The 81,720-nt window shown below is 72.0% G+C and carries 70 protein-coding genes (1 of these 70 only partly in view); 27 read left to right on the forward strand and 43 right to left on the reverse strand.

Features of this window, described 5'->3' with window-relative positions:
- Window positions 1–934, forward strand: partial view of a LysR family transcriptional regulator gene (locus GA0115234_RS39480; RefSeq protein WP_093551439.1) — the 3' portion only. The gene continues 29 nt to the left of window position 1, outside the view; the window shows 934 of its 963 coding nt (coding positions 30–963); its start codon lies beyond the left edge, outside the window; its stop codon occupies window positions 932–934.
- 77 nt (window positions 935–1,011) lie between these two features.
- Here GA0115234_RS39480 and GA0115234_RS39485 read toward each other — a convergent pair whose 3' ends face one another.
- Window positions 1,012–1,317, reverse strand: coding sequence for a 4a-hydroxytetrahydrobiopterin dehydratase (locus tag GA0115234_RS39485; protein WP_093551441.1), 306 nt, complete (start codon window positions 1,315–1,317; stop codon window positions 1,012–1,014).
- Between the two features lie 63 nt (window positions 1,318–1,380).
- On the opposite strand from GA0115234_RS39485, the gene GA0115234_RS39490 reads away from it, so the two are divergent.
- Window positions 1,381–2,175, forward strand: coding sequence for a helix-turn-helix domain-containing protein (locus tag GA0115234_RS39490; protein WP_093551443.1), 795 nt, complete (start codon window positions 1,381–1,383; stop codon window positions 2,173–2,175).
- Window positions 2,176–2,202: 27 nt separating this feature from the next.
- Here GA0115234_RS39490 and GA0115234_RS39495 read toward each other — a convergent pair whose 3' ends face one another.
- Both GA0115234_RS39495 and GA0115234_RS39500 read right to left on the reverse strand, forming a co-directional pair.
- Complete coding sequence (locus GA0115234_RS39495) at window positions 2,203–2,622, reverse strand: (R)-mandelonitrile lyase (protein ID WP_093551445.1); 420 nt, start codon at window positions 2,620–2,622, stop codon at window positions 2,203–2,205.
- A 65-nt stretch (window positions 2,623–2,687) separates the two neighbouring features.
- On the reverse strand, window positions 2,688–3,530 hold the full coding sequence (locus GA0115234_RS39500; RefSeq protein WP_093551447.1) for an SDR family oxidoreductase: 843 nt from the start codon (window positions 3,528–3,530) through the stop codon (window positions 2,688–2,690).
- A gap of 232 nt (window positions 3,531–3,762) precedes the next feature.
- Here GA0115234_RS39500 and GA0115234_RS39505 point away from each other — a divergent pair, with 232 nt between their 5' ends.
- Window positions 3,763–4,629 (forward strand): helix-turn-helix domain-containing protein, encoded by an 867-nt coding sequence (locus GA0115234_RS39505; RefSeq protein ID WP_093551449.1) that lies wholly within the window; start codon window positions 3,763–3,765, stop codon window positions 4,627–4,629.
- A 114-nt stretch (window positions 4,630–4,743) separates the two neighbouring features.
- On the opposite strand, the gene secD is transcribed toward GA0115234_RS39505, so the two are convergent.
- From secD to GA0115234_RS39535, 6 genes are all read right to left on the reverse strand, one after another.
- The gene (gene secD / locus GA0115234_RS39510) at window positions 4,744–7,047 is read right to left on the reverse strand and encodes a protein translocase subunit SecD (RefSeq protein ID WP_093551451.1); all 2,304 of its coding nucleotides are present in this window, start codon (window positions 7,045–7,047) and stop codon (window positions 4,744–4,746) included.
- A 30-nt stretch (window positions 7,048–7,077) separates the two neighbouring features.
- Complete coding sequence (locus tag GA0115234_RS39515; protein ID WP_093551453.1) at window positions 7,078–7,677, reverse strand: hypothetical protein; 600 nt, start codon at window positions 7,675–7,677, stop codon at window positions 7,078–7,080.
- Between the two features lie 29 nt (window positions 7,678–7,706).
- Complete coding sequence (locus GA0115234_RS39520; RefSeq protein WP_093551455.1) at window positions 7,707–8,531, reverse strand: rod shape-determining protein; 825 nt, start codon at window positions 8,529–8,531, stop codon at window positions 7,707–7,709.
- Between the two features lie 156 nt (window positions 8,532–8,687).
- Window positions 8,688–10,796, reverse strand: a complete 2,109-nt coding sequence (gene ligA, locus GA0115234_RS39525; protein ID WP_093551457.1) for an NAD-dependent DNA ligase LigA — start codon at window positions 10,794–10,796, stop codon at window positions 8,688–8,690.
- A 27-nt stretch (window positions 10,797–10,823) separates the two neighbouring features.
- Entirely contained in the window at window positions 10,824–12,914 is a 2,091-nt protein-coding gene (locus GA0115234_RS39530; RefSeq protein ID WP_370804755.1) for a phage holin family protein, read from the reverse strand.
- A gap of 101 nt (window positions 12,915–13,015) precedes the next feature.
- Window positions 13,016–13,429 carry a hypothetical protein gene (locus tag GA0115234_RS39535; protein ID WP_093551461.1) on the reverse strand — a complete coding sequence of 138 codons (414 nt, stop codon included), beginning with the start codon at window positions 13,427–13,429 and terminating at the stop codon, window positions 13,016–13,018.
- A 235-nt stretch (window positions 13,430–13,664) separates the two neighbouring features.
- Here GA0115234_RS39535 and GA0115234_RS39540 point away from each other — a divergent pair, with 235 nt between their 5' ends.
- Both GA0115234_RS39540 and GA0115234_RS39545 read left to right on the forward strand, forming a co-directional pair.
- Window positions 13,665–14,447, forward strand: coding sequence for an MBL fold metallo-hydrolase (locus GA0115234_RS39540; RefSeq protein ID WP_176729401.1), 783 nt, complete (start codon window positions 13,665–13,667; stop codon window positions 14,445–14,447).
- Window positions 14,444–15,064: a DedA family protein gene (locus tag GA0115234_RS39545; protein WP_093551463.1), complete on the forward strand. Its 621-nt coding sequence runs from the start codon at window positions 14,444–14,446 to the stop codon at window positions 15,062–15,064. Before GA0115234_RS39540 ends, GA0115234_RS39545 begins: the two co-directional genes overlap by 4 nt.
- On the opposite strand, the gene GA0115234_RS39550 is transcribed toward GA0115234_RS39545, so the two are convergent.
- The 3 genes from GA0115234_RS39550 to GA0115234_RS39560 form a co-directional block, all read right to left on the reverse strand.
- Window positions 15,054–16,112 carry an MBL fold metallo-hydrolase gene (locus tag GA0115234_RS39550; protein WP_093551465.1) on the reverse strand — a complete coding sequence of 353 codons (1,059 nt, stop codon included), beginning with the start codon at window positions 16,110–16,112 and terminating at the stop codon, window positions 15,054–15,056. The genes GA0115234_RS39545 and GA0115234_RS39550 overlap by 11 nt on opposite strands.
- A 47-nt stretch (window positions 16,113–16,159) precedes the next feature.
- A complete protein-coding gene (locus GA0115234_RS39555) occupies window positions 16,160–17,395 on the reverse strand; it encodes an aminotransferase class I/II-fold pyridoxal phosphate-dependent enzyme (RefSeq protein ID WP_093551467.1) in 1,236 nt (411 codons plus the stop codon).
- A 132-nt stretch (window positions 17,396–17,527) separates the two neighbouring features.
- Window positions 17,528–18,379: an SMP-30/gluconolactonase/LRE family protein gene (locus GA0115234_RS39560; protein ID WP_093551469.1), complete on the reverse strand. Its 852-nt coding sequence runs from the start codon at window positions 18,377–18,379 to the stop codon at window positions 17,528–17,530.
- A gap of 351 nt (window positions 18,380–18,730) precedes the next feature.
- Between GA0115234_RS39560 and GA0115234_RS39565 the strand changes: the two genes are divergently transcribed.
- From GA0115234_RS39565 to GA0115234_RS39575, 3 genes are all read left to right on the forward strand, one after another.
- The gene (locus tag GA0115234_RS39565; protein WP_093551471.1) at window positions 18,731–20,248 is read left to right on the forward strand and encodes a bifunctional phosphatase PAP2/diacylglycerol kinase family protein; all 1,518 of its coding nucleotides are present in this window, start codon (window positions 18,731–18,733) and stop codon (window positions 20,246–20,248) included.
- Between the two features lie 249 nt (window positions 20,249–20,497).
- The gene (locus GA0115234_RS39570; protein ID WP_093551473.1) at window positions 20,498–21,307 is read left to right on the forward strand and encodes a class I SAM-dependent methyltransferase; all 810 of its coding nucleotides are present in this window, start codon (window positions 20,498–20,500) and stop codon (window positions 21,305–21,307) included.
- A gap of 60 nt (window positions 21,308–21,367) precedes the next feature.
- Window positions 21,368–21,727 (forward strand): VOC family protein, encoded by a 360-nt coding sequence (locus GA0115234_RS39575; protein ID WP_093551475.1) that lies wholly within the window; start codon window positions 21,368–21,370, stop codon window positions 21,725–21,727.
- Between the two features lie 30 nt (window positions 21,728–21,757).
- On the opposite strand, the gene GA0115234_RS39580 is transcribed toward GA0115234_RS39575, so the two are convergent.
- On the reverse strand, window positions 21,758–23,728 hold the full coding sequence (locus tag GA0115234_RS39580) for a DUF5107 domain-containing protein (RefSeq protein ID WP_093551477.1): 1,971 nt from the start codon (window positions 23,726–23,728) through the stop codon (window positions 21,758–21,760).
- A gap of 242 nt (window positions 23,729–23,970) precedes the next feature.
- Between GA0115234_RS39580 and GA0115234_RS39585 the strand changes: the two genes are divergently transcribed.
- Both GA0115234_RS39585 and GA0115234_RS39590 read left to right on the forward strand, forming a co-directional pair.
- A complete protein-coding gene (locus GA0115234_RS39585) occupies window positions 23,971–24,324 on the forward strand; it encodes a DUF6204 family protein (RefSeq protein ID WP_093551478.1) in 354 nt (117 codons plus the stop codon).
- Window positions 24,325–24,517: 193 nt separating this feature from the next.
- Window positions 24,518–25,309 carry a DUF4118 domain-containing protein gene (locus GA0115234_RS39590; RefSeq protein WP_093551581.1) on the forward strand — a complete coding sequence of 264 codons (792 nt, stop codon included), beginning with the start codon at window positions 24,518–24,520 and terminating at the stop codon, window positions 25,307–25,309.
- Here the strand turns inward: GA0115234_RS39590 and kdpC are convergent.
- The 6 genes from kdpC to GA0115234_RS39620 all read right to left on the reverse strand — a co-directional run bounded on the left by kdpC (window position 25,266) and on the right by GA0115234_RS39620 (window position 33,110).
- The gene (gene kdpC, locus GA0115234_RS39595; RefSeq protein ID WP_093551583.1) at window positions 25,266–25,859 is read right to left on the reverse strand and encodes a potassium-transporting ATPase subunit KdpC; all 594 of its coding nucleotides are present in this window, start codon (window positions 25,857–25,859) and stop codon (window positions 25,266–25,268) included. The genes GA0115234_RS39590 and kdpC overlap by 44 nt on opposite strands.
- A 70-nt stretch (window positions 25,860–25,929) precedes the next feature.
- Window positions 25,930–28,059: a potassium-transporting ATPase subunit KdpB gene (gene kdpB / locus GA0115234_RS39600; RefSeq protein ID WP_093551480.1), complete on the reverse strand. Its 2,130-nt coding sequence runs from the start codon at window positions 28,057–28,059 to the stop codon at window positions 25,930–25,932.
- A complete protein-coding gene (gene kdpA / locus GA0115234_RS39605; protein ID WP_093551482.1) occupies window positions 28,059–29,723 on the reverse strand; it encodes a potassium-transporting ATPase subunit KdpA in 1,665 nt (554 codons plus the stop codon). Before kdpA ends, kdpB begins: the two co-directional genes overlap by 1 nt.
- Before the next feature lie 12 nt (window positions 29,724–29,735).
- Entirely contained in the window at window positions 29,736–29,825 is a 90-nt protein-coding gene (gene kdpF, locus GA0115234_RS41675) for a K(+)-transporting ATPase subunit F (RefSeq protein ID WP_107405848.1), read from the reverse strand.
- A 249-nt stretch (window positions 29,826–30,074) separates the two neighbouring features.
- A complete protein-coding gene (locus GA0115234_RS39615) occupies window positions 30,075–32,576 on the reverse strand; it encodes a DUF4118 domain-containing protein (RefSeq protein ID WP_093551485.1) in 2,502 nt (833 codons plus the stop codon).
- Window positions 32,577–32,879: 303 nt separating this feature from the next.
- A complete protein-coding gene (locus GA0115234_RS39620; protein WP_237542111.1) occupies window positions 32,880–33,110 on the reverse strand; it encodes a hypothetical protein in 231 nt (76 codons plus the stop codon).
- A 661-nt stretch (window positions 33,111–33,771) separates the two neighbouring features.
- Between GA0115234_RS39620 and GA0115234_RS39630 the strand changes: the two genes are divergently transcribed.
- Window positions 33,772–34,065 (forward strand): hypothetical protein, encoded by a 294-nt coding sequence (locus GA0115234_RS39630; protein ID WP_141718543.1) that lies wholly within the window; start codon window positions 33,772–33,774, stop codon window positions 34,063–34,065.
- 85 nt (window positions 34,066–34,150) lie between these two features.
- Window positions 34,151–35,248: a hypothetical protein gene (locus tag GA0115234_RS39635; protein WP_256088927.1), complete on the forward strand. Its 1,098-nt coding sequence runs from the start codon at window positions 34,151–34,153 to the stop codon at window positions 35,246–35,248.
- A gap of 12 nt (window positions 35,249–35,260) precedes the next feature.
- On the opposite strand, the gene GA0115234_RS39640 is transcribed toward GA0115234_RS39635, so the two are convergent.
- Together GA0115234_RS39640 and GA0115234_RS39645 are read right to left on the reverse strand one after the other, a co-directional pair.
- On the reverse strand, window positions 35,261–36,031 hold the full coding sequence (locus tag GA0115234_RS39640) for a GNAT family N-acetyltransferase (protein WP_093551490.1): 771 nt from the start codon (window positions 36,029–36,031) through the stop codon (window positions 35,261–35,263).
- Between the two features lie 9 nt (window positions 36,032–36,040).
- Window positions 36,041–36,901, reverse strand: coding sequence for a class I SAM-dependent methyltransferase (locus GA0115234_RS39645; protein ID WP_176729402.1), 861 nt, complete (start codon window positions 36,899–36,901; stop codon window positions 36,041–36,043).
- A 189-nt stretch (window positions 36,902–37,090) separates the two neighbouring features.
- Here GA0115234_RS39645 and GA0115234_RS39650 point away from each other — a divergent pair, with 189 nt between their 5' ends.
- Entirely contained in the window at window positions 37,091–38,560 is a 1,470-nt protein-coding gene (locus tag GA0115234_RS39650) for a N,N-dimethylformamidase beta subunit family domain-containing protein (protein WP_176729403.1), read from the forward strand.
- Here the strand turns inward: GA0115234_RS39650 and GA0115234_RS39655 are convergent.
- Both GA0115234_RS39655 and GA0115234_RS39660 read right to left on the reverse strand, forming a co-directional pair.
- Window positions 38,508–39,260, reverse strand: a complete 753-nt coding sequence (locus GA0115234_RS39655) for an HAD family hydrolase (protein WP_256088928.1) — start codon at window positions 39,258–39,260, stop codon at window positions 38,508–38,510. The genes GA0115234_RS39650 and GA0115234_RS39655 overlap by 53 nt on opposite strands.
- 9 nt (window positions 39,261–39,269) lie before the next feature.
- Window positions 39,270–40,448, reverse strand: a complete 1,179-nt coding sequence (locus GA0115234_RS39660; protein WP_093551493.1) for a serine/threonine protein kinase — start codon at window positions 40,446–40,448, stop codon at window positions 39,270–39,272.
- A gap of 328 nt (window positions 40,449–40,776) precedes the next feature.
- On the opposite strand from GA0115234_RS39660, the gene GA0115234_RS39665 reads away from it, so the two are divergent.
- The 4 genes from GA0115234_RS39665 (at window position 40,777) to GA0115234_RS39680 (ending at window position 44,996) form a co-directional block, all read left to right on the forward strand.
- Window positions 40,777–42,072 (forward strand): extracellular solute-binding protein, encoded by a 1,296-nt coding sequence (locus tag GA0115234_RS39665; protein ID WP_093551495.1) that lies wholly within the window; start codon window positions 40,777–40,779, stop codon window positions 42,070–42,072.
- Complete coding sequence (locus GA0115234_RS39670; RefSeq protein WP_093551496.1) at window positions 42,062–42,976, forward strand: carbohydrate ABC transporter permease; 915 nt, start codon at window positions 42,062–42,064, stop codon at window positions 42,974–42,976. The genes GA0115234_RS39665 and GA0115234_RS39670 overlap by 11 nt, the downstream gene beginning before the upstream one ends.
- A complete protein-coding gene (locus GA0115234_RS39675; RefSeq protein WP_176729404.1) occupies window positions 42,973–43,827 on the forward strand; it encodes a carbohydrate ABC transporter permease in 855 nt (284 codons plus the stop codon). Before GA0115234_RS39670 ends, GA0115234_RS39675 begins: the two co-directional genes overlap by 4 nt.
- A gap of 68 nt (window positions 43,828–43,895) precedes the next feature.
- The gene (locus tag GA0115234_RS39680; protein ID WP_093551498.1) at window positions 43,896–44,996 is read left to right on the forward strand and encodes a radical SAM protein; all 1,101 of its coding nucleotides are present in this window, start codon (window positions 43,896–43,898) and stop codon (window positions 44,994–44,996) included.
- On the opposite strand, the gene GA0115234_RS39685 is transcribed toward GA0115234_RS39680, so the two are convergent.
- From GA0115234_RS39685 to GA0115234_RS39695, 3 genes are all read right to left on the reverse strand, one after another.
- On the reverse strand, window positions 44,978–45,964 hold the full coding sequence (locus GA0115234_RS39685; RefSeq protein ID WP_256088929.1) for a mevalonate kinase family protein: 987 nt from the start codon (window positions 45,962–45,964) through the stop codon (window positions 44,978–44,980). The genes GA0115234_RS39680 and GA0115234_RS39685 overlap by 19 nt on opposite strands.
- On the reverse strand, window positions 45,961–46,455 hold the full coding sequence (locus GA0115234_RS39690; protein ID WP_093551500.1) for an NUDIX domain-containing protein: 495 nt from the start codon (window positions 46,453–46,455) through the stop codon (window positions 45,961–45,963). The genes GA0115234_RS39685 and GA0115234_RS39690 overlap by 4 nt, the downstream gene beginning before the upstream one ends.
- Before the next feature lie 61 nt (window positions 46,456–46,516).
- Window positions 46,517–47,602, reverse strand: coding sequence for an NAD-dependent epimerase/dehydratase family protein (locus GA0115234_RS39695; RefSeq protein ID WP_093551502.1), 1,086 nt, complete (start codon window positions 47,600–47,602; stop codon window positions 46,517–46,519).
- Window positions 47,603–47,820: 218 nt separating this feature from the next.
- Between GA0115234_RS39695 and GA0115234_RS39700 the strand changes: the two genes are divergently transcribed.
- Entirely contained in the window at window positions 47,821–49,464 is a 1,644-nt protein-coding gene (locus GA0115234_RS39700) for an NAD(P)-dependent oxidoreductase (RefSeq protein ID WP_093551504.1), read from the forward strand.
- Between the two features lie 66 nt (window positions 49,465–49,530).
- Here GA0115234_RS39700 and asnB read toward each other — a convergent pair whose 3' ends face one another.
- A complete protein-coding gene (gene asnB, locus GA0115234_RS39705) occupies window positions 49,531–51,378 on the reverse strand; it encodes an asparagine synthase (glutamine-hydrolyzing) (protein WP_093551506.1) in 1,848 nt (615 codons plus the stop codon).
- A 577-nt stretch (window positions 51,379–51,955) separates the two neighbouring features.
- Here asnB and GA0115234_RS39710 point away from each other — a divergent pair.
- The gene (locus GA0115234_RS39710; RefSeq protein ID WP_093551597.1) at window positions 51,956–53,398 is read left to right on the forward strand and encodes a glycosyltransferase family 39 protein; all 1,443 of its coding nucleotides are present in this window, start codon (window positions 51,956–51,958) and stop codon (window positions 53,396–53,398) included.
- 47 nt (window positions 53,399–53,445) lie between these two features.
- Here the strand turns inward: GA0115234_RS39710 and GA0115234_RS39715 are convergent, their stop codons facing one another.
- Window positions 53,446–54,021, reverse strand: a complete 576-nt coding sequence (locus GA0115234_RS39715; RefSeq protein ID WP_093551508.1) for a GNAT family N-acetyltransferase — start codon at window positions 54,019–54,021, stop codon at window positions 53,446–53,448.
- 59 nt (window positions 54,022–54,080) lie between these two features.
- Window positions 54,081–54,512 (reverse strand): hypothetical protein, encoded by a 432-nt coding sequence (locus GA0115234_RS39720; RefSeq protein ID WP_176729405.1) that lies wholly within the window; start codon window positions 54,510–54,512, stop codon window positions 54,081–54,083.
- Between the two features lie 666 nt (window positions 54,513–55,178).
- Here GA0115234_RS39720 and GA0115234_RS39725 point away from each other — a divergent pair.
- The gene (locus GA0115234_RS39725; protein WP_161275747.1) at window positions 55,179–56,327 is read left to right on the forward strand and encodes a LacI family DNA-binding transcriptional regulator; all 1,149 of its coding nucleotides are present in this window, start codon (window positions 55,179–55,181) and stop codon (window positions 56,325–56,327) included.
- Between the two features lie 45 nt (window positions 56,328–56,372).
- Here GA0115234_RS39725 and GA0115234_RS39730 read toward each other — a convergent pair whose 3' ends face one another.
- The 5 genes from GA0115234_RS39730 to GA0115234_RS39750 all read right to left on the reverse strand — a co-directional run bounded on the left by GA0115234_RS39730 (window position 56,373) and on the right by GA0115234_RS39750 (window position 63,441).
- Window positions 56,373–58,202 carry a CocE/NonD family hydrolase gene (locus GA0115234_RS39730; protein ID WP_370804758.1) on the reverse strand — a complete coding sequence of 610 codons (1,830 nt, stop codon included), beginning with the start codon at window positions 58,200–58,202 and terminating at the stop codon, window positions 56,373–56,375.
- 127 nt (window positions 58,203–58,329) lie between these two features.
- The gene (locus GA0115234_RS39735; protein ID WP_093551515.1) at window positions 58,330–59,274 is read right to left on the reverse strand and encodes a S66 peptidase family protein; all 945 of its coding nucleotides are present in this window, start codon (window positions 59,272–59,274) and stop codon (window positions 58,330–58,332) included.
- Complete coding sequence (locus GA0115234_RS39740; protein ID WP_093551599.1) at window positions 59,271–61,250, reverse strand: S9 family peptidase; 1,980 nt, start codon at window positions 61,248–61,250, stop codon at window positions 59,271–59,273. Before GA0115234_RS39740 ends, GA0115234_RS39735 begins: the two co-directional genes overlap by 4 nt.
- Window positions 61,251–61,271: 21 nt before the next feature.
- Window positions 61,272–62,615, reverse strand: a complete 1,344-nt coding sequence (locus tag GA0115234_RS39745) for a M20/M25/M40 family metallo-hydrolase (RefSeq protein ID WP_093551517.1) — start codon at window positions 62,613–62,615, stop codon at window positions 61,272–61,274.
- A complete protein-coding gene (locus tag GA0115234_RS39750) occupies window positions 62,608–63,441 on the reverse strand; it encodes a M55 family metallopeptidase (RefSeq protein WP_093551519.1) in 834 nt (277 codons plus the stop codon). The genes GA0115234_RS39745 and GA0115234_RS39750 overlap by 8 nt, the downstream gene beginning before the upstream one ends.
- Before the next feature lie 224 nt (window positions 63,442–63,665).
- Between GA0115234_RS39750 and GA0115234_RS39755 the strand changes: the two genes are divergently transcribed.
- From GA0115234_RS39755 to GA0115234_RS39765, 3 genes are read left to right on the forward strand one after another with little or no spacing between them, the layout of a single operon-like run.
- Complete coding sequence (locus tag GA0115234_RS39755) at window positions 63,666–64,610, forward strand: ABC transporter ATP-binding protein (RefSeq protein WP_093551521.1); 945 nt, start codon at window positions 63,666–63,668, stop codon at window positions 64,608–64,610.
- Window positions 64,607–65,581, forward strand: a complete 975-nt coding sequence (locus tag GA0115234_RS39760; protein ID WP_093551523.1) for an ABC transporter permease subunit — start codon at window positions 64,607–64,609, stop codon at window positions 65,579–65,581. The genes GA0115234_RS39755 and GA0115234_RS39760 overlap by 4 nt, the downstream gene beginning before the upstream one ends.
- Window positions 65,582–65,626: 45 nt before the next feature.
- Window positions 65,627–66,034 carry a GntR family transcriptional regulator gene (locus GA0115234_RS39765; protein ID WP_093551525.1) on the forward strand — a complete coding sequence of 136 codons (408 nt, stop codon included), beginning with the start codon at window positions 65,627–65,629 and terminating at the stop codon, window positions 66,032–66,034.
- Between the two features lie 76 nt (window positions 66,035–66,110).
- On the opposite strand, the gene GA0115234_RS39770 is transcribed toward GA0115234_RS39765, so the two are convergent.
- The 3 genes from GA0115234_RS39770 to GA0115234_RS39780 are packed head-to-tail and all read right to left on the reverse strand — an operon-like array spanning window position 66,111 to window position 68,250.
- Window positions 66,111–66,668, reverse strand: coding sequence for a DinB family protein (locus tag GA0115234_RS39770; protein ID WP_093551601.1), 558 nt, complete (start codon window positions 66,666–66,668; stop codon window positions 66,111–66,113).
- 32 nt (window positions 66,669–66,700) lie between these two features.
- Window positions 66,701–67,603, reverse strand: a complete 903-nt coding sequence (locus tag GA0115234_RS39775; RefSeq protein WP_093551527.1) for an alpha/beta fold hydrolase — start codon at window positions 67,601–67,603, stop codon at window positions 66,701–66,703.
- Window positions 67,600–68,250 carry a TetR/AcrR family transcriptional regulator gene (locus GA0115234_RS39780; RefSeq protein ID WP_093551529.1) on the reverse strand — a complete coding sequence of 217 codons (651 nt, stop codon included), beginning with the start codon at window positions 68,248–68,250 and terminating at the stop codon, window positions 67,600–67,602. The genes GA0115234_RS39775 and GA0115234_RS39780 overlap by 4 nt, the downstream gene beginning before the upstream one ends.
- Window positions 68,251–68,297: 47 nt before the next feature.
- On the opposite strand from GA0115234_RS39780, the gene GA0115234_RS39785 reads away from it, so the two are divergent.
- Window positions 68,298–69,719 (forward strand): amidase, encoded by a 1,422-nt coding sequence (locus GA0115234_RS39785; RefSeq protein WP_093551531.1) that lies wholly within the window; start codon window positions 68,298–68,300, stop codon window positions 69,717–69,719.
- 15 nt (window positions 69,720–69,734) lie between these two features.
- On the opposite strand, the gene GA0115234_RS39790 is transcribed toward GA0115234_RS39785, so the two are convergent.
- Both GA0115234_RS39790 and GA0115234_RS39795 read right to left on the reverse strand, forming a co-directional pair.
- Window positions 69,735–70,241: a DinB family protein gene (locus tag GA0115234_RS39790; protein ID WP_093551533.1), complete on the reverse strand. Its 507-nt coding sequence runs from the start codon at window positions 70,239–70,241 to the stop codon at window positions 69,735–69,737.
- A gap of 71 nt (window positions 70,242–70,312) precedes the next feature.
- Window positions 70,313–70,915: a TetR/AcrR family transcriptional regulator gene (locus GA0115234_RS39795; RefSeq protein WP_093551535.1), complete on the reverse strand. Its 603-nt coding sequence runs from the start codon at window positions 70,913–70,915 to the stop codon at window positions 70,313–70,315.
- A 132-nt stretch (window positions 70,916–71,047) separates the two neighbouring features.
- Here GA0115234_RS39795 and GA0115234_RS39800 point away from each other — a divergent pair, with 132 nt between their 5' ends.
- Window positions 71,048–72,103, forward strand: a complete 1,056-nt coding sequence (locus GA0115234_RS39800) for an aldo/keto reductase (RefSeq protein ID WP_093551537.1) — start codon at window positions 71,048–71,050, stop codon at window positions 72,101–72,103.
- A 79-nt stretch (window positions 72,104–72,182) separates the two neighbouring features.
- Here GA0115234_RS39800 and GA0115234_RS39805 read toward each other — a convergent pair whose 3' ends face one another.
- The 4 genes from GA0115234_RS39805 to GA0115234_RS39820 all read right to left on the reverse strand — a co-directional run bounded on the left by GA0115234_RS39805 (window position 72,183) and on the right by GA0115234_RS39820 (window position 78,748).
- Window positions 72,183–72,926 carry a class I SAM-dependent methyltransferase gene (locus tag GA0115234_RS39805; RefSeq protein ID WP_093551539.1) on the reverse strand — a complete coding sequence of 248 codons (744 nt, stop codon included), beginning with the start codon at window positions 72,924–72,926 and terminating at the stop codon, window positions 72,183–72,185.
- A gap of 111 nt (window positions 72,927–73,037) precedes the next feature.
- Window positions 73,038–75,467: an ATP-binding SpoIIE family protein phosphatase gene (locus tag GA0115234_RS39810; protein ID WP_093551541.1), complete on the reverse strand. Its 2,430-nt coding sequence runs from the start codon at window positions 75,465–75,467 to the stop codon at window positions 73,038–73,040.
- Between the two features lie 199 nt (window positions 75,468–75,666).
- Complete coding sequence (locus GA0115234_RS39815; protein ID WP_093551543.1) at window positions 75,667–78,117, reverse strand: MFS transporter; 2,451 nt, start codon at window positions 78,115–78,117, stop codon at window positions 75,667–75,669.
- Window positions 78,118–78,304: 187 nt separating this feature from the next.
- Entirely contained in the window at window positions 78,305–78,748 is a 444-nt protein-coding gene (locus tag GA0115234_RS39820; RefSeq protein ID WP_093551545.1) for an SRPBCC family protein, read from the reverse strand.
- 149 nt (window positions 78,749–78,897) lie between these two features.
- Between GA0115234_RS39820 and GA0115234_RS39825 the strand changes: the two genes are divergently transcribed.
- Window positions 78,898–79,938, forward strand: coding sequence for an Rv2578c family radical SAM protein (locus GA0115234_RS39825; RefSeq protein ID WP_093551547.1), 1,041 nt, complete (start codon window positions 78,898–78,900; stop codon window positions 79,936–79,938).
- A gap of 153 nt (window positions 79,939–80,091) precedes the next feature.
- On the forward strand, window positions 80,092–81,696 hold the full coding sequence (locus GA0115234_RS39830; protein WP_093551549.1) for an alpha/beta hydrolase: 1,605 nt from the start codon (window positions 80,092–80,094) through the stop codon (window positions 81,694–81,696).
- Window positions 81,697–81,720 lie beyond the last annotated feature (24 nt).

Genomic DNA, 81,720 nt, shown 5'->3' on the forward strand with positions numbered 1-81,720 from the left:
CGTACGTGCCATCGCCGACACCGGGAGCCTGACCAAGGCGGCCGCCGCCCTCGGGCTGGCCCAGCCCGCGCTGAGCGCGCAGTTGCGGAGGATCGAGAAGGCGCTCGGCGGCCCGCTCTTCGACCGCGACCACACCGGCGCCCGGCCCACGCTCCTCGGTGAGCTGGTGCTCGAACGGGCCCGGGTGGTGCTGCCCGCCGTGAGCGAACTCCAGCAGGAGGCGGTGCGGTTCGCCAACGCCTGGGGAACGATGGAGCGCTTCCGGCTGGGCGGTACGCACGGCCCGCTGCTCGGCGGCCTGGTCGACCGCCTGGTCACCGCGCATCCGACCGCGCCCGTGTCGACGTACACCGCGTGGTCGGTCACCGAGATCGCCTCCCAACTCGTGGATGGGCGACTCGACTTCGCCCTCATCGGGACCTGTGGGGAGAGCCCGCCGCCCGCGCACGACCGGCTGACCTGGCAGGTGATCGGCGTCGATCCGGTCTTCGTGATGCTGCCGGACTCCCACCCCCTCGCCGGTGAACAGGAACTCGACCTCGCCGCACTGGCGGACGAGTGCTGGGCGGACGTGCCGGGCGACGGCTGTTTCGCCGACTGCTTCGTCGGCGCCTGCGCGCGGGCCGGATTCAGCCCGGTCTCGGTATACGAGACGGACACGGCCTCCGTCGTGCATCTGGTCCAGGTGGGGCGGGCGGTCGGACTGTGCCGGGCGACGTTTCCGCCGACCCCGGGCGTGGTGACGCGCCCGATCGCCGGCTCCCCGCTGGGCTGGCGCCATCTGCTGGGCTGGCACCCCCGTTCGGCGGCGGCGGGCGCGGCGGCCGGCGCGGTGAGCGGGCACACCCGGGCGGCGTACGCGGAGGCCGTGCAGCGCAGCGAGAGCTATACGCGCTGGCTCGCCGCGCATCCACGGTTCGGCGCGGCGATGTGACACATCACCGCGCCCGCGTCGTCCGGTGCGGCACGGCCGTGCGGCGTGCCGGGCGACCATGCCGTGCGCCGAAGCGGCTACCGCACTCCGTGCCCCGGGGCGATCGCCGCCACCCGTGCGGCCAGGTTCAGATCGTTCTCGGTGACCGCACCGCCCGCGTCGTGCGTGTTCACGGACAGGGAGACGGTGTTGTAGCCGAGGGTGAGATCGGAGTGGTGGTTCAGTTCGTCCTGGATCGCGGCGACATGAACGGTCAGTCCGAGGGCGGCGAAGTGGGTGTGGAGCCGGTAGGTGCAGGTGATCCGGTCCCCCTCCAGCGACCAGCCGGGCAGCTCGCCCAGCCGGTCCTCGATCTCTTTCCGCGACAGCGGTACGGCGGGCATACGGCGACTCCCTCATCGGCGATCGGTGCCGGTCGGCGGTGCCGGTGACGTTACGGTCTGGGTATGACAACTGTCGCGCTTGACACGGGGGTAGGACCGCTGCTGCGCAGCTGGCGGGAGCAGCGCCGGATCAGCCAGCTGGAGCTGGCGCTCCGTGCCGATTCCTCGGCCCGGCACATCTCCTTCATCGAGACGGGCCGCTCCCGCCCCAGCGAGGAGATGATCCTGCGCCTGGCCGAGCATCTGGAGGTACCGGTCAGGGAACGCAACGCCCTCCTGCTCGTCGCGGGTTACGCGCCCCGCTACGCACAGACCTCGCTCGACGACCCCGCGCTGGACGCGCTCCGCGAAGGGATGGAGCGGCTGCTCCAGGCGTACGACCCGTATCCGGCGCTCGTCGTCGACGGTACGTACCACGTGGTGGCGGCCAATCGGGGCATGGCGATGCTGCTGGAGGGGGTGGCCGAGCACCTGCTCGTACCGCCGCTGAACGCCATGCGGATCACCCTGCACCCGGAGGGTCTCGCCCCGCGCATCCGCAATCTGCGGGCCTGGCGGGCCGATCTGCTGGACCAGATGGAGCGCCAGATCGCGCTGGCCCGTTCGGCGGAGCTGCGTGAGCTGTACGAGGAGGTCGCGGGCTATCCCGTACCGGAGGACACCGGCCCCGGGCCCGTTCCTTCCCTGCCCTTCGCGCTGCCCCTGCTCATCGAGCACGACGGGCGGGTGCTCTCCTTCGTCTGCTCCATCGCGACGTTCAACACACCGATGGATGTGACGGTGGCCGAGCTGGCGATCGAGACGTTCCTGCCCGCCGACCGGGCCACCGCCGACCATCTGCGGTCCCTCGCTTCCTGACCGCCCTGCGCAGGACCGGGTGCCGGGTTACCGGCTACGGGTTCGGGGGCCGTTGTACTGCTCTTCGGCGACCTTCTCCAGCCAGGTGGTCTCGGGCCGGTCGTCGTCCGGAGCGGTGCCGTCCCACAGGGCGAGGTGCTGCATGAAGCGATCCTCGGTGGCGCCGTGCCAGTGTTCCTCGCCGGGCGGGCAGGTGACGGTCTCACCGGGGTGGGCCTCGTACACGGTGCCGTCGCGGGTGCCGATCAGCGCGATCCCGGCGACGACGTGCAGGGTCTGCCCGACGGCGTGGTGGTGCCAGGCGGTGCGGGCGCCGGGGGCGAACCGCACCATGTTGGCGCGCAGCCGGGATGGCTCCTGGCCTGCGTGGATGACGTCGAACCAGACGTCACCGTCGAACCAGTCCTCGGGGCCCTTGCCGGTGGGCCGGGGCTCGACGAACTCCATGGTTCCTCCTCGTGCGGGTGTGGGGGTGGGTTCGGGTGCGATGTCCGCGATGTGTCCGGCCGGGGTCAGGCGGCGTCGCTGTGGGCGAGGTCCGAGCCCAGGGCGCGGGAGGCTCCGGCCTGTTCGGTGATCTCCTTGCCCTTGGCCTCGGCGGTGGGGATGGCGTCGTCGCCGGCGACGAACCTCAGCGGCGGCTCGTCCAGGTCGATCACCTTCAGCAGGGCGTCGGCGAGCTTGACCGGGTCGCCGGCCTGCTGCCCGTTCATCGACTGCCACATCGCCCGGGTGGCCTGCGTCCGTTCGGCGTAGTCGTCGATGGACAGCTCCGCCCAGCTGGTGGAGGTGTCCACGAGCAGCTCGGTACGGAAGAAGCCGGGCTCGACGATCGTGGTGCGGATGCCGTACGGCTCGATGTCGAAGCGCAGGGACTCCATCCAGCCCTCGACACCGAACTTGGACGCCGCGTAGGCGACGCAGAACTCCTGGCCCACCAGACCGGCGATCGAGGAGATCGTGACGATGTGACCGGCGCGCTGCCCGCGCATGACCGGGAGCACGGCGCGGGTGACGTTCATCGGGCCGAACAGGTTCGTCTCGATCTGGGCCCGCATCTGGGCGTCGGAGATCTCCTCGAAGTAGCCGGCCTGGAAACGGGCGGCGTTGTTGATCAGCACGTCGATCCGGCCGAACGCGGCCACGGCGGCCTCGACGGTCGAGCGGGCTGCCTCCGGGCTGGTGATGTCCAGGGCGGTGACCAGCAGGTTCGCCTGTTCGCCGCCGAGCGCGTCGAGGACGTCGTCGGGACGGCGGCCGGTGGCGACGACCCGGTGACCGGCCGCCAGGGCGCGACGGGCGATGTCGGTGCCCAGACCTCGGCCGGCACCGGTGATGAGAATGACCTTGCTCATGGAACGGGAGCACTCCTTCGTACGGGGGGCGGTGACGGTGACCGGGCCGCAATCGCGGAACAGCCTTCCGGGACAGCCCTCTGGGGCGGCCTCTCCGCCTTTCGGCACCGCACCATCGACTCTCACACCGGCCGCGCATCAGGAAAAGGGGACGGTTTGTTCGTAGGAGGAATTCTTCATGGGAAGAAACTCTCCCCCCTTCGTAGGGGTCCGGCGATGCGAGACTGGGGCCATGAGTCCCGACCCGCATCTCAACGAGCTGGGAGAGTTCCTCAAGGCCCGCCGGGCCGAGCTCACCCCCCGCACCGTCGGACTGCCCGATCCCCCGCGGCCCCGCCGTGTCGTCGGCCTGCGCCGTGAGGAGGTCGCCCAGCTCGCCGCGATCTCCACCGACTACTACACACGGCTGGAACAGGGTCGCCTCCAGGCATCCGCACCCGTGCTCAACGGTCTCGCCCGCGCCCTGCTCCTTGACGACGACCAGCGCAATTACCTCTTCGGGCTGGCCGGCAAGGAGACCCCCCGTCCCCGGCGCCGCGCACGCCAGAAGGTCCAGCCACAGCTCCAGCGCCTCCTGGGCGACCTCTCCGCGACGCCCGCCGTCGTCCTCGGGCGGCGGATGGACATCATCGCCTGGAACCCGCTGGCCGCCGCTCTCGTCACGGATTTCGCCCGGATCCCCGAGAAGCAACGGAATTACCTCCGTATTCTCTTCACCGACCCGGCGATGCGAACTCTGTACGCCGACTGGGAGAAAGTCGCCCGCACGGCCGTCGCGCAGTTCCGCATGGAGGCCGCCAAATACCCCGACGACCCCCGGCTCACCGCACTGGTGGGAGAGCTTTCCGTCCAGGACGCGGATTTCCGCCAGTGGTGGGCCGCTCATCATGTCGCCGCCCTCGCGATCGGTTCCAAGGCCCTTCACCACCCCGTTGTCGGCGAGCTGTCCCTCGACTGGGACACCCTCACCGCCAGCACCGACCCCGATCAGCAGCTCGTCATCTGGACCGCCGCGGTGGGCACCCCCACCCATGACCGGCTGCGCATCCTCGCCTCCTGGGCCGCCGACCAGCACCTCGCCGGCGCTCCTTCGGAGTGAGGCGGGCCGCCCCGGACCGTACCCGTGACGAAGCCGTGGCCGAGCGGGGGCCAACGGACTTCGAGCACCGAACCGGTCCGGGGCAGGGCCCTGGACGCGTGCCCCATCAAGGCCCTAGACGCGTGCCCCGTTGTCGAGCGGATCCCGGCGTGCCGCCTTCGTGCCGGACCGGCGTCCCGGTGACCGCTTGCGGGCGGGCGGCGGGGCCTTGCTGCTGCGCTCCAGGACGAGCGCGGCCGGCACGGCGGTCAGCACCGAGGAGTACGTGCCGACGCAGATGCCGATCAGCAGGGCGAGGGCGAAGTCCGCGAGGGAGTCACCGCCCAGCACGGCGAGCGCCACAAGAATGAAGAGCGCGCCCATTCCGGTGTTGACCGTGCGCGGGACGGTCTGCACGACGGCCCGGTCGGCGATCGTGGCCAGCGGTACGCGACGGGCCTTCGCCCAGAGCTCCCGCACCCGGTCGAAGACCACCACCGAGTCGTTGACGGAGTATCCGATGACGGTGAGGAGCGCGGCCAGGAAGATGCCGTCGACGGTACGTCCGAGCCAGGCGAAGGCGCCGGTCAGGATGATCACGTCATGGACCAGCGCCCCGACCGAGGCCAGGGCGAACGTCCAGCGGAACCGGACCGCGAGATAGGCCAGTTGCACGAGCACGGCGATGCCGAGCGCGATCAGGGCGTTGCGCCGCAGTTCGTCGCCGAGGCTGGGGCCGATCAGCTCGTCCCGGACCTTGGTGGTCGTGCCGCCCTCCTTCGCGAGGGCGGCGCGCAGCGCGTGTTCGCCCTCGTTGTCGAGTTCGCCGGTCCGCACGGAGAGGTCGCCCGCACCGGCCGTGGTGACCTCGGCGTCACCGAAGCCCGCGCCGGCCAGGGCGGTACGGGCCCGCTCCACGTCGACCGGACGGCTCGTGGAGTACTCGACGAGCCGTCCGCCGGTGAACTCGACGCCCAGGTTCACCCCGCGCACGACGATGCCGAGGACGGCGACGGCCACCAGCGCGGCGGAGATCAGCAGCCAGCGGCGCGGCGACCGCATCAGCCGGGGCTCGCGCCGGACCAGCCAGGTGCGGACCCGGCCGGGGAAGGCGATGCCGTTGACGCCCCGGTAGTCGCTGACGAACCGGGAGCCGGCGGCCGTCTCGGTGAGGGCGCGGGCGATGACGAGCGCGGAGAACATGGAGGCGAGCACACCGATGGCGAGCGTGACACCGAAGCCCTTCACCGGCCCGGAGCCGAGGAAGAAGAGCAGCCCGGCCGCGATCAGCGTGGTCACGTTGGAGTCGGCGACGGCGCTCCAGGCGCCCCGGAATCCGGCGGTCAGCGAGGAGCGCAGGGAGCGGCCCGGATGCTGTGCGTGCTCCTCCCTGGCGCGTTCGAAGACCAGCACGTTGGCGTCGACCGCCATCCCGATGGCGAGGACGAATCCGGCGAGGCCGGGCAGGGTGAGGGTGACACCGAGGGCCACCAGGGCCGCGTAGGAGATCAGTCCGTAGGCGGCGAGCGCGACGGCGGCGAGTGCGCCGAAGAGCCGGTAGACGACGGTGATGAAGAGTGCGGTGGCCGCAGCGCCGATCAGGGCGGCGCGGGCGCTGGCGTCGATGGCGGCGGCGCCGAGCGTCGGCCCCACGGTCCGCTGCTCGACGATCTCGACGGGCAGCGGCAGGGCGCCGCCCTTGATCAGCAGGGCCAGTTCGCGGGCCTCGTCCGCACCGAAGGAACCGGTGATCTGGGTGGAGCCGGAGGGCAGGCCGGCTTCGCAACCGACCGATGGGGCGACCTGCGGCGAGGAGATGATCTGGTCGTCGAGGACGATGGCGACGCGGCGCCGGTCGTCCTGCACCGGGTGGCAGGCGGCTTCACCGGTCAGCCGGGTCCAGTCCCGGCCGGCCTCCTTGTGGAAGTCGAGGGAGACCGTCCAGCCGGCGCCCTGCTGGGCGTCGAACACGGCGGTGGCGTCCTTGACACCCGCGCCGGAGAGCCGGGCCGGGCCGAGTTCGAGGGCGCGTCCCTGTTCGTCGGGGAGGGTCGGCCCCGCGTCGGCCCTGTCGTCCTTCCCGCTCCCCGGGCCCTGGACCGCGTGGAAGCTGAGCTGGGCGGTTCTGCCGATGACTTCGGCGGCCTTGCGCGGGTCCTGGACGTCCGGGAGTTCGACGATGATTCGGTCCTCGCCGGAGCGGGTCAGAGTGGGTTCGGCGACGCCGAGCGAGTCGATGCGCTGGCGCAGCACTTCGAGCGTGCGCTCGGTGCTCTCCCGGTCCGCCTTCGCGGTCTCCGAGTCCTTGGCCTGGAGCACCATTCTGGTGCCGCCCTGAAGGTCGAGGCCGAGTCTGGGCGACATGGTCAGTGTGATGAGCACGGAGACGAGCAGCACGGCGGCAGCCAGCACCGCTCGCACCGTGGTGGCGCGAGTCATGGGTTTCCTCCGAGGGAGCGCCGGGCGCCCTCACCTCGGCAAGGACGGGACGGCGGGTCTGTGGGACGGGACCGGTGGCCAGACCGATGGCCAGACCGGTGGCAGGACCAGTGGCCGGTGGGCGGCCGTCCGTGGAGGCCCGCGTACGCCGGGGAGCGCGATGCGGGAGTGGCCGGTGGCACGCGGGGGTACGGCGGGGGCGGGCCGGTGGGCTCGGTGGGGTGCGGGGACGCCGGGTGTGCCGGGGAGCAGGACGTCGGGGCCGGGTGGCGGGAGGTGGTGCGCGGTGCGGGCCTGGTCGCTGCCGGCCCGGGGCTGGGGACCGGGTGTGGTCTGCGGCCGGTCGCGGTGGTGGTCGGTCGCCGTGGCCGTGCGGGTGCGCCGGGTGTCGTGGGCGGTGCCGGTGCGGGCGGTCCGGTCGGTGTGCGGGGTGGGCTGGTGGGCGCCGGGGGCGGACGCGGCGGGGGGCGGCACCCCGGCGAACGGCCGGGCGGGGAGCGCGGATCCGGCGGCCGCGGGGGCGCCGCCGACGACGGCGAGGACGGCGAGCAGGAGGGCGGCGAGGATCTGCCGGGCCGTCCGCGCGGTGCGGTGGTGTGCCGGGGTGTCCGGCCGTGCCCCCGGGGGCACGTTCCCCGGGGGCGGCCCCGGGAGGGGGGTCACCCGGTCCGGCCGGTCAGAACCGGTGCCGCACCGTCCCGGCGCAGCACGGAGCCGAGGACCATTCCGGCACCGCGTACGACCGCGGTCGCCGGGTCGTCGGCGAGGCGGACCGGGCCGCCGAGGCTGACCGCGATCCGGTGGGTGATGTCGGGGCGGGCGGCGCCGCCTCCGGTGAGCAACGGGCCCTTGCGCAGGGCGCCGAGGAGGGCGCCGTGCCGGTCCTGCTGCCACATCTCCATGATCATGTCCAGGACGGTGCGGACGACGGCGGCGGGCGGCTCTGCCGGGTCGAGGTCGCCCAGCCCGGTCTCGGCCTGGCGGGCGTCGCGGACCTGTCCGTCGACGAGCAGGGTCGCCTCGGTCAGTTCGGCGCCGAGGTCGACGACGAGCAGCGGTCCGCCGTCGCGCGGTCCGGCGTACGCGGCGGCGGCCCTGGCGCTGTCCAGGGCGATGACGGTCGTCGGGCCCAGGGCGGCGATCAGTTCCCTCGCCTCGGTACGGTGCCGGGGCCCGGCGAGGACGGGGTGGCTGAGCACGATCACGGTGCCGGTGCGGTCCGCGCCCAGGGCCGTGTCGGCGATCCGGCCGAGCATCCGCCCGCAGGACTCGGGGTCGACGATGCGCCCCCGCCGGACCGGGCGGCCGTGGCCGGGCCCCGTACCGGAGTCGCCGCACAGGTCGGTGTCGGCCAGGACGCCGTGTCCGGGCACCCAGACACGGGTGCGGGAGCTGCCGAGGTCGAGGGCGAGACCCCGGGTGATCCCCCGGTGGTCCTGGCGGGCGGACGGTCCGAGTCGTCGCCCGTCGTGCAGAGCACGCATCGCCCCTCCCCCCGGCCTGCCGTCGCGGCCGCGTACACACCCATGAACCCGCTGATAGCGAGGCATGGCCGAGCCCTCACTATGCAATAGGGAGGCAAAGAAAGCCACTCCCCGGCAAAATCCAAGGGCTCGGGCGCTGTGTGGCCCCGTTGTGCCTCACACCTCCGAGGGCAGGAAACCGGCGATCAGTTCGGCGAACTCGTCCGGCGCGGCGATCCGGACGCCGAGATCCTCCGCCTTGGTGCGCTTGGATCCGGCCTTCTCCCCGGCGACCAGGAGCGAGGTGCGCTTGGAGACGCTGGACGAGGACTTCCCGCCGGCCCGCTCGATCAGCTCGTTCATCTCGTTGCGGGAGAGCTTCTCCAGGGCGCCGGTCATGGCTCCGGTGACCACCACGGTCATTCCGCCCAGCGGCAGACCGCCGTCTTCCCCGTCCGGTGCGGTGGCGGCTTCCGTGTCCTCCTCGCCCGGCGCGGGCGGCGGTGTGGCGCCGGGCTCCGTCATGGTGACTCCGGCGGCCACCAGCTTCTCGATCAGCGGGGCCAGCTCCACCAGCTCCGCGACGACGGCGGCGGCCTTCTCCTTGCCGATGCCGTCGACCCGCTGGAGTTCCTCGGCGTCGGCAGCCCTGATCCGGTCCATGTCCGCGAAGTAGCGGGCGATCCGCCGCGACATGGAGCGTCCGGTACCGCGCACACCCAGCGCGCAGAAGACCCGGGAGAGCGGCTGGGTCCGTGCCGTCCCGATGGCGGCCAGGAGGTTGTCGGTGCTGGTCTCGCCCATCCGGTCCAGGCCCAGCAACTGCTCGCGGTCGAGGGTGAAGAGGTCCGCGAAGTCGGCCACCAGCCCGGCGTCGACGAGCTGGACGACGCGGGTCGCGCCGAGGCCCTCGATGTCGAGCTGGTCGCGGCCCGCCGCGTACGAGACGGAGGCGACGATCCGGCAGTCGCGGCCCCGGACACAGCGCCAGCGCTGCTCGCTGGTGTCTATCTCGGAGCCGCACTGCGGGCACGCCTCCGGGAACTCGATCGGCTGCTCGTCACCGGTCCGCAGATGGGCGACGGGGGCCTCGATACGGGGGATGATGTCGCCCGCCTTGTAGACCATCACCCGGTCGCCCAGGCGCAGATCGCGGCGGGTGATGTCGGCGGGGTTGTGCAGGGTGGCGTAGCTGACGGTCGAGCCGTCGATCTCGACCGGCTCCAGCACGGCGCGCGGCGCGATGATGCCGGTCCGGCCCACGTTCCACTCGACGCCGAGGAGCCGGGTGACCTTCTCCACGGCCGGGAGCTTGTAGGCGATGGCCCAGCGCGGCGCCCTGGTCCCGGAACCGGCCTCGCGCTGATCGGCGGCGAGATCGGCCTTGATGACGATGCCGTCGATGCCGAACGGCAACGCGGCGCGCAGGGCCGCGACCTCCTCGACCCGGCTCTGCACCTCCTCGACGGTGGTGACGGTGCGCGGCGCCACGTCCGTGTCCGCCGCGGTGTGCACGCCGAGCCTGGCGACGCGGGCGAGGACCTCGCTGTGCGGGAGCTCGGCAAGGGTGTCGGCGAGCTCGCCGGAGTCGGCCAGCGGCAGGGCGCCGTAGGCGAAGAACGTCATCTCCACCGTGTACGCGCGGTCCTTGGCGCGGAGGGTGCCCGCCGCGCCGTTCCTCGGGTTGGCGAAGGGGGCGCCGCCGTGTTCGGTGCGCACGGCGTTGGCCTGTTCGAACTGCTCGGTCGTCATCAGGATCTCGCCGCGCATCTCGATCGTCACCGGTTCGGCGAGCTGCTCGGGCAGGCCCACGACGGTGCCGATGGCATGCGAGACGTCCTCGCCCGCGGTGCCGTCGCCCCGGGTGATCAGCTGTTCCAGGCGGCCCGCCCGGTAGCGCGCCGCGACGGCCAGTCCGTCGAGCTTCGGCTCCACGCTCCAGGCCGCGACGGGGCGGCCTATCCGCCGCTCCAGCGACGCCGTCCAGGTGACGAACTGCTCGGCCGAGAAGACGTTGTCCAGGGAGAGCATCGGGACCGTGTGCGGCACGTCCCCGGTCGCGGCGCCGCCCGCCACCTTGCCGGTCGGCGAGGCGTCCAGCAGCTCCTGCGGATGCTCCTGCTCGTATGCGGCGATCCCCCGGACGAGCCGGTCGTAGGCGTCGTCGTCGAGCGTGCTCTCGCCCGTGGCGTAGTACGCGGCGGCGGCCTGCGACGCTTCTTCGACCGCGGCGGCGTAGGCGGCGGTATCGGCGAGCACAACAGCTGAGTTCGTCATGGCCCCCATCCTGCCGCCCACCACTGACAACGCCCCTCAGCCGGCCGCCCGGACCGTCCCGTCCGCCTCGCCCGTCTCCTTCGGCCGTGACAGGGGAATCTGCGGGCCCGAGCACTCCCGCAGCCAGCGCCGCAGCACCTGGTGCACCTGCTCGGCGCCCACCAGCTCCGTGTCCGGTGCCACCGGCGCGGACAGCTCGGCCGGCCACAGCAGGAACGGCCGGGACTGCTCGCCGCCCAGCCCGCCGTGCGAGCCGATCTGTTCCTCGAAGGCGTGCACACGGCCCGTGGCGCCGTCGTACATCGAGTTGACCATGATGTCGGCGACGTGCGGGAAGGTGTCGGTCCGCCGGACCGCCGCCGCCGCGCCGGGACCGAAGGGGGCCAGCGGCCCCTGACCGTCCACCAGCTCCGACACCGGGATCTCCGCTCCGCCGCGGCCCAGCACCACCGATCCGTGGCGCTCGCTGCGGACCAGCAGGAAGCCGATGCCGGGGTGGTTGGCGAGGGTGCCGAGCAGGGCGGGGTGGCTGCGGTCGAGCTGTTCGCGCGAGGCTCGTCCCCCGATGTCGGGGAAGGAGATCAGCCCGAGGTTCCCGGACGCGAGGACCACCGGGTCGGACGGCTTGGCGAGGGGTTCCGCCACCCCCGCGTCGACCGGCCGGTGCAGCGCGATCCGTACCGCGTCGCGCGCCTCCGAGGCGCTGGGGGTGCGCTGCGCGCGGCGGGGCACGGGCAGCCCGCAACCCGCCCGCACCAGGTCCTTGAGGGTCAGCCCGTACGCCCCCGCGAAGGTCTCCCCGGGGCTCTGTCCGTGGTCGGAGAGGAGCACGATCCGGTAGGCGCGCGGGGTGTGCTCGGTGACCTTGACGATCAGGGCGAGCGACCGGTCCAGGCGGGCGAGCACCTTGTCCGCGTCGCGGCTGTTCGGTCCGGAGTGGTGCGCCACCTCGTCGTAGGCGACCAGGTCGGCGTAGACGGCGGTACGGCCGGCGAACATGTCGCCGATGACGGCGGCGACCACCACATCGCGTTCGACGACGGTCGCGAAGGCCCGGATGAAGGGGTACAGCCCGCCACGCTTGATCCGGGGCGAGTCCTTCCGAATGCGTGCGCGGGTCGACTGGGCGATCTCGCGGCAGACCTCGGCGACGAACGACACGGCGGTGCGTACGGCGTTGGCCGGGTCGGAGAAGTACGCGAAGTACCCGGCCCTGGAGCGGCGGCCCTTGCCGAACCGGGCCGCCATGGACAGGACCAGCGCCAGCTGGTCGGCGCCGCCGCTGAAGAGGTTGCCCCGGCTGGCGCCGTCCAGTGTGAGCAGCCCGCCGTCATGGGTGCGGGCGACGGCCCTGCGCTGGAGTTCGAGGGCGCTCGCGGGTCTGCTGGAGACCATGACGTCGCCGGTCTCCTTCTCGTACCAGCGGAAGGCGGGGACGTCGTGGTTGCTGCCGTGCAGGATGCCGAGCTGGCTGGCGCCGGTCTGGCTGGACCAGTCGGTGCGCCACGGGGTGAGCCGGTGCCCCTCCTCGTCGGCCAGCCACTGCGCGACGGTCGGCATCAGGCCCTCGGCGGCGGCGCGGGCGAGTACGTCGTGGCCGACGCCGTCGAGCTGGATGAAGACGGTTCCCGGCGGTCCGCTGCGGCAGCTGTCCGTGCCGCTGCGCCGGCGGCGGCGGACGGCCAGCCGGGAGAGCCTGCGCCGGTAGGCGTTGTCGTCGCGGACGGCGAGCGCGGTGGAGGTCGCGGAGGCGACGGCGGACATGACGGCCGCGACGACGACCGCCGTCTCCGGGTTGGCGGCGCCGCGCCCGTCCGGGATGAGCCGCAGGGCGAGCAGCAGCAGCGAGCCGTTCAGGAAGAAGACCAGCATCCCCAGGACGAGTGCGGGCACGATGAGCAGTGCCCGTACCAGGACCGGCCAGACCAGTGCGGAGAGCAGACCGAACGCACCGGCGCCCCAGGCCGCGGTGAACGCGGTCTTGGTGATGGTGTCGCCGTCGTCCGACTGGAGCTGGAAGTCCGGCAGTATCCCGGCGAGCGCCAGCATCGTGAGCGTCGAGACCGCCCACACCACGACCACTCGCATCAGGGCGCTGCCGGCTGTTCGCCATCGCCCGTCACCCACGCCGTTCCACCTCACGTCCGGCCCCCACCGTTCCGGGCCCTGGCCCTCCAGCTTGGCACAGCGGGTCCGCGGGCCACCGGGCCCGGCGGCGGGCGGTCCGGTCAGCAGCCGTCGTAGCCGGCGGTCGGCATGGAGAGGCGGCGGTGCACGCTCGCCTTGGTACGGGCGTTGTACGGGGGCTCGTCCAGCCCCGCGACCTCCAGGCGGACGCCGCGCCGCTCGCACTCCGCGGCGAACTCCGGCACCGAGGTGAACGCCCGCGCCAGCACCCGGTCGTTGGCGGCGACGAAGAGTTCGACGTCGCCGCTCTCGACATCCGTCCACAGGGCGTGGTGGTCGGGGCGCAGTCCGTAGAACCGCAGCTGCCGGGTGACGACGTATCCCTTGTCGGCGGCCCAGCGGGCGCACATCTCGTGCTGGCTGCGGGTGTCCACGAGGAACGGATCGCTGTCGAGCTCTTCGAGCGGCGTGAGGCTGGCGATGGCCGCCACCCGTACGTCCGTCACGTCCCCCATGCCCGTCCCCCCGGTGTCAGGGCCTTCCGTCCGGATCAGACCGGATCCGGACGGAAGGCCCTGGGCGTACCGGCGACCCTACCCCCCGGACCCCGGCGCAAGAAGGCGCGTGCGGGGAGGGCGGGAGTGCGGAGCGCACGGGCCCGGAACAACCTGTGCGCCCCTGCTCCGGCCCAGCCCTTAGGCTCGATGCCGGGGCCGGAGACCGAGGAGCCCGGGAACGAGGAGGCGCCGCGTGCCGGTGGAAGTCACTTGGTGGGGTCATGCCACCTGCACCATCGAGGACTCCGGGGTGCGGGTGCTGACCGATCCGCTGTTCGCGCGGCGCTTCGCGCATCTGCGCCGCCGCCGCGGCGAGCTGCCCGGTCCCGAGGCGGCGGTCGCCGATGTGGTGCTCGTCTCGCATCTGCACTCCGACCATCTGCATCTGCCGTCCCTGGCCAGGCTCGCCCCCGGCAGCAGACTGGTCGTACCGCTGGGCGCGGTGCGCTCGGTGCCGGGGCTGCGGGTGCTGCGCTCGGTGCGCGGGCTGCGGATCACCGAGGTGGCCCCGGGCGACGAGGTCCGGGTCGGCGCGGTGCGGGTGCGGGCGGTTCCGGCGCTGCACGACGGCAGGCGGCTGCCGATGGGCCCGCACCGCTCCCCCGCGCTCGGCTTCGTGGTCGAGGGCGAGGCGCGGACGTATTTCGCCGGGGACACGGGGCTCTTCGACGACATGGCGCGGGCGGTCGGCCCGGTGGACGTGGCGCTGCTGCCGGTGGGCGGCTGGGGCCCGTATCTGGGCCACAGCCATCTCGACGCGGGCCGGGCGGCGCAGGCGCTGACCCGGCTGGCGCCGCGGTCGGCCGTGCCGGTGCACTACGGCACGTACTGGCCGATCGGCCTGGACGGGATCAGGCCGCACGAGTTCCACTCGCCGGGTGACGAGTTCGTCCGCAAGGCGGCGCTGCTGGCGCCGGAGGTGGCCGTGCACCGGCTGTCCCACGGTGAGCATGTGCGGCCGGAGGCCGCCAGGTGATCCAGGAGGTCGTGGGGCAGCTGCCCCCGGAGTCGACGCAGCAGGCGGTCGGCTATCCGTCGCTGTTCCTGCTGGTGGCGCTGGGGGCCCTGGTGCCGGTGGTGCCGACGGGTGCGCTGGTGAGTTCGGCCGGGGTGGTGGCGTTGCACCAGTCGTCGCCGTTCTCGCTGCTGATCGTCTTCGCGGTGGCCTCGGCCGCGGCGTTCCTCGGTGACATCTGCCTGTACTGGCTCGGTCAGCGCGGGGTGCGGTCGAAGAACGGGTCGAAGTGGCTGCGGACGATCAGCGGCCGGGCCGCTCCGGAGCGGCTGGCGCAGGCGCAGCAGAAGCTGGACGAGCACGGGGCGGCGGTGCTGGTGCTGTCCCGGCTGGTGCCCGCGGGGCGCATACCGGTGATGCTGGCCTGTCTGCTGGGCCGGATGCCGCTGCGCCGGTTCGCCCGTGGCGATGTGCCGGCGTGTCTGGCGTGGGCGGCGACGTACCAGCTGATCGGCATTCTGGGCGGTTCGCTCTTCCCGGAGCCGTGGCAGGGGGTGGTCGCGGCGGTGGGTCTGACGCTGCTGGTCAGCGGGGCGCCCGCGGTGTGGCGGAAGACGCGGGCCCGGTTCAGCCATTGACCGTGCGGGGGGCCGGTTCCAGTACGCGCGAGGCGCCGATCGGCAGGTCCCAGAGCAAAGTCCGGGGGTGTCCGGCCCGCTGCCAGGCGGTGCGCAGCCGGGTCAGCGGTTCGAGTACGGGTTCCGCGGAGAGCAGGAAGGTGGCCCAGTGCATCGGCGCCATCGCACGGGCGCCGAGGTCCTCGTAGGCCTGGACGGCCTCCTCGGGGTCGGTGTGCACGTCGCCGAGCCACCAGCGCGGTTCGTACGCCCCGATCGGCAGCAGGGTCAGGTCGATCCCGGGGTGGCGGCTGCCGATCTCGCCGAACCAGTGCCCGTAGCCGGTGTCCCCGGCGAAGTGGATCCGCTGTCCGCCGGGGCCGGGGGTGCCGATGATCCAGCCGCCCCACAGGGAGCGGCAGGTGTCGGTGAGGGTGCGTCTGGACCAGTGGTGGGCCGGTACGAAGTCGAAGCGGACGCCGCCGAGCTCGGCCGATTCCCACCAGTCGAGCTCGGTGACACAGGTGAAGCGGCGCCGTCGGCACCAGCGGCCGAGCCCGGCGGGGACGAAGAGCGGGGTGTCCCTGGGGAGTCTGCGCAGGGTGGGGGCGTCGAGGTGGTCGTAGTGGTTGTGGCTGATGACGACGGCGTCCACGGGCGGCAGGTCCTCCCAGCGGACGCCGACCGGGGTGATCCTGGCCGGTGTCCCGAGGATGCGCCGGGACCAGACGGGGTCGGTGAGGACGGTCAGCCCGCCGGTGCGGATGATCCAGCTGGCGTGCCCGGCCCAGGTGACGGAGGTGCTGTCCGCGGAGACGGCCGGCAGGGGCTCGGGGGCGTAGGGGAGCCGGTGGATGCCGCGCAGTCCTTCCGCGTTGGGCCGGAGGGCGCGCTCACGGGCCAGTCGGGACATGCTCATGACACCAGGGAGGGGCGCGGTGAGCCGGTCGGCGAAGCCGCCGGGCCAGACCCGGACCTCGCCGAGCGGACGCGGTTCGAGGATCCTGCCGCGGGCCGCGTGGCGCGGCCGCGCGGTTCCCGTGCCGGAGCGCTCGGTCTGTTCCGTCATCGGGAGACTCCTGTCTCGCGGTTCCGCACGGAGTTCGTCGAGGGCCGTCAGCGGAGTTCGTCGAGGGCCGTCCCGAAAATGCTCAGGGCTTCGGCCACATGCGGCAATTCCAGGGGCGCCACAGCGGTGAGGGACTCCAACTGCTGCTCCGGGGTCGACCCGAGCAGCGTCCCGGTACCCAGCCGAACGCGCAGCGCCCCCAGTTCGTCGCCGAACCGGTGCCCGCCCGGCGTCGGGGCGCCGAGACGTTCCGTCAGGTACTCCTCCAGCTCCAGCGAGTCCGTGACGCCCCGGCTCGCCAGCCGGGATCTGAGCGGGCCGAGGTCGGCGTAGAGGTGACGGCCCGCCTGCGGGGGCCTGGCCAGCGCGCCCGACGCCAGGACCGCGCGGTGGGCCGCGGCGGCGACCTTGGCCTGGAGCGCGGCGGCCCGGCGGACCCGGTCCGTCACGGCGGCAGGTTCGCGCAGCGCGTGGGCTGCGGCCATGGCGACCGGTCCCGCGACGTGCGCCCCGAGCGCGGTGAGGATGTCGAGCGTACGGGCGTGGCGCACCGCCGCCCGTCCGGTGTCCGGGAACCGGGCGACCGCGACCGGCCAGGCGGACGGGGTCAGCGCACCGGCGAGGTCGCAGACGACCGTGACGTCGTCGGGGCACATCTCGGCCGGGCTGAGCAGGACCGTGTCGTGCGGCCGGTGCAGGGTGTCGCGCCAGGTCTCGTCGCTGATGATGTGCAGCCCCTCGGCGACCGCCGCCTCGCACGCCTCGCGCACCAGCTCCGGCGGGGCGACGGTGGCGGTCGGGTCGTCGACGACGGAGATCAGCAGCAGCCGGGGCCTGCCGCCCTCGGCGCGCACCCTTCGTACGGTCTCCAGGAGCGCGTAGGGGTCGGGCACGCCACCGCACTCGGCCGGGGTCGGCACATGGTAGGCGGGCCTGCCGAGCAGTCGGGCCTGCGGAATCCAGGTGGCCGTGCAGGGGCGGGGCATGAGGACGTCGCCGCCGTGCGCGGCGATCAGGGCGAGCAGCAGCGGCGAGGCGCCCGGGGCCGCGGCGATGTGCCGCGGGCCGCCGTGCAGTCCGCGCCGCTCCCAGTAGGCGGCCGCGGCCTCGCGCAGGGCGTCGCCGCCACCGGTCGGTTCGGGTGCGCCGCGGCCAGCCGCCGAGGCGAGCACCTCGGCCAGTTCGGGCAGCACGGGCAGACCGGGGTCCGGGGCGGGCGGCCCGTACCGGACGGGGCCCCGGTCCTCGCGTACGGAGCCCCGTCCGGTCCGCTGCCGCGCCATCCGGGCCTCCTTCGCCGCCGCCCCGTCACCCTGTCGTGCCGTCTCGCGCTCAGGGCCCCTCAAGGGCCCTTTATACGAGGGTTCGGCCGGCCGCGCCCGCCGGCGGAGCGACGGCCGGCCGCCGGGGCGGGATCAGCCCGCGAAGAGCGGCTGGGGCATTCCGCGTCCCGCGTCGGGCAGCACGAGCAGCGAACCGGACAGCGGGTGCGGGGCGGTGAGCCCGGTGCGGGCCGTCGAGATGTAGAGGTCGCGCAGGCCGTCACCGCCGAAGGCGCAGGCGGTCGGCCGCCGTACCGGGAGTGCGACGATCCGGTCCAGGGTGCCGTCGGCCGTGTACCGGCGCACCGCGGAACCGTCCCAGAGGGCGACCCAGACGGCCCCCTCGGCGTCGACCGTCAGCCCGTCGGGGAAGCCCGCCCCCTCCTCGACGGTGGCGAACGGTCGCCGGTTGACGGCGTGTTCGCCGTCGAAGTCGAAGACGTCGACGCGGCGCGTGGGGGTGTCGATGAAGTACATCAGCCGCCCGTCCGGGCTCCATCCGACGCCGTTGCCGCACGCCACGGCGGGCAGCACCGGGGTCACCGCGCCATCGGCCGCGATCCGGGTGAGGCTGCCGCCGCCCGCGGCGCCGTCGTAGCGCATGCTGCCCGCCCACAGCGCCCCGTCCGGCGCGACCGCCGCGTCGTTGCCGCGCCGGCCCGGCACCGGGTCGTGGACCAGCCAGCGGAAGGCGCCGTCGGGGTCGTACAGGCCGATGCCGTCGCGGAGATTGACCACGAGCCCGCCTCCGGCGCGGGGCTTGGCCGCGCCGACGTGCTGTTCGGTCGCCATCACCGTACGGCGGTGGCTCACCGGGTCGTAGGTGTGCACGCGCGCGGAGACGATGTCGACCCAGATCAACCGCCCGGCGGCCGCGTCCCACGTCGGACCCTCGCCGAGTTCGGCCTGTTCGGGTACGGCCACGTCCAGGCCTGTGCCGCTCAATGTCTCGCCCCTCGTGGTGTCCGGGCCGACCGGAGAGCCCGTCGGCGCCCTCGGCCGCGAGACCCACCGGCTCCCTCTCGTGTTCCTCGGTCCGGCGGATCACCGGAATCACGCACTCAGCGTAGACGTGCGGCCATGGCGTCGGCACAGCGGCCGCGTGATGCCGGGGCCCGGTCGGGGCAGGGCGTTCAGGTTCATCGGCCGGACGACCCGGCCTGCCGGCAGGCACCGGCGAGGGCCTCGCCGGGAGGGCGCGGACCGCCCTTCGAGAGGTCCCGCCCATCCGGTCCGACCGAGTGGTGCGAGCGCGCCTCCTGGTTCGGCGCGGCCTGGCGGGGTAGGCGCTGTCCCATGTCTGCACCGTTCTCAGCCTCGCGCATCCCGTTCACCCGCCCGTCGTCCACCGCGCTCCGCGAGGTGCTGCACCGCCGCGATCTCGCCGCGTTCCGGGGCCTGGCCCACCGGAACTGGCCGGGCGCCGGGCCGGTACTGCCACGGCTGAGCCGCACCGCCGATCACGGACTCCTGTGGCTGGGCGCCGCGGCCGGGCTGGCGGCGCTGGGCGGCAACGCGCGGGCGCGGCGGGCCGCCCTGCGCGGAATCGCCTCGCTGGGCGTGGCTTCGGCCGTGACCAACATCCTCGGCAAGAGCGCGGTACGCCGACAGCGTCCGCTGCTGGACGCCGTGCCGGTGGTACGGCGGCTCGCGCGTCAGCCGGTCACCACGTCCTTCCCCTCCGGACACGCCGCGTCGGCTGCGGCGTTCGCCACGGGCGTGGCCCTCGAATCGAAGGGCTGGGGAGCGGTGGTGGCGCCGCTCGCCCTTTCCGTCGCCGCGTCCCGCGTCTATACCGGAGTCCACTATCCGAGTGATGTGCTGGCCGGTGCGGTGCTCGGTGTGGGCGCCGCGCTGGCTCTGCGCGGTGTCGTCCCGACCCGCGGGCAGCTGCCGGCACCGGGCCGCCCGCCCGGTCACGCGCCCGCGCTGCCGACCGGCCAGGACCTGGTGGTCGTGGTCAACGAGGAGTCGGGCACCGCGACGGCGACGGCCTCGCTGGTGCGGAGCGCGCTGCCGGATGCCGAGGTGGTGGAGTGCGCCCCCGACGAGCTCTCCGCCGAACTGGAGAAGGCGGCGGGCCGGGGCAGGGCCCTGGGGGTGTGCGGCGGGGACGGCACGGTCAACCGGGCCGCGGCCGTCGCCGCCCTGCACGGCGTGCCGCTGGCGGTGTTTCCGGGCGGGACGCTGAACCACTTCGCCTACGACCTGGGCATCGAGACCGTGGACGACACCTGTACGGCGCTGATCGCCGGCGATGCGGTCCGGGTCGACCTCGGCCGCTTCCGGCCCGGTCCCGAGGGTCCCGGCGGTGCTCACGGCTACTTCCTCAACGCCTTCAGCATGGGCGTCTATCCCGAACTGGTACGGGCCCGTGAGCGCTGGGCCCCCAAGGTCGGAGGCTGGCCGGCGGGCGTGCTCGCGGCCTGGAAGGTGCTGCGCGGGGACCGTCCGCTGGAGGTGGAACTGGAGGGGCGGCGGCGCCCGTTGTGGCTGCTGTTCGTGGGCAATGGGATGTTCCAGCGCGTGGGTCCGGCACCGGGCCGTCGGCACAACCTCGCGGACGGCCTGCTGGATGTCCGGGTGGTGCACGGCGGCCGTGCGCCGGGGCTGCGCCTGCTCGCCGCGGCCGTCGCGGGTCCGCTCACCCGCTCCCCCGTCCACGCGGCACAACGGCGCCACCGGGTGCGGATCACCGGCCTGACACCCGGCACTCCTTACGCGTTCGACGGCGAAGTCGCCTACAGCCGGGACGAGTTGTTGGTCGACAAGCTTCCGGAGGCGCTGACGGTGTACTGCCCCATGCCGGTGTAGCGAAGCGCCCGGAGAACAGCCACGCCCGGACGAGCCGGACGGACCAGGGGCGGCCGACGCCGAGTCGGCCGCCCTTCCGTGTCCCGGCCCGCCGGGATGCCCTCCCGCACACCGGCCACCAACCACGTGCCGTCCACATATCAAGACGCGTATCTCAATATTCGACATCGGCGCGTACGGTGTCGCTGACGATCAGCCCTTCGCGGGGCCCGCGTCCGGGCTCCGCGCACCGAGGAAGGATCCACGGCCATGCCGAAGGAGACCGCCGTCTACACCCACGGCCACCAGGAACCGGCGCTGCGCTCGCACCGCTGGCGCACCGCCGCCAACTCCGCGGCCTATCTGATCGACGAGCTCCGCCCCGGCCTGACCGTGCTGGACGTCGGCTGCGGGCCGGGCACCATCACCGCGGACCTGGCCGCGCTGGTCGCTCCCGGCCGGGTGACCGCCGTCGAGACCACCGAGGAGATCCTGTCCCAGGCCGCCGGGGTCGCGGCCGAACGCGGTCTGGAAAACGTCGAGTTCACCGTCGCCGACGTACACGCGCTGGAATTTCCCGACGACTCCTTCGACGTCGTCCACGCCCATCAGGTGCTCCAGCACGTGGGCGACCCGGTGCAGGCGCTGCGCGAGATGCGGCGGGTCTGCCGCCCCGGCGGCGTCGTCGCGGTCCGCGACAGCGACTACGCGGCGATGGCCTGGTATCCGGAGTTTCCCGGCCTGGACGACTGGCTGGACCTGTACCGCCGGGTCGCCCGCGCCAACGGCGGCGAGCCGGACGCGGGCCGCCGGCTGCTCTCCTGGGTCCGCCGGGCCGGTTTCACCGACATCACCCCGACCACCGGCAGCTGGTGTTTCGCCACCCCGGAGAGCCGGGCCTGGTGGAGCGGCATGTGGGCGGACCGCACGGTCGGTTCGACGTACGCGGAGATGGCCGTCACCGGCGGCCATGCGAGCACCGGGGAACTGGCGGAGATCGCCGCCGCCTGGCGCGAGTGGGGCACGGGGGACGACGCCTGGTTCATGGTTCCGCACGGCGAGGTGCTCTGCCGGGCCTGAGCGCGCCTCTGCCCGCCGAATCGATCACGCGCCGATGGGCCGCCAACTACCCTTGTGCGCATGGATATTCTGGGAACCACGCTCCGTATCTGCGTCGACGACCTGGAGGCCGCGGTGGCCTTCTACGAGAACCTCACGGGCAGTTCGGCGCTCCGTTTCGAGCGGGGCGGGGTGTCGGTCGCCGCGATCAGCTGCTTCCTCCTGATGAGCGGCCCGGAGGCGGAGTTGGAGATCCTGCGCAAGGTGACGGCGACGATCGCGGTGAAGGACGTCGACGACGCGCACGCCGCCCTGACCCGCGTCGGTGCCCGGATCCTGGCGGGTCCGGTACCGACGCCGGTCGGCCGCAATCTGATCGCCGTGCACCCCGACGGTTCGGTCTTCGAGTACGTCGACCGGAGCCTGCCGTCCGGCCCGTGAGGACCGGACGGCGGACGGGACCGGATCCCGTCAGCTCTTGGGGCGCATCCGGTAGTTGTACATGTCGGGCAGCGGCTCGTCGGTGATCCGGGCCCACACCTCGTCCAGGATCTCCGCGCCCTCGCGCAGATCCGCGACCTCGAAGCCCTCGTCGAAGACGGCCCGCGCGGCGGGCCGGTCGCCCTCGGCGATCAGCAGCCGGGCCTCCAGCAGACGGAAGCGGCCGCGCTGCCGGACCGCCGGGGGCAGCGCCGCCCACACCGCCCGGACCGTCTCGGTGCGCCCTGCTTTCAGCAGCGCCTCCATCGCCTCCCGGCCCAGTGCCGCCGCGGCCGCCGTCCAGGCCTCGTCCTCGTCACTGCGGTCCGCGCACAGCTCCTCGAACGCCTCGCCACAGAGGTCCGCGGCCCGGTCCCACTGACGGCCCTCCTCGGCGGCGACGGCGAGACATCTCAGCAGCGGCCAGCGGGACGGGGCGAGCGCCAGCCCGCGTTCCCAGCTGCGCACCGCCTGGGCGCGGTCGCCGGCATGCCACTGGGCGACGCCCAGGTGGTATTCGGTGAGGGGTTCGGCGGGCGCCGTCTCCAGCATGTCGCGCCAGTGCGGGGAGACCAGGGAAGGGCCGGGCGGGACCGCCGGGTCCGGTGCGGGGAAGGTGCCATGATCCAGCAACTCCAGCCAGGGCCCCTGCTGTTCGCCGAGGGTGGAGTCGGCGAAGGGGGTGCCGGGAAGTTCGTACTTCCCTCGCCGGACCTCCAGCGCGCCCCAGCCCGAGCCGGTGGCGAGCGACTCACCGGGCTCGGTGTCGGCGCAGCGGCGCCAGGCGGTGTAGGCGGCCTCGACATCGGTGCGTGGCAGCGCCTCGGCCAGCCGCTGTTCGGTCTCGGCGCGGGCCGCCGCCCAGTCCTCGCCGTGCACGGCGCGCGGGTCCGCGGACAGCGGCCCGTACGATTCCAGCCAGCTGAACTCGGCGCCCGGTTCCAGGGGGACGTGCTCCAGCTGGGTGCGGGCGAGTCCGGCCTGGATCTCGGCGTAACCGACGGTGCCGGGCTCGGTCAGCCACTCCTGCCAGCGCCGCCCGCCCGCGCCGCCGCCCCAGAGGAAGAGCTTCCGGCCGCGCAGCAGATCGGTCGAGGTCTGGACGAGCCCGTGGCCGTTTTCGTCGAGCGAGGCTATCCAGCGGCGGGCGCCGTCGGGCACCTCGTAGAAGTAGTCGGCGGGGAAGTCGCCGCGCAGCGGGTACGTACGGTCCACGGTGCCGCTCACGGGCACCGGGACCCGGCTCAGGGTCCGCTCGTACCCAAAGTGCCACGCCTCGTCCGCGGGGGCCAGCACACGGGTGCGTTCGCCTTCGGGCACGGCGATGTTGGACCACCAGTACACGGGTGCGGTGTGTTCGTGCGGATTGCGGATCCGTACGCCGACGTGCAGGAAGTCGGAGTCCTCGGGCAGCCACAGGTCCACCTGGAACGGCAGGTCGCGCAGCCGCTCCCATTCCCAGAGGCGGACCATCTCGCCCCCGTCCGGCGCGGGGACGCGGGCCGCGTGGAGCGGGGCGCAGGAGAGCGTGGTGTGGCCGGTGGCGCCGATGTTCCACTCGATGCCGCCGGAGAACCAGGCGCCGTTGAGCGCGAAGTCGGCGGGCTGGAGCACCGGGTTGGTGTAGAGCAGTTCGCGGCCGGTCGGCTTGTGGTGGAGGGAGTGGATCCGCCCGCCGAGTCCGGGCAGGACGGTGGCCCGCAGCCGGTCGTTCTCGATGACGATCGCATCGAGACCGGTGGCGGTCCGCTCACGGCCGTAGCCGTCGAGGATGCGCACCGGCAGCACCGTGGTCAGCGGCCGATAGCCGATCTGGCGTGCCATGTCGCGTGGCAGCGCGGCCCGGTCGCGTTCGTCGATCACATGCATCTCGTCGAGCGGCCGCAACGCGGGCAGCGGATTCTCCGGGCCCAGCGGCGCGGCGGGCAGAGTCAGTACGGCACGTCGTACGGTCGTGGCCAAGACAACCTCGCTCCCTCGCACGGGACGCCGCAGGTCCGGGCGTCCCCGATGACCATGGAACACGCTGGACAACGGCCGGGCCAGGGGCACTGCCGTCAGACTTCGGCAAAGTACCTCGGGGCGTCCCCGGCACCGCCCGATAATGCGCGTGCGCCCCGCCCGTACCGCCGTACTCTTGGCCCCCGACGATTCATGACGGTGGCCGGTGCGCCACACACGGACAGAACGCGGAGCGGAACACGATGAGCACGCAGCACACCTACCGAGTGATCGTGCGCGGCACCTGGGACGGCCTGACGGACGGGGCCCGCGCCCGGCTGCTGTCCGAGGTGGACGGACACGGGCTGAGCGCGATGCAGTTCACCGAGGAGGGCTCGCTCGCGTACGACCGTGTGCTCAAGCACTTCAGCTTCCGGTACGTGGTCGTCTCCGGCGCCGACGACGGCGAGGAGATGGCGGGCGCGATCGCCGAGGACCGCGCGGAGACCTACCTCAACGAGCAGGGGTACGGCCATGGCGCGCTGCGGTCCACGGTGACGGACATGGACACGATGAAGATCAACTACAAGGGCCGGCGAGGTCCGGGGGCGGCGTGACGGCGGGCCGACGGCCGCTGCGGAGACGCTGACCCTCCTCGGCACTTTCCAGGCAGAGCGGGTCGGCGGGTTTCTGCGGGATGAACGCCGCCCGTGTTCACCAGTGCCCGCTTCGTCAAGGTCCCGTCAAGGCTGGAGGGAATCGGACACGGGAGCGTCCGTTCCGATTACACCTGAGGTGGAGGCGGGGCTCATGGTTCTTTACCTCACCAGGGGGCAGGTGGCGGTCGGGGCCGCTCTCGTGCTGCCGCCGGCCGTGTGCGCGGTGCTGGTGCCCTTCCGGGCCGACATGCCCGACACCGACATGGTCCTCGTGCTCGTCCTCGCCGTGGTTGCCGTGGCCGCCCTGGGACACTGTCTGGCCGGTGCGCTGACGGCCCTGTCCGCGGCGGCGTGGTTCGACCTCTTCGTCATCCATCCCCATCGACAGTTCGCCGACGTCATCACCGCCGTGCTGTTCCTCGTCGTCGGCATCTCCGTTTCCCGGCTGGCGGCCCGGGGCCGGGAACTCAAGGCAGCCGCCCTCACCGACGACGACTACCTGGCGCAGATCCACCACACCGCCCGGCTGGCCGAGACCGGCACCAGCCCGCACCTGGTGATCGACCATGTGTGTCGGCAGCTCGTGGGACTGCTCGGATTGCGTGGCTGCCGCTTCGAGCACGGCAGCCCCGTAGGGAGCCCGCCTCGTCTGGAAGAGGACGGCAGCATCGCCTGGGGCGACCGGTGCTGGGATGCGGACCGCGACGGTCTGCCCCCTGAAGAGCTGGAGCTGAGGGCCATTCACCAGGGGCGCCTGCACGGCCGGTTCTTGCTTCGGCCCGCCCCCGGAGCAGCGCCCCCACTCGCCGCGCGTCTGGTCGCGGTGACCCTGGCCGGCCAGATCGGGGCGGAGCTCGACGCGGCCGGCCGACCTCGCATCGGCGCCCCCGGGATTCTGGTCACGTCAGCCTGGCCAGATCGTGGTTCAGGTCGACGACATTGACGCGTTCCTGACCCAGAAATCCGAGAACACGTCCTCGGACGTGTCGGGCGACCAGTCTCCTGACCGTGGAGGGGGCGAGACGGCGGGTCGTCGCGACACGGTTCACCTGCTCGTAGGCGTACGCCGGGGAGATCGCCGGGTCCAGTCCCGAGCCGCTGGCGGTGACGGCGTCCGCGGGGACGGACGCGGGCCGGACTCCGTCGGCGGCGGCGACGGCGGCACGTCGGTCCTTGACGGCCTTGACCAGGTCGGCGTTGTTCGGGCCCAGATTGGAGGCGCCCGAAACCGAGGGATCGTAGCCGCCGGCGGACGGGCGGGGCTGGAACCACTTGGGGTCGGGGCGCGGTGTCTCCTTCCCGTCCCGGGGATTCCTCTTCGGCAGGAAAAAGTTCTGGCCGATGAGGCTGGAGGCCACCGGCGTGCCGTCCGTCGTCAGCAGGGAGCCGTTGGCCTGGTGGGAGAGGCCGGCCTGGGCGATTCCGGTGACGAGCAGCGGATAGGCGATGCCGGTGATCACGGTGAGGGCCAGCAGTATCCGCAGGGCGGCCATATGGTGCTGGAGTACGTGGGGCAGGTGGGTGCGCACCCTGGGACCGCCTCTTCTCTCGTCGGGCCGCCCGTCAGCGCAGGCCGGGGATGAACTGGATGAAGAGATCGAGCAGCTTGATGCCCACGAAGGGCAGGACCAGCCCGCCGAGCCCGTACATCCAGATGTTGCGGCTGAGCAGTGCCGCCGCGGAGGACGGCCGGTAGCGCACGCCCCGCAGCGCCAGCGGAATCAGGGCGATGATGATCAGGGCGTTGAAGACGATCGCAGAGGCGATCGCCGAAGTCGGGCTGTGCAGTCGCATGACGTTGAGTCTGTCCAGGCCCGGGTAGACCATCGCGAACATGGCCGGGATGATCGCGAAGTACTTCGCGACGTCGTTGGCGATCGAGAAGGTGGTCAGGGCTCCCCGGGTGATGAGCAGCTGCTTGCCGATCTCGACGATCTCGATCAGCTTGGTGGGGTTGGAGTCCAGGTCCACCATGTTCCCGGCCTCCTTGGCGGCCGAGGTGCCGGTGTTCATGGCCACGCCGACATCCGCCTGGGCGAGCGCCGGCGCGTCGTTGGTGCCGTCCCCGGTCATCGCGACGAGTTTGCCCCCCGCCTGCTCCCGCTTGATGAGGGCCATCTTGTCCTCGGGAGTGGCCTCGGCCAGGAAGTCGTCGACACCCGCCTCCTCGGCGATGGCCTTCGCGGTCAGCGGGTTGTCGCCGGTGATCATCACCGTACGGATACCCATCCGGCGCAGCTCGTCGAACCGCTCCCGCATCCCCTCCTTGACGACGTCCTTGAGATGGATGACACCGAGGACGCGGGCACCGGGCGCGTCGCCGTGCCGGGTCACTAGGCCGACGACCAGCGGGGTGCCGCCGCTCGCGGAGATGCCGTCGACGATGCCGCCGGCCTCTGCCGTGGGGTGACCGCCGTTGTCACGGACCCAGCGCATCACTGCTGTCGCCGCTCCCTTGCGCAAGGACAGGTTCTCCTGTGGGTCGTTGAGGTCGACACCGCTCATCCGGCTCTGCGCGGTGAAGGGTACGAACTGCGCCTGGGCCAGTTCTCCTTCGCTACGGCCGCGTAGCGCGTACTGCCGTTTGGCGAGGACGACGATCGAGCGGCCTTCGGGGGTCTCGTCGGCGATCGACGACAGCTGGGAGGCGTCCGCGAGTTCCTCGACGCTCACCCCGTTCACCGGCAGGAACTCGGCGGCCTGGCGGTTTCCGAGGGTGATGGTGCCGGTCTTGTCGAGCAGGAGGGTATTGACGTCGCCCGCGGCCTCCACCGCCCGCCCGGACATCGCCAGCACGTTGCGCTGCACCAGCCGGTCCATGCCCGCGATGCCGATCGCCGAGAGCAGCGCGCCGATCGTCGTGGGGATGAGGGCCACCACGAGGGCGACGAGCACGACGATGGTCTGCTCCGCCCCGGCGAAGACGGCGAAGGGCTGCAGGGTCGCCACCGCGATCAGGAAGATGATCGTGAGGGACGCCAGCAGGATGTTGAGCGCGATCTCGTTCGGCGTCTTCTGCCGCGCCGCCCCCTCCACGAGTGCGATCATCCGGTCGATGAAGGTCTCCCCCGGCTTGGAGGTGATCTTCACGACGATCCGGTCCGAGAGCACTTTGGTACCGCCCGTGACGGCCGACCGGTCGCCGCCGGACTCGCGGATCACCGGCGCCGACTCGCCCGTGATGGCCGACTCGTCGACGCTCGCGATGCCCTCGACGACATCTCCGTCGCCAGGGATGATCTGCCCGGCCTCGACGACGACGTGATCGCCCAGGCGGAGAGCGACGCCCGGGACTTCCTGCTCCGCGGCGTCGGTCGCACCCGGCTGCCAGCCGGTGAGACGGCGGGCCATCGTCGTCGTCCTGGCCCGGCGGAGCGTCTCCGCCTGGGCCTTGCCACGTCCCTCGGCCACTGCTTCGGCGAGGTTGGCGAAGACGGATGTCAGCCAGAGCCACCCCGTGATCACCCAGGCGAAGACACTGGGCGCTTCGATGGCCGACAGGGTGGTCAGCACCGCCCCGACCTCCACCACGAACATGACGGGGTTGTGGACCATCACTCGCGGATCCAGCTTGCGCAGGGCGTCGGGGAAGGACGTCAGCAGCTGCCTGGGATCGAGCAGTCCGCCCGATACCCGGTGCTGCCGGTGCCCGGCGCCCGGCGGAGTGGGAGCGGACGTGGCGGTCGTGGACATCAACGCAGGCCTTCCGCGAGGGGTCCGAGCGCGAGCGCGGGGAAGTAGGTCAGACCGACGACGATGAGGATCACCGCGGTCAACAGCCCGACGAACTGCGGCCGGTGAGTGGGCAGGGTGCCCGCGGTGACCGGAACGGGTTGCTGCTGTGCGAGCGAGCCGGCGAGCGCCAGGACGAACACCATCGGCAGGAACCGGCCGACGAGCATGACCACACCCAGCGTGGTGTTGTACCAGACGGTATTCGCGCTCAGCCCGGCGAACGCCGAGCCGTTGTTGTTCGCGGCCGACGCGAAGGCGTACAAGACCTCGGAGAAGCCGTGCGGTCCGGAGTTGAGCATCGCCGCCCGCTCCCCCGGGAGGGCCATCGCCAGCCCCGCGCCCACCAGTGCCACGACGGGCGTGGTCAGGATGTAGAGCGAGGCGAACTTCATCTCCCGGCCCCGGAGTTTCTTCCCCAGGTACTCGGGGGTCCGGCCGACCATCAGTCCGGCGACGAAGACCGCGACGATCGCCAGGACCAGGATCCCGTAGAGCCCGGATCCGGCGCCGCCGGGCGCGATCTCCCCCAGCATCATGTTGAAGATCGTCATTCCGCCGCCACCCGGCGTGTACGAGTCGTGGGAGGAGTTGACCGCTCCGCAGGACGTGAGGGTGGTGGACACGGCGAACAGTGCCGAGGCCCAGATCCCGAACCGTGTCTCCTTGCCCTCCATCATTCCGCCGGCCGCGTGACCGGCGGTGCTGCTGACGTTGTGCAGCTCATTGGCGGTGACGACGGCGGCCGATGCGCCCCAGATCAGTGCCATCACGGCGACGATGGCGTATCCCTGACGCTTGTCACCCACCATCGTGCCGAACGTCCGCGGGAGCGAGAACGCGATGACCAGCATGAGATAGATCTCGATCAGGTTGGTGAAGGCGTTGGGATTCTCGAAGGGATGCGCGGAATTCGCGTTGTAGAAACCGCCTCCGTTGGTTCCCAGTTCCTTGATGGCTTCCTGGGAGGCGACGGGGCCTCCGGTCAGGCTCTGTCGCCCGCCCGCGAGGGTGGTGATGTCGTGGATTCCGTGGAAATTCTGAACGGTACCGGCAGCCACCAGAACGATCGCGAAAACAAAGGCCAGCGGCAGCAGCACGCGCAGCACGATCCGGGTCAGGTCCACCCAGAAATTCCCGACGCGATCGGTCTTCTTCCGGTTGAAACCCCGGATCAATGCGGCTACGACGGAAATCCCCACGGCAGCGGAGACGAAGTTCTGCACCGCGAGGCCCGCCATCTGGACCAGATGCCCCATCGCCGACTCACCGGAATACGACTGCCAGTTGGTATTGGTGACGAAGGATGCCGCGGTGTTGAAGGACTGGTCCGTGGAAACCGGCTTCGTTCCCAGGGACAGCAGCAGATGGTTCTGCAGGCGCAGAAACGCGTACAGGAACAGCACCGATACCGCGGAGAAGGCCAGGAGGCTCCGCAGATAGGCCGACCACTTCTGGTCGGCGTCGCCGTTCACTCCGCCTGCCCGGTAGATCAGGCGCTCGGCCCACCCATGGTGATCGGCGGTCAGGACACGGGCCATGTAGCCGCCCAGCGGGCGAAACGAAAGACCCAGCGCGACGACCAGGGCAAGCACCTGGAGCCAGCCCGCGAGGGTGTCGTTCATCCGTGATTTCTCCTAGAACTTCTCGGGGAAGATCAGACAGATGACCAGATAGATCACAAGGCACACGGCAACGGTCAGGCCGACGGTATTTTCCACGTTCACAGACGTCCCACCCCCTTGGCGACCAGGCCGATGAGGGAGAACACCACTACCGTGACGCCGATGTACACGATGTCCGACATGCGCGACGCACCCCGCAGAGTCATGAGGGACGGGATTTTCGGGCCCTCCCGACCGGCATATGGAGTTGATCCGGGGAGTGGATCGATTCACTTCTGACGCTATATCATTCAATGGCGCGTTCCCCTCGATACCCTGTGCGCCGATGGGATGACGGTGCAGTGCGCGGATTCACTCGTCGCGGCGGGGCGCGGAACTCGGAAGAGTGAGGATTACCAAGAATCCGGGGCTCTCGTCGGACGTTTCCAGGGTCCCGTCCATGGCCTCGGCCAAATCGCGTGACAGCCGTACGGCCAAGCTGTCCGCCCGGGGACCCGGAGCCCGAAGAACCTCGGGGCTCGCGTTCGGGCCCCCGCCGGACGGGCCGTCCTCCACCCGAATTCTCACGCGGCCGACCTGGACCTCGACGGTGAAGACAGGGGGCCGGTCCGGCGGGCTGTGACGCAACGCGTCGGCCCCCAGGGCGGTCAGAGCACGGGTGAGGAGAGCGGCGTCGGCGATCACGTCGGGCAGCTGTTCCGGCAGGCGCAGAACGATCGAGTGACCGCCGGGCCCGAGGTCGTCCAGGGCAGCGCCCAGCATCTCGTCGAGATCGACCGGGCGGAGGTAGAGATCGAGCGCCCCGGCGTGCAGACGACTCACATCGCCGAGATCAGTGACCAGCTGCGTCGCACGGTGCACCGCCGCATGGGCGACTTCCAGCAACTGCGCTTCCTCCGGCACGGTCGCGCCGGGGCGTCGATGCCGCAGACGCACGAGCGCCTCTTCGGCCGTGTGCAGCGGAGCACGCAGATCGCGTCCCGCCGCGAGGAGCAGGGATGCCCGGGTACGTTCGGCGTCGGCGAAGGTTTCCGAGCCGTCGGAACACCCGGCGATCCGCCCTCGAGCATGTGCCAGCCCCAGTTCGGCGGCGCATGCGGCGAGGACGCGTCGGTCTTCCGGACCGAGTCCCGAGCCGCGCACGGCCAGCGTGAGACTGTCGTCGACGGGACTTTCCACATCCGCTTCATAGGGCTTCTCCGGGGGCCGCTCCCCGGCGCTGGCGACCACGTACCAACGGGGCACGGGAGATGCTTCCGGATGCCTTTCGAGCAGGCTGACCGCACCGAGACCGAAGTTCTCCCGGATCTGCTCCACCAGCGCGGTCAGATCCTGGCCACGCATCATGGCAGCGGCCAGACGGCTCAACGCCCTCGCCTCGGATGTCGCGCGTACGGCCTGGTGCGTGCGCTGGGCAGCCGTTCCCGCTGCCGTGCCGACGAGTGCGGCCGTGACGATGAACACCACGAGCGTGGTGATCGCGTCGGGGCGCTCGATGGCCAGCGAGTGCACCGGTGCGATGAAGCAGTAGTCGGCGAGCAGTGCCGCGGCAAGGGCGGCGAGCAGCGCGGGGTAGAGGCCTCCGACCAGGGCGACCACGACGACGGCGAGCAGATAGATGACCAGGTCGCTGGAGAGGTCGAGGTGGCCACGCGCCACGGTCAGCAGGAGCGTCAGCACGGGCAGCAGCACCACAGCGCCGGCCAGCGCGGCCCAGTACCGTCGAGGACCCGTGCCGCGGCTCGGATGCGGGAACCTCAACACGGCGGAGCCGGCCGCCTCCCTGTGGGTGACGATGTGCACGTCGATGAGGCCGGAGCCCTTGATCGTCCGCTCTCCCACTCCTGCTCTCAGGAGGGAGGCGAGGCGGCCGTGCCGACTCGCGCCCAGCACGATCTGGGTGACGTTCTCCGCCTCGGCGAACTGGAGCAGGGCATCGGCGACATCCTCGCCGGTGGTCTGGTGGTAGCTGCCGCCGAGCGACTCCACAAGGGTGCGCTGGGCGTCCAGTACCGCCGGTTCGACGTCGGCGAGTCCGTCCTCCAGGACCACGTGGAGGGCCAGCAACTCGGTACCGGGGGTACGCGCGCTGATTCGCGCGGCCCGGCGGATCAGCGTCTCGCCCTCCGGCCCGCCGCTCAGGGACACCAGGATGCGCTCCCGGGTCTCCCAAGGAGCGACGATGCCGTGTTCCGCGCGGTAGCGCTGGAGGCCCTCCTCCACCCGGTCGGCCAGCCACAGCAGGGCGATCTCACGCAGGGCGGTGAGGTTACCGACCCGGAAATAGTGGGTGAGGGCGGACTCGATGCGGTCCGGCGCATAGATGTCGCCATGGACCATGCGGCGGCGGAGCACCTCCGGTGGCAGGTCGACCAGTTCGATCTGGTCGGCGCGGCGGGCCACCTCGTCGGGCAGGGTCTCCCGCTGCGTGACGCCCGTGATCTGCCGTACCACGTCGTTCAGGGACTCCAAGTGCTGGACATTGAGCGTGGTGACCACATCCATGCCTGCGTCCAGGAGCTCCTCCACGTCCTGCCACCGCTTGGCGTTGCGGGCCCCCGGAACGTTGGAGTGGGCCAGCTCGTCGACCAACGCGACCTGAGGACGGCGGGCCAGCACCGCGTCCAGATCCATCTCGGTGAAGAGCGCACCGCGGTGGCTCAGCGTACGGCGGGCCATCGTCTCCAGCCCGTCCGCCATGGCCGCGGTCGGCCGTCGCCCGTGCGGCTCGACGAAGCCGACGACCACATCCACGCCCCGCGCGCGCAGCCGCTGCCCCTCGGCGAGCATGGCGTACGTCTTCCCGACCCCGGGGGCGGCCCCGAGGTAGATCTGCAAGCGTCCACGTGCCACCGGCGGGCTCCTACCCGGGTCACCCCATGTCCTGTTCGCGCCCTTCCATGGTGCGCCCGTCACAACTGTTCTACTCGGCGGCACCGGCCCTGAGCCCTCAACCGCACCCCAGGGGTGTGTCGCGTCCGCGCGGACTGCGGTGGTGCGCAGGCCGGTCGCCTGTCGGCCTGCCGACGCCCGTAGTGGGCTGTTTGCGCGGGAGGGGCCGCTCACCGCCCGGATCGGTGCCGGTCGAGCGGGTCGTCGTGGAGTAGCGCTCCGCTTCGCCGCGGTGCACCGGGACGGGCCCGGGACTCGCGGAGGTCATCCGGACTCGCCGAGGTCGGGGTGCACCGAGGTCGCAGGCGCGTCCTCGTCGAGGGAGATGAGCAGGGCGCGGGGCCAGCGGCGGTACAGATCGCGCAAGGAGCGGGCGTAGTCGGCGCCGGACGTCTCCCAGGCGTCCGGGTGGAGCGCGGGCGGGTTCCAGGAGGTGATCATGAGGTCGACGACGAGACCGACGACGTCCTGGCGATCCTCGACGTAGTTGTACAACGCCCGCACGGTGACGCCCAGTTCGGCCTCGGCATGGCGACCCTGCTGTTGCTCCGCCCCGACGACGCACGGTGGTCCGGCCAGGACACCGCAGTGCTGTGCACCGCCTGCCTGACGCCGGCCGTCTTTCTGGCCGTCCGGCTCCGCATGCCGGTGCCGACGCTGGAACTGCGGATGTTCGGCCGGCCCGCGTTCTCCGGCGCGATGCCGGCCGTCTTCCTCAGCCGCGTCCTGACCATCGGCGGCTCGGTCCTGGTGCTGTACTTCTCCGACGGCCTCGACGTGAGCCCGTCGGGACCGTCGACACTCTCGCCTCACTCGTCGCCGGTGTCGGTACCGCGGCACTCGGCACGGTCTTCACCCGCCACGGCGGCCACGACAGCCAGGCCGTCACCGACGGTGCCCGAGCCGTCCTGGGCGTGTCCGCGGCCCTCGCGGTCGTCGCCGTGCTCACCACCATCGCCCTCATCGACCCGCGCCGGGTCCCGCGCCCCGACCGCGGCCGGGCACCCGCGTCATGAGGCGGTGCCCGAAGCTGTGCGGGTTCGCGGTGCCCCCTCTCGTTGTGGCGGAAACAGCCTGGCCGGAATGGAGCGTCACAGGGAACGCTTGTCTGCCGTTCACTTGATGGAAGTGGTGCGTCGGACGAGAGGTGTTCACAGTGCGGCCAACCCCGAGGTGCCTGTTATTCACGGCCGGAACCGGCTTCGCGGCCCTCGCGGTGGGGGCCGTGCACGGCATCGCCGCCCCGCCGCTCGCCGTCGTCGTGTACGCCGATGTCGTCATCGGTCTGTGCTGGCTCGTCGTCGCCTTTCTGCTCCTGCGCGGCCGCCGGTGGTCCCCGGGCGCCGCCGGTGGCGATGCCACCGGCCCCCGCCACCACCGCGCCGTACGGTTCTCCACCGACGGCGAGCCGGTCGCCCGCTCCCACTGGAACACGCGCCGGCGCTACTGATCCGGCCAAACTCCCGGTACCCCGAGGTCAGTCCGTCCGCGCTCTGCGACCATGGCCGACGACCATCCCTGCCGAGGAGCGCAGTGTGACCAAGCCTCATGTGAGTTCGGCCGTCATGACCCACCCCGTACGCCTCGCTCAGGCCCAGGATCTCGCCGACCGGCTGCGGCTCGACGGTCTCGCCCTCGACCCCGCCCCGGAGGGACCGCCCTCCGCTCTGCGCACCGCCCTGGTCGCCTGGGCCGCCGCGGACCCGGCGGCCAGCCACCACCTCGTCGTCCAGGACGATGTCGACGGCCCCGCCGAGCTCCTGGAGATCGTCTCCCGGGCCGCCGCCCGGTTCCCCGACGAGGCGCTGGTCTTCTACACCAACTGGCATGCGCGCAACGGTGCCACCGCCCGCCTCGCCGCCCTCGCCGGGGCCTCCTGGGTACGGGCCGTCCCGGACGAGTTCACGCCGTCCCTCGCCGTCTGTCTGCCGGCCGCGAGCGCCGCCGGCTTCCGCGCGTACGCCCGTGACAGCGCCGAGCGCCATGACGACGAACTGCTCTCCGTCTTCTTCCGGGGGCGTGGCCGGATGAGCCTGCTCGCCGTACCGAACATCGTCGAGCACATCGGGACGACCAGCATCAACGACCATGCCGCCCAGGGCATCCGGCTCGCCGTCTGCCCCACCTCCGCCGCGGACGCCGCACCCCTGCTGGACCGGGGCCGCGTCCTGGAGGAGCCGGGCTGGGTCCCCTACATGCGGTACGGCGAGGGCTACATCAGGCTCGTCGGACAGGAGCACGGCGCCGACGGCGGGCGCGGCCACCACCGCTGGCAGGACGCGCTGCCCGCGACCGGTCTCACCGAGGACATGGTCGGCGCCGCTCGGGCCGAGCATCTGCCGGAGGAGCTCGCGGCCGAGGTGGCCCGGACCTTCGGCCGTGCGTTCGCGACGGAGTTGTGGACCCACTGCCTGCTGCTCGGACGACAGGCGGCGCACGCCGCCCGCGGCCTGGGACCGCTGCCGGACGGCGTGCCCGCGGACGCGCTCGACCGGTTGCGGCACTCCGCCGTCGCCACCGCCGGACCCGCCGGACTCCCGCCCGAACGCCGCCCCGAGGCGGGCCCGGACGAGGTCCGTGCGATGGCCGCGTTCGCGTGGACCGCCGTCCACGCGGGAGAGGGGCTCGACTAGGGCCTGTCCGGATCAGGCACCCGGCCGGACCCGCGGATCCCCGGCCGGGTGCGTGATCCACACGCCCGGCTCCCAGTAGGCGGCCAGGTCCCGCGCCCGGTCGACCCGGAGCGGTGCCAGGCCGCCGGGGAAGACGTACTCGCCGTCCTCCGGGAAGGCCAGGCCCGTCCAGCTCTCCCACTCGGCGACCGTCCCCGTGATCCGGGAGGAACGCGCGGACGCCCCCGCGAGGGTGCCGCCCGCGCCCACCTGGGTCCGGATCCATGGGTCGAACGGGGTCCCGTCGTCCCGGGTCCACGCCGCGTACCGCTCGATCGGCACCAGCGGATACCGGTCCTTCCAGGTGGGGCGCACCGGCACCAGGACCGTCCCGAGACCGGCGCGCCGTGCCGTGTCCGACATCGCGTCGAGCAGCACCTTGGACAGCCCCCGGCCCTGATGGTCCTCGGCGACCTCGATGCCCAGCGCGCACAGCGCGTCCGGGGTGCGCCCGGCGTCGCGGTCCGCGAAGGCCCGCGCGATCGAGTCGTCCAGGCCCGGACCGAGGTCCGCCGCGGTGCCGTCCCAGGTGCGGGGCAGCGAGCGGCCGGCGCCGGCGATCGTGTCGTGCTCGTCGTCGTACAGCAGGAACTGGAACTCCGGGAAGTCGTCGAACAGCCGGTTCCAGTAGTCGCCGTTGATGTCTCCGTGCAGGTTGTACTCGGGCACCACGCCGGCGAACCGCTCGGGGATGCGGTCCCACAGCTCGGGCCGTTCCGAGTGTCGAATCAGTGCCAGGGCCATGAAACCTCCTTACCGGGCGGGGACTTCGACGTCCCAGACGACGACGATCGGGAGACCGTCCCAGGCGGCACGGGCCGCGTCCGCGATGAACTCCTCGTACCCGCCGGGTGCGAGGCGCCCGTTGAACAGCGGCTCGTGGCAGCCGCGCACCCGCAGCCCCGCGCGCCCGAACGCGTCCAGGTAGTGGCTGGGCAGATGGACGTGGTTGCGGACGAAGGCGAGCTCCTCGGCGCCGTGCACGAAGAGACACTGTCCCTGGAGCGCGATCACGAACGGGTGCATGTCCGTGACGACGATCCGCCCGCCCGGCCGGACCACCCGGGCCAGCTCCGCCACGGCGGGGGCGAGGTCCGGAAGGTGTGTCATGGCCAGCGAGCAGACGGCGAGATCGACCGAGTCGTCGTCGAGCGGCAGACTTTCCAGGTGTCCGACGCGGTACTCGGCACCCGGGGTGTGCTCGCGGGCCTTCTCGATCATGTGCGGCGACTGGTCGACGCCGATCACGCGGTGCCCCCGTGCGGTCAGCTCCCGGGTCTGCCGGCCGGTGCCGCAGGCGGCGTCCAGCGCCGTTCCGGGCGCGAGGCCGTCCAGGATCGTGCGGACGACCGGTTCCTCCACCTCGATGTACGAGCTGGGCAGCGAGTCGTACACCGCCGACCAGGACGCGTAGCCCGCCGCCGCGTCGAGCTCGCTGACCTGGGCCCCGCCGTCCGGAAGCTTCTCCTCGTCGAGGGCGAAGCGGCGTATGTCGGCCACTCGCGCGCGGAGGAACGCCTCGTCACCGTCCACGGCGTGGCGCAGCAGCGCGAGCCCCTCGATCCCCAGCACCAGTTCCCGTACACGGAATTCACCGTGGAATTCATTGCTCATGCGAGCCCCTCACCGATCGACGGAAGACTCCGTGTCTTTTCCGGAGACCCCGTGTCTTTTCCGGATTCTCCCTACCCGGAACGGAGGGCCGGGAGTCCCACCCCAGCCACCGTGTCCGAAAACAGAGGAGGGAATGGCCGGTTGACGGCGCCGTTGTCGTCCGCACGGCGGCTGCCTAGCATGAGCGGCATGATTGAGGGATATCTCGGGCGTGAAAGTGTCACCGTCGGCGGAGAAGTGACACTCCATATATCCACCGACGCCCCCCGGTTCCGCCTTCGTTTCTACCGGCTCGGCAGGGAACTCGTACCCGCCGGGGAATCCGGGGAATATCCGGGCACGCAGCATGCCCCTCCCGGCCATCCCGATGGATTACCCGGGCGCGCTTCGCCCGCCGACGACTGGAATTGGCCGCCGCTCACCCTTCCCGTACCGGAGGACTGGCAGCCGGGAATCCATCTGGTCGAATTCATCGAATGCGGCCCGGACCGCCCCGGAACTCCTCCGCTGCTCGGCACGGAGGAGCTCGAAGGGCACGCCCGCGAGTTCTTCGTCGTACGTCCCCGCGTCCCCGGCAGCCGCTCCCGCATCCTCTACAAGAAGTCCACCTTCACCCGGCACGCCTACAACCGCTCCGACCGGCCCGGTCTGGAACGTGCCGTCAGCCTCTACGACCACCCCGTCCACCGGGCCGGTGGCGACGGTGAACCCCGAGGTCACAAGGTCAGCCTCCACCGCCCCGGGGGCGTCGTCGACCTCGCCTACTGGGACGCCCCCTTCATCGCCTGGCTGGAACGCCACGGCTACCCCGTCGAGTTCTGCACCGATCTCGATCTGCACGAGGATCCCGGCCTGCTGGACTCGTACGACCTCCTCCTCAGCGTCGGCCACGACGAATACTGGAGTGCGGCAATGCGCGGCCACGCGGAGCGATTCGTCCGCGACGGCGGGAACATCGCCTTTTTCAGTGCCAACACCTGCTGGTGGCGGGTGCACCCGACGGACCGTAACACCGCTTTCGTCTCCGACACCGATCATCACGTGGGCGAGGAATATCCTCATCTGCCCGCCACCGACCAGTGGTGGGCGCCCGTGCCCGACGGGGTCGGCAGGCCGGAGAACACCCTGACCGGAGTGAGTTTCCGGAACGGCGGAATGTGGCCCGCCACGGAATGGCCCGGCGACCGCCCCCGCGTCGGATACACCGTGCAGCACGCGGATCACTGGGTCTACGAAGGCACCGGACTGCGCGACGGATCCGACGGGGGCGCCGCGGACCGGCTGGGGGCAGGCACCCCTCTCATCGGATACGAATGCGACGGCGCCGCGTTCTCCTACGACGCGGACGGAATCGCCCGCGCGACCGGGGAGGACGGAACTCCGGACTCCTTCCTCATTCTCGGAATTCACATCCTCGAACCGGTGCACGAGGATTTCCATCACTTCAAGTGGGGACACTGGAACGGCCCCGTGCGCGAGCCGACCATCAGCAGCCCCCGCGCCGCCACCATGGGCCTGCACACCGCCGGCGGCACCGTCTTCACCGCGGGCACCACGGACTGGCCCGTGGTCTGCGGACACGAACAGGACCCGGGCGTCGTCCGCGTCACCCGGAACGTCCTCGACCGTCTCCGCCACCGGAGTCCGCTGCCGGAATGAGCTCGCGCAGACCGGTGATCCGCGCCGCCCCTTCCGGCAGGGGCGGCGCGACACCGTCCACCGCCCGGTCGGGCCGCCGCAGGTGCACCGCCCGCATCCCCGCCGCCAGCGGACCGAGCACATCGGGCACCCACATGTCCCCGACGAACAGCACCCGGTCCGCCGGCAGCGCGCAACGCTCCACCAGCGTGCGGTAGATCAGCGGATGCGGCTTGCGGGCGCCCGTCCGCGCGGAACCCACCACCACATCCACGGCCCCGGCGATCCCCACCGACTCGACGCACTCCTCCAGATTCCAGAACCAGTTGGAGCACACCCCGATCAGCAGGCCCCGTGCCCGCAGCTCCGCGAGCACCCCGGGCACGTCCGGGTAGAGATCGAGCCGGACCGCCTTCATCGCCCGGTCGAGCTCGGCGACCAGACCGTCGAGCCCGGCCTCCGGCACACCGCAGGCCCGCGCACGGCGCCGCAGCCGGTCGCGCTCCCACGTCACGTACGCCGTCTCGTCGGCCGAGTGCGCCGTGTGCTCCTCGCCCTCGCCGGGGCCCACCGACCACTGGTCGCCCCAGAGTTCGCCCTGGGCCGCCAGGCCCCGGCGGGCGAAGATGCCGCGGTGGTCCGGCGGCAGCGGGTCCACCATCCGTACGAGCGTCCCGTAGAAGTCGAGGACGACCGCGCCGATCCCGTCCGTCACCACCACGGGGTCCGCCTAGAACCGGCCGTACCGGTGCGGGAAGTAGTCCTCCAGCGTGCCGTCCCGCTCGATGTCGACGGTCGCGCAGTGCAGCCCGCCGCCGAACGGCCCGACCGCCCGGAACGGCACCGGCACGATCTCGAACCCGTACGAGGACAGCTGCTCGGCGAGCCGCACCTCCTTCTCCTCCACGCACAGCGTGTTCTGGTCGAGGTTCAGCATGTTCCCGGCGAGCCACGGACTGCAGAAGGAGAGCTTCGGCGGATGGTCCCAGCTGGCCGGCTGCACGGCCTCCACGATCTCCCAGTCGTTGAGCTTGAAGAACTCCATCAGCTCGGCGTCCGCGAGCCGCTCCCCGCAGTGCAGCACGAGGCCCGGCCGCAGCGGCACCCAGGTCGCGTCGATGTGCAGCGGGTGCGTGTTGGTCGAGGTCACCGCGTGCACCCGGTGGTCGGGGAAGTGGCGGCGCAGCCAGTCGTAGCCGCTCCTGTTGGTGACGAACGACAGCTGTACGAAGAGGTCCTTGCCGAACCGGGCCACGTCCGCGGCGTCGAAGAGCGGCTCCGCCTCGGTGAGCACCAGGTCGTAGTCACGGACCCGGGCGAGCTGCTCCTCGGTCGGCAGGTCGTTGTACGTGTCCCAGAACCCGGTCTTGTAGGAGGCGTCGGTGAGCCGCGGCTTGGGCGCGGCCTCCCAGCGCATCCGGTCGTCGGCGTCGAACAGACCCTGGAGCACCGGCCGGTAGCAGAGGTACTCGAACCAGCGGCTGCGGTACGACATGGTCGCTTCGAGGACCTCGTTGCCGACCGTGAGCAGCAGGTCCCGGGGCGGCATGCAGCCGAACATGGAGTCGTGCGCCCACTCCGGTGTGGACACCTCCTGGGTGAAGTCGATCGGGGTGGGGCGGTCCACCCGGATGCCGCGCCGCCGCAGCAGGTCCGAGAAGTCGTCGAGCTGTTCCTCGGCCTCGGCGACCATGTCCGCCGGCATGGGGCCGTACGTCCCCAGCGGGAAGCCGTCGTCGGGGTAGTCGCGGCGCACCGCGTGTTCGGGGGCCTGCACCACGGTGCCCTCCGCACGGCCGACGATCACATGCCGCAGGGGGTCCCAGCCGTTCCAGGCGTTGACCCGTACGGGTCGCTCGGTGCCGGCGGGGGCGGAGGTGTCGGACGCGGTGGTCGTCTGCTCGGTCACGTACAAGCCCTTCGATGGGGGTCGTGGAGTGCCGCAGGGGCCAAAACTGCGGTACCGAACGATCACCGTCAAGAGCCACTCGGCTACCCACCGTGCCATTCGCGTCAACATGGCTTGACTACGGCCCCCGTCCCCCGGTCACCGCATGACATCGGCCCAGCACAGCGCGGGAACGCTGGGCCCTTCGCGGGAAGCACACCACCATCTTCCGGCCGAAACTCCGTGTCGCGGCGGGGAGCCGCGATCAACGGGGTAGTGAGAAGACCGTCGCCGAAGTCGCCGTCGCCGAAGTCCTGTACGTCTCGATGAATCCCGCACGGAGGAATCCATGACACTGCGCCTGCCCCGCCGATCCGCGGTCCTGGGAGCCCTGCTGCTGTTCGCGGTGACGGGCTGCAGCTCGGGGGAGGGTGGCACATCGGGCGGACGGGCGGACGGCAGCGGTCTGACGGTGTGGCTGACGGTGGACGCCCGCGAGAGCTGGCCGGACATGGTCGCCTCCGCCAACGCCCGGTTCGCGAAGAAGCACCCGGGGGTGAAGGTCGATGTCCAGTACCAGCAGTGGACGACGAAGAACCAGAAGCTGGACGCCGTCCTCGCGGGCCGGAACGTGCCCGATGTGGTCGAGATGGGCAACAGCGAGACCACCAACTACATCGTCAACGAAGCCTTCGCACCGCTGGACCCGAAGACCTTCGAGCGGTCCGGGCAGTGGCTGCCCGCGCTCGCCGACGCCTGTCGCCTCGACAACCGGACGTACTGCGTGCCGTACTACGCGGGAGCGCGCGTCGGCGTCTACCGCACCGACTACTTCAAGGACACCGGGATCACCCACGCCCCGCGCACCTATCCCGAGCTGATCTCCGACCTCGACCGGCTCAAGGCGAAGTACGGTGCCGAGGACCCCGGCTTCTCGGCCTTCTACATGCCCGGCCGCTACTGGTCCGCCGCCATGGGCTTCGTCAAGGACGCGGGTGGTGAGATGGCGGTGGAGAAGGACGGCCGCTGGCAGGGCGCCCTCTCCTCGCCGAAGTCCGTCGCCGGGCTCACCACCTGGAAGAAGCTCCTGGACGACTACTACGTCGGCGACCGGGCGAAGGACAACGGCGACCAGCCGGCCGTCGTCGGGCAGGGCAAGGTGGGTGTCTTCTACGGCAACACCTGGGAGGCGCAGGCCGCCGCCGACGCCCGCTCCGGCGGTGACCCGCGCCTCAAGGGCAAGTTCGCCACCTTCGCCTTTCCCGGCCCCTCGGGGAAGCTGCTCCCGCCGTTCCTCGGGGGCTCCACCCTGGCCGTGCCCGCCAAGTCGCGGAACCAGGAGCTGGCCGCCGACTGGATCCGGGTGTTCACCGACGGCGAGTCGCAGCGGAAGCTGATCGCCGCCAACACCCTCCCGAACAACACCGTGCAGCTCGCCGATGTCGCCGCCGGAGGGATCAACGGTCCGGCGGCCCAGGCCGCGGTGCGCGGCTGGGTCACCCCGCTCGCCCCCGGCTGGACCTCGGTGGAGAAGTCCAATGTCCTGCCCGAGATGCTGGAGCGCATCGCCACCGGAAAGGCGTCGGTACGGGACGCCGCACGCGAGGCGGACCGCAGGATCGACGCGGTGATCAATGAGCGCTGATCCGGCCGGGCGAAGGCCGCGCCCCCGCCTGCCCTATCTGCTCATCGCCCCGTCCTTCCTGGCCCTGCTCGTCGTCCTCGGCTACCCGCTGGTCGACATGGTGACCCTGGCCTTCCAGGACATGACCCGCAAGGAGCTGTTCAGCGGTGCGGCGCCGCCCTGGGCCGGTCTCGGACAGTTCCGGACGATCCTCGGCGACGGGTTCTTCTGGACGGTGGTGGCCCGCACGGCCCTGTTCACCCTCGTCTGCGTCTCCCTCACCATGGTGCTCGGCCTGATCGTCGCGCTGCTGATGCGGCGGACCTCGCCCTGGGTGCGGGCGGTCCTCGCCGGTGTGCTCGTCGCGGTGTGGGCGATGCCGGTGATGGTCGCCGCGGCCATCTTCCGCTGGCTCTTCGACGCGGACTACGGGCTCGTCAACTGGCTCCTGTCGACGCTGCCCGGCATCGATCTCGCCCGGCACAACTGGTTCACCGACCCCTGGCAGGGCTTCGCCGTGATCACCGCGGTGGTCGTCTGGGGCGCGCTGCCGTTCGCCGCCGTCAGCCTGCACGCGGCCCTCACCCAGATCCCGCCGGAGCTGGAGGAGGCCGCCCTCATCGACGGCGCCCGCCCGTCCCAGCTCTTCCGCTACGTCACCTTCCCCGCGATCAAGCCGCTCTTCGTGATGGTCACCACGCTGATGGCGATCTGGGACTTCGGGGTCTTCAACCAGATCTGGCTGATGCGCGGCGGTCAGCCGGAGCGTGAGTACTACCTGCTCGGTGTCTACTCCTTCATCGAGTCGTTCGCCGTCAACCGCTACAGCACCGGAGCAGCGATCGCCCTGGTCACCGTCGTCCTGCTGCTCGCCGGTGCCGTCGTGTACCTGCGGCAGATGCTGAGGCTGGGTGAGGCCGAATGAGCGCACGGAAGGGACACGGGGCGACGGCCGTGCGACGGCCCCGGCGCCGCTACGACCTCCTGGGCCTGCTCGTGGCCGCCCTCCTCGGCTTCCCCGTCTACTGGATGGTGCTGACCTCGTTCCGGCCCGCCACCGAGATCCTCAGCCTGCCGCCCGAGTTCTGGCCGAGCCACCCCACGCTCGACAACTTCGCCCGCGCGATGGGTACGGAGACCTTCTGGCCCAATGTCCGCTCCAGCGCCGTCATCGGGCTCGGCACCGTCCTGGTCTCGCTCGTGGTCGGCACCCTCGCCGCGTTCGCCCTGGCCCGCTTCCGCTTCGCCGGCCGCAAGGCGTTCGTCGTGGTGATCCTCACCGTCCAGATGATCCCGCTCGCCGCCCTCATCATCCCCGTCTACCTGCTGCTCAACGACGCCGGTCTCACCGACAGCCTCGGCGGCGTGATCGTCGTCTACCTCGTCTTCACGCTGCCGTTCACCGTGTGGATGCTGCACGGATTCATCGCGGCGATCCCGGCGGAGCTGGAGGAAGCGGCGATGGTCGACGGCTGCGGCCGGTTCGGAGCCTTCGTCCGCGTCGTCCTGCCGCTGCTCGCCCCCGGGCTCGTCGCGACCTCCGTCTTCGCGATGGTGCAGGCGTGGAACGAGTACGTCCTCGTCTATGTCCTGCTGTCCACCCCGGAGAAGCAGACCCTCAGCATCTGGCTGGTCTCCTTCCAGACCAGCTTCGGCACCGACTACGGCGGTCTGATGGCGGGCGCCACGCTCACCGCCCTGCCCGTCGTCATCTTCTTCCTGGCCGTCCAGCGCAAGATCGCCGCGGGACTGGCCACCGGAGCGGTCAAGGGCTGAGCGACAGCCGACCGCGACACCGGTACGACCCGCCGCCGACACCCGCACATCCCACAGAGGAGAACCCTGTGACGCACGACCGTCTCGACCTCGTCTCCAAGCTGTACCAGCCCACGGGCTGGCCCCGGATCCTCCAGGCCGCCGCCGGCGAACCCTCCTCCGCGCCGCTCGTCGTGGACCTCGACCCGACCACGTTCTGCGACCTGGCCTGCCCCGAGTGCATCAGCGGAAAGCTCCTCAACCAGGGCCGGTTCACCCCGGAACGGCTCGCCGCCCTCGCCGAGGAACTCGTCGCCATGTCCGTACGGGCGGTGGTCCTCATAGGCGGCGGGGAGCCGCTCGCCCATCGCGGCACCCGTAAGGTCTTACGCATCCTCGGCGAAGCGGGCCTGGCCGTCGGAGTCGTCACCAACGGCACGATGATCCGGCAGAACCTCGCCGAGCTCGCCCGGTACGCCACCTGGGTCCGGGTCTCCGTCGACGCCGGGACCGCCGGGACGTACGGCCTGTTCCGGCCCGACCGCAAGGGCCGCAGCGTCTTCGACAAGGTGATCGAGAACATGCGGCTGCTGGCCGCCGAGAAGCAGGGCGCCCTGGGCTACTCCTTCTTGGTGATGTCACGTCAGGAGCCGGGCGGGCCGACCGTGACCAACCACCACGAGGTGCTGCGCGCCGCCGAACTCGCCCATGACATCGGCTGCGACTACTTCGAGACCAAGGCCATGTTCGACGACGACCACCACATCGTGCAGGTCCCCGGCGAGATGCTGGAGTCCGTCGACCGTCAACTCGCCGAGGCCGCCCGGCTGGAGAGCGAGAGCTTCCAGCTCGTCAACTCCTCCACCCTCACCTCGCTGCGCGGCCACGTCGGTGCCGTCCAGCCCAAGGAGTACGACCGCTGCCGGGTCGCCGAACTCCGCACGCTGATCACCCCGTCCGGGGTGTACGTGTGCTCCTACCACCGGGGCAACCCGCTCGCGAAGATCGGCGACGCCGTCACCGACGACCTCGCCACCATCTGGCAGGACGCGGACCGGCGGGGCATCGTCGACCCCAGCCGGGACTGCCGGTTCCACTGCGCGCGCCACCGCTCCAACCTGGAGCTGGAGCGCATCGCCCGCGGAACCGGCGAACTCCCCGACGGGCAGGACTACGACCCCTTCCTCTGACCTCCTGCCACCGGTACCGGCTCCCGCCGGGCGCCCGGGGCTGCCGTGGTGGGCACGACCCGGGCCCCCGGATGGGAGACGAGCAGCGCCCGCGCGAGACGGGCCGCCGTCTCCGCCGCCTCGTCCGCCGGGCAGATGCCGACCAGCGCACCGCCTCCGCCGGCCCCGCTGAGCTTCAGCGGCAGACCGGCGGAGCGCAGCGCGACGGCCCGCAGCTCCTCCAGGAGCGGCGTCGACATCCGCTGGTGGTCCCGCATGGCCTCGTGGGCGGCGGTCATCGCGGCTCCGAGCTCCGCCAGATCCCGGCGGCGCAGCGCCTCCCACACCCGGCCCGACGCCTCGTCGGCCGCCGACCGGTAGGCGGCCAGCGCGGGGTCGCCGGAGGCGAGCTGCGCCCGTACGTCCCGGATGTGGTGCCGGGTGTCCTTGCGGGTGCCGGAGTCCACGACGATCACCCGCCACCGCTCGGGGAGCTCCAGGCGGTCGCGTACGACGGGGAGCCCGCGCTCGCGGCCGTCGAGGAGGAGCGCACCGCCCTCGACGACCGCGAGGTGGTCCATGCCGCCGCCGTTGAAGACGGCGAACTCGAACTGGTAGGCCCACCGTGTGATCGTGGCGTCGGAGACGCGCCGCCCGCGGAGGGAGGTGTCCGCGAACGCCCGGAACAGCGCCACGATCCGCGCCGTGGACGACGACAGGCCGCTCGCCGCGGGCGCCTCGCTGCGTACCGTGACGGCGGGCGGCCGCGGGGCGAGTCCGGGCAGCCGGGCGCGCAGGAACACCCACACCTCCCGCTGCCAGCCGTCCTCGACCGCTTCGTCCGGCGCCGGGCCGGGGCCGACCTCCACGGTCGTCATCAGGCCGAGCGCGAGACTCACCGACCGTCCCTCGCCGAGCCAGTCCAGGTCCTCGCCGGACAGGCAGGCCCGGCAGGGCACCACCGCGCGTATCGGATGTATGGGGTTCACCGGGCCTGGAACCTTCCTTCCACGCGAAATCTCTCGTACATGGACAGCACCACCTCCGTGGGCGGGTGCAGCGGCCGGGGCGGGACGTCGAGCGGCCGGAACACGGCCCGGCGCACCTCGTCGGCGCCGGGCGACAGCTCCCCCGCCCAGCGCCGGGCGACGAAGCAGAGCGCGAAGCAGTGCGTCACGTCCCCGTTGGGATAGGTCAGGGTGTGCACCTGCGGGTCGGAGAGGGTCCCGAACGCCACCAGGTCGTCCCGCGCGACCCGCAGGCCGGTCTCCTCGGCGACCTCGCGGACGGCGGCGTCGGTGAAGTCGCCGCCCTCCTCGCAGGATCCTGCCGGGAGCTCCCAGACCCCGGTGTCCGCGCGCTGCTGGAACAGCCCGTGGCCCTCGGCGTCGATCAGGAGCACTTGGGCGCCGGGCACCAGCAGCTTCCTGGAGCCGACCTGCCGGCGCAGCGACCAGATGTAGGAACCCGTGTAACTCATCGTGTACGTGTCGCCTTCGTCGCAGTCCGTGCGCCCCGCGGGCCCTTCCGTGGGCAGCGTGTCACGCCCCTTCCGGATTCCCGGACTCCTCGGACAGCCAGCGCGGCATGGCTTCCGGCGTCGCCAGCAGCCACCGCACGTACCGGTCCACGCCCTCGCGGACGTCGATCCGGGCCTGCCAGCGCAGCAGTTCGCGGGAGCGCTCGACGTCGGCGTAGCCGCCGAGCGGGTCCCCCTCCGGGCGCGGCGTGACGATCTGCCGTGCGCCGGGGAAGTACGGGGCGATCAGATCGGCCACCTCGCGGACCGAAGTGGGCCGGCCCGTGCCGACGTTCACGGTCCGCTCGGCCATCTGTTCCTCGATCAGGGCGAGCGCGGTGGCCTCGGCGACGTCGTCGACATGGATGAGGTCGCGGACCTGGTTCCCGCCGCCGTTGAGCCGCATGGGGCGGCCGAGGCGCGCCTGGAGCGAGAGCCAGGGCACCATCCAGGAGTGGCTGCCCGGCTTGGGTATCTGCGGGTCGCCGTACACGGAGAAGTAGCGCACCACCGCGTACTCGGTGCCGCTGGCGGCGTCGAGCATCAGCCGGGTCTGGTGCTCCGCCCAGAGCTTGCCGTTGGCGTACACGGAGACCGGGTTGAGCGGCATGTCCTCGTGGAAGACCTGCGGCCCCTCGATGTCGGGAGCGCCGTTGCCGTACACGGACGCCGAGGAGACGAGCACGAGCCGCTGGACCGGGTGCCGCGCGGCCTGTTCCAGGACGACCTGGGTGCCCTCGACGTTGGCGCGGAAGGCGATGTCGGGGCGCCGGGTGCAGGCCGCGACGTCGGCGTAGGCGGCCGCGTGGACCACGAAGTCGGCCTCGCTGAGCAGCGCGCCGACGGTGTCGGCGTCGCGGACGTCGCCGACGACCAGCCGGGCGCCGCTGCGCGCCACGCCGAAGGTCTCGTGGCCGGATTCGGGATAGGCGTCCATGCGGTCCAGGACGGTGACGACGGCTCCGGCGCCGCGGAGCAGCGCGACCAGCCTGCTGCCGACGAGTCCGCCTCCGCCGGTCACGACGACGCGGGCGTCGCGGAGCTTGTCGAGCCGGGAGCGGACGGTCTCCTCGGTGGCGACTTCGGTCGATCGGGGCAACGCGGGCATGACAGCCTCTTTCCGGAGTCGGGGGGAGAGGCACGCGGTTCAGGGATCTTGGCGTGCCGGGCCCAGCATCACGGGCCCGTCGTCCGCCTGCCAGAGGGCCATTTCGGCACTCTTGCGGGCCGTCGGCGCCGCCCGTACTGTCCGAATCCGGCTCCCGGACCCGGGCCCGGGACGGATTTCCGGTACCGTGCGGGCCGATCCGGACAGAGGGAGGACGTATGGCACGCCAACGCCTCAGCGCGGTGGTCATGACCCATCCCAGACGCCTTGCGGCGGCCGAGAAACTGGCCCTGAGCGTGCCTTCCGGCCCTCTGCGGGTCGTCATGGACCCCGACCCCACGGGCACTCCGTCGGTGCTGCGCACGGCGCTCGCCGCGTGGTCGTCGATCGAGGACGGGGCCACACATCAGTTGGTGGTCCAGGACGACATGGTGTTGTCCGAATCCTTCCTCGACCGGGTCCGGTGCGCGATCGAGGAGCAACCCGACGCGGCGCTGGCCCTGTTCGCCCTCTGGGACTCGCGCAACGGGGCGGCGGTGCGCCTGGGGGCGATGGCGGGCGCCCGCTGGGTCGGCGCCGTCAACGAGTACTTCCCGTGCGTGGCGATCGTGCTGCCGCGCCGGTACGCCGAGGGGTTCGTCGCGTACGGCAGGCAGCGGCTCGGCGGCTGGCCCGACGACATCCTGATGCACCGCTATCTGAGCGCCCATGGTGTTCCGCGCTATGTCGCCGTACCCAATCTCGCCGAGCACGAGGACCGCGGCTCGATCTCCGGGAACGCCTTCCGCGGCCCGCGCCGCTCGGTCTGCTTCGTGCCGGGTGACCGGCCCGGGAAGGAGGGCGAGACCCTCACCGGCCTGACGGTGCTGCCGTTCTTCAAGCACGGCGTCGCGCAGTGCGCGGTACGGGTCCAGGGCCCTGGCCCGCAGCGGTGGCTGCACCTGGACGCGGAGCAGTACCTCCGGGGTGCCGGGCTGTCCGCCGCGCTGCTGCGCCCGCCCGGCGCCGACACGGCCGGAGCGGATGTGCGGGGGACCTGGCTGACGGCCCTGGCCATGGGCTTCGAGGCCGCCCGCGCCGGCCTGCCCGAGCCGCCCGCGGCCTCGGAGGCGTACGCGGAGGCGGTGGCGACGATCGGCGCGGGCGGCATCAGCAACGCGTGTACGGAGGAGCACATCGCACAGCGCCGCGAGCCCCTGGCCGAGGTGGCGCGGCGGGCGCTCCTGGCCGGGCGCGAGGCCGCCGCCGGGCACCGCACCCGACCGCGACGGCCGGACGGCCTCGTCTGGCACGGGGCGGCGACCCCGCTGGGCGAACACCTCGCGCGCCGGCTGGCCGACCGGCGGGAGCAGCACGCCGCCGTGATCGACCTGACGGCGCTCCACTCCGCACGCCCCCGGGTGACGGTCCGGCCGCACGGTGACCCGGTCCCGTACATCCTGGGCGTGGGTGAGCTCTACGGTCCCGGCTGCTCGCGCCGCACCCCGGTGGGGCGCATGGTGTGGGACGCGCTGCGCAGCCACCCGGTCGTGGCTGAGGGCGACCCGGACGCCGAGGTGTATCCCGTGCATGTGAACGACCTGGCCGACGCGATCGGGGCGGTGCTGCGGGCCCGGCCGGAGAGCCATGAGATCGCGGTGGCCGCCGAGAAGCCGTGCACGGCGGCCGAACTGGCGCAGGCCGTGCACGACGCCGTGCGTCCGGTACCGGTGCGGGCGGTGCCGGACGCCGAGCCGGGGTGGCACACCCCGGCCGGCACCCTGCGACCGCCCGGCTGGACACCCGCGACGAGCCTGGCCCGCGGGCTGCACTCCTTCGCCCAGTGGCTCGCCTACGAGGGGGTGCTGACCGAATCGGACTGACCGTCACGGAGGGGGCGGGCCGACGGCGGTCCGCCCGGAGCCCGTCGGGTGACCTCCGACGGGCTCTCAGTCGAGGACGAGTTCCGGCTCGTACATGTCCAGCCACATGGCGAGGTCCAGGGCGCGTTCCAGGCCGCGGCGGGACGCCGAGGTGATCTGGGGGGCGTGGTGCTCGACCGCCGTGCGGAGCCGGTCGCGGTCGACGAGTTCGAACACGCGGTGGTCCGGGCGGGCGAGCAGCTCACGGGCGTGTTCCTGGAGGGCCGTGGCGTACTTGGGGTCCTGGGTCGAGGGGTAGGGGCTCTTGGTCCGGTCGTACACCGACCGGGGCAGCACATCCGCGGTGGCCTCGCGCAGCAGGCTCTTCTCCCTGCCGTCGAAGGACTTGAGGGCCCAGGGCGCGTTGTAGACGTACTCGACGAGCCGGTGGTCGCAGAACGGCACCCGGACCTCCAGGCCGACCGCCATGCTGGCGCGGTCCTTCCGGTCGAGCAGGACACGCACGAACCGGGTCAGGTGGAGGTAGCAGATCTTGCGCATGCGGAACTCGAAGTCGCTCTCGCCCGCGAGGCGTTCGATGCCGGCGACGGCGGTCTCGTAGCTGTCGCGGACGTACTTCTCCAGGTCGAGGGCCCGGCCGAGGTCATCGCGGAGTATGTTCGAGTCCTCGCCGAAGTCTTCGGCGAACCGCACCAGCCAGGGAAAGGTGTCGGCGTTGCGGGCCCGCTCGTCGAAGAACTGGAGGTAGCCGCCGAAGACCTCGTCGGCGGACTCACCGGACAGCGCGACGGTCGAGTGCTCGCGGATGGCCCGGAAGAGCAGATAGAGCGAGGCGTCCATGTCTCCGAGGCCCATGGGGATGTCCCGGGCCCGGATCATCCGGGCCCGCACCTCCGGGTCGGCCAGGGTGTCGGGGTCGAGCACGATGTCGCGGTGGATGGTGCCCGACTGCTCGGCCACGTCGTGCACGAACGGGGTGTCGGGGGTGGTGCGCAGTTCGTCGGCGACGAAGTTCTCGGTGCGGCCCACGAAGTCGACGGCGAAGGTGCGGACCTTCTCGCCGCTCTCGGCGAGCTGCCGGGCGGCGAGCGCGGTGACCGACGACGAGTCGAGTCCGCCGGAGAGCAGGATGCAGCGGGGCACGTCGGAGACCAGCTGACGGCGCACGATGTCGTCGAGGAGCGACCGTACGGTGGCGATCGAGGTGTCCCGGTCGTCGGGGTGCGGGCGGGTCTCCAGCCGCCAGTAGACGTGCCGGCGCAGTCCGTCGCGGTCCACGGTGACGACCGTGCCGGGCTCGACCTCGAACATGCCGTCCCATACGGCGTGGCCGGGGGTCTTGACGAGGGCGAACAGCTCCCGCAGCCCGTCGAGGGTCACCCGGGGCCGGGCCAGCGGATTGGCCAGGATGGCCTTGGGCTCCGAGCCGAAGAGCACCCCGTCGGGTGTCGGCCAGTAGTAGAAGGGCTTGACGCCCATCCGGTCGCGGATCATGACGAGCCGGTCGTGGCGGCCGTCCCAGATCGCGAAGGCGTACATGCCGTTGAGCCGCTCGGCGAGGGCCTCGCCCCACTCCAGGTAGCCGCGCAGCACCACCTCGGTGTCCGAGTCGGTGGTGAACCGGTGCCCGCGGGCGGTCAGCTCCTCACGGAGTTCGGTGAAGTTGTACGCCTCACCGGAGTAGACGAGGGCGACCGCCCCCTCGAGTGTGTCCACGGTCATGGGCTGGCGCCCGCCGGGCAGGTCGATGATCGCGAGCCGCCGGTGTCCGAGCGAGGCGTGGGCGTCGGTCCACGTCCCCCGGTCGTCGGGGCCCCGGCAGGACATGGTCTCCGTCATGGCGTCGAGTGTCGTGACTGCCTCGGCCGCCCGTAGATCATGGTCGAACGAGACCCAGCCGGTGATGCCACACATATGCGTCCTCCCGATCCGGTCCCGCCCGGAAGGGCCTCGTCCGCACGGTGCCTCCCGGCTATGGGCGGCGTGCCGAGGACGTGGGGCCCGGCAGAACCAGTTGTATTTAGCAGCTATATGACGAGCGTCTGCCTGGGATTGCGTACGGTCAACACGACCGTTACCTGGACGGCTGCGCGTTCCCCCTACTTTCGGCCGCGGTTTTGCGGTTCCTGTACGGAGCACCTTGCCCCGGAACCCTTGGTGGGAACGGCTCGCACGCCCCTCGCGGGGTCTTGATCCGGCCATCGGCAAAGACTTGCCCAACCGGGTCGACCAGTGGGGTGGACCGACGCCGTGGAGCCACGCGGGACGTCGGAACGGTGCCGCCGATCCGGCCCGCCCCGCACCCAGGCATTCCATCCGGTGACCGGACGGTCACGCTATGCTCCCCCGGATCGGCCGTGCCACGGCGCCGAGCGGCGCGTACGGCCGTGGTCTCCACGGGCCCCACCGGACGGAGCACGTCATCTCTCTCATCCGGCACACGTCCCGCGCCCCGGCCGGTCCGACGACGGAGCACCGCCCACCGCCGCCCATGAACACCCCGCGCCGATGGACCCCGTGGGTCCCGGGTCTGTCGGCCCTGCTCGTCGGGGCCTGGGGAATCCGCCGCCAGGACACCCTGTGGGGCGACGAGGCGGTCACCTCCGCCGTGGCACACCGCACCGTGCCGCAGATCTGGCACACCCTGGGCCATATCGACGTGGTGCACGGCCTGTACTACCTGTTGATGCACGGGGTGTTCGCCCTCTGGGACGGCGGCCTGGTCGCGCTGCGGCTGCCGTCGGTGCTGGCGGTGGCAGCGGCGGCGGTCGGCATCGCCCGGCTCGGGGAGCGGCTCGCCACGACGCGGGCCGGTCTGCTGGCGGGTCTGGTGTTCCCGCTGCTGCCTCCGGTGCAGCGGTACGCGCAGGAGGGCCGGTCCTACGCACTGGTCTGTGCCCTGGTCACCTGGGCGAGCTGTCTCCTCGTCGGCGCCCTCTCCCGGCCTCGGCGGCGGGGCTGGATGGCCTACGGTGCGGTGATGCTGACGGCCTGTCTGCTCCATGAGCTGGCCGTCCTGATGCTCCTGGCCCATGGGGTGACCGCCTTCCGGGTGCGGTCGGCGGCTCCGGTGCGACGGGCGTGGAGCATCACGGCGGGCGGGGTGATCGCCGGGCTCCTGCCGCTCGCCGCCTTCAGCACCACGCAGTCCGCGCAGGTGGACTGGATCGGTCCGCCGGACGCCGGGGCGGTGCTCGGCTTCGTGGTGACGGCCCTGCTGGGCATCGCCTTCGCCCGGCTGCCCCGGCTCTCCCCCGATGCCCGGACTCCGGGCGCTCCGGTTCCGCTGCCCGAGCTGGCGCTCCCGCTGCTGATCCTGCCCACGGCCCTGCTGATGCTGACGAGCCCGCTCCACGCGTTGTACGTGGACCGGTACGTCCTGGCCTCGACGGTCGCCTTCGCGCTCCTGACCGGCGCCATGCTGGACCGGCTGGGGCGGTGGGCCGGGGCCGGCGGCACCGTGTGGCGGGTGACCTGTGCGGTGGCCCTGGCGGCGGTGCTCGCCGTGCTCGTCCCCATGAGCATCGCGCTGCGGCGGCCCGAGAGCCGCGAGAACGATGTCGTCGCCATCGCCCGGACGGTCCGGGAGACCGCCGGGCCGGGCGACGCGCTGCTGTTCACCCCGGACCGCAGACGGGTGTGGACGCTGGTCCGGCCGGGCGACTTCCGGGCCCTGTCCGATCTCGCCCTGGCCCGGACACCGGTCGAGTCCGCCACGCTCTTCGGTCGGGAACTGCCGCCCGCCACGATCCGGGAACGCATGCTGGCCGAGGAGCGCATCGTGGTCGTCGGCGATCCGGCGGGCCGGCCGCTGGAGCCGGACGCCCGCGAGGCGGTGAAGCGGGCCACCCTCGACGAGGCCTTCGAGCAGTGCGCCGACCGAACGGTCACCGAGGCGCGCATCCGTGTGTTCGCCAGGCCCGGACACTGCTGAACCGCCCCGCCCGGCCGCCCCGGCAGCACACCGGCCGGGGGCGACTCTCAGGCCCGCTCGTCGGCCATCTCGACGGTGATGGCCCACCGTTCGTGATCGCGCCAGGCCCCGTCGATGAAGAGGAAGTCCGGCGAGAGCCCTTCGAGACGGAATCCGGCCCGCCGGACGAGGGCGAGCGAACCCTCGTTGCCGGGCTGGATGTTGGCCTCCAGGCGGTGCAGACCGAGCGGCCCGAAGGCGTACCGCAGGACCAGGCCGAGCCCCTCGCTCATCAGGCCGCGTCCCGCCGCGTGGGCGAAGACCCCGTATCCGAGCGCGCCGCAGCGGAACGCGCCCGCGACGATGTTGTTGATGTTGATGAACCCCGCGATCCCACCCTCGATCACGCCCTCGGGCCCGTCCCCGCCACCGCGTTCGCAGACGAGGAAGCCCGCCTTCGTGGGGTCGTCGATCAGCCGGCCCGCGTAGGCGGCGTACGCGCGGGCGTCCCCGGGCGGGAAGAGCCAGGGGCTGTGCAGGTCCCGGCTCTCCCGCGCCCGTCCGGTGAACTCCTCGGCATCGGCCGGTGCGAAGGGGCGGATCGCCGCGCGCCGCCCCACGGCCAGATAGTCGCTCTCGGACATCCGGCCATCCTAAGGGCTCCTCCCCCGCTCCCGGGCTGGGCGCATGCCCAGGGCCGCCTTCAGGACACCGGCTGCGGCACGGGCACCCGGGCGACCGCCACCTCGCCGGTCGACGGGTCGCCGTGGTTGTAGAGGACGGCGGAGCCGTCGGGCGTGAACACCGGGCGCGGGTGCCGGGGGTGGCGGTCGGCGGCCGTCCGGGCCAGGGGCGTACGGGCGCCCGTCGCCATGTCGACGAGCACGATGTCGGAGACCTGCCCGGCGTTCTGCCAGCCCCGTCCCGGCGCGTCGAGCGGACCGGTCGTGTCGACGACGGCCCACCGCCCGTCGCGGCTGATGTCGCAGTGCCAGTCCCGCTCCCCCGCGCTGACGAGGCGGGCCGCCCGGTCGTCCGGGTGGACCGCGTACAGACCGCGCGGTCCCGCCTCGCTCTCGCCGTACGCGCAGACCACGGCGCCCAGGTCGTGGAACATCCAGCGCTCGTGGCCCACGGCGAGCGTGCCGCCGTCCGTCGACTGGTCGAGACGCGACGGCCCTGCGGTGCCCGTGCGGGGTGCCGGGCCCAGATCCGGTCCGGGACCTCCCGGGCGGGCCCTTCATGGGCGAAGGTCAGCCACGACTCGTCGTGCGGGCTGTGCGCCGGATGGTTGGCGAACCAGTCCGTGCCGAACAGTTCGTCGGCCCGCCCGGTGGCCACCGAGATCTCCAGGCAGGTCACCGGATGCTCCCGGCCCACGGGCTGTTCCGTCACCACCACCCGGTCCCCCGCCGCCGTGAGGGAACAGAGGTTCTGGAGGGTGTGCCCCCGAGCGGCCGTGTACAGCCGCTCGGGGGCGCCGGAGTCCAGGTCGAGGACATGGAGGGCGTCGTTCCAGACCCAGGCCATCCGCTCGGCGGCCAGGGCCAGGGATCGCCCGACATCGTCCAGCAGCTTCGTCCCGCCTGTTCGCGCACCGCGTGGGCGGGGTCCTTGTCACGGTCGCCGGGCCAGGCCCGTTCGATCCCTTCGTACACGGGCTGCGCGCCGAGCACGGCGGTGGCGCGGGCCGGCTGGGCGTGGGCCGGTGCGGCGGCGGGGGCCTGCACCAGGGTGGCCGCCAGGGCCGCGACGGCGAGCGTCATGAGCGCGCGGCGCAGCCGGGTGAGTGTTCTTCTCGGTGGTGCTCCCGACATCGCGAGGTCCCTTCTCGTGGGGCTGTCGGGCTGCTGGGCCGTTCCTGGCGACGGCGTCACCGCTGCGACCGGTCGAGGGCCGGGCCGAGGTCTGCGAGCGGTTCGGCGTCAGCTCCACGACCGCGGTGCGGGCCCTCAACGAGCTGGTCACCGAGGGGTACTTGGTGCGGCAGCGGGGGCGCGGGACGTTCGTGGCGGAGCGGAGCTCACCACCGGCCGGCACCGGAGCGGGGGCGCGTGAACGCTCGGTCGCCTGTGTGATGCACGGGCAGGGCCCGCACCAGTCGGCCGTCCTCGACGGCATCGAGTCGGTCTGCGGCGAGGAGGGTCTGCGGATGTTCCTGTCGAACTCCAAGGGCTCGAAGCAGGCCGAGGAGCACGCGCTGCGGCTGGCCCTGCAGACGGGCGCCGGCGGGGTGGTGCTCTACCCCGTCGACAGCGGCTCGGACTCTCCGGCGCTGGCCGAGCTCGCCCGGTGCGGCGTCCCCGTCGTCATGATCGACCGCTACCACCCCGAATCCCCGAGCGATGCCGTCGTCTTCGACAACTACGCGGTGGGGTTCGGGCTCACCGAGCACCTCATCGAGCGCGGCCACCGCCGGATCGCCACGCTCTGGGACGAGACCGACGTCACCAGCGTGGCGGAGCGGCTCACCGGGCACGTCCAGGCGCTGCGCAAACACGGCATCCCGGTATCACCCGAGCTCACCGCCCTGACGACCTATCACAGGCTCCCCGACGACCGGCGGCTCACGATGCTCTCGGCCTTCCTCGACCGCCCGGAGCCGCCCACCGTCCTGCTCTGCGCCAACGGCCACACCCTGGCGCACGCCGCCCGGGACCTCTCCGTCCTCGGCCTCGAAGTGCCCGGCCAGATCGAACTGGCGGGCATGGACGACGCCGGGCCCTTCGACCTGCTTCCGCTGACGGTCGCCGCCACCCGTCTCCCCTCCCAGGAGATGGGCCGCCGGGCGATGGAACTGCTCGCGCAGCGCATCCGGAACCCGGACGGCCCGCACGAGGTGCGGCACGTCCTGCTACCCGTGGAGATCCGGACGCGCGACTCCGCACAGGCGTATCTGCGGGTGGTCGGGGCCAGTGAGGCCCGGCCCGCCCGAGAGCCTGTCAGGTGACCTCCGACCGGTCACCCGACGGGCACCGGACCCGGCCGCGCCGCGTCACTTCAGCCGGCCGCCGACCACCGGAAGCTCCAGCACCCCGGTGTCCTCGGGAGCGCTGACCACCGTGACCGGCTTGATGCCCCGGTTGCCGAAGTACGCGCTGTCGCTCGCCGCGATCACGAACTCCAGCCGGTGCCCGGCTTCGTACCGGTGGACGATGCCCGGGAGCCGCACGGTGAACGGGCGGGTGACGTCCGGCACCCGCACCGGGGCGACCAGCCGGTTCACGAGGGTCTTGCCGCCGTCCGGAGCCACGTCGTAGACCTTGGCGAACAGGACGAGCCTGTCGGCGGCGTCGCCGCTGTTCTGCACCCGCTCCGTCCTGGGCGAGACGACCTTCAGGGTGGCCTTCGGCGCGCCGACGACATCGACGGGGGACGTCAGCGGGGCGCTGGTCCAGCCGAGGTAGGTGCCCTGGGTGTCGTAGGGCTTGGAGTCGGGCAGTCCGATGAGACCGGCCAGCGAGCTCTCCGAATGGCTGGTGGGAATCAGCCAGTTGACGTACTGGCGGCTGCCCCGGGTGACCTTGGAGCGGTTGTCGACGAGCTTGCCGTCGCCGGACAGGTACATCTTCTGCGAGAGGGCCGGCACCGAGTCGGCCGTGCCGTAACCGCTCCGCCAGTCACGGTAGTAGGCGAACTCGGGCCCGGTGTCGGTGTTCTTCCGGTGCTGGAGGTAGCGGTCGAACCAGGCGAGGACGCGCCGTCCGACGTAGCTGGTCTCCAGATTGCCCTGACCCAGGTCGAGTTCGCCGGGTACCTGTCCGCCGCTGTGTCCCCAGGACTGCCAGATCATCTTGGCCGTGGTGCCCTGCGCCTTGAGCGTCTCGTAGCTGGCGGTGGCCTCGTTCAGGTTGAACAGGCTGTCGGTCTGGCCCTGGACGAGCAGGGTGGGTGCCTTGACCTTGCCAAGGTAGTCGACGGGTGACACGCTGCGCGCGTAGTCGAGCATCCCGGCGGTCCTGTCCGCGGGGTAGCGGCCGGAGTTGAGCAGCTGGATGGTGTCGCAGGCCCGCTCCGCGAAGTGAAGACAGGTGAGGTTGTTGAACCGGGACGGGTCGAGGCTCGCGTTGAGGACCGTCTGCCCCTCCCCCAGCAGATAGAAGCCGTCGGTCCACTGCCACTTGAAGACCCCGGCGGTGTCGGACGAGACGCCCTTGCGCGTACCGGCGTTGTTCGGGGCGAGCGAGTACGCCAGGTCGTTCCAGGTGATCAGCGGTACCAGGGCGTCGACCCGCGGGTCGACGGCCGCGGTGGCCAGCTGGATGGCGCCGCCGTACGAGCCGCCGATCATGCCGACCTTGGGGTCGCCTTCGCCGTCCCGGGTGACGTAGTCGGCCTTGGTGCCGTCGTCGGCGGCGCGGGTCCCGGCGAGGAAGTCGACGAGGCCGGACGCCGCCTCGCCGTCGACGGCCGGGTCGTCGAGGGTGATGAGACATCCCGACTTGCCGAAGCCGAGGCCGGAGTAGACGAGGCCGACGTAGCCGCGGGAGGCGAAGGCCTTGCCGATGGCGTCGGTCGAGCCGTCCGACTTGCTGCCTCCGAAGCCGTTGGTGGCGAGCACGGCGGGGGCCGGGTGCCGTGCGTCGACCCCGGCGGGCCGGTACAGATCCGCGTCCACGGTGCAGGAGCGATCGCCCGCCCGGACGGTGAACCTCAGCGGGGTGACGCTGTACTGGACCGCGTCGGCGGCGGTCGCCCGCGCCGCACCGGTGAGGACCAGCGGTGCGGCGAGCGCGGCTCCGGCCACACAGGCGGCCGACTTCCGGGAGAGCGTCCGGTACCCGGACCGGGGGCGGGAAACAGCACGCGACACGAGGACCTCCACACCGAGGGCGCCTTACCGACCGGTAAGCAACAGACCGCGCTCATGCTGTGACACGTGTCATAGTGATGTCAACGTTCAGGGCGGCGTTTCCTGAACCATGCTCAACTTCTTTGCGATACGCCCTCGTTCAGCGCAGTGCGGGCACCTCGGCCGTGAGGGTGGCGGGGCCGCCGTCGGCCGGGGCGTCCAGCACCGCGGGCACCCCGAGCGGAAGGGTGAGCGCCGTCGGCCCGTGCCCGAAGCCCAGCTCCTCGACGACGGGAACGCCCAGCGGGGCGAGCCGGTCGGCGAGCACGGCCCGCACCTTCTCGTACGGACCGCAGCCCGCCCAGGAGCCGCAGACCACCCCGGCCACCCCGTCGAGCGCCCTGGCCCGCAGCAGTTGGGTGAGGATACGGTCGATGCTGTACGGGTCCTCGGTGGTGTCCTCGATCACCAGCAGCCCGCCCCGGGCCGACGTCCGGGCGTGCGGGGTGCCGAGTTCGGCGGCGAGCAGGCTCACACAGCCGCCGTAGGTGATGCCGCGGGCCCTGCCGGGGACCAGCGCCCGCGCGGTGGGCAGGCCGAGGGTCCGTACCGTATCGGGCTCGAACAGGGTGGCCCGCAGGGACTCCTGGGTGTCCGGGTCCTTGAGGAAGGTCTCGGTGCCGGCCATCGGACCGTGCAGGGTGGCGAGCCCCACGCGCTGCGCGAACGCCTCGTGGAGCACGGTGATGTCGCTGTAGCCGATGAACACCTTGGGCCCCGCCGCGCGCATCGCCGCCCAGTCGACCAGGTCGGCCATCCGCTGCACGCCGTACCCGCCGCGGGCGCAGATCACCGCGTCCACGGACGGATCGCACCAGGCCTGCTGGAGGTCCCCGGCCCGCTCCTCGTCCGTGCCCGCGAGGTAGTCCAGCCCGGGGTGGACCTGGCGCACATGCGGCGCTTCGACGGGCTCAAGGCCCCAGCCGCGCAGGATGTCCAGGCCCGCCTCCAGCCGGTCGGCGGGCACCGGGCCGCTCGGTGACACGACGGCGATCCTGGCTCCCGGGCGCAGCCGGGCGGGGCGGGTCAGCGGTGCGAGGGTCACTTCTTCAGCTCCAGGGGCGGGACGTCGGTGCGGTCGAGGCCGAAGGTCTGTCCGTACAGGGAGAGTTCGGCCTCCAGCGCGCGGACCATGGTGTCGGCGCGCCGGAATCCGTGCCCCTCGCCCTCGAAGGTCAGATACGCGTGCGGGATGCCCTTTCCGTCGAGCGCGGCCAGGAAGCGCTCGCACTGGACGGGCGGGCAGATCGGGTCGTCCAGTCCCTGGAGCAGGAGGAAGGGGGTGGTCAGCCGGTCGGTGCGGCTGATCGGCGAGCGTTCGCGGTAGCGGTCGGGGACTTCGGCGAGCGGGCCCACCAGGGATTCCAGGTACCGCGACTCGAAGTCATGGGTCTCGTCGGTTCCCCAGCCGGTCAGGTCGAGGATGGGGTAGATGACCGTTCCGCAGGCGTAGACGTCGGTGCCGGTCAGCGAAGCCGCGGTGGTCCAGCCGCCGGCGCTGCCGCCCCGGATGGCGAGCCGCCGCCGGTCTGCCGTGCCCTCGTCGGCCAGCGCCTCGGCGACGGCCGCGCAGTCCTCGACGTCGACGACGCCCCACTGCTCGCGCAGCCGGTTGCGGTAGGCCCGGCCGTGGCCGGTCGAGCCGCCGTAGTTCACCTCGGCGACGCCGATGCCGCGCGAGGTGAAGTAGGCGATCTCCAGGTCGAGTACGAGTGCGGCATGGCCGGTGGGGCCGCCGTGCGCCCAGACCACGTAGGGCGGCCGTTCGTCCTCGGGGCCGGTCCGGTCGGGGCTGCGCGGCGGGTAGACGTGGGCGTGGATCTCGCGTCCGCCGGGCCCGGTGAAGGTGCGCTGTTCGGGCCGCGGGTAGTACGCGGGGTCCACGGCGTCCTCGTGCGGTGACCCGATGACCCGGGTGCGTCCGGTCGCGGTGTCCAGCTCCACCACTTCGAAGGCGCTGTACGGGCTCGCGGCGACGCCGATGACCCGGCTGCCGTGCACGGCGAGCGTCTCGGCCCACTCGGTCCAGGGCCCCGCGGTGTCGACCAGTTCGCCGGTCTGCGGGTCGAGGATGCCGAGCGTGGTGGTCCCCCTGCCGTGGATGGTGGCGATCAGGCCGTTGTCCAGCGGCCGGAACCAGCTGAGGCCGATCTTCCAGAGCGGTCCGGCGAATTCCTCCTCGCCGGGGCGGAGCGCGACCGTGTCCCCGTGCGGGTCGGCGCGGTACAGGTTCCACCAGCCGCTGCGGTCACTGGCGAGGAGGAGATGCCCGTCGGCGTCCCATTCGATCTGCGGCACCGACTCCTCGGGGCCGCCGCCGAAGACCCGGGTCCGGTGGAAGGTGCCGTCCTCGGCGATGTCCGCGACCATCACCTCGGTACCGTCCCACGGCATCCGGGGGTGGTCCCAGACGATCCAGGCGGCCCGCCGCCCGTCGGGCGAGAGCTTCGCTCCGGTGACGAACCGGCGGCTGTCGTCGGTGAGTTCACGTACCGCGCCGCGGTCGTCGGCGGCGGAGCCGTCCAGGGGTACGGCGGCGATCACCCGGCGCAGCTCGGTGGGGCCCTCGCCGGTGAACTCCTCCAGGACACACCACACCTCGCCCCGGTCGGGGTGGAGCTGCGGGTCGGCCCAGCGCAGTCCGCCGCCGACGGCCGAGACCGGGGTGAGCGGCCAGGGCTCGTCGGGCCCGTCGGGGGCGTAGGCGTACAGCCGCTGGTCGGCGAAGTGGACGAAGACGATCAGCGGGCCGCCCTCGGCCCGCCCGGTCCCGGTCCAGGGCACTCCGCCGTACTCGATGACCCGGCTCCGTACGTTCCACGGGGCGGGCAGTACGCACTCGGCGTCCCCGTCCGCACGGCGGCGGATCAGGGCGCGGCGGCCCGCCTCGGCGGGGCGCGGCTCCGTCCACCACACCTCGTCGCCGACGGTGGAGACGTACTCCGGGCGCCCGTCGTGGGAGGCGGCGAGCGCGGCGTCGATCGGCGACGGCCAGGTTCCGTAGGCCCCGGTGGGCAGCATCATCGATTCCCCCTGTAGCGGTCAGGCAATGCGCAGATAGTGGTCGAGGACGCGGACACCGAAGTGCAGGGCCTCGACGGGGACCCGTTCGTCGACGCCGTGGAACAGCGCCTGGTAGTCGAAGCCGGCGGGCAGCTTCAGCGGCGAGAAGCCGTAGCCGGTGATGCCGAGCCGGGAGAACTGCTTGGCGTCCGTGCCGCCCGACATGCAGTACGGCACGGTGTGGCCGGCCGGGTCGAAGCGTTCGATGGCGGCGCGCAGTTTCGCGAAGGTCGGCGAGTCGACCGGGGCCGTGAGCGGGACCTCGCGGTGGTGGAACTCCCAGTCGACGTCGGGGCCGGTCAGCCGGTCCAGGGTGGCGTGGAACTCGTCCTCGCCGCCGGGCACCATCCGGCCGTCGATGAAGGCGGTGGCGTGGCCCGGGATCACATTGACCTTGTACCCGGCGTCCAGCATGGTCGGGTTGGAGCTGTTGCGGACGGTCGGTGCGACCAGGTCGGCGGCGGGTCCGAGCTTGCCGAGCAGTTCGTCCACGTCGAAGCCGGGGGCGTCGAGGTCGGGGTGGATGCCGTGCAGCGCGGCGATCTCGGTGAGTGCGGCGCGGACCGTCGGGGTGAGCCGGACGGGCCATTCGTGCTCGCCGATCCGGGAGACGGCGGCGGCGAGTGCGCTGACCGCGTTGGCCCTGTTGACCTTGGAGCCGTGCCCGGCCTTGCCGTGGGCGGTGAGCTTCAGCCAGGCGGTGCCGCGTTCGCCCGCGGCGATCGGGTAGAGCGGCAGGTCCGGTCCGGCGTGGAAGGTGAAGGCGCCGGATTCGCTGATGCCCTCGGTGCAGCCCTCGAAGAGTGCGGCGTGCCGGTCGGCGAGGAAGCCGGAGCCGTCGTCGGCGCTGGCCTCCTCGTCGGCGGTGTACGCGATCACGATGTCGCGGCGGGGCCGGACACCGGCCCGCGCCCAGGCGCGTACGACGGCCAGGACCATCGCGTCCATGTTCTTCATGTCGATGGCGCCGCGGCCCCAGACGACCCCGTCACGGACCTCGCCGGAGAAGGGGTGCACGGTCCAGTCGGCCGCCTCGGCCGGGACCACGTCGAGGTGGCCGTGGACGAGCAGGGCGTCGGCGGACGGGTCGGTGCCCGGAATCCGGGCGACCACGTTGGTGCGTCCGGGGGTCCGCTCCAGCAGGGCGGGTTCCAGTCCGGCGGCGGCGAGCCGCTCGGCGACGTACTCGGCGGCCGGGCGCTCCCGGCAGTCTCCGTCGCCGCGGTTGGTGGTGTCGATCCGGATCAGTTCGGAGGTGAACGTCACCGATTCGTCGAGCGCCTGCTGGTCGACGCTCTCCTGGGGGCCGGTCGCCTCAGCCATACTGCTCCTCCACAGCGGACGACACGATCGTCGTCACCGCCTTGAACGTGCGGATACCTTCGTACATCGTCGCGCTGGTGTAGGCGACGCGCCGTTCGCCGCTGGGTGCCACACCCGGGACGACGGTGGCCGCCTGGGCCAGGTGTTCGGCGTCGAACTCCAGCTCTACGGTGAAGGGGCCGCCCTCCACCGGGGTGTGCCGCACCGCGAGCGCGGTGGCGTCCTTCGCCGCGGCACGGATGTCCGTCGCGGTACGGGCCGGGGTGCGGCAGACCGCCGCGTACCGCGACACATAGTCCTTGACGGCGACCTTGCGGGCCCGGGGGGCGTACCCCTCGGCGTCCACACAGGTCAGGTCGTCGCCGGTGACGAGTACGACGGGGATCCCGTACTCGGCCACCACATGCGCGTTGAGCAGTCCCTCGCTCGCGCGGGCGCCGTTGAGCCAGACGCCGGTGATGGAGTTCGCCAGGTAGGTGTGGGCGAGGACCCCCTCCGCACCGGCGCCCGTGTGGTAGCCGACGAAGGCGATGGCGTCGACGTCGCCGTGCTGGATGCCCTCGACCATGGAGAGGGACTTGTGCCGGCCGGTGAGCATCTGGACCCGGTCGTCGAGCCGCTCCAGCAGGAGGTTGCGCATGGACCAGTGGGCCTCGTTGACGAGGACCTCGTCCGCGCCGCCGTCGTAGAAACCGAGCGCCGCCGCGTTCACGTCGGAGGTGAACATGGCACGGCACCGCTCCCACTGGGGGGTGCCCGGCAACACGTCGGCCGGCCAGGTCACACCGGTGGCGCCTTCCATGTCCGCGCTGATGAGGATCTTCATGCCGGGTCACGCTACGCGCCCGAGAACCGCCAGGCCAGAGCCTCGGAGACGTTCAATGGTCCAGTCCTCCGAAGAGAGTGAGACGCAGACCCCGAACCGGTGCATCACGGACACCCGGACACCCGGCCACAGGCCGCCGCACGGCGCCACCCTGCGCGCCTTGACACATTCCACTACCCCAGACCATGATTCCATTAATTGACTAATGGAATTGAGGGAAGTGCATGGCAGACGCATTCACTCCGGACGGCGCGTCGGGCGCGTGGGCCCTGGAGGCCCGCGGCCTGGGAAAGCGCTACCGTCGCGGCCCGGCGTTGCAGGATGTCTCCTTCCGGCTGCCGGCCGGCCGGATCTGCGGACTCGTCGGCCCCAACGGAGCCGGGAAGAGCACGCTGCTGGGCATCGCGACCCGGCAGGTGCAGCCCACGGAAGGGGACCTCCGGGTCTTCGGCGTACCCGTGGACGATCCCGAGGCGATGCCGAAGTTCGCGTTCCTCGGGCAGGACAAGCCGCTGTTCAAGCGGTTCACCGTGGCCGAGACGCTGCGCATGGGCGCCGAGCTCAACCCCGGCTGGGACATGGCCGCGGCGGAGCGGATCGTGCGGTCCGGCCAGGTGCCGATGAGCGCCCGGGTCGGCACGCTCTCCGGTGGCCAGCGCACCCGGGTCGCGTTCGCGCTGGCCTTCGGCAAGCGGCCCGATCTGCTGCTGCTCGACGAGCCGATGTCCGACCTCGACCCGCTGGCCCGCCACGACATGAGCACCCTGCTGATGTCGGAGGCCGTCGAGCGCGGCACCACGGTGGTGATGTCCTCCCACATGCTCTCCGAGCTGGAGGACATGTGCGACTACCTGCTCGTCCTCGCCGGCGGCAGGATCCGGATGGCGGGCGACGCGGACGCGCTCGTCCCGGCCCACGCGCTGGTGACCGGGCTCGCCCCGGAGGGGGACCCGGTCGCCGCGCTGGCTCCGCACACCGTGGTCGAGTGCCGGGTCCAGGGCAGGCAGTTCCAAGCGCTGGTACGGAAGAACGGTCCGCTGTCGCCCGACTGGGTCGTTGCCGAACCCAGTCTGGAGGAGGTGCTGCTGGCGCATCTCCGCGCGCCGGACGTGCCGCCGTTGTTCACGCCCGGTGCCCGTACCGAGGCCGAAGGGAGCCACACCTCATGAGCACCACCCTGACCGACGCCCCCCGCACGGAGCGCGCCCCGGGTCCCCGCCTGCTGCGCGGGCTGAGCTGGCTCGTGGCGCGCCAGCACCGGGCCATGCTGCTCAGCCTGCTCGCCGTGATGGTCCTCGGCTCGATCTGGCTCGTCTACGAACGCGGCCAGATGAAGGACTTCCTGGACGCCGCGGGCTGGCCGGCGAAGGAACTGGCGCAGCCGACGGTCGAATCGGGCAGCGTGGGCCTCGTCATCACCGCGCTGGGCGGGCTGCCGCTGATCCTCGCCGTCTTCGTCGGCGCCCCGCTGATCGCGGGAGACCAGGAACAGGGCACCGCCCAGCTGGTCACCACACAGTCGGTGTCCCGCCTGCGCTGGGTGGCGACGAAGTTCGCCTGGGTCTACGCGACGGTGCTCGTGACCGCCGTCCTGCTCTCGGTGCTGTTCACCTGGTGGTGGAAGCCCTACCGTTCGGTGTTCCCCGCCCTGTGGTCGGACGGTTCGGTGTTCGACAACACCGGTCCGATGCTCCCCGCGCTCTGCCTCTTCATGACCGCCGCGGGCATCACCATCGGCGTACTGGCCCGGCGCGTCCTCATGTCCATGGCGATCACCTTCGTCTTCGCCGCGGCCGCCGGGGTCGTCTGGGACGAGATGATCGTCCACCTCGCCCCGACCCGCACGATCACCTACCCGCTCAACGCGGACATGCCCTCGCACCTGAACGAATCGCTGGAGGTGGACCGCTGGATCGGTTCCGCCGACGGTCATCTGTACGGCTGGGGCCTGTGCTCCAAGGCGTCCGAGAAGGCCTCCGACGCGTGCGTCAAGGAACACGGCATCGTCAACAACGTCTACGAGTACCTCGGCTTCGACCAGATGCCGGCCATGCAGTGGACCGGGGCGGGGATCCTGCTCGCGGGTACCGTCGTCCTCACCGCGTTCGTCCTGTGGCGGGTGTCCCGTCGCCCCCTCTAGGGCCTGCCGCGGCAGGTCCATGGGGTTCCGGCAGTCGAACGGGAGGTGAAAGCAGTGGTCGTATTCCGCATCGACCGGCGCAGCGGCGTGGCGACGTACCTCCAGATCGTGCGGCAGGTCGAACAGGCGCTGCGCATGGGCGCCCTGGAGGAGGGTGACCGGCTGCCCACGGCCGCGCAGGTCGCGGCCGACACCAAGGTCAACCCGAACACGACCCTCAAGGCGTACCGCGAACTGGAACGCCAGGGCCTCGCCGAGGTCCGGCAGGGGGCGGGCACCTTCATCACCCGCTCCCTCGCCCCGGCCCAGGCGGGCGCCGACTCTCCCCTGCGCACCTCGCTCGCCGCATGGCTGAACGAGGCACGGGCGCAGGGGCTCAGCGGCCAGGAGGTCGACGCCCTGTTCCGGTCGGCCCACGCGGCGGTGTTTCCGCCCGAGGCCGACGGCGGCTGAAGGGCGCTTCCGTACGCGTCGGGAGTGTGCGACTGCTCCGGTCCCTGTCGGGGCCGGAGCAGTCGTGCGTCACCCGTCACCCCGGCGCCGGGTAGTCCCCCGTGGCGCCGTCGGTCCGCTCGCGCAGCAGGTCCGCGTGGCCGTTGTGGCGGGCGTACTCCTGGATCATCACCAGATACACCCAGCGCAGGCTGACGGTCCGGCCACGGGTCGCCGACACGAAGGTCTCGTCGAGGCCGCGCCCCGCCACGGCCGCCTCGCATGCCTCGATCTCGGCGCGAAAGGCGGCGAAATCGCGCTCGGCGTGCGCGGGATCGACCCCTTCCAGCCCCTCGTCGCCGTCGCCCGGACCGGTGAAGACGTCGCCGACCGGCTCACACGCGAAGCTGCGGCGGAACCACCAGCGTTCGATCTCCGCCATGTGCCGCACCAGGCCGAGGAGGGTGAGGTCCGACGGCTCGGCGGCGGTGCGCGCGAGCTGTGCCGGAGCGAGTCCGGCGCACTTGGTGAGCAGTGTCTCCCGGTGCCAGCGGAGCCAGCCTTCCAGCATGGCCCTCTCGTCCGCGGTGCTCGGGACGTTCAGCTGGTCGCCGTCGTACGTCGTACGTGCGATGTGGGGTGCCGTCCATGTCATGACGGCCATCCTCACACCACCGGGCCCACCGCTCAGAGCAGTTCCCGCAGCAGCGGTTCCGGGTCCGCGAGGAGGAACAGATGACCGCCCTCGGGGACGGTGCGCAGCTCGGCGCCGGGAATCTGCGCGTGCGCCCACCGCGCCACCTCCACGGGGACGTTGCCGTCCGCCTCGCCGTGGAGGAACAGGGTCGGCACGGAGACCGAGCCGAGCGGGTCCGGCAGCGGGCGGACGTAGCCGGCGAGGTCGGTGATGGCCGCGTCCACGCCCTGGCGCTGGCCCTCGGCCGTGTCCACCTCGGACAGCGCCACGAAGGCGGGGGTGCGCATGATCAGCCGGTCGGAACGGGGCCAGGCGTCGAGGTTCGGTTCGCGCCTCACCTTCTTGAAGATCCCCTTGCCCGCGAGCATCGGCCGGGCGATCGCCGGTGCCCAGACCACGACCCGGTTCAGCAACTTGACCAGCGGGATCCGGCGCGCGTACGCCTCGCGGGGGGCTCCGGGGACGGCGGCGCACGCGAGGATCAGCCGGGTGACCCGCCCGGGGTGCTTCTGGGCCGCCGAGAGCGCGTACCCGCCGCCGCCCGAGATCGCCACGAGGGGGGCCCGCTCATGGCCGAGGTGGTCGAGCAGGGCCACGAAGTCGTCGTTCCAGCGGTGGAAGCCTCGGCCGGGTACGGGATCGGTCTCGCCGTACCCCGGGCGGTCCGGGAAGACCAGGTGCAGGCCCGCGTCCGTCGCCGCCTGCCGCAGCGCGAGACCCTCGTAGCGGCTGCCGGGGGTGCCGTGGAGCACGATCACGGGCGGGGCGGCGGGGTCGCCGTAGGAGCAGTACGCGATGCGGCGCCCGCTCGGGGCCGTCAGGCGGTGCGTGTGCGGCAGCTCCGTCTCCGGCGCCTTCGGCGATTCCGTCGGGTCCGTCGGGGAGGTGGTCATCTCTGCTCCTCGTGGGGTACGGGGGTGGCGGCAGCGGCGGCGATCCCGCCGATGACGAAGTCGAGGCCGAAGGAGAACCGGCGGTCGTAGTCGTGGTGGTCCGCGAAGACCGACGCGGCCCGGCGCTCGGGCGGCAGCTGGTGCAGTTCCAGATCGCCTCGGCCGAGGCGGATCGCCACATGGCCGGTGACGAAGTCGTGCAGGGTGCCGTAGGCGTACGCGGCGGCCTCCTCGTCGAGCCCCGCGCCGCGCAGCGCCGCCACGACCCGGTAGGCGACGTCGTCGGCGCCGGGCCCGACGAGGGAGGCGCGGCGGTGCGCCTCAAGGACCACCGGGTGACGCATGAGCAGGTCGTGGAGCGTGTCCGCGAACAGCCGGACGATCCCGCGCCAGTCGTCCGGCCAGTCCACCGACCGGGTCACCTCGCCGACGATCCGGGAGACCAGCGCGTGCTGGAGCGCGTCGATGCCGCCCGTCGTGCGGTGGATCGCCATCGGTGACACGCCCAGCCGGTCGGCCAGCGCGCGGAAGCTCACCGCGTCGAGCCCCTGGTCGTCGGCGAGCTCGGTCGCCGCGTCCAGGACCGCGTCGAGCGTCACCGCCCGGGGACGGCCGTTCTTCGGAGTGCTTGCCTTCTCGACCACCATGCCCGCACCATATCGATACGCGTAACGAAACTTCAATGGGAGCGCGCATGACGGAATTGCACGACCTCACCGCTCTACAGCTGGCCGCCGCCTACCGGCGTGGGGAGACCGGCCCGGTCGACGTCGTCGAGCATCTGCTGGCCCGGATCGGTGACGGTGACCGGGTGGGGGCGTTCACCACCGTCTCGGCCGACCGCGCCCGCGCCGCGGCGGCCGGGGCCGAACGGGCCCTGCGCTCGGCGGACCGCGCCGGACTGCCGCGCCTGTTCGGCGTGCCCACCGCGGTCAAGGACCTGGAGGCCACCGCCGGTGTGCGCACCACGCTGGGTTCCGCGCTGTTCCGCGACTGGATCCCCGGGCACGACGACGAGATCGTCGAGGTCATGGCCGACGCGGGGCTGATCAGCCTCGGCAAGACCACCGTCCCCGAGTTCGGGGCCGCCTGCTACACCGAGCCCGAGGTGTCCGCCCCGGCGCGCAGCCCCTTCGACCTCGACCGCAGCGCGGCCGGGAGCAGCGGCGGGGCCGCGGCGGCGGTCGGCGCGCTGCTGGTGCCGATCGCGCAGGGCAGCGACACCGCCGGGTCCGTGCGCTCCCCCGCGAGCGCCTGCGGGGTGGTCGGGCTCAAGACCAGCCGCGGACTGATCACCGCGGGCCCGGACGGCAACGACGGCATGGGGCTCTCGGTACGGGGGCCGCTCGCCCGCACCGTCCGCGACACCGCCGCGTTCCTCGACGCGCTGACCACCCGTACCGGCGTCGGCACCGTGCATCCGCCCCGGGTGGACAGCTACGAGCGCGCGTGCGACGCGCCCGTGCCGCGGCTCCGGATCGCGCTCGCCCAGGGCTCGGTCTCGGGCGCTCCGGTGGATCCCGAGGTCGCCGCCGCCAGCGAGCTCACCGCCCGTACGCTGGCCGGTCTCGGCCATGAGGTGTTCATCCGGGACCAGGCGCCGGACCCGGAGTTCACCGAGAGCTTCCAGGTGATGTTCACGGCGCTGGTCGGGTCCCGGACCGTGGCGTTCGACGGAGCGTCGCTGCGTCCGATCGTCCGCCATCTGCGGTCCCGCTCCCAGGAGTTCACCTCGGGCGAGCTGGCCGCCGCGATCGGCGTCGTCCAGGCTCGGGCGCGGGCCTGGACCCTCGGCCACGCGGACGCGGACCTGGTGATCACCCCGACGGTGACGACCCCGCCGACGCTCGTCGGACAGCTCCGCGACGACGCGGACCCGGCGGCGGAGCTGGCCGCGATGACCGCGTTCACGGGCAACACGATCCTGGCGAACGCCACCGGGTTCCCGGCCATCAGCCTTCCGCTGGGCTGGAGTTCGCGGGGTCTGCCGCTCGGGGTCTCGCTCACGGCCGGCTGGGGCCGCGAGGACCTGCTGCTCGGCGTGTCGGCCGCGCTGGAGGAGGCCCTGCCGTGGGCTCACCGCTACGGCGACCGGGCGGAGGCGCGGACGCCGTAGCGGGCCGCCGCCCGGCTACTCGCCGGTGGTGCCGTCGATGCGCTCCCGGAGCAGGTCCGCCTGGCCGTTGTGGCGCGCGTACTCCTCGATCATGTGCGTGAGGATGTACCGCAGCGTGAACACCTCGTCGCCATGACTCCCGGTGATGTCCAGGGACTCGGCGGCTTCGACGGTGGCCCGGGAGCGCGCGCACTCCTCGTGCCAGATCCTGAACGCCTCGTCGGCATCGGCGTCCGCCGCATCGAACTCGGCGAACTCGCCGGGGTTCGGCCCCGGCCAGTGCGGCGGCGCCACCTCGTCCTTCAGCACCCTCCGGAACCAGGAACGCTCCACCTCGGCGAGATGCCGGACGAGCCCGAGCAGGGTCAGATCCGAAGGGGGTACGGCCGGCTCCCGCAGCTGCTCGTCGGTGAGCCCGGCGCACTTCATGGCCAGGGTCTCGCGCTGGTACTGGAGGAAGCCGCTCAGTGACGCACGTTCGCCGCCCACCCGCGGAGGCCGGTTTCTCGGATCATCATGCATCGCGTCATCATGCCAAGCACGGCGGCGGTGCGCCCGGGGATTTGCGCGGAACCGAGGGCGTCCCTGCGGAATCACACCCCCGGCGGTCCGCCCGGAACTCCCGCTCCGGACAACAGGGTTTCCATGACGCGGGTGGCGAGCGCGTCGGCGTCGCCGCCTCCCGCCCCCTCCTTGGCCGCTTCGTGGATGAGGGCGTAGTAGACGCGCCGGGTCCAGTCGAGGTCGATGCCGGGGCGGAACACGCCCGCCTCCTGGGCGCGGCGGAAGAGCCGGAGACAGCTGGCCCGGACCTCGGCGTAGCGGCGGGCCGCCTCGGGGTGGGCGTCCTCGACCGGACGGTTCATGGCGAACGACCAGTCGGTCTTCACGCGCAGGACGTTGGCGGTGACCTGGTACAGGGCGACGAGCGGCGGGGCGGCGTCCGGGCGGGCGGCGTCGACGGCCTCGGCGAACTGGCGGGCGGCCCAGCCGGTGAGTTCCTCCAGGAGCACCTCACGCGTGGCGAACCGGCGGTGGACGGTGGTCCGCGCGACACCGGCGGCGCGGGCGACCTGCTCCATGGTCGCCGCCGGGTCGGCGGCGAGGACGCGCTCGGCCGCCTCCAGGATCGTCCGCACGGTCCGTTCGGTGTCGGACCGGAGGGGCCGCTTCATCTGCTGCTTCTGCACCGTCATACCGAGACGCTACAACAAGGATCCCCTTAACTCGCTACTTGCAACATCCATGTCGCATGTAATAGCTTCTCGGCATCGAACACGTTGCAACTCCACGCCCCGTCATGGGGGAGACGACAGCAGGGAGCAGTCATGCAGCACCGGATTCTCGGCCGCACCGGCATCTCCGTGAGCAAGTACGCCCTGGGCACCCTGCGTCTGGGCGCCTGGGGGAACGGCGACCACGACGACGCGGTCCGGCTGATCCGCACGGCGCTGGACGGCGGCATCAACCTCATCGACACCGCCGACCAGTACTCCGGCGGCGAGGCCGAGGAGATCATCGGCAAGGCCGTCCACGGCCGTCGCGACGAGGTCGTACTCGCGACCAAGGGCCACTTCCCGGTCCGGATGGGGGACGGCGACCCGAACCGGCGCGGCAACTCACGGCGCTGGCTCACCCGGGCCGTCGATGACAGCCTCCGGCGGCTCGGCACCGACCGCATCGACCTCTACCAGGTGCACCGCCCCGACCCGGCCACCGACATCGACGAGACACTGTCCGTGCTGTCCGACCTGGTGCGCGCGGGCAAGATCATGGCCATCGGCACCTCGGACTTCCCCGCCGAGCAGATCGTCGAGGCCCAGTGGGCCGCCGAGCGGCGTCACCACATCCCCTTCCACACCGAGCAGCCGCCGTACTCACTGTTCGTGCGCGGCATCGAGGCCGATGTGCTGCCCACCGCGCGGAAGTACGGGCTCGGCGTGCTGACCTGGAGCCCGCTCAACAGCGGCTGGCTCACCGGGCGGTTCCGGCACGGCGAGCCGATCGAGCTGAACGCCTTCCGCCGGGTGGTGGCCCACAAGTTCGACCTCGAACTGCCAGGCAACCGGCGCAAGGTCGAGGCCGTCGAGGAGCTGCTGGCCGTGGCGCGGGACGCCGGTGTCCCGCTGACGCATCTGGCCCTGGCGTTCGCGGCGGCCCATCCGGCCGTCACCTCGGTGATCCTCGGGCCCCGCACCGTCGACCAGTTGACCGACCAGCTCGCCGCCGCCGAGCTGGAGCTGGACGACGAGATCCTCGACCGGATCGACCGGATCGTCCCGCCCGGGGTCACCCTCAACCCCTCGGACGCCGACTACCGCACACCGGCCCTGGCCGTCGCCGAGCGGCGGCGCGGGCCCGCCGCCCGACCGGCCGCGGCCTGAGGGCCGACCCGTGCCCCGATGCCCGGTCCCGGCCTGGTCCTGACGAGTGACCCCAGGGCCGGAACCGGGCATCGCCGCGCTATCGCCCGTCCCCGTTCCGGCGCTCGGCGGGGCCCAGCACGAACCAGCGCGCGGGCAGGGCGACGCGGGTTCCGTCGGGCAGGTACTCGGTCTGGGCCAGGGCGGTCGCACCGTCGGCCAGCGTGGTGAGGCCGGCCTCCTGGAGCAGCCGGCGCACCTCCTCCTCCGAGGAGCTCGCGGGCTTGAGCCCATGGGCCAGGACCCGGCGCAGCTTCTCCGGCGGGCCGTCCGGGCCCTGCGCCACCTGTTGGAGCACGTCCTTGGAGGCCGGCGTCGGCTCGACGACGAAGGCCCGTCCCCGCTCCCCCACCAGCACCGCGACGGCCGCGGCGACCGCCGCCCTGGCCTCGGGCTCGCTCTGGTGGATCACCGCACGCATATAGACATTGGTGTCACCGGTCCGCTCGTGCAGGGCCGCCACCGCCTCCGCGTCGACGAGGTCGAGCTGGGCGAACTCGGCGACGCCCTCGGGATCCGCGTGCCGGGCGTGGGCGATCGCCGCGTGCGAGAGGTCCACCCCGATCGCCCGGGAGAAACGGGTGGCGAGATAGCGGGTCTGGGTGCCGTTGCCGCAGCCGAGGTCGACGACGGGCAGCGAGGTGTCGGCGTGCGGCAGGAGCAGTTCGGTGTGGGGTACGGAGGTGAGGGACGGGTCGGAGTCCCAGATCGCCTCGCCGGGTGTGTCCGAGGTGGCGGACCAGTAGCCCTCCCACGCCTCGCGGTAACGCCGTGACACGTCCATGCGCACTCCCCGGTCCGTTCGTCCTGATCCATTCTGTTCAGGACCGGACTACCCTCCCGGGGCGGTCGCGGCAAGAGCGCGCACAGCATCCGCCCGCTCGCGGCGGGGCCTTCACCAGCTGTGTGACCGGGGACGCGGGATCCCGCCGAGTGCCTGTTCGAACCAGACGGTCTTGCCGTGCGCGGTGGTGCTGGTGCCCCACTCCCGGGCGAGGCTGCTCACCACGAGCAGCCCGCGGCCGGACTCGTCGTGGCAGGCGGCGTCGAGCAGGGTGGCCGGGGCGGGTTCGTCGTCGCTCACCTCGCACAGCAGGGCGCCGGTGCGGACCAGGCGGAGCCCGATGTGATGGCACCGGCTGTGCTTCACCGCGTTGGTCACGAGCTCGCTGACCATCAGCTCGGCCGCCTCCACCGCGTCCGGCAGTGCCCAGTCGAGCAGCTTCCCGCGCACCAGGCGCCGGGAGCGCGCCACTTCGCGCGGGTCCAGGGCGAGTTGCCATTCGGCGACGTGGTCGTCCGGGATGCCGTTCAACCGGGCCATCAGCAGCGCCACGTCGTCCTTGCGGCCGCCGCGCGGGTTGAGGGCCCGGATGATCGTGTCGCAGGCGTCGTCCATGGAGGCGGCGGGGTGGGCCGCCGAGGCGCAGAGCGCGGCGAGCCCGGCGCCGATGTCCTGGCCGCGCACCTCCACGAGGCCGTCGGTGCACAGGACCAGCCGGTCACCGGGCCGCACCCGCACGGTCGCGGTCTCGAAGGCGACGCCGCCCACGCCGATCGGGGCGCCGGTGGGCAGGTCCAGGAGTTCGGCCCGGCCGTCCTCGGCGCGGACGAGCACGGGCGGGATGTGGCCGGCGTTGGCGATCTGGAGCTCGGAACGGATCGGGTCGTAGACGGCGTAGAGGCAGGTCGCCAGATACTGCTCACCGAGGCGCTGCGCCAGGTCGTCGAGGTTGCGCAGCAGCTGGGCCGGCGGCATCTCCATCATGGCCATGGTCAGCACCGCGGTACGCAACTGACCCATCATCGCTGCCGAGTTGAGTCCGTGCCCCATGACGTCACCGACGACCAGCGCGGTCCGGGAGCCGGGCAGCTTCACCGAGTCGAACCAGTCGCCGCCGATCCTTCCGAGCCGGGCGCCGGGCAGATAGCGGGTCGCGATGTCGCAGCCCGCCATGCGCGGTTCGACCTGGGGCAGCATGCTGTCCTGGAGGGTGTCGGCGACATTCTCCTGATACGTGTACATGCGTGCGTTGTCGAGTACGAGCCCGGCACGGGCGGCGAGTTCGGCACCCGTGGTGCGGTCCATGTCGTCGAAGGGCTCGCGGCCGGGACGGCGCATCAGGACCATGAAGCCGAGCACCACGTCACGGGCCTTGAGCGGCACGATGAGCAGCGACCGGTGGGTGATCAGCGGGCGCAGGTCACGCTTCTCGAACTCGCCCGAGATCCGGTTGCTCAGCTCCTCGCCGACGTACGGGACGAGGACCGGCTCGCCGGTGACCATGCACTGGAAGAACGGGGTGTGTTCGGGGAAGGCGATGGATTCGCCGACCGGGACGGTGTCGTCCCAGCGGCCCGGTTCGTCGTTGTGCTCGACCCAGACCCGGTGCCAGACGGTGGTGACGTCGGGCGGCCCGTCCGGGAAGCCCTCGCCGGCCAGGACCGCGTCGCGCAGATGCGTGCCCGCGAAGTCGGTGAAGCGGGGGACGGCGGCGCTGGTGACCTCGCGGATGGTGCGTTCCAGGTCGAGGGAGGTGCCGATGCGGCCGCTGACCTCGTTGAGGAACTCCAGCCGTTCACGGACCGCCGCGTATTCGAGGTCCAGTTCGGGGCGGGGGACGGCTCGGGGCTCGGGCGCTTCGCCATCGCCGCGCGGACCGGGGGCGAGGGGGCGGGCGGTGTGTCGCGGAACACCCCAGTCGGGGGTGACCGGGATCCGGCTCAGCTGGCTGAACTCCAGGACCGGGTAGCCGAGTTCGAGGACCTGGGCGACGATCCTGGTCGCCTCCCCCACGCTCATGCTGGGCAGGATCTCGGGCAGCCGGCCCGCCAGTTCCTCGTAGCCGGGGAAGTCGGTGTGGAGCGCGAAGGCGGGGGCGACCGTACCGGCGTCCCGGCCGTCGGCCTTCTCGGCGCCGCTCACCCGGGCGGCGTCCGCGGCGAGCACCAGGAGCCGCCCGGAGCCGGGGCCGACCAGTGGATAGGCCCACCACAGGACGTCGATCCGGCCCTGTTCCGGTTCGTCGATCCGGGCGCGGCCCGACGCCGGGTAGGAGAGGGACCCGCCCGGTGCGCCGTCGAGCTCGGGACCGAATCCGCCGCGGTCCTCCTCCGCCTGACCCAACACGCCACTGATCGGCAGGAGTTCACCGGCGGGGCAGCCGAGTGCCTCCTGTCTGGTGACACCGAAGAGCCGTCTCGCGCCGCTCGACCAGTGGGAGACGAGTCCGTTCTCGTCGACCACCGCGACGGCCAGCGGCACCCTGCCTGTCGAGGCGTCACGCGGCGGTGGTGTCCGCTGCGCCGGCACATCGCGATCCATGGTTGGAAGGCTCCTTCCCCACCGCAACGTTCTGCGGCTCGTGACTCCACGGTACGGCCCCACGGCCGGCGCGCGCCGGTCATCGGTCCAATCGCCGACCGCGGTGGTGCGCCCGGCGCACCGGTGGGCGCACCGAGCGGTCCGGACGCGGCGGGCCGGCCGGTGAAGTCACCGGCCGGCCCGCCGTCTCTCCGAACGATCAGTCCTCGTGCCCCAGTTGGAGGTCGCGCTCGGTGCGTCCGCCGCCCGCCACCTGGAGGACGGTGGCCACCGGCGGGTATCCGGCCGCGATCACCGTGTACTCGCCGGTGGACAGGTCCACGAACCGGAATGCCCCGTCGGGCCCGGTGGTGAGGGTGTCGACCACATTGCCCGCCGCGTCCAGGAGGGTGACCCGGGCGTCCTCGACGGGGCGCCCGCCGCTCGCCCGTACGATGCCGCGCAGCACCGCGCCGCCGGCCAGTTCGATGTCCTGCCGGGTCTCCCTGGCCGCCTGCACGCTCACCGGCAGCGCGGCGGGCCGGAAGGCGGGGGCGCTGGCGGCGAGGGTGTACTCGCCCGCCACCAACTCCGTGATCACATAGCCGCCTTCACGGCCGCTGCGGCTGGAGGCGACGACTTCGCCGCGGACATCGGTGAGGGTGACGGCGGCGTCGCGCACCGGTGTGCCGTCGGCGGTGACGACGGTCCCGGCGAGGCGCCCGGCGCCGCCGAGCACCACGTCCAGCTCGACGGGCCGTTCGCCCACGGTGACGCTGACGGCCTGCGGCTGGTGTCCGCCGGCCGCGGCGATGAGGACGTACGAACCGGCGCCGGGCACACTGAGCGCGTACCGCCCGTCGTCGCCGCTCGCGCCCCGTCCGACCTGCTGGCCCTGGACGTCGATGAGGGTGAGGGCGGCGCGCGGGACCTTCGTGCCGTCGGGGTGCTGGACGCTGCCGCAGACCGGCACGCCCGAGAGATAGACGGGCGGTGGCACGGCGGCCTCGGTGGCCGGGGTGGTGCGGGCGGCCGGAAGGGTCACGGACTCGGCGGCGCTTTCGGGGCTGTGGTGGGACACCAGCGGTTTCTCCTTGAGGAAGAAGGCGAAGAACATGCCGAGCGCGAGCACCGGCACGAGATAGAGGAAGATCCGCGGCATCGCGTCCGCGTACGCCTGGATATAGCTGTCGCGCAGCGCGGGGGGCATCGCGTGGACCAGCTGCGGGGTGATCGACTCGGGATCGGGGAGGTCGGCGCCGGACGGCAGCCGGACGGCGAGCGCGTCGGCGAGGCGGCCCGCGAAGAGCGTCCCGAAGACGGCGGCGCCGACGCTGCCGCCGATCTGCCGGAAGTAGTTGTTGGCGCTGGTGGCCGAGCCGATGTCGGCGGGTGCGACGGAGTTCTGCACGGCGAGCACCAGCACCGGCATGATCAGCCCGATCCCGATGCCGAGTACGGCCTGCGCGATGCTGTACTCGATGCGCGGGGTGTCGGTTTCGAGGCGGGAGAGCAGCCACATCCCCACCACCGAGGTCGCGCCGCCGACGATCGGGTGGATGCGGTAGCGGCCGGTGCGGGAGATCAGCTGGCCGGAGACGACGGACGCGATGACGATGCCGCCCATCATCGGCAGCATCAGCAGTCCGGATTCGGTGGCCGTGGCACCGTCGACCATCTGGAGGAAGGTCGGCAGATAGCTGGCGGCGCCGAACAGCCCCACCCCGACGACCGCCCCGACGAGTGCGGTGACATTGAAGATCGAGTCGCGGAACAGCCGCAGCGGGATGATGGGTTCGGCGGCCCGGTGCTCGACGACCAGGAACAGCAGAGTCGTTCCGGCGGCTCCGACCCCCAGCGCCAGGATGGTGCGCGAGCCCCACGCGTACTCCGTGCCGCCCCAACTGGTCAGCAGCACCAGGCAGGTGGAGGCGGCGGCGAGCAGCAGCGCGCCGAGGACGTCGAGCCGGGGCCGGACGGTGGGCCTGGGGAGTTTCAGCACGACGGTGATGACGGCGAGCGTGACCAGGCCGAACGGGACGTTGATGTAGAAGCACCAGCGCCAGGAGGCATGGTCGGTGAAGAAGCCGCCGAGCAGCGGGCCCGCCACGGAGGCGAGACCGAACGCGGCGCCGATGAGCCCCATGAACCGGCCGCGCTCCCGGGGCGGCACGACATCCGCGATGATCGCCTGGACGCCGATCATCAGTCCGCCGCCGCCGATGCCCTGGACGGCGCGGAAGGCGATCAGCTCGTCCATGGTGCGGGACCAGCCGGCGAGCGCGGAGCCGATGACGAAGACGACGATGGCGAACTGGAAGACGCCCTTGCGGCCGAAGAGGTCGCCGAGCTTTCCGTAGATCGGCAGGCCGATCGTGGAGGCGAGCAGATAGGCGGTGACGGCCCAGGACATCTTCTCCAGGCCGTGCAGCTCGCCGACGATCTTCGGCAGCGCGGTGGCGACGATCATCTGGTCGAGCGCCGCGAGCAGCAGTGTGAGCATCAGCCCGAGGAAGAGCAGCCGGATGCTGCGGGGGCTGGTCTCCGGTACGCCGGACGGGGCGGGATCCGGCGCGGCCTCGACGGGTGGCGACGGAGGCGGTACGGCGGCCGCCCCGACGGTCCCCGCACCGTCCGGCTCCTCCTCCAGCAGAGTGATCCCACCCACCACGTACCGCTCCCCTCGTCGCATCTGCGCCGCCCTTTTCTCGCATTGTGCGATCGGCGAGGGCAAACGCGACGGGGGGCGCCAGCGGCGCACGCCAGGGGCTTAACTCCCGGTGAGAGCCGCTACGGCGCACCACCGGCGGGCCGGGAAAACCACCCGAACCGGTGAGGCCGGTCAAGAGCGGGGCAGGCTACTTCTCGACCTCGGTGGCGAGATTCTGCAGCAGCTCGTCGTAGATCCGCCCGAGCCCCTTGGGCGCGAAGGTCCTCTCGAAGAATCCGCCGATGCCGCCGGCGCCGTTCCAGACGGTCGAGACGACCGCCTTCGACCTGCCCTCGCCGGCCGGGGTGACGGTCCAGGTGGTGACCATCGAGGAATTGCGGTCCTTCTCGACGAGCTGACCGTCGGTGGGCTCGGTGACCTCCAGCAGGCAGTCGCGCACCCGCTTGCTGGTGGCCTGGAGCTTCCAGTGGACGAGCGTGCCCTCGCCGTCACCGCCCTCGCGCACCTCGTACTCGCTGAAGTGGCCGGGCAGCACCTTGCCCCGGACCTCCTTGTAGTCGGCCAGCGCGTCGAACACCGTCTCCGCGTCCGCCGCGATGACTCGTTCCGTCGTGGCCTCGACCTGCGCCATGGCTGTTCCTCCAGCACTCGGTTGTTCGGGGGTGTGCTGAGCCAACCACCTCCGGGACGCCGCTCAAAATCCGGTCCGGGACGAAGGGAAGAAAACGATCAAGGGAACAAGTGTTCTATTCTCTGTCCAGCACTACCGAGGAGGCGTCCATGCGCTGGGACAATCTGGTCGAGAACCCCGCCGTGACCGGGAACAGCGCGCTCTTCACCGCCGACGCGGTGACCACGCGCACCTTCGACACCCCCGAGTTCCGGGGGATCACCTTCCACGAGGTCCGGGCCCGTTCGATCGTGAACCGGGTGCCGGGCGCATCACGGATGCCGTTCGAATGGACCGTCAATCCGTACAGGGGCTGTTCGCACGCCTGCGTCTACTGCTTCGCGCGCAAGACCCACAGCTATCTGGATCTCGACACCGGACTCGGCTTCGACTCCCAGATCGTCGTCAAGACCAACGCCCCTGAGCTGCTGCGCACCCAGCTCGCGTCCAGTCGCTGGCACGGCGCGCACATCGCGATGGGCACCAATGTCGACTGCTACCAGCGCGCCGAGGGCCGGTACCGGTTGATGCCCGGCATCATCTCGGCCCTGCGCGACCACGCGAACCCGTTCTCGATCCTGACCAAGGGAACGCTGATCCTGCGCGATCTGGAGCTGCTGCGGCAGGCGGCCGAGGTCACCGACGTCGGCATCTCCGTCTCGGTCGGCTTCGTCGACGACGCGCTGTGGCGCACCGTCGAGCCCGGCACCCCCTCCCCCGGGCGCCGCCTCGACGCCGTCCGCACCCTGAGCGAGCACGGCATCGACTGCGGGGTACTCATGGCCCCGGTCATCCCGTTCCTCGGCGACCATCCGGACCAGCTGCGCGCCACGGTCCGCGCCATCGCCGCCGCCGGGGCGACCTCGGTCACCCCCCTCGTCCTCCATCTGCGGCCCGGCGCCCGGGAGTGGTACATGCAGTGGCTCGGGAACCACCACCCCCATCTGGTGCGGCGGTACGAGCGGCTGTACGCCGAGGGAGCCTACGCGCCCAAGTGGTACCAGCGCCGCATCACCCGGTACGTCCACGAGCTGGCGACCGAGTTCGGCATCGGCCCCTCGCACCGGGGCACCGCCCGACGGCTCCCCGTGCGCGGGGAGCGCCCCCCGGCGCCCGACGGCCCCGGGCCCACCCAGCTCACCCTGCTCTGATCCGCCGGAACCGTCGCAGCGAACCCCGGCGGAGCCAATCCGAGCAAATGGGTCAACTCTCGACATAACAGGTCCTTCCTGGTGCGAATGCGGGGAGCATGCGGCGGGGGCTGCGCCACGCGCAGCCGTGTTTCCCCCACCACGGGAGGCCATATGACGAAACGTTCAGGAATTCTGTTCGCCGTCGGTGCGACGGTCGCCGGTCTGGTGACCGCCGCGCCGCCCCCGGCGACCGCCGACAACGGTGCGCGGCCCGCCACCACGAAGCTCGAATGGACCGACTGCGCCACCAAGTCGTATCCGCGGCTGCAGTGCGCATCGGTCAGCACGCCGCTCGACCATGACGACCCGTCGGGCCGCCACATCACTCTCGCCCTGTCCCGCGTCCCGCACACCGCCAAGACCTTCCAGGGCCCCCTGCTCGTCAACCCGGGCGGCCCCGGGGGCAGTGGCCTGACCATGGCCGGATTCGTGGCTTCCGCGCTGCCGAAGGCGATCGCCGCCCAGTACGACGTGATCGGCTTCGACCCGCGCGGCGTCGGCAGGAGTAGGCCGGCGCTGGACTGCGTACCGAAGTACTTCGATCCGGTGCGCCCCGACTCGGTGCCGGACTCGCCCGGCGTCGAGCAGGCCAACCGGAACCGGGCCCGTTCGTTCGCCGAGGCGTGCGGGCGCAAGTACCCCGATCTGCTGCCCCACATGGACACGGTCAGCGCCGCGAAGGACCTCGACGTGATCCGGCGGGCCACCGGCGCCCGGCAGCTCAACTACTTCGGGTACTCGTACGGCACCTACCTCGGCGCGGTGTACGCCAAGCTCTTCCCGGAGCGGGTGCGGCGCCTCGTCCTCGACTCGAACGTGGACCCGGACGGCGTCTGGTACGACGACAACATCGGCCAGGACTACGCCTTCGACGCCCGCCACAAGGCGTTCGCCGCCTGGGTGGCGAGGCACGACGCCACCTATGGGCTCGGCACCGACCCGGCGAAGGTCGAGAGCGCCTGGTACGCGATGCGCGCGGCCGTCACGGCGCACCCCGCGGGCGGGAAGGTCGGCCCGAGCGAGCTGGAGGACGCCTTCCTGCCGGGCGGCTACTACAACGGGTACTGGCCCTATCTGGCCGAGGCGTTCGCCGCGTACACCAATGGCGGCGACCAGAACGCGCTCGTGAAGGCGTACAAGAAGTTCGGCGCGGTCGACGCCGAGGGCGACAACGGGTACTCGGTCTACACGGCCGTGCAGTGCCGCGACGCCCAGTGGCCCCGGCAGTGGAACACCTGGCTCGGTGACAGCCGACGGGTGCACGCCAAGGCGCCCTTCTTCACCTGGAACAACAACTGGTACAACGCCCCGTGCGCCGACTGGCCGGTGGAGCCGCTGAATCCGGTGCGCGTCTCCAACAGCGCCCTCCCGCCGGTGCTGCTCTTCCAGGCGACCGACGACGCGGCCACACCGTACGAGGGCGGGGTCACCCTGCACCGCAGGCTGCGCGGCTCCAGCCTGGTCGTCGAGCAGGGCGGCGGCAACCACGGCATCACGCTGGGCGGCAACGACTGCCTGGACACCTACCTGGCGGACTATCTCGCCAAGGGCACCGTCCCGCGCGGCGAGGGCAGCCGGGCCGACGCGGACGCGGTGTGCGCCAAGTCCCCCGACCCGCAGCCGCTGACCGGTGAGGCGGCGGCCAAGGTGGCGCGGCGGACAGCTTCCGCCAGCAGGGGCGGCACCCTGCACGGGCTGCTCGGCTTCCGGGGCTGACGGCCCACGGCCCGGCCCGGGTGC

The sequence above is a fragment of the Streptomyces sp. DvalAA-43 genome (genome assembly GCF_900091725.1).
Lineage (GTDB): Bacteria > Actinomycetota > Actinomycetes > Streptomycetales > Streptomycetaceae > Streptomyces > Streptomyces pulveraceus.

Bases quoted from the DNA above. Each gene is read 5' to 3' on its own strand.
- GA0115234_RS39485 (WP_093551441.1), bottom strand. From the start codon at position 1,317: ATGCCCGCCGTACCGCTGTCGCGGAAAGAGATCGAGGACCGGCTGGGC.
- GA0115234_RS39490 (WP_093551443.1), top strand. From the start codon at position 1,381: ATGACAACTGTCGCGCTTGACACGGGGGTAGGACCGCTGCTGCGCAGC.
- GA0115234_RS39495 (WP_093551445.1), bottom strand. From the start codon at position 2,622: ATGGAGTTCGTCGAGCCCCGGCCCACCGGCAAGGGCCCCGAGGACTGG.
- GA0115234_RS39500 (WP_093551447.1), bottom strand. From the start codon at position 3,530: ATGAGCAAGGTCATTCTCATCACCGGTGCCGGCCGAGGTCTGGGCACC.
- GA0115234_RS39505 (WP_093551449.1), top strand. From the start codon at position 3,763: ATGAGTCCCGACCCGCATCTCAACGAGCTGGGAGAGTTCCTCAAGGCC.
- secD (WP_093551451.1), bottom strand. From the start codon at position 7,047: ATGACTCGCGCCACCACGGTGCGAGCGGTGCTGGCTGCCGCCGTGCTG.
- GA0115234_RS39520 (WP_093551455.1), bottom strand. From the start codon at position 8,531: ATGCGTGCTCTGCACGACGGGCGACGACTCGGACCGTCCGCCCGCCAG.
- ligA (WP_093551457.1), bottom strand. From the start codon at position 10,796: ATGGGGGCCATGACGAACTCAGCTGTTGTGCTCGCCGATACCGCCGCC.
- GA0115234_RS39535 (WP_093551461.1), bottom strand. From the start codon at position 13,429: ATGGGGGACGTGACGGACGTACGGGTGGCGGCCATCGCCAGCCTCACG.
- GA0115234_RS39550 (WP_093551465.1), bottom strand. From the start codon at position 16,112: ATGACGGAACAGACCGAGCGCTCCGGCACGGGAACCGCGCGGCCGCGC.
- GA0115234_RS39555 (WP_093551467.1), bottom strand. From the start codon at position 17,395: ATGGCGCGGCAGCGGACCGGACGGGGCTCCGTACGCGAGGACCGGGGC.
- GA0115234_RS39565 (WP_093551471.1), top strand. From the start codon at position 18,731: ATGTCTGCACCGTTCTCAGCCTCGCGCATCCCGTTCACCCGCCCGTCG.
- GA0115234_RS39570 (WP_093551473.1), top strand. From the start codon at position 20,498: ATGCCGAAGGAGACCGCCGTCTACACCCACGGCCACCAGGAACCGGCG.
- GA0115234_RS39575 (WP_093551475.1), top strand. From the start codon at position 21,368: ATGGATATTCTGGGAACCACGCTCCGTATCTGCGTCGACGACCTGGAG.
- GA0115234_RS39585 (WP_093551478.1), top strand. From the start codon at position 23,971: ATGAGCACGCAGCACACCTACCGAGTGATCGTGCGCGGCACCTGGGAC.
- GA0115234_RS39590 (WP_093551581.1), top strand. From the start codon at position 24,518: ATGGTTCTTTACCTCACCAGGGGGCAGGTGGCGGTCGGGGCCGCTCTC.
- kdpC (WP_093551583.1), bottom strand. From the start codon at position 25,859: ATGGCCGCCCTGCGGATACTGCTGGCCCTCACCGTGATCACCGGCATC.
- kdpB (WP_093551480.1), bottom strand. From the start codon at position 28,059: ATGTCCACGACCGCCACGTCCGCTCCCACTCCGCCGGGCGCCGGGCAC.
- kdpA (WP_093551482.1), bottom strand. From the start codon at position 29,723: ATGAACGACACCCTCGCGGGCTGGCTCCAGGTGCTTGCCCTGGTCGTC.
- GA0115234_RS39640 (WP_093551490.1), bottom strand. From the start codon at position 36,031: ATGGCCCTGGCACTGATTCGACACTCGGAACGGCCCGAGCTGTGGGAC.
- GA0115234_RS39645 (WP_176729402.1), bottom strand. From the start codon at position 36,901: ATGAGCAATGAATTCCACGGTGAATTCCGTGTACGGGAACTGGTGCTG.
- GA0115234_RS39650 (WP_176729403.1), top strand. From the start codon at position 37,091: ATGATTGAGGGATATCTCGGGCGTGAAAGTGTCACCGTCGGCGGAGAA.
- GA0115234_RS39665 (WP_093551495.1), top strand. From the start codon at position 40,777: ATGACACTGCGCCTGCCCCGCCGATCCGCGGTCCTGGGAGCCCTGCTG.
- GA0115234_RS39670 (WP_093551496.1), top strand. From the start codon at position 42,062: ATGAGCGCTGATCCGGCCGGGCGAAGGCCGCGCCCCCGCCTGCCCTAT.
- GA0115234_RS39675 (WP_176729404.1), top strand. From the start codon at position 42,973: ATGAGCGCACGGAAGGGACACGGGGCGACGGCCGTGCGACGGCCCCGG.
- GA0115234_RS39690 (WP_093551500.1), bottom strand. From the start codon at position 46,455: ATGAGTTACACGGGTTCCTACATCTGGTCGCTGCGCCGGCAGGTCGGC.
- GA0115234_RS39695 (WP_093551502.1), bottom strand. From the start codon at position 47,602: ATGCCCGCGTTGCCCCGATCGACCGAAGTCGCCACCGAGGAGACCGTC.
- GA0115234_RS39700 (WP_093551504.1), top strand. From the start codon at position 47,821: ATGGCACGCCAACGCCTCAGCGCGGTGGTCATGACCCATCCCAGACGC.
- asnB (WP_093551506.1), bottom strand. From the start codon at position 51,378: ATGTGTGGCATCACCGGCTGGGTCTCGTTCGACCATGATCTACGGGCG.
- GA0115234_RS39710 (WP_093551597.1), top strand. From the start codon at position 51,956: ATGAACACCCCGCGCCGATGGACCCCGTGGGTCCCGGGTCTGTCGGCC.
- GA0115234_RS39715 (WP_093551508.1), bottom strand. From the start codon at position 54,021: ATGTCCGAGAGCGACTATCTGGCCGTGGGGCGGCGCGCGGCGATCCGC.
- GA0115234_RS39740 (WP_093551599.1), bottom strand. From the start codon at position 61,250: ATGCTGCCCACCGGGGCCTACGGAACCTGGCCGTCGCCGATCGACGCC.
- GA0115234_RS39745 (WP_093551517.1), bottom strand. From the start codon at position 62,615: ATGGCTGAGGCGACCGGCCCCCAGGAGAGCGTCGACCAGCAGGCGCTC.
- GA0115234_RS39750 (WP_093551519.1), bottom strand. From the start codon at position 63,441: ATGAAGATCCTCATCAGCGCGGACATGGAAGGCGCCACCGGTGTGACC.
- GA0115234_RS39755 (WP_093551521.1), top strand. From the start codon at position 63,666: ATGGCAGACGCATTCACTCCGGACGGCGCGTCGGGCGCGTGGGCCCTG.
- GA0115234_RS39760 (WP_093551523.1), top strand. From the start codon at position 64,607: ATGAGCACCACCCTGACCGACGCCCCCCGCACGGAGCGCGCCCCGGGT.
- GA0115234_RS39770 (WP_093551601.1), bottom strand. From the start codon at position 66,668: ATGACATGGACGGCACCCCACATCGCACGTACGACGTACGACGGCGAC.
- GA0115234_RS39775 (WP_093551527.1), bottom strand. From the start codon at position 67,603: ATGACCACCTCCCCGACGGACCCGACGGAATCGCCGAAGGCGCCGGAG.
- GA0115234_RS39780 (WP_093551529.1), bottom strand. From the start codon at position 68,250: ATGGTGGTCGAGAAGGCAAGCACTCCGAAGAACGGCCGTCCCCGGGCG.
- GA0115234_RS39785 (WP_093551531.1), top strand. From the start codon at position 68,298: ATGACGGAATTGCACGACCTCACCGCTCTACAGCTGGCCGCCGCCTAC.
- GA0115234_RS39790 (WP_093551533.1), bottom strand. From the start codon at position 70,241: ATGCATGATGATCCGAGAAACCGGCCTCCGCGGGTGGGCGGCGAACGT.
- GA0115234_RS39795 (WP_093551535.1), bottom strand. From the start codon at position 70,915: ATGACGGTGCAGAAGCAGCAGATGAAGCGGCCCCTCCGGTCCGACACC.
- GA0115234_RS39800 (WP_093551537.1), top strand. From the start codon at position 71,048: ATGCAGCACCGGATTCTCGGCCGCACCGGCATCTCCGTGAGCAAGTAC.
- GA0115234_RS39805 (WP_093551539.1), bottom strand. From the start codon at position 72,926: ATGGACGTGTCACGGCGTTACCGCGAGGCGTGGGAGGGCTACTGGTCC.
- GA0115234_RS39810 (WP_093551541.1), bottom strand. From the start codon at position 75,467: ATGGATCGCGATGTGCCGGCGCAGCGGACACCACCGCCGCGTGACGCC.
- GA0115234_RS39820 (WP_093551545.1), bottom strand. From the start codon at position 78,748: ATGGCGCAGGTCGAGGCCACGACGGAACGAGTCATCGCGGCGGACGCG.
- GA0115234_RS39825 (WP_093551547.1), top strand. From the start codon at position 78,898: ATGCGCTGGGACAATCTGGTCGAGAACCCCGCCGTGACCGGGAACAGC.
- GA0115234_RS39830 (WP_093551549.1), top strand. From the start codon at position 80,092: ATGACGAAACGTTCAGGAATTCTGTTCGCCGTCGGTGCGACGGTCGCC.